The organism is Campylobacter armoricus (assembly GCF_013372105.1).
In the GTDB taxonomy this organism is placed as follows: domain Bacteria; phylum Campylobacterota; class Campylobacteria; order Campylobacterales; family Campylobacteraceae; genus Campylobacter_D; species Campylobacter_D armoricus.
Genome location: NZ_CP053825.1, coordinates 1,497,458 through 1,612,800 on the forward strand (window position 1 = coordinate 1,497,458; position 115,343 = coordinate 1,612,800).

General features: G+C 29.1%; 103 protein-coding genes, 6 tRNA genes, 1 other RNA gene and 2 pseudogenes (2 of these 112 running past the window's edge). 52 read left to right on the forward strand and 60 right to left on the reverse strand.

Features of this window, described 5'->3' with window-relative positions; all coding sequences use genetic code 11:
• The 9 genes from fliI to CARM_RS07695 form a co-directional block, all read left to right on the forward strand.
• Positions 1-562, forward strand: partial view of a flagellar protein export ATPase FliI gene (gene fliI, locus CARM_RS07655; RefSeq protein ID WP_139426426.1) — the 3' end only. Its footprint begins 749 nt before the window's first position; the window shows 562 of its 1,311 coding nt (coding positions 750-1,311); its start codon lies off the left edge, out of view; the stop codon is at positions 560-562.
• A gap of 56 nt (positions 563-618) precedes the next feature.
• On the forward strand, positions 619-1,107 hold the full coding sequence (locus CARM_RS07660; RefSeq protein WP_139426428.1) for a hypothetical protein: 489 nt from the start codon (positions 619-621) through the stop codon (positions 1,105-1,107).
• Between the two features lie 53 nt (positions 1,108-1,160).
• Positions 1,161-1,340 (forward strand): putative motility protein, encoded by a 180-nt coding sequence (locus tag CARM_RS07665; protein ID WP_139426430.1) that lies wholly within the window; start codon positions 1,161-1,163, stop codon positions 1,338-1,340.
• A gap of 78 nt (positions 1,341-1,418) precedes the next feature.
• Entirely contained in the window at positions 1,419-2,564 is a 1,146-nt protein-coding gene (locus tag CARM_RS07670) for a hypothetical protein (protein ID WP_139426512.1), read from the forward strand.
• 122 nt (positions 2,565-2,686) lie between these two features.
• Entirely contained in the window at positions 2,687-3,856 is a 1,170-nt protein-coding gene (locus CARM_RS07675) for a NifS family cysteine desulfurase (RefSeq protein WP_139426432.1), read from the forward strand.
• 3 nt (positions 3,857-3,859) lie between these two features.
• Positions 3,860-4,831 carry an iron-sulfur cluster assembly scaffold protein gene (locus tag CARM_RS07680; RefSeq protein WP_139426434.1) on the forward strand — a complete coding sequence of 324 codons (972 nt, stop codon included), beginning with the start codon at positions 3,860-3,862 and terminating at the stop codon, positions 4,829-4,831.
• An 86-nt stretch (positions 4,832-4,917) separates the two neighbouring features.
• The gene (nhaA, locus tag CARM_RS07685; RefSeq protein ID WP_139426436.1) at positions 4,918-6,078 is read left to right on the forward strand and encodes a Na+/H+ antiporter NhaA; all 1,161 of its coding nucleotides are present in this window, start codon (positions 4,918-4,920) and stop codon (positions 6,076-6,078) included.
• The gene (gene nhaA / locus CARM_RS07690) at positions 6,075-7,229 is read left to right on the forward strand and encodes a Na+/H+ antiporter NhaA (protein WP_139426438.1); all 1,155 of its coding nucleotides are present in this window, start codon (positions 6,075-6,077) and stop codon (positions 7,227-7,229) included. The genes nhaA (CARM_RS07685) and nhaA (CARM_RS07690) overlap by 4 nt, the downstream gene beginning before the upstream one ends.
• Before the next feature lie 55 nt (positions 7,230-7,284).
• Positions 7,285-7,359 (forward strand) — tRNA-Glu (locus tag CARM_RS07695).
• Between the two features lie 34 nt (positions 7,360-7,393).
• Here CARM_RS07695 and CARM_RS07700 read toward each other — a convergent pair.
• The 6 genes from CARM_RS07700 to CARM_RS07725 are packed head-to-tail and all read right to left on the reverse strand — an operon-like array spanning position 7,394 to position 12,282.
• Positions 7,394-8,014: a trimeric intracellular cation channel family protein gene (locus tag CARM_RS07700; RefSeq protein ID WP_139426440.1), complete on the reverse strand. Its 621-nt coding sequence runs from the start codon at positions 8,012-8,014 to the stop codon at positions 7,394-7,396.
• 32 nt (positions 8,015-8,046) lie between these two features.
• Positions 8,047-9,090, reverse strand: a complete 1,044-nt coding sequence (locus CARM_RS07705) for a Cj0069 family protein (RefSeq protein WP_139426442.1) — start codon at positions 9,088-9,090, stop codon at positions 8,047-8,049.
• Positions 9,091-9,145: 55 nt separating this feature from the next.
• Positions 9,146-10,225 carry a chorismate synthase gene (gene aroC / locus CARM_RS07710; RefSeq protein ID WP_139426444.1) on the reverse strand — a complete coding sequence of 360 codons (1,080 nt, stop codon included), beginning with the start codon at positions 10,223-10,225 and terminating at the stop codon, positions 9,146-9,148.
• Complete coding sequence (gene rnc / locus CARM_RS07715) at positions 10,222-10,890, reverse strand: ribonuclease III (protein ID WP_139426445.1); 669 nt, start codon at positions 10,888-10,890, stop codon at positions 10,222-10,224. The genes aroC and rnc overlap by 4 nt, the downstream gene beginning before the upstream one ends.
• Positions 10,883-11,323, reverse strand: coding sequence for a ribonuclease HI (gene rnhA / locus CARM_RS07720; RefSeq protein ID WP_139426447.1), 441 nt, complete (start codon positions 11,321-11,323; stop codon positions 10,883-10,885). Before rnhA ends, rnc begins: the two co-directional genes overlap by 8 nt.
• The gene (locus CARM_RS07725; protein WP_139426449.1) at positions 11,320-12,282 is read right to left on the reverse strand and encodes a hypothetical protein; all 963 of its coding nucleotides are present in this window, start codon (positions 12,280-12,282) and stop codon (positions 11,320-11,322) included. The genes rnhA and CARM_RS07725 overlap by 4 nt, the downstream gene beginning before the upstream one ends.
• A gap of 74 nt (positions 12,283-12,356) precedes the next feature.
• On the opposite strand from CARM_RS07725, the gene dnaG reads away from it, so the two are divergent.
• Both dnaG and CARM_RS07735 read left to right on the forward strand, forming a co-directional pair.
• The gene (gene dnaG, locus CARM_RS07730; protein ID WP_139426451.1) at positions 12,357-14,144 is read left to right on the forward strand and encodes a DNA primase; all 1,788 of its coding nucleotides are present in this window, start codon (positions 12,357-12,359) and stop codon (positions 14,142-14,144) included.
• A gap of 64 nt (positions 14,145-14,208) precedes the next feature.
• Positions 14,209-15,192 carry an argininosuccinate synthase gene (locus CARM_RS07735; protein ID WP_139426453.1) on the forward strand — a complete coding sequence of 328 codons (984 nt, stop codon included), beginning with the start codon at positions 14,209-14,211 and terminating at the stop codon, positions 15,190-15,192.
• A 22-nt stretch (positions 15,193-15,214) separates the two neighbouring features.
• Here CARM_RS07735 and CARM_RS08630 read toward each other — a convergent pair.
• The 4 genes and pseudogenes from CARM_RS08630 to CARM_RS07750 all read right to left on the reverse strand — a co-directional run.
• Positions 15,215-15,595, reverse strand: a pseudogene (locus tag CARM_RS08630) (methyl-accepting chemotaxis protein); the annotation flags it as partial.
• Between the two features lie 1,068 nt (positions 15,596-16,663).
• Positions 16,664-17,299 (reverse strand): annotated as a pseudogene (locus CARM_RS08635) (PDC sensor domain-containing protein); the annotation flags it as partial.
• A gap of 188 nt (positions 17,300-17,487) precedes the next feature.
• The gene (gene pbpC, locus CARM_RS07745) at positions 17,488-19,692 is read right to left on the reverse strand and encodes a penicillin-binding protein 1C (protein ID WP_139426455.1); all 2,205 of its coding nucleotides are present in this window, start codon (positions 19,690-19,692) and stop codon (positions 17,488-17,490) included.
• On the reverse strand, positions 19,689-24,974 hold the full coding sequence (locus CARM_RS07750; protein ID WP_139426457.1) for an alpha-2-macroglobulin family protein: 5,286 nt from the start codon (positions 24,972-24,974) through the stop codon (positions 19,689-19,691). Before CARM_RS07750 ends, pbpC begins: the two co-directional genes overlap by 4 nt.
• A 103-nt stretch (positions 24,975-25,077) precedes the next feature.
• Between CARM_RS07750 and CARM_RS07755 the strand changes: the two genes are divergently transcribed.
• Entirely contained in the window at positions 25,078-25,440 is a 363-nt protein-coding gene (locus CARM_RS07755) for a hypothetical protein (RefSeq protein ID WP_139426459.1), read from the forward strand.
• Between the two features lie 39 nt (positions 25,441-25,479).
• A complete protein-coding gene (locus tag CARM_RS07760; RefSeq protein WP_139426461.1) occupies positions 25,480-25,776 on the forward strand; it encodes a hypothetical protein in 297 nt (98 codons plus the stop codon).
• A gap of 12 nt (positions 25,777-25,788) precedes the next feature.
• Here CARM_RS07760 and CARM_RS07765 read toward each other — a convergent pair whose 3' ends face one another.
• Together CARM_RS07765 and CARM_RS07770 are read right to left on the reverse strand one after the other, a co-directional pair.
• Entirely contained in the window at positions 25,789-27,657 is a 1,869-nt protein-coding gene (locus CARM_RS07765; RefSeq protein WP_139426463.1) for a mechanosensitive ion channel family protein, read from the reverse strand.
• The gene (locus CARM_RS07770) at positions 27,654-28,292 is read right to left on the reverse strand and encodes a carbonic anhydrase (RefSeq protein ID WP_139426465.1); all 639 of its coding nucleotides are present in this window, start codon (positions 28,290-28,292) and stop codon (positions 27,654-27,656) included. Before CARM_RS07770 ends, CARM_RS07765 begins: the two co-directional genes overlap by 4 nt.
• Before the next feature lie 161 nt (positions 28,293-28,453).
• Between CARM_RS07770 and CARM_RS07775 the strand changes: the two genes are divergently transcribed.
• From CARM_RS07775 to CARM_RS07815, 9 genes are all read left to right on the forward strand, one after another.
• Positions 28,454-29,149, forward strand: coding sequence for a Bax inhibitor-1/YccA family protein (locus tag CARM_RS07775; RefSeq protein ID WP_139426467.1), 696 nt, complete (start codon positions 28,454-28,456; stop codon positions 29,147-29,149).
• Between the two features lie 97 nt (positions 29,150-29,246).
• The gene (gene secG, locus CARM_RS07780; protein ID WP_139426469.1) at positions 29,247-29,591 is read left to right on the forward strand and encodes a preprotein translocase subunit SecG; all 345 of its coding nucleotides are present in this window, start codon (positions 29,247-29,249) and stop codon (positions 29,589-29,591) included.
• A 12-nt stretch (positions 29,592-29,603) separates the two neighbouring features.
• Positions 29,604-30,161, forward strand: coding sequence for a ribosome recycling factor (frr, locus tag CARM_RS07785; protein WP_139426470.1), 558 nt, complete (start codon positions 29,604-29,606; stop codon positions 30,159-30,161).
• A gap of 2 nt (positions 30,162-30,163) precedes the next feature.
• On the forward strand, positions 30,164-30,772 hold the full coding sequence (gene pyrE, locus CARM_RS07790) for an orotate phosphoribosyltransferase (RefSeq protein WP_139426471.1): 609 nt from the start codon (positions 30,164-30,166) through the stop codon (positions 30,770-30,772).
• A complete protein-coding gene (locus CARM_RS07795; protein ID WP_139426472.1) occupies positions 30,772-31,188 on the forward strand; it encodes an RDD family protein in 417 nt (138 codons plus the stop codon). Before pyrE ends, CARM_RS07795 begins: the two co-directional genes overlap by 1 nt.
• Positions 31,185-32,207: a ribonucleotide-diphosphate reductase subunit beta gene (locus CARM_RS07800; RefSeq protein WP_139426473.1), complete on the forward strand. Its 1,023-nt coding sequence runs from the start codon at positions 31,185-31,187 to the stop codon at positions 32,205-32,207. Before CARM_RS07795 ends, CARM_RS07800 begins: the two co-directional genes overlap by 4 nt.
• Positions 32,208-32,309: 102 nt before the next feature.
• Positions 32,310-32,477 (forward strand): disulfide bond formation protein Dba, encoded by a 168-nt coding sequence (dba, locus tag CARM_RS07805; RefSeq protein ID WP_139426474.1) that lies wholly within the window; start codon positions 32,310-32,312, stop codon positions 32,475-32,477.
• A gap of 9 nt (positions 32,478-32,486) precedes the next feature.
• Positions 32,487-34,004, forward strand: coding sequence for a disulfide bond formation protein DsbI (gene dsbI / locus CARM_RS07810; RefSeq protein WP_139426475.1), 1,518 nt, complete (start codon positions 32,487-32,489; stop codon positions 34,002-34,004).
• Positions 34,005-34,093: 89 nt separating this feature from the next.
• The gene (locus CARM_RS07815) at positions 34,094-34,723 is read left to right on the forward strand and encodes a protein-L-isoaspartate(D-aspartate) O-methyltransferase (protein WP_139426517.1); all 630 of its coding nucleotides are present in this window, start codon (positions 34,094-34,096) and stop codon (positions 34,721-34,723) included.
• Here CARM_RS07815 and CARM_RS07820 read toward each other — a convergent pair whose 3' ends face one another.
• The gene (locus CARM_RS07820; RefSeq protein ID WP_139426476.1) at positions 34,724-35,173 is read right to left on the reverse strand and encodes a GNAT family N-acetyltransferase; all 450 of its coding nucleotides are present in this window, start codon (positions 35,171-35,173) and stop codon (positions 34,724-34,726) included.
• Between the two features lie 51 nt (positions 35,174-35,224).
• Between CARM_RS07820 and CARM_RS07825 the strand changes: the two genes are divergently transcribed.
• A complete protein-coding gene (locus CARM_RS07825; protein ID WP_139426477.1) occupies positions 35,225-35,965 on the forward strand; it encodes a carbonic anhydrase family protein in 741 nt (246 codons plus the stop codon).
• Positions 35,966-35,975: 10 nt separating this feature from the next.
• On the opposite strand, the gene CARM_RS07830 is transcribed toward CARM_RS07825, so the two are convergent.
• Together CARM_RS07830 and typA are read right to left on the reverse strand one after the other, a co-directional pair.
• Positions 35,976-36,608, reverse strand: coding sequence for a poly(A) polymerase (locus CARM_RS07830; RefSeq protein ID WP_139426479.1), 633 nt, complete (start codon positions 36,606-36,608; stop codon positions 35,976-35,978).
• A complete protein-coding gene (typA, locus tag CARM_RS07835) occupies positions 36,608-38,416 on the reverse strand; it encodes a translational GTPase TypA (RefSeq protein ID WP_139426481.1) in 1,809 nt (602 codons plus the stop codon). Before typA ends, CARM_RS07830 begins: the two co-directional genes overlap by 1 nt.
• Before the next feature lie 127 nt (positions 38,417-38,543).
• Here typA and CARM_RS07840 point away from each other — a divergent pair, with 127 nt between their 5' ends.
• The 4 genes from CARM_RS07840 to CARM_RS07855 are packed head-to-tail and all read left to right on the forward strand — an operon-like array spanning position 38,544 to position 43,396.
• Entirely contained in the window at positions 38,544-38,882 is a 339-nt protein-coding gene (locus CARM_RS07840) for a hypothetical protein (RefSeq protein ID WP_139426483.1), read from the forward strand.
• Positions 38,883-38,885: 3 nt separating this feature from the next.
• On the forward strand, positions 38,886-40,646 hold the full coding sequence (gene fliK, locus CARM_RS07845) for a flagellar hook-length control protein FliK (RefSeq protein ID WP_139426485.1): 1,761 nt from the start codon (positions 38,886-38,888) through the stop codon (positions 40,644-40,646).
• Positions 40,647-40,696: 50 nt separating this feature from the next.
• The gene (locus tag CARM_RS08640; RefSeq protein WP_139493273.1) at positions 40,697-41,767 is read left to right on the forward strand and encodes a flagellar hook capping FlgD N-terminal domain-containing protein; all 1,071 of its coding nucleotides are present in this window, start codon (positions 40,697-40,699) and stop codon (positions 41,765-41,767) included.
• A gap of 3 nt (positions 41,768-41,770) precedes the next feature.
• Positions 41,771-43,396 carry a flagellar hook protein FlgE gene (locus tag CARM_RS07855; protein ID WP_139426486.1) on the forward strand — a complete coding sequence of 542 codons (1,626 nt, stop codon included), beginning with the start codon at positions 41,771-41,773 and terminating at the stop codon, positions 43,394-43,396.
• Here CARM_RS07855 and CARM_RS07860 read toward each other — a convergent pair.
• A complete protein-coding gene (locus CARM_RS07860) occupies positions 43,393-43,857 on the reverse strand; it encodes a hypothetical protein (RefSeq protein ID WP_139426488.1) in 465 nt (154 codons plus the stop codon). The two genes, CARM_RS07855 and CARM_RS07860, sit on opposite strands and share 4 nt — an antisense overlap.
• Positions 43,858-43,909: 52 nt before the next feature.
• Between CARM_RS07860 and ffs the strand changes: the two genes are divergently transcribed.
• Positions 43,910-44,007: signal recognition particle sRNA small type (ffs, locus tag CARM_RS07865), an RNA gene on the forward strand.
• A gap of 3 nt (positions 44,008-44,010) precedes the next feature.
• On the opposite strand, the gene CARM_RS07870 is transcribed toward ffs, so the two are convergent.
• The 3 genes from CARM_RS07870 to CARM_RS07880 form a co-directional block, all read right to left on the reverse strand.
• Positions 44,011-45,234 (reverse strand): HD domain-containing protein, encoded by a 1,224-nt coding sequence (locus tag CARM_RS07870; RefSeq protein WP_139426490.1) that lies wholly within the window; start codon positions 45,232-45,234, stop codon positions 44,011-44,013.
• A gap of 204 nt (positions 45,235-45,438) precedes the next feature.
• A complete protein-coding gene (locus CARM_RS07875) occupies positions 45,439-46,239 on the reverse strand; it encodes a hypothetical protein (protein WP_139426492.1) in 801 nt (266 codons plus the stop codon).
• The gene (locus CARM_RS07880) at positions 46,236-46,814 is read right to left on the reverse strand and encodes a ComF family protein (protein WP_139426493.1); all 579 of its coding nucleotides are present in this window, start codon (positions 46,812-46,814) and stop codon (positions 46,236-46,238) included. The genes CARM_RS07875 and CARM_RS07880 overlap by 4 nt, the downstream gene beginning before the upstream one ends.
• A 320-nt stretch (positions 46,815-47,134) precedes the next feature.
• Here CARM_RS07880 and CARM_RS07885 point away from each other — a divergent pair, with 320 nt between their 5' ends.
• Positions 47,135-48,595 (forward strand): WG repeat-containing protein, encoded by a 1,461-nt coding sequence (locus tag CARM_RS07885; protein ID WP_139493272.1) that lies wholly within the window; start codon positions 47,135-47,137, stop codon positions 48,593-48,595.
• Here the strand turns inward: CARM_RS07885 and fic are convergent.
• The 4 genes from fic to CARM_RS07905 form a co-directional block, all read right to left on the reverse strand.
• Complete coding sequence (gene fic / locus CARM_RS07890) at positions 48,588-49,196, reverse strand: protein adenylyltransferase Fic (RefSeq protein WP_139426497.1); 609 nt, start codon at positions 49,194-49,196, stop codon at positions 48,588-48,590. The genes CARM_RS07885 and fic overlap by 8 nt on opposite strands.
• Before the next feature lie 62 nt (positions 49,197-49,258).
• Positions 49,259-50,239 (reverse strand): ABC transporter ATP-binding protein, encoded by a 981-nt coding sequence (locus CARM_RS07895; RefSeq protein ID WP_139426499.1) that lies wholly within the window; start codon positions 50,237-50,239, stop codon positions 49,259-49,261.
• Positions 50,239-51,822: an ABC transporter permease gene (locus tag CARM_RS07900; protein ID WP_139426500.1), complete on the reverse strand. Its 1,584-nt coding sequence runs from the start codon at positions 51,820-51,822 to the stop codon at positions 50,239-50,241. Before CARM_RS07900 ends, CARM_RS07895 begins: the two co-directional genes overlap by 1 nt.
• 19 nt (positions 51,823-51,841) lie before the next feature.
• A complete protein-coding gene (locus tag CARM_RS07905; protein ID WP_139426502.1) occupies positions 51,842-52,846 on the reverse strand; it encodes an extracellular solute-binding protein in 1,005 nt (334 codons plus the stop codon).
• A gap of 183 nt (positions 52,847-53,029) precedes the next feature.
• On the opposite strand from CARM_RS07905, the gene cgb reads away from it, so the two are divergent.
• The gene (cgb, locus tag CARM_RS07910; RefSeq protein WP_139426504.1) at positions 53,030-53,461 is read left to right on the forward strand and encodes a single-domain globin Cgb; all 432 of its coding nucleotides are present in this window, start codon (positions 53,030-53,032) and stop codon (positions 53,459-53,461) included.
• Between the two features lie 17 nt (positions 53,462-53,478).
• On the opposite strand, the gene CARM_RS07915 is transcribed toward cgb, so the two are convergent.
• The 8 genes from CARM_RS07915 to CARM_RS07950 all read right to left on the reverse strand — a co-directional run bounded on the left by CARM_RS07915 (position 53,479) and on the right by CARM_RS07950 (position 64,496).
• Complete coding sequence (locus CARM_RS07915) at positions 53,479-53,952, reverse strand: GlcG/HbpS family heme-binding protein (protein ID WP_139426506.1); 474 nt, start codon at positions 53,950-53,952, stop codon at positions 53,479-53,481.
• A 9-nt stretch (positions 53,953-53,961) separates the two neighbouring features.
• Entirely contained in the window at positions 53,962-55,590 is a 1,629-nt protein-coding gene (locus tag CARM_RS07920; protein ID WP_176301019.1) for a multidrug ABC transporter permease/ATP-binding protein, read from the reverse strand.
• 207 nt (positions 55,591-55,797) lie between these two features.
• Positions 55,798-59,712 (reverse strand): autotransporter outer membrane beta-barrel domain-containing protein, encoded by a 3,915-nt coding sequence (locus CARM_RS07925; protein ID WP_176301020.1) that lies wholly within the window; start codon positions 59,710-59,712, stop codon positions 55,798-55,800.
• Positions 59,713-59,917: 205 nt separating this feature from the next.
• Positions 59,918-60,571, reverse strand: coding sequence for a superoxide dismutase [Fe] (gene sodB, locus CARM_RS07930; protein WP_139427010.1), 654 nt, complete (start codon positions 60,569-60,571; stop codon positions 59,918-59,920).
• 68 nt (positions 60,572-60,639) lie between these two features.
• On the reverse strand, positions 60,640-61,149 hold the full coding sequence (gene nrdG / locus CARM_RS07935; protein WP_236633067.1) for an anaerobic ribonucleoside-triphosphate reductase activating protein: 510 nt from the start codon (positions 61,147-61,149) through the stop codon (positions 60,640-60,642).
• Entirely contained in the window at positions 61,121-63,397 is a 2,277-nt protein-coding gene (locus tag CARM_RS07940) for an anaerobic ribonucleoside triphosphate reductase (protein ID WP_139427012.1), read from the reverse strand. Before CARM_RS07940 ends, nrdG begins: the two co-directional genes overlap by 29 nt.
• Before the next feature lie 484 nt (positions 63,398-63,881).
• Positions 63,882-64,073 carry a hypothetical protein gene (locus tag CARM_RS08475; RefSeq protein WP_236633252.1) on the reverse strand — a complete coding sequence of 64 codons (192 nt, stop codon included), beginning with the start codon at positions 64,071-64,073 and terminating at the stop codon, positions 63,882-63,884.
• A gap of 348 nt (positions 64,074-64,421) precedes the next feature.
• A tRNA-Glu gene (locus tag CARM_RS07950) sits at positions 64,422-64,496 on the reverse strand.
• 120 nt (positions 64,497-64,616) lie between these two features.
• Here CARM_RS07950 and CARM_RS07955 point away from each other — a divergent pair.
• Positions 64,617-65,174: a manganese efflux pump MntP gene (locus CARM_RS07955; RefSeq protein WP_139427014.1), complete on the forward strand. Its 558-nt coding sequence runs from the start codon at positions 64,617-64,619 to the stop codon at positions 65,172-65,174.
• Here CARM_RS07955 and CARM_RS07960 read toward each other — a convergent pair.
• Positions 65,171-65,929, reverse strand: a complete 759-nt coding sequence (locus CARM_RS07960; protein ID WP_139427016.1) for an exodeoxyribonuclease III — start codon at positions 65,927-65,929, stop codon at positions 65,171-65,173. The genes CARM_RS07955 and CARM_RS07960 overlap by 4 nt on opposite strands.
• A gap of 98 nt (positions 65,930-66,027) precedes the next feature.
• Here CARM_RS07960 and CARM_RS07965 point away from each other — a divergent pair, with 98 nt between their 5' ends.
• From CARM_RS07965 to CARM_RS07985, 5 genes are read left to right on the forward strand one after another with little or no spacing between them, the layout of a single operon-like run.
• On the forward strand, positions 66,028-67,563 hold the full coding sequence (locus CARM_RS07965; RefSeq protein WP_139427018.1) for a phosphoethanolamine transferase: 1,536 nt from the start codon (positions 66,028-66,030) through the stop codon (positions 67,561-67,563).
• Complete coding sequence (locus tag CARM_RS07970; RefSeq protein ID WP_139427020.1) at positions 67,560-67,931, forward strand: diacylglycerol kinase; 372 nt, start codon at positions 67,560-67,562, stop codon at positions 67,929-67,931. Before CARM_RS07965 ends, CARM_RS07970 begins: the two co-directional genes overlap by 4 nt.
• A complete protein-coding gene (locus CARM_RS07975; RefSeq protein WP_139427021.1) occupies positions 67,916-68,146 on the forward strand; it encodes a helix-turn-helix domain-containing protein in 231 nt (76 codons plus the stop codon). The genes CARM_RS07970 and CARM_RS07975 overlap by 16 nt, the downstream gene beginning before the upstream one ends.
• A gap of 8 nt (positions 68,147-68,154) precedes the next feature.
• A complete protein-coding gene (gene pyrC, locus CARM_RS07980) occupies positions 68,155-69,150 on the forward strand; it encodes a dihydroorotase (RefSeq protein ID WP_139427024.1) in 996 nt (331 codons plus the stop codon).
• A gap of 10 nt (positions 69,151-69,160) precedes the next feature.
• Entirely contained in the window at positions 69,161-72,328 is a 3,168-nt protein-coding gene (locus CARM_RS07985; RefSeq protein WP_139427026.1) for a type ISP restriction/modification enzyme, read from the forward strand.
• Positions 72,329-72,333: 5 nt separating this feature from the next.
• Here CARM_RS07985 and CARM_RS07990 read toward each other — a convergent pair whose 3' ends face one another.
• Positions 72,334-73,032, reverse strand: a complete 699-nt coding sequence (locus CARM_RS07990; protein WP_139427029.1) for a class I SAM-dependent methyltransferase — start codon at positions 73,030-73,032, stop codon at positions 72,334-72,336.
• 56 nt (positions 73,033-73,088) lie between these two features.
• Between CARM_RS07990 and CARM_RS07995 the strand changes: the two genes are divergently transcribed.
• From CARM_RS07995 to CARM_RS08005, 3 genes are read left to right on the forward strand one after another with little or no spacing between them, the layout of a single operon-like run.
• A complete protein-coding gene (locus tag CARM_RS07995; protein ID WP_139427032.1) occupies positions 73,089-73,925 on the forward strand; it encodes a metal ABC transporter solute-binding protein, Zn/Mn family in 837 nt (278 codons plus the stop codon).
• Complete coding sequence (locus tag CARM_RS08000; protein WP_139427034.1) at positions 73,922-74,671, forward strand: metal ABC transporter ATP-binding protein; 750 nt, start codon at positions 73,922-73,924, stop codon at positions 74,669-74,671. The genes CARM_RS07995 and CARM_RS08000 overlap by 4 nt, the downstream gene beginning before the upstream one ends.
• Complete coding sequence (locus tag CARM_RS08005) at positions 74,664-75,473, forward strand: metal ABC transporter permease (protein ID WP_139427036.1); 810 nt, start codon at positions 74,664-74,666, stop codon at positions 75,471-75,473. The genes CARM_RS08000 and CARM_RS08005 overlap by 8 nt, the downstream gene beginning before the upstream one ends.
• 8 nt (positions 75,474-75,481) lie before the next feature.
• On the opposite strand, the gene CARM_RS08010 is transcribed toward CARM_RS08005, so the two are convergent.
• From CARM_RS08010 to rpmI, 3 genes are all read right to left on the reverse strand, one after another.
• A complete protein-coding gene (locus tag CARM_RS08010) occupies positions 75,482-76,390 on the reverse strand; it encodes a DNA ligase (RefSeq protein ID WP_236633253.1) in 909 nt (302 codons plus the stop codon).
• Entirely contained in the window at positions 76,368-76,721 is a 354-nt protein-coding gene (rplT, locus tag CARM_RS08015) for a 50S ribosomal protein L20 (RefSeq protein WP_139427039.1), read from the reverse strand. Before rplT ends, CARM_RS08010 begins: the two co-directional genes overlap by 23 nt.
• A 98-nt stretch (positions 76,722-76,819) precedes the next feature.
• A complete protein-coding gene (gene rpmI / locus CARM_RS08020; RefSeq protein WP_012660788.1) occupies positions 76,820-77,011 on the reverse strand; it encodes a 50S ribosomal protein L35 in 192 nt (63 codons plus the stop codon).
• 155 nt (positions 77,012-77,166) lie between these two features.
• Here rpmI and CARM_RS08025 point away from each other — a divergent pair, with 155 nt between their 5' ends.
• Entirely contained in the window at positions 77,167-77,778 is a 612-nt protein-coding gene (locus CARM_RS08025; RefSeq protein WP_139427041.1) for a hypothetical protein, read from the forward strand.
• A 277-nt stretch (positions 77,779-78,055) separates the two neighbouring features.
• On the opposite strand, the gene CARM_RS08030 is transcribed toward CARM_RS08025, so the two are convergent.
• From CARM_RS08030 to purB, 7 genes are all read right to left on the reverse strand, one after another.
• Positions 78,056-79,144 carry a DNA adenine methylase gene (locus CARM_RS08030; protein ID WP_139427079.1) on the reverse strand — a complete coding sequence of 363 codons (1,089 nt, stop codon included), beginning with the start codon at positions 79,142-79,144 and terminating at the stop codon, positions 78,056-78,058.
• 37 nt (positions 79,145-79,181) lie between these two features.
• Positions 79,182-79,703, reverse strand: a complete 522-nt coding sequence (gene infC / locus CARM_RS08035) for a translation initiation factor IF-3 (protein ID WP_139427043.1) — start codon at positions 79,701-79,703, stop codon at positions 79,182-79,184.
• Positions 79,700-81,511: a threonine--tRNA ligase gene (gene thrS, locus CARM_RS08040; RefSeq protein WP_139427045.1), complete on the reverse strand. Its 1,812-nt coding sequence runs from the start codon at positions 81,509-81,511 to the stop codon at positions 79,700-79,702. Before thrS ends, infC begins: the two co-directional genes overlap by 4 nt.
• A 105-nt stretch (positions 81,512-81,616) precedes the next feature.
• A complete protein-coding gene (locus CARM_RS08045) occupies positions 81,617-82,423 on the reverse strand; it encodes an undecaprenyl-diphosphate phosphatase (protein WP_139427047.1) in 807 nt (268 codons plus the stop codon).
• The gene (locus CARM_RS08050) at positions 82,420-84,405 is read right to left on the reverse strand and encodes an OPT family oligopeptide transporter (protein WP_139427049.1); all 1,986 of its coding nucleotides are present in this window, start codon (positions 84,403-84,405) and stop codon (positions 82,420-82,422) included. The genes CARM_RS08045 and CARM_RS08050 overlap by 4 nt, the downstream gene beginning before the upstream one ends.
• A gap of 15 nt (positions 84,406-84,420) precedes the next feature.
• Entirely contained in the window at positions 84,421-86,796 is a 2,376-nt protein-coding gene (locus CARM_RS08055; RefSeq protein ID WP_139427050.1) for a ribonucleoside-diphosphate reductase subunit alpha, read from the reverse strand.
• A gap of 13 nt (positions 86,797-86,809) precedes the next feature.
• Positions 86,810-88,138 (reverse strand): adenylosuccinate lyase, encoded by a 1,329-nt coding sequence (gene purB, locus CARM_RS08060; RefSeq protein WP_139427052.1) that lies wholly within the window; start codon positions 88,136-88,138, stop codon positions 86,810-86,812.
• Positions 88,139-88,217: 79 nt separating this feature from the next.
• Here purB and CARM_RS08065 point away from each other — a divergent pair, with 79 nt between their 5' ends.
• Both CARM_RS08065 and CARM_RS08070 read left to right on the forward strand, forming a co-directional pair.
• A complete protein-coding gene (locus tag CARM_RS08065) occupies positions 88,218-89,147 on the forward strand; it encodes an RluA family pseudouridine synthase (protein ID WP_139427054.1) in 930 nt (309 codons plus the stop codon).
• Between the two features lie 77 nt (positions 89,148-89,224).
• Positions 89,225-90,175, forward strand: coding sequence for a glycosyltransferase family 9 protein (locus tag CARM_RS08070; RefSeq protein ID WP_139427056.1), 951 nt, complete (start codon positions 89,225-89,227; stop codon positions 90,173-90,175).
• On the opposite strand, the gene CARM_RS08075 is transcribed toward CARM_RS08070, so the two are convergent.
• Genes CARM_RS08075 through CARM_RS08085 form a run of 4 tightly spaced genes read right to left on the reverse strand, consistent with a single transcriptional unit; the run spans position 90,172 to position 92,900 of the window.
• Positions 90,172-91,191, reverse strand: a complete 1,020-nt coding sequence (locus tag CARM_RS08075; RefSeq protein WP_139427059.1) for a radical SAM protein — start codon at positions 91,189-91,191, stop codon at positions 90,172-90,174. The two genes, CARM_RS08070 and CARM_RS08075, sit on opposite strands and share 4 nt — an antisense overlap.
• A complete protein-coding gene (locus CARM_RS08480; protein WP_087699086.1) occupies positions 91,181-91,291 on the reverse strand; it encodes a hypothetical protein in 111 nt (36 codons plus the stop codon). Before CARM_RS08480 ends, CARM_RS08075 begins: the two co-directional genes overlap by 11 nt.
• Positions 91,288-92,358, reverse strand: a complete 1,071-nt coding sequence (gene rlmN, locus CARM_RS08080; RefSeq protein ID WP_139427061.1) for a dual-specificity RNA methyltransferase RlmN — start codon at positions 92,356-92,358, stop codon at positions 91,288-91,290. Before rlmN ends, CARM_RS08480 begins: the two co-directional genes overlap by 4 nt.
• Positions 92,359-92,366: 8 nt before the next feature.
• Positions 92,367-92,900 (reverse strand): phosphorylase family protein, encoded by a 534-nt coding sequence (locus tag CARM_RS08085; protein WP_139427062.1) that lies wholly within the window; start codon positions 92,898-92,900, stop codon positions 92,367-92,369.
• A 90-nt stretch (positions 92,901-92,990) separates the two neighbouring features.
• On the opposite strand from CARM_RS08085, the gene rsmA reads away from it, so the two are divergent.
• The 6 genes from rsmA to prfA all read left to right on the forward strand — a co-directional run bounded on the left by rsmA (position 92,991) and on the right by prfA (position 99,310).
• A complete protein-coding gene (gene rsmA, locus CARM_RS08090; RefSeq protein ID WP_139427064.1) occupies positions 92,991-93,812 on the forward strand; it encodes a 16S rRNA (adenine(1518)-N(6)/adenine(1519)-N(6))-dimethyltransferase RsmA in 822 nt (273 codons plus the stop codon).
• Entirely contained in the window at positions 93,778-95,736 is a 1,959-nt protein-coding gene (locus CARM_RS08095) for a ribonuclease J (protein ID WP_139427066.1), read from the forward strand. Before rsmA ends, CARM_RS08095 begins: the two co-directional genes overlap by 35 nt.
• Positions 95,737-95,787: 51 nt before the next feature.
• Positions 95,788-97,107, forward strand: coding sequence for a hypothetical protein (locus CARM_RS08100; protein ID WP_176301022.1), 1,320 nt, complete (start codon positions 95,788-95,790; stop codon positions 97,105-97,107).
• Between the two features lie 18 nt (positions 97,108-97,125).
• Positions 97,126-97,887 (forward strand): pseudouridine synthase, encoded by a 762-nt coding sequence (locus CARM_RS08105; RefSeq protein ID WP_139427072.1) that lies wholly within the window; start codon positions 97,126-97,128, stop codon positions 97,885-97,887.
• An 87-nt stretch (positions 97,888-97,974) separates the two neighbouring features.
• On the forward strand, positions 97,975-98,238 hold the full coding sequence (gene rpsT / locus CARM_RS08110) for a 30S ribosomal protein S20 (protein WP_139427074.1): 264 nt from the start codon (positions 97,975-97,977) through the stop codon (positions 98,236-98,238).
• 4 nt (positions 98,239-98,242) lie between these two features.
• Positions 98,243-99,310 (forward strand): peptide chain release factor 1, encoded by a 1,068-nt coding sequence (gene prfA / locus CARM_RS08115; RefSeq protein WP_139427076.1) that lies wholly within the window; start codon positions 98,243-98,245, stop codon positions 99,308-99,310.
• 220 nt (positions 99,311-99,530) lie between these two features.
• Here prfA and CARM_RS08120 read toward each other — a convergent pair whose 3' ends face one another.
• The 8 genes from CARM_RS08120 to CARM_RS08155 all read right to left on the reverse strand — a co-directional run bounded on the left by CARM_RS08120 (position 99,531) and on the right by CARM_RS08155 (position 109,747).
• Positions 99,531-103,166 carry an autotransporter outer membrane beta-barrel domain-containing protein gene (locus tag CARM_RS08120; RefSeq protein WP_176301023.1) on the reverse strand — a complete coding sequence of 1,212 codons (3,636 nt, stop codon included), beginning with the start codon at positions 103,164-103,166 and terminating at the stop codon, positions 99,531-99,533.
• Positions 103,167-103,346: 180 nt separating this feature from the next.
• Positions 103,347-103,916, reverse strand: coding sequence for a type II secretion system protein (locus CARM_RS08125; protein WP_139427331.1), 570 nt, complete (start codon positions 103,914-103,916; stop codon positions 103,347-103,349).
• On the reverse strand, positions 103,913-104,920 hold the full coding sequence (tsaD, locus tag CARM_RS08130) for a tRNA (adenosine(37)-N6)-threonylcarbamoyltransferase complex transferase subunit TsaD (protein ID WP_139427329.1): 1,008 nt from the start codon (positions 104,918-104,920) through the stop codon (positions 103,913-103,915). Before tsaD ends, CARM_RS08125 begins: the two co-directional genes overlap by 4 nt.
• A complete protein-coding gene (locus CARM_RS08135; protein ID WP_139427326.1) occupies positions 104,917-106,305 on the reverse strand; it encodes a M99 family carboxypeptidase catalytic domain-containing protein in 1,389 nt (462 codons plus the stop codon). Before CARM_RS08135 ends, tsaD begins: the two co-directional genes overlap by 4 nt.
• Positions 106,302-107,381, reverse strand: coding sequence for a 1-deoxy-D-xylulose-5-phosphate reductoisomerase (dxr, locus tag CARM_RS08140; RefSeq protein ID WP_139427324.1), 1,080 nt, complete (start codon positions 107,379-107,381; stop codon positions 106,302-106,304). The genes CARM_RS08135 and dxr overlap by 4 nt, the downstream gene beginning before the upstream one ends.
• A complete protein-coding gene (locus CARM_RS08145; protein ID WP_139427322.1) occupies positions 107,378-108,106 on the reverse strand; it encodes a phosphatidate cytidylyltransferase in 729 nt (242 codons plus the stop codon). Before CARM_RS08145 ends, dxr begins: the two co-directional genes overlap by 4 nt.
• A gap of 10 nt (positions 108,107-108,116) precedes the next feature.
• The gene (locus tag CARM_RS08150) at positions 108,117-108,440 is read right to left on the reverse strand and encodes a hypothetical protein (protein ID WP_139427320.1); all 324 of its coding nucleotides are present in this window, start codon (positions 108,438-108,440) and stop codon (positions 108,117-108,119) included.
• A 2-nt stretch (positions 108,441-108,442) separates the two neighbouring features.
• Positions 108,443-109,747, reverse strand: coding sequence for an NFACT RNA binding domain-containing protein (locus CARM_RS08155; protein WP_139427318.1), 1,305 nt, complete (start codon positions 109,745-109,747; stop codon positions 108,443-108,445).
• 42 nt (positions 109,748-109,789) lie between these two features.
• On the opposite strand from CARM_RS08155, the gene CARM_RS08160 reads away from it, so the two are divergent.
• The 3 genes from CARM_RS08160 to CARM_RS08170 are packed head-to-tail and all read left to right on the forward strand — an operon-like array spanning position 109,790 to position 111,727.
• Positions 109,790-110,377: an NTP transferase domain-containing protein gene (locus CARM_RS08160; RefSeq protein ID WP_161593870.1), complete on the forward strand. Its 588-nt coding sequence runs from the start codon at positions 109,790-109,792 to the stop codon at positions 110,375-110,377.
• Positions 110,352-111,326 (forward strand): phospholipase A, encoded by a 975-nt coding sequence (locus CARM_RS08165; protein WP_139427313.1) that lies wholly within the window; start codon positions 110,352-110,354, stop codon positions 111,324-111,326. Before CARM_RS08160 ends, CARM_RS08165 begins: the two co-directional genes overlap by 26 nt.
• Before the next feature lie 2 nt (positions 111,327-111,328).
• A complete protein-coding gene (locus CARM_RS08170; RefSeq protein WP_139427311.1) occupies positions 111,329-111,727 on the forward strand; it encodes a hypothetical protein in 399 nt (132 codons plus the stop codon).
• Between the two features lie 22 nt (positions 111,728-111,749).
• On the opposite strand, the gene CARM_RS08175 is transcribed toward CARM_RS08170, so the two are convergent.
• On the reverse strand, positions 111,750-113,102 hold the full coding sequence (locus tag CARM_RS08175) for a Na+/H+ antiporter NhaC family protein (RefSeq protein WP_139427308.1): 1,353 nt from the start codon (positions 113,100-113,102) through the stop codon (positions 111,750-111,752).
• 135 nt (positions 113,103-113,237) lie between these two features.
• Between CARM_RS08175 and ilvD the strand changes: the two genes are divergently transcribed.
• Positions 113,238-114,914, forward strand: a complete 1,677-nt coding sequence (ilvD, locus tag CARM_RS08180; protein WP_139427306.1) for a dihydroxy-acid dehydratase — start codon at positions 113,238-113,240, stop codon at positions 114,912-114,914.
• Positions 114,915-114,990: 76 nt separating this feature from the next.
• Here the strand turns inward: ilvD and CARM_RS08185 are convergent.
• From CARM_RS08185 to CARM_RS08200, 4 genes are all read right to left on the reverse strand, one after another.
• Positions 114,991-115,078, reverse strand: a tRNA-Ser gene (locus CARM_RS08185).
• 32 nt (positions 115,079-115,110) lie between these two features.
• A tRNA-Cys gene (locus CARM_RS08190) sits at positions 115,111-115,184 on the reverse strand.
• 16 nt (positions 115,185-115,200) lie between these two features.
• A tRNA-Leu gene (locus CARM_RS08195) sits at positions 115,201-115,289 on the reverse strand.
• 9 nt (positions 115,290-115,298) lie between these two features.
• Positions 115,299-115,343, reverse strand: a tRNA-Gly gene (locus CARM_RS08200) (it continues 30 nt past the right edge of the window).

A 115,343-nucleotide genomic window follows, 5' to 3' on the forward strand; every position in this document is an offset into this window, starting at 1 on the left:
TTTTATAATGGATAGTGTTACTCGTTTTGCTATGGCTCAAAGAGAAATAGGCCTTGCATTAGGCGAACCACCAACTACAAAAGGCTATCCGCCTAGTGTTTTAAGTCTTTTACCACAGCTTATGGAGCGAGCAGGGAAAGAAGAAGGTAAGGGGACCATAACTGCATTTTTCACCGTGCTTGTAGATGGAGATGATATGAGCGATCCGATTGCAGATCAAAGTAGATCTATACTTGATGGACATATAGTTTTAAGTAGAGAGCTTACTGATTTTGGTATTTATCCACCTATTAATATACAAAATTCAGCTTCAAGGGTTATGGGAGATATTATTAGCAATGAACACAAACTTGCGGCTAGACAATTCAAGCGTTTAAATTCTTTGCTTAAAGAAAATGAAGTATTATTAAGAATTGGTGCTTATCAAAAAGGTACCGACAAAGAACTTGATCAAGCTATTGCTAAAAAAGATTTTATGCAGCAATTTTTAAGTCAAAATCCTGAAGAAAGTTTTGAATTTGAAGATACTATAAATATGCTCAAAATGATTGATACACAATAATTGGAATAATTTTTGCTTTAACATTATAGCAAAAAGCCATGAAAAAAGGATAGATCATGTCAAATGTAGCATTTTTAGATCACCAACAAAATTTAGGTTTAAAATATACTGATATTTGCCAAAATATTTTTGAAAGAGAACTCTTTACACAAATGTTTTTAGAGTGTGTGTGTTTTGAACTTTTAGAAGAAAAAGCTAAATTGAAATATTTCAAGATTATAAATTCTAACGAAGATTTTATCATTGAATTTAAAATAAATAATCAAAAAAAATCATTTATTATCAATAATAAAAAATGTTTAAATGAAGAATACAACGCAAAAAGAATGACTCAAGATGAGTATGAAAGAGAAATTGCTAGGATTTATCAAATTGAAAGATTTTTAAAATCACAAAACAATTTAGAAAATTTTTCTAACGGAATTTATACAACAATAAAAAATCTTTTTAAAGATACTAATGAATTTAAAAATTATATTGATATGATTGAAGCCAAAGAAAACAACCACAATTACTATATTTCAAAAATTTATAATATAGCTTAATAATTATAAAACTTTGCCGATAATATTATGAATCCAAAACAAAGGAGTAAGTTATGGGCGAAGTTACCAATAACCAAGCAAGTTTAATGCTTAATATTGCAACTACTATGATGAAAAAAACCATAGAAGTTAATGAAAATGCAGTAATGCAAGTACTTGAAGGCGTAAATGCAAACCCTGCTCCAACTACTACTCCTAGCACTAGTTCAGGATTGCTTGACATTTACGCTTAAAAATTTCTCTTCGATTCAAAAATTTTGGCATAGCTTTTGCTTTTGAAAAGTTAAGCAATATTTTTGAAGAGAAGAGTTATGTTTATAAATTCTAATATCAATCCATATCAGAATTTTGCAAATTATCCTTTTGCAAAAACTGAAAACATAGAAACAAAAAAAGAAAATACAGAAATTAAAAATAATTCATTTGAGAGTAAAAATTCAAATTTAGACTATAAAATAACATATGCTAGTGAATTTGGATTTAGGATAGATGAACAAGGTTTTTTTGAAAAAGATCTCAATAAAACTGCAAGAATTCCTTTAGAATATAATATCAATATAAAAAGCATAAGAGAAATTTCAAAAGAACTTATCAAATTAGATGAAAATTTAAATTACAATAAAATTGATTTGCCTAGACTTTTAAACACCTACCATAACACATTAAAAACAATTAATCCAGAATTTCAAAAAAACGATAATTCTTTTTTAAACAAATCTCAAATATTAAAATTAAATCAAGGGTATAGCTATAATTACGAGGGGAAAATTTTAAAAATATATGAAGATATAAAAAGCTTACAGAACGCAAAGGAACTTAACAAAAATTTAAATACCTTAATGCTTGATAATAAAATAGGAAATTTTGCATTTAATGCAAGTTTAGAAAATACAACCAACAATCCTATTATCAAACCATATCTAAATAAGCAAGCAGAAGTTTCAAAAAGTGGTTTGTTGTTAAATTATATTTATCATGATCTAAAAGAACAAAACAACATAAAAACAAATTTCTTTTTATCTCCTATTGAACTTGATATTAGCTCAAATATAAATTTTCAAAAACTTATGAGTGGAGAAATTAGCACTCAAGATTTTATCAATGAAAACAATAGAGAAAAAATGAGCTTTGATTTGTATTTATACATCAATGGAGTTGATAAAAATAATACTTCAGAAGACAAGCTTTCTGTATTTTTTCAACAATATATTAATTATCAACATAGCATTAATATGCAAGAATTTACAAACTCAAGTTCTATTTACACTTTATATAATGAGAAAATCACTAAAGATTTTGAAAAAATAAAGGATGATTTTAATCAAAATAATTCAAATATTAATCTTGAAGAAATTAACAATCAAAAAGACATTTTAAATACACAATTTTTAGAAAATCGTAAAAAACAAGCTAGTATTAACAAAATTTTACATTCTTATTTAAACGCTATGGCTTAAACTTGTGCTAAAATAATATTATTTTTACACAAGTTAAATTTATTATAATTTAAAGTTAAATTTAATATCTTAGTGTATATTAACAAAAAAGATAAAAAATATCCTAATTAAAGGAGAATATTTTGAAAGTATATTTAGACAATAACGCAACAACTCAACTTGCACCAGAAGCTTATGAACTGATGAAACCTTTTTTAAAAGAGCAATATGGAAATCCAAATAGTCTTCATCAATGGGGTAGTGCAACTCATCCTGCATTAAAAGAAGCCATGGATAAACTTTACACAGGGCTTGGGGCAAGTGATTTAGATGACATAGTTATAACTTCATGCGCTACCGAAAGTATTAACTGGGTATTAAAAGGTGTATATTTTGATAGAATTTTAAATAGCAATAAAAACGAGATAATCATTTCTAGCGTAGAACATCCTGCAGTTGCAGCTTGTGCTATGTTTTTAAAATCTTTAGGAGTTAAGGTTATAGAACTTGGGGTTGATCATGAAGGCGTTTGTAGTGTAAAAGATCTAAAAGAAGCTATTTCAGATAAAACTGCCTTAGTTAGTATTATGTGGGCAAATAATGAAACAGGTATGATTTTTCCTATCGAAGAAATGGCTCAAGTTGCACACGAATATGGTGCCTTATTCCATACTGATGCTACTCAAGCAGTAGGAAAAATAAAAGTAAATTTAACAAAAGTAGGCGTTGATTTTGCATCTTTTTCTGCCCATAAATTTCATGGTCCAAAAGGTATTGGGGGATTATTCATAAAAAAAGGATTAAAATTAACTCCATTGTTACATGGTGGTGAGCATATGGGTGGAAGAAGAAGTGGAACTTTAAATGTTCCTTATATTATAGCTATGGCAGAAGCTTTAAGGATTGCAAATACTATGCTTGATTTTGAAAATTCTCACATTAGAAGATTAAGAGATAAATTAGAAGATTTAATCTTAACTATACCAGATACTAGTGTAGTGGGAGATAGATCAAGAAGGGTTCCTAATACTGTTTTAGCAAGTATAAAAGGCGTTGAAGGCGAAGCTATGCTTTGGGATTTAAATAAAAATGGCATAGCGGCAAGCACAGGATCAGCTTGTGCTAGCGAAGCATTAGAAAGCAATCCTATCATGGAAGCAATTGGTGCAGATAATGATTTAGCACATACTGCTTTAAGACTTTCTTTATCAAGATTTAACACTGAAGATGAAATAGATTATGCTGCTGAACAAATAAAAAAAGCTACTCAAAGACTTAGAGCTATATCAAGTACTTATGCGTATAAAGGATAAATAATGGGAAAAAATAGTTTAATAGGCGGTTCTATTTGGGATGAGTATTCCCAAAAAGTTCAAGATAGAATGAATAATCCAAAATATATGGGCGAACTAACACAAGATGATGCAAAAAAAACTAATGCAAAATTAATTATTGCTGATTTTGGAGCTGAAAGCTGTGGCGATGCTGTTAGACTTTATTGGTTGGTAGATGAAAAAACAGATAAAATAATAGATGCTAAATTTAAAAGTTTTGGCTGTGGCACTGCTATTGCAAGTAGTGATACTATGGCTGAACTTTGCATAGGAAAAACAGTGGATGAAGCTGTTAAAATAACAAATTTAGATGTTGAATTTGCTATGAGAGATAATCCTCAAACTCCTGCTGTGCCACCTCAAAAAATGCATTGTTCTGTTATGGCTTATGATGTTATCAAACAAGCCGCAGCACATTATAAGGGGGTTAATCCTGAGGATTTTGAAGATCAAATTATAGTTTGTGAATGCGCTAGAGTTAGTCTTGGAACTATAAAAGAAGTTATAAGATTAAATGATTTAAAAAGTGTAGAAGAAATCACTCAATATACAAAAGCTGGAGCTTTTTGTAAATCCTGTATAAAAGCTGGAGGTCATGAGAAAAAAGATTATTATCTTGTAGATATTTTAGCCGAAACAAGAGCTGAAATGGAAAGAGAAAAACTAAAAAATCAAAGTAAAACAGATATAGCTTTTGATGATATGACTATGGTCAAACAATTAAAAGCTGTAGAGTCTGTTTTAGATAGTGATGTGCGTCCTATGTTGCATGGAGATGGCGGGGATTTAGAAGTGATTGATATACAAAAAAGCGAAAGTAATAATATTGATGTGTATATTCGTTACCTTGGTGCTTGCAGTGGATGTTCAAGTGGTAGTGGGGCAACTTTATATGCTATAGAAAACATATTACAAGAAGAACTTAGCCCTAATATACGCGTTATACCAGTGTAAATAAGTAGTTTTTATTTACAAACCTTATAAATATAGCCTTTTTATGTTAAAATAATATTTTAAATTAAAAATAAAAGGCTGTATTTATGCGTAGAATTCACGCTCTTATTAAAAGCGAAACATTTCCTGGTGTTTTACTAATATTTTTTACTGCTCTTGCATTAATTTTACAAAATAGCTCATTAACTGATCAATATACAAATTTTTTAAATATTCCTTTTGGTTTTCAAGCAGGAAGTTTAGAAATTTTTAAACCTTTATTATTGTGGATTAATGATGGACTTATTGCTATTTTTTTCTTTGCTATAGGACTTGAACTAAAATACGAAGTTACAAAAGGACAACTTAATAGCATTAAAGCTATGTCTTTACCTGTTTTTGCTGCTCTTGGAGGTATGATAGTCCCTGCTTTAATCTTTGCTTTTTTTAATTATAAAGACTCTTTTGCTCTACAAGGTTGGGCTATACCAACAGCTACCGATGTGGCTTTTGCGGTAGGAATTTTAATGCTTTTAGGTAAAAAAGTACCCGCTTCGCTAAAACTTTTCTTGCTTTCTTTGGCAATTTTTGATGACTTAGGCGCCATCATAGTTATAGCTTTATTTTACACAAGCGAACTTTCAGTATTTGCTATGATTGCTGCTTTAGTTTGTATGCTAGCACTTTATTTATTAAATCATTTTCATGTAACTAAAAAATCTTTTTACATTATCATAGCAATAGTATTTTGGATAAGCATGTTAAAAAGTGGAGTACATGCGACTTTGGCTGGTGTAATAACAGCTTTATTTATACCACTTCAAACAAAAAGTGGTAAATCATTTTTAAAAGAAATTGAGCATGATTTAGCTCCTTGGGTAAGTTATTTTATCTTACCTATTTTTGCCTTTGCAAATGCTGGAGTGGATTTAAAAGATATGGATCCAAGTTATATATTTTCATCAGTAAGCATGGGAATTATTTTGGGTTTATTTTTAGGAAAACAAATTGGAGTGTTTTTGTTTTCTTTTATAAGCATCAAATTGGGCTTAGCAAAACTTCCTCAAAATGTAAATTTTAAACAACTATATGGAGTTTGCATACTAACAGGTATTGGTTTTACCATGAGTTTTTTCATAGATGGACTTGCCTATCAAAATAGCGATATTTTTGCATATTCTGACAAACTTGCTATACTAATAGCGTCTTTATTAAGTGCTGTTGTTGGATACTTTTACTTAAAAATTGTTTATGGATCCACAAAATGAAATTAAGGAATTTTCAAAATTTGGTATCCATTGAAATTCTAGGAGGACTATTGCTTTTAGGAGCAACAATCTTTGCTCTTATACTAAAAAATAGTCCATATGGCGAACACTATATGGATTTTCTTAGTGTAGAAATGGGTTTAAAAGTTGGAACATGGGAGCTCTTTAAGCCATCTTTATTGTGGATTAATGATGGACTTATTGCTATTTTTTTCTTTGCTATAGGACTTGAACTAAAAAAAGAATTTACACAAGGGGAATTTAAAACTCTTAGTAATATTACCTTACCTTTAATGGCCGCTATAGGCGGTATAGTTGTCCCTGCATTAATTTTTTGTATTATAAATTTTAATGATGCCTATGTTTTAAAAGGTTGGGCTATACCCACAGCTACCGATACTGCTTTTGCATTAGTAATACTAGCTATGCTAAAACATCGCATTCCAAGTTCATTAAAAATTTTTTTAGTTTCTTTGGCTATTTTTGATGATGTAGGTGCCATTTTAATCATTGCAATATTTTATACAAGTGAGCTTTCTACTTTAGCGTTTTTTGTTGCATTTTGTTGTATAGTAGGCTTATTTATACTTAATCGTTTAGGCAACGAAAGAAAGTCTTTTTACTATATATTAGGCGCATTGCTTTGGCTTAGTGTTTTAAAGAGTGGCGTCCATGCAACTTTGGCTGGTATCATCACCGCTTTTTTTATCCCTATAAATACTAAAAATAACCATCCTATGTTAGAAGAAATTGAACATGGTTTAAAATTTTGGATTGCTTTTATTATTCTTCCATTATTTGCATTTGCAAATGCAGGTGTAGATCTTTCTAAAATTCAAACCCATATGCTTTTTAGCGGTGTTAGTTTAGGTATATTTTTAGGACTTTTTATTGGAAAACAACTTGGTGTTTTTGGTTTTGCTTATATGGCGATTAAATTTAAACTTGCAAAACTACCAAAAGATTCAAATTTCAAGCAATTATATGGAGTTTGCATACTAACAGGTATTGGTTTTACCATGAGTTTTTTCATAGATGCACTTGCATACGAGGTAAGTGATATATTCAATTTTGTAGATAATCTTGCAATATTGTTAGCTTCTCTAGCTTCTGGTATTTTTGGCTATTTTTATTTAAGATTTATCAAATAATTAAGTTATTTTTAAAGTAAATAAGATATAATTTTAACTCTTAATTTGATATTTTGGCCCATTCGTCTAGCGGTTAGGACATCGCCCTTTCACGGCGGTAACACGAGTTCGAGTCTCGTATGGGTCACCACTATCAATCTTTTTTGACAAGACTTCTAGTAAATCTATTTATTATCTTCTTCTTTGAAAGAAAATATAGGCAAGGACAAACCATAATATATCGCTAAAAGCCTAGCTATAGTTCCTACAATTAATGAAGCAAGAATCACCCACAATTCATTTACCCCTAAAATATGCAGTATATAATACAAAGCACCTGTTAATATAGCTACACCTGCGTAAATTTCTTTTTGAAACACAAGCGGTATCCTAGCACACAATATATCCCTTAATATCCCACCAAATACACCTGTAATCACAGCCGAACTCACAGCCACTATAAAACCATATCCCATTTGTATTGCTATTTGAGCTCCCAAAACACTAAAAACTACTAAACCTATAGCATCTAAAACTAAAAATAATTTTTCGAGTTTTATAACATATTTAGCAATTTTTGTTGTAATCATAGCTGCAACACAAATTAAAATCACATATTCAGGAGTTTTAATCCAAGTTAGTGGATGATGATCAAGTAAAATATCTCTAATCGAACCTCCGCCAATTGCTGTTACAAGTGCTATGAATATCACTCCAAAAAGATCCATTTTATGTCGTCCAGCAGCAATGGCACCTGTCATAGCATCAACAGTAATTCCAATAATATAAAGTATAGTTAAAAGCATAGTAGGTTTTAACCCCTGTTTTTAAACAAGGGTTAATTTTGACTTATGATATTGATGATATTTTGAGCAACTTTTTTAGCAATAGGCTCAACAAATTCAACAGGAGAGGTAAATCCTACACAAGAGCAGTTAATCTCACCTAAAACATATTTATCTTTACCATTTTCATCAGTATCTAAGATAAAATCTGCTGTCCAAATTAAAGGAATATCATAATTTCCAAGCTTTGAGCGAATTTCTGGTAAGGTTGCTAAAAACCAATCAACTAATTCTTGCCAATCTTTTGGCTCATCGTATCTATATTTTGCACCTGAAAAAAGTGTAGCAGAAAATGCATCAGCGCCTTCTGCAGGCTTTTTATGCACTACATAAATTGGAGTATGATAAAGCATTAAAATTCTAATTTCACCTTCTTTAATACGCGGTAAAAAAGTCATATCTACAAGCATACCATTATCGCCTACAATGTATTGCTCACAAAAGTCCATAAATTCACCAAGCTCTCTTTCTTCTGTGTGATTATCCTTAGCCTCTGTACATTTGATTTTTGCATTTAAAGGCACGCTTGTAGCTCCTGCTGGTAGTTCATCAATCAATCTTACACGCCAAATTCCCTCACCTGTTGAGCCACGATTTTGTTTTAAAACCCTCTCTCCTTTTGCTAAAGTTTTTGGGAAATTTTCTTTAAAAGTTTTAATATCATAATATGCATAAGTATCTTCAGGCACCAAAGCAGTTTTATTAAGTTTAGTTAATGCATCTTTAGCACCATATCCTATCATAGCATCAGGATGAGGCATACCTATAACACCATTTGCACAAAGCTTTCTTAACATATCAAAATATTCATTTTCTTCTTTTAAATTTCCTGGATTTATCCTAGAAACATAAGCATCGGCATTGTTTTTTACATATTCATAAATTTCATCTTTTTTTTCTACTTCAAAAAAGATCACTTCAGCATTCCATCCTTGCTCTTTTAGAGCATTTACCATAGGCATAGTATCTTTTCTATGTCCATCTTCACCTTTATCGCTACCACCTCTTACTTCAAAAAAAACAATATTTTTTTTCATGCTTTAATCCTTTTTATTAAATACAACAAAATAATAACTAAGTAAGCATTAAAATTCATTTATAAATTTTAATCAAACTTGATAATTTTGAACTCGCGTTTAAAAGTAAAACATCAGCCATACATATAGCCACCATAGCATTTACCACCACACTACCTCTTACACCCACACAAGGATCATGCCTACCTTTTAACTCATATATAATGTTTTCTCCTTGAATATTTTGTGTTTGTTGGGGCAAAAATATAGAAGGTGTTGGTTTAAAATATGTTTTTATATCGATAAAATCCCCATTAGAAATTCCGCCTAATATTCCTCCACTATGATTACTTAAAAAAACTCCATCTTTTAACTCATCATTGTTTTGGCTTCCGCACATATAACTGCTTTGAATGCCACTTCCTATTTCTACAGCTTTAACTGCATTTATACCCATAATTGCATAAGCAAGCTTACCATCAAGTTTATCATATAAAGGCTCCCCTAAGCCTTTGATAGGGTTTTTAACTCTTGTAAAAACCCTAGCCCCTATACTATTTTTACCCTTTTTAGCCTTTAAAATTTCATCTTTTAATTTTTGTTCTAAATTTTTATCTAAAGCATACACTTCGCTATTTTTAGCATAGTCAAAATCAAACTCATCATTACTAAGCTTACTATCAATATCTCCTACCCCAAAAACTCCACTCATTACTTCTATACCAAATTCTTTTAAAAGCATACAAGCTATAGCTCCTGCTGCTACTCTTGCTACACTTTCTCTAGCACTAGCTCTTCCACCACCTCTATAATCTCTAATGCTATATTTATGATAATAAGTAAAATCAGCATGAGCAGGACGAAAAATATCTTTCTCATAATCTTTTGAGTGTGTATTTTCATTATATACTAGCACACTGATAGGAGTTCCTGTTGTATAACCTTTAAAAACCCCACTTAAAACTTGAGCTTTATCCATTTCTTTTCTAGGGGTGCTAAATTGATTTTGACCTGGTTTTCTTCTATCTAACATATCTTGTAAAAAATCAAAGTCAAATTTAACGCCTGCGGGCATACCATCCACAACACAACCCATAGCTAAACCATGAGATTCTCCAAAACTTGTAAATTTAAATCTTACTCCAAAACTATTCATAATTTTCCTAATTTTTCTAATGCAATTTTGGCACATTGTTGCTGTGCTTCTTTTTTACTACCTGCTGTTGATCTTGCTACTTCTATGCCTTGAATTTTTACTGAGATTTCAAATTGTTTTTTATGATCAGGTCCAAAAGCTTTTACTACTATATATTCAGGCGTTCCTGCCATATTTGCTTGTGTGATTTCTTGAAGTTTTGTTTTGTAATCTTTAAACAAACTTTGTGTATCAATATGCGGATAAACCTCATTAAGCAAACTTAACGCTATTTCTTTGGTTTTTTCAAAACCTATTTCTAAATACAAAGCTCCCATTAATGCCTCAAAAGCATCTGAAAGTATAGAAGGCTTGTTACGCCCATTGTTGTTTTCTTCTGCTATAGACATAAAAATGCATTCTCCAAGATCAAGTTTTTGAGCTAAAGTCGCGAAAGATTTTTCATTTACCAAAGCTGCCCTAAGCTTAGAAAGATTTCCTTCTGAATCTTTTTGAAATTTAAAAAACAAAAACTCTCCTACTACTAAATCCATCACTGCATCGCCTAAAAACTCTAATCTTTCGTTATTATAAGGCTTTTTATAACTTTTATGCGTTAAAGCCTCTATAAGCAATTGCTCATTTTTAAAATGATAGTTTAGTCTTTCTTGAAGTTTTTTAAGCATTTATTAACCTTTCTTCTTGGAGCTTTAAGGCTGCATTTCTTGCTAGCTCATCACAACGCTCATTTAACTCATTGCCATTGTGTGCTTTAATCCAAAAGGCAGTTATTTTATGATCTTTAGCCACATTTAAATACTCCTTCCAAAGATCAATATTTTTTTTACCCTTAAAATCTTTTTTTATCCAGCCCTCAAGCCATTCATTAATACTTTGCACCATTAAATTTGAATCTGTGTATAATTTTATCTCGCATGGCTCTTTTAATGCTTTTAAAGCTTGTATGATAGCCATTAACTCCATACGATTGTTTGTTGTATTTTCACATGCCCCACTTTGTTCTTTTTGGTGATTTTTATAAGTTAAAATATAAGCCCACCCTCCAAAACCAGGGTTATTTAAACAAGAACCATCAGTATAAATTTCAATATTTTTCAAGCTTTTACCTCATAATAAATATCACATTTTCCAAATTCATAGCAAAATGGACAATGATAAAAAAACAAAGGACTTTGATTTTTACAATTATTACACACATAAGTAAAGCCAAGATTTGCACTTAGCCCATTATCGTTTAAAATTTTTAAAATTTTTAATTTATGATTTGTAATTGGAGTGAATTTTGCACTTAAATTTTTTGCATAAAAAAACTCACAATACTTTTCATCTTCAAGATGAAGCGGACTTTTGCACTCATTAAGCAAATCAATGACATTTTCAAATTTTGGCATTTGAGTAAGTTTATCCTTATAATGCAAAAAACAAAATCTTAAAACATATTCATTATCTTTACTTAAAGCCAAAATTTCTTTGACTTTTTGCTCTTGCTCTTTAGAATTTGCTTGAATTTTAAAAGCCTTTATCAAGGCTTTTTCTTCATATATATTTTCACCAAGCTCAAACAAACATTCTAAGACATCTAAAACTTTATCATAATTTTTAAGTTTTAAATATACAATTTTTAAAAGTTTTAAACTTTCTTTATTGCGCGCTTTAATTTTTAATGCATTTAACAAAGCTTCTACACTACGCTCTAAAAATCCTGCTTTTAAATAAACTTGTGCTAATGAAAAAAATATAAATTCTTTTTGACTTGTCTCATTTGATTTTTGCAAAGCTATGATATAAATCCCCACAGCTTTTTCAAATTCTCCACTTTTAGTAAAAATTTGAGCTAAAAAATTTAAATTTTCTATACTTAAATTAGCATTTTTTAAAATTTGTTGATGTGTGGAGTTGATTTCAAATTTTTTTACAAAACGATTTAGTTTGGTTTTTTGATCTTTGTTTGCAAAAACTCTCCATATATAATGCGAACTAGCGATAATAAAAACCAAAGCCACTAAAACAATAAGTCCAAATAAAGGATCGCGATATTCCACAAAGAAAAAATCCATAACCTTACAACTTAACTTTCAAATTTATAACAATTATAGCTAAATGCTTATATAATTTTCTTTAAGGTTTAAAGATGATAGAACAAGCAAGTATAGAACAACTTTTACAAAAAACAGATATTGTTGATATTATAGCTCATTATGTTGAAGTAAAAAAACAAGGATCAGGCTATGTATGCGTTTGTCCTTTTCATGATGATAAAAATCCTAGCATGCATATTAATTCTATTAAAGGATTTTATCATTGTTTTGCATGCAAGGCTGGAGGTAATGTTTTTAAGTTTGTAATGGATTATGAAAAATTAAACTTTGTTGAAGCAGTAGAAAAAGTCGCTTCATGGAGTAATTTTTCACTCACTTACACTTCACAAAAACAAGATAATAAAAAATCTATCATTCACATTTTACCTACTCTTAATGCCTTTTATAAACAAAATTTAGCTAAAAATAAAGAAGCTCTAGCTTATCTTTATAAAAGAGGCTTGAATGATGAAGATATTAGAACTTTTGAACTAGGCTTTGCACCAAGCTCTAATGAAACATTAAGACTTTTACAAAATGAGCAAATCACTCAAGAAGAGGCTTTAGAAGTAGGTGCAATAAAACAAAATGAAAATGGCGCTTATGCAAGTTTTATCAACCGCATTACTTTTAGCATTTATGATCATAAAAATTTACTCATAGGTTTTGGTGGTAGAACTTTAGATGAAACAAATATGGCAAAATATGTCAATTCACCTCAAAGCAAACTTTTTGATAAATCACGCGTTTTTTATGCACTCAATTTAGCAAAAGATGCAATTTATAAACAAAAAGAAATGATAATTTGTGAGGGTTATATGGACGCTATAGCCTTTCATAAAGCAGGATTTAAAAATGCTGTAGCAGTTTTAGGAACAGCTTTAGGAGAACACCATATACCTTTAATCAAACGATTTGAAGCAAGAGTGATTTTATGTTTTGATAATGATAATGCAGGGCTTAATGCAGCTGTGCGTTCAGCACACTTACTAAGTCTAGCTAAAATTGATGGAAAAGTCGTTTTAATTGAAGGTGGAAAAGATCCAGCCGAGCTTGTAGCCAACCATCAAGAAAAATTGCTTTTTAATATTTTAGATAAAGGTTTAGAGCTTGGAGAATTTTATATAAGAAGTTTGATTGCAAGTTTTGACTTAAACTCAGCACTTAGTAAGCAAAAAGCCTTAGAAGAGGTGCAAAAATACACCTTTAACCTTGAGCCTTTAATAGCTAATTCTTATATAAATTTAGTAGCAAATCTTTTGGGTGTAAATGCTGGAGATATTAAACTTTCTAAAAATATACGAAAAAATATAAATTTTTCAACCCCTATTACGCAAAATAAAATTAACAACATTAGCGAGTTGGAACTTTTAAAATTTTTATATGAAAATCCAAAAGCTATAGGATTGTTTAAACTTTTAAGCACAAAAGAGTATTTCTTACATCAAGATATTGCTAAAGCTATTTTAGAACAAAAAGACTTTGCAGATCCTAACATAAGAGAGCTTTTTGAAATTGAAAATATTAAAATTTTAAATAATTTAGAAGAATTTTTATATGCAATTTGTAAAATAAATTTTGCTTATTTTAACAAATTAGCAAATTTAACTCTAAAACAAGCATATAAAAAACAAATATATAACTTATTAAATCAAAATTTAGAAAAAATTAAAAAAAATTATCAAAATAATGAAAGATTTCTCAATCATCTTATGGAAATATTAAAAAATATACAATTTTTAGATGATGAAGAAAACTTGGAATTATTTTTTCTTAGATTGCAAAAAAATATAAAATGCAAAAAAGAAATTTGCTATGAATTTGATGAAGAAACTTTTTAAACAAACTTACAAATAAAAATTAAAAAATATTCACTACAATATACTAAAAATTCGAAAGGATAAAATGAAAGCATTAGCACTTTTTAGTGGTGGGCTTGATTCTATGCTTGCTATAAAGCTCATAAGCTCTCAAGGTATAGAAGTAAAAGCTTTAAATATCAACATAGGCTTTGGCGGTACAAGTGATAAAAGCGAACTCATGGCAAAACGCGCTGCTATGGCAGGGGCTAGTTTTGAAATGATAGATGTAAGAAATGCATATTTACAAGAAGTTTTATTTAATCCTCAATATGGTTATGGAAAGCATTTTAACCCTTGTATAGATTGTCATGCTTTTATGTTTAAAACAGCTCTTTCTATGTTAAAAGATGAAAATGCAAGTTTTATCATCACAGGAGAAGTGGTTGGCCAACGCCCAATGAGCCAAAGAAATGATGCTATGGCAAAGGTTAAAAAACTAGCACTTGATGAAGAAGATTTAATCTTGCGTCCAATGTGTGCTAAAAATTTACCTTTAACTAAACCTGAGCGTGAGGGTTGGGTTGATAGAGAAAAGTTAGAAAATATAAGTGGGAGAAGTAGAAAAAGGCAACTTGAGCTTGCTGCTCAATTTGGTTTTGAAGACTTTGAAAGTCCAGGTGGTGGATGTTTGCTTACGCTTGAAAGCTTTTCAAATAAAATCAAGGATTTTATAAAATTTGATAAAAATATGCAAGTAAATGATGCACAACTTTTAAAATATGGTCGCCATTTAAGATTACCAAATGGTTCTAAAATGATAATAGGTAGAAATGAATTAGAAAATCAGTTTTTAAAAGAATTCAAAACTCAAAAATATGAAGAATTAAAGCTTTTTGATTTAATAGGTGCTTATTCTTTAGTAGATGAAAACATCAATCCTCAAGATCTTGAACTCGCTCTAAGTATAGCCTTAACTTATGCTAAAACTCAAAATAATACAAAATATAAAGTTGGATTTAAAGATAGAATTTTTCAAAGTATGGCTTTTGAAGATAAAAACAAAATTCAAGAATATTTTATAAATTAACTACCCTTTAAAGGGTAGTTTTTTAGAATTTCTTTCTTCTAACCTCTGCTACAATATCAGCTGACATTGTATCAACTTCATTTGCTACAGAATTAGTTGCATGTGCAATTTGTGAATTTTCTTTAGTTAAACCATCTATTACTGAGACAGATTGATTAATTTGTGAAATTCCTAAAGCTTGTTCTTTAATACTCTCACCCATTTCATTAATAGATTGAACTAAGATATTAGTATTAGCTTCTATTTCACCTAAAGATTTTTGAGTTCTTTCAGCTAGGTTTCTAACTTCATCAGCAACAACAGCAAAGCCTCTACCATGCTCTCCAGCACGAGCAGCTTCAATAGCAGCATTTAATGCAAGCAAGTTAATTTGATCAGCAATATCTCTAATCACATCTGTTACATCTTTAATATCACTGCTTTGCTTAATAACCTCTTCAGTTCTTGCTGCAACTGCATTCATAGAAGCACTCATTTCTTCAACTGCAGCAGCACTTTCTTGCAAAGAATCAGCTTGTTTTTGTGCGCCTTCATTAAGTTTTAATACGCTTTCTTTTAAAGCATCAGCTTTAGTTTGAAGCATTTCTCCTTGACTTAATGAAGCTTGAAGCATTTTTTTGATTTCTTCACCTACAGCATTAAGAGATTTTTCTATCTCACCCTCTGCATTAACAAGTTTATCTGAGAAGTCAAGATTTTGAAAACTTGCAAATACTCTTTCTATTTCATTCAAATCTTTACCAATTTTCATTTGCATATCATCAAGCATTTTATTTAATACTTCTTTTAATTCTACAAGTTTTGGATTTACAGGATTTGCTTCTATTCTTTGAGTAAAATGTCCTTTTTCTATATCACATGAAACTTCTAAAATATTTTGCACAGTAATTTCATCTTTTTCTAAACAAGTATGGATGTATTGAACATTTTCATTTACCATACCTGCCATTTTTCCAATCTCATCATTATATCTTGGTGTTAAAACTTCGACATTTGAAACTTCATGATTTAAATATCTAAAAAATTTCATTAGGTGATTTTGAAGTCTTTGCACTCTTGTTGTAACAATATTTTTCATACTATAACCCAAAACAAGAATTATAATAATTATCGCTATAAACCCACTAATTAAAATAAGATTTCTAAGTTCTACTATAGGAGAAAGAACTGTTTTTTCAGGCGCCACTGCAAGCATAGCCCATAAAATTCCTGTATTTGGCCAAACTTCAAAAACTCTAATAGCACCATGATATTTATCTCCATTATCAGAAATATAATTTACCTCTTTAATTTGCACTTTATTTATAAGTTCCATAATATTAGTAGCATTTTTATTAACATCTATAATTTTTTTAGTTACAAAATCAGCATTTGGATGAGTAGCAATAACACCACCATTTGATAATAAAATTCTTCTATCTCCATTATATACAGATCTAGAAGGGTCATTAAAATCGTTAGCCAATACTTGCATATCAAAAATCATACCAAGCACACCTAACACTTTACCTCTTTTATCTACCAAAGGTGTAGCTACATTTGAACCAAAAATTTTAACTCCATTGATATTAAACCATCGTGGTTCTCCAAAATAAAGTTTATCACCTTTAAGTATATAACCAACACCTCTTAAATTTGATATCTCTTCGCTTGCTTGTATGGTTGTCATACCACCAGGATTTTTAATATCACTATCTTTCATTAAAACCATAAATTCATCTTTATTAGTGAAATACTTATTATCCAAGCCCATAGTTTTATAATTAGTTCCATCTTTTAGATAATAGTATCCATAAGCAATAGTCGAGCTAGCATCTATAGTCTCACCAAGAATATTTTCTATTCTTTTTTCTGATATAGGACCTTCTTCTAGCAAAGTATTAAAAATTTTTTGAGTTCCTATAGCTGATATTAAGAAAGATTTTAAAGCAGCTTCTGCTGAGTTGGTATATCTAAAAACAGATGTAATCAAAGTCTTGTTTATTTGTTGAGTTAAAGTATCAGTAGATCTTTGTATTATTAAGAAAGATACACCACTTAAAGCAATAACAACTGTTAAAACAACAATTGCAATGACTTTAGTGCTAAGGTTTAATTTTTTCCACATTGCATTACTCCTTAATTAAAATAAAGTTTTTATAATTATAAAAATTTATTATTAAATAAAAATAAAAATTGTTGTATTTTTATTAAATTTTATAAATAATTTTAAACAATTAAATTTTTTTGTTCAAATCTCTATAAAATGGGGGGGGGGGATTGGTTTTTTTAAGTAATAATTTTTACTATCTATATTTACAATATATTAAAAATTATAAAATCACTTATGCCATTTTCGCTAATCACACTAAGAATATACTTACCTTTATTTAAATCAATAGGTAGAATGTCTTCTTTTCCTTCATGGATAAATTCTTGATTCAAATACCAAAAAATCCTTTCATTACTAGGATTTGATATTTTTATAAGTAATTTTTGTTTTTCTTTTAAATCTTTTGGCAAAATAATATTAAGATTATTCAAAGGATATATAATTTTTATTTTTTTATTAGATGTTTTTATATTTTGCTTTTCTTTAGCAAAAAAAGCTTGAGCATTTGGAGGCAAATTTAAAATAGTTTTCTTCTTAGCATGGATAAAATTTTCATCTAAAGAATTTACTTCTTTGTCTTTATACACAAAAATTTCCTTTAAAAATGGAGAAACCCGCAAAATCTTTGCACTTTGCGGATAAAGAATTTCTTTAAAACTAAATTTATTATCATATCGATAAGCTGTTTGATTTTCTATTTTAATTGAAACTAAATCATTTGGTTTTTCAAATTCTAGATTTGTTTTATCAAGCAAAGAAAAAAGCTCTAAAAATAATTCTCCTGCAATACTTACTCCATAAAGATTAGCATTAGCTTCTCCGCTAAAATTTCCAACCCACACCCCTAAAGTATATTTAGGAGAAGTTCCTATGGCCCAAGCATCTTTTCTACCATAACTTGTCCCTGTTTTCCAAGAAATGATAGTATTAAAATCGTATTGCTTTAGTCCTACTCTATCTAAATCTTTTAATACTTGCAAAGTTAAAAAACAAGCTCCATCACTTATAAGTTTTTTATCTTCTTTAATAGATGCATTTTCTTCATATAAAAGTTCTTTAAAATTTCCATAATTCCCAAGTCCTAAATAAATTTTAATCATATCTTCTAAACTAAATTCTTTTGTACCTAAAATCAAAGAAAGTCCGTATTTTTTAAAATTTTCATCATTGAAATTTAATATATCTTTAAGTTTATAAAAAAATTTCTCATATCCATACTCTAAGAGTAAATTTACAAAAGGAATATTTAGTGATTTTTGCAAAGACTCCCTTGCACTAACAAAACCATGATATTTTTTATTTGCATTTTGTGGGGCAAAATTAGAAAAAAATGTAGGCACATCAAGCATTAAAGAATCAGGCACTATAAGCCCCTCATCTATAGCAAGAGCAAAAAGCAAAGGTTTTAATACTGAACCCACACTACGCTTTGCTATAACTCCATCTACTTGTCCTAAGGTAGTAAAATCATAAAAATCATTTGAACCCACATAAGCTAAAGCTTTATTTGTCTTAGTATCTGCTAGCAATATAGCTAAATTTTTTATGCCCTTTTGATGAAGTTTATTAGAATACTCTTTAGCCTTTTCTTCAAATTTTATTTGAAGATTTTTATCTATACTAGAAACAACTTTTTCTTCATTTTCTAAAAGCCTTCGTGCTAAATGAGGTGCTAAATTTTTTCTTGGTTTAAAATTAGGGAGTTTTTCAGCTTTTGCTAAATCTAAAATATCTTTAGAAAAATATCCCTTTTCAAAAAGTCTATCAAGCAAAGCATTACGCTTTTTTAAAAGCTTATCTTTGTTTTTTTCAAGATTAATTAAACCTGGATTATTAGGAAGCACAGCAAGCAAAGCTGCTTCACTCCAAGTAAGATCTTTTAAATCTTTTTCAAAATAAAACAAACCAGCACTTGCAACACCTACTAAATTTCCTCCATAAGGAGCATTGTTTAAATAAAATCTTAAAATTTCTTCTTTATTATAAGAATTCTCTAAAGCAAAGGCTTTAATAATTTCATTAAATTTATTAAAATATGTGCGTTTGTTTTGTTCTAAAAGTTTAATCGTTTGCATAGAAATTGTGCTAGCACCGCTTCTTTTGCTTGAAAAAAGATTATTTTTAAAAGCTCTTATAATAGCTAAAAAATCTACCCCATAATGAGAATAAAAGTTTTTATCCTCATATAAAATAACTGCTTGTTTTAGCTTTTGTGGTATGTATTCGCTCTCTAAATGCCATTGTTCATTAGCATCTAAAAATACACTAAGAATTTCTTTGTTTTTATCAAATAAAACCCTGCTATATGTGCCTTTAAACAAGTCCTTACTATCAAAACTAAAATAAATTAAGCCTATGTAAAAACACAGGCTTAAAAAGCATATTGCAAGGCTTATTTTGATTTTCACTGCACCACTTTAACTCTTTTACTCTCACTTAAAGCCCTATAAGCATTATCATACATCGCTTCAGCATAAGCCCCACTCAGAGTATAAACACCTGGAGTAACAGCACTTAATTTCACAAAAAATTCTCTTGATTCATCAGAGTATAAAGGAAAGAAATACATGATTTTATCATCTCTTATATCGACAAAATCATAATAAGAATTTTTTACAAAATCAGGAGTTTCATTCTCTAAAAGATCATGCACTATCTCCCATCCACTTGGTAAAATTTGACTCAAAGCTATATTAGAAATGCCAGGGTAGTTTTTATTTGATATTTTTAGTTTCATATAAAAAATTTGAGAACTTTTTATAGTACTCTCATCTATTTCATTTCCATTTTCATCATAAAAACTTCTTTCTATATATATACGATGTGCAAAAGGCTCGACAATACCTTTTTTAATCCCCTCTACTCCAAAATACACAAAGGTATCTTCTTTAGCTTCTATTAAAGCATTACCTTGATTAAATTCAAATTTGGAAAAACTTGCATCAAGCTTTTTATTTTCACCATTGATTTTTACACTTGCATTGATAGTTTTAGAATTTTCATCACTAAAGCTATTTGCCAAAGCATATAAAGCATAACCTATACTTTGGGTGCTAAGCCAAGCATAACTTTCTAAACTTTTTTTAATATCATCTAACAATTCATCATTGTCTTTACCATAGATTATTTTATACGCATTAGCAATAATAGCTTCATCTCTTAAAAAAGATCCATAAGTATAGGCATAATTAGTTTTTCCATCGGGCTTTGTGCTTAAATTTTTAGCTATATTTAAAGCTACCTCATCAAAGCCTGCTAACTTATAAGCTGCACCAAGCTGCCAAAGACTTACATTATCTAAGCTTTTTAGATATTCACTATTTTCATAAATAGTATTCATTATGCTTAAATTTGGTTCTTTAGCTAAGGCTAAAAGATATAAAGAATTAATCTTGATAACTTTATTTGCTTGATCTTGCAAAATATAACGCTTTTGATAATCAAGCCATGCTTTAAACATTCCCTCACTTACATAATAACCTCTTTCTTTAGCTAAAATCATAAACATACCTGCATAATTACTTCCCCAAGCATCAGAATCCTTAAGTCCTTGCCAGTAAGCAAAACCACCATTAGCAGTTTGGAAATTTGCATACTTACTTAACAATGCATTAATATTGTTAATATTTTTTTGTTCATTTGCTCCTTGATCAAGTTTTTGCAAAAATAGCTGTGGTAAAACTGCTGAGGTGCTTTGCTCTATACATCCATAAGGATAATTTTGCAAGTATTTTAATCTATGATTTATATTTAAGATAGGCTTAGAGCTCACATTTAAAAATGCCACTGGATTGATATAATCTTGCGTGATTTTAAATTCCATGGAAGTATTTGCAGGAATTTTAAAAGATTTACCCTCATAAGTAATAGTATTTAGTGCTTTTATATCAATTTGTGTATTTTGAGTATAGGTGAAATCTTTTGCACTCAAACTTAACTCTATTTCTTCTACCCCAAGCTTATTAGAATTTACTTTTGCATTAACATAAACATCTTTTGTTTTTTCATTACCAAAATCAATCAAAATTTCATCTTTATCAAAATTTATGAGTGAATTTTTTGCTTTTAACCTAAGATTTGCATTTTTAACATCATCATCTACTTTAAATACTTGCACCAAAAACTTAAATTCATCATTAATTCTCAATGCTCTTGGTAATGTTTCAAGCATAACAGCAGGTGCGCTTACTTGTATATTTTTAAAAGCACTTCCAAAACCTTTTTTATTATTTGCAACAACTATAACTTTTACCGAACCCAAATATGAAGGCATATTAAATTTAACTTTTGCATATCCATTTTCATCACTCATTATAGGCTCTTGAAACAATACAACAGGTTTAAAGCGTCTTGCTTGCTCATCTGCTTTGCTTTTATTAGCTCTACTTTCTAAGAAAACATCACCACCGGTTGTTAATACTTTAGATATATTTGAAGTGTTTTTAGCAATTATCTTATCATAAGTATCATATATACTCATATTAAAACGAATTTTTTGATAAAAATATTCCCAAATATTAGGAATTTCATATGCACTTACATCAAGCAAACCTTCATCTACTACAGCTATTGTATAAGTATAGCTTTGTTTGTTTTTACTTTGAATTTCTATTTCAAAATCTTGCGTTGGCATAACTTTGTTTGGTGCTTTTACATCAAGCTCAATCTTACTTTGCTCATCAACAACATTTAAAGGAACAACACCAAAAAGCCTCAAAGCTCTATCGTTGGTATATTTATTATAATCTTGAAGTAAAATTACACTTACATAAACATTTGGTATATATTCTTTAAGAATAGGTATTTCAATTTTTGTTGTATCTTCATAAGTATCTATCACAAAGCGTTTTAAAATTTTTGTATTATCATTAAGCGTTATGATAGCTTTAGCACCTTTAATACTTTCAAATTCCACAATGGCAGTTTCGTTTGCTTTGTATTCTTTTTTATCACTTTTAATCTTCAAAGAACTAACTATATCAGCATTGCTTGGTGCGCCAAAACTACTGATATAAAAAAACTCTCCAGTGCTAGTTTTGCTTTGTGTATCTTCTAGCTCTATAAACATTTCTCCGTGATAATCTTTTGGATCAAATTCAATCTTTACAGGTTTATCTTGGCTAATTATAGTTCCTTGCATGATAATTTGAGTATTCTTGTCTTTTTTTAAAGATTTCAAAAAATCATCATAATTATCATAATCCCACCACCATGAATAATCATTTGCATAAATGGTGTATTTAATCTCTTTATTTGCTATCAAATTTTCATCTAAATTGCTTACTATAGCTTCAAAATTTATTATTGAACCTGAATTTAAGTAATGATTTTTGAGTTTTTTTATCCCTACAAAATTTTCATGCAAAATTATTTGTGATTTTTGAGCTGCTTGTGCAGATCTTGATCCTTTTTCAAAAACTCTTGTTTTTAATATTGCCTCTAAATTATAAGGGGTATTTTGTATAAAATCTTTTAATATAAAACTTTGTTTTATTGAGCCATTATCATCCAAAAATCCTTCTATACTATCTTGATATTTTTGCACCAAAACACTAGGATTTGAAAAAATATATTCTGGATATTTTGAATTTTTATATTCGCTTTTACTAACAAATATATCTGTTTTGGATTTCAAACCGCTAGCCGGTGCTCCAAAAAGATATTTTGAGCTAACATTAAAATCTAAGTTTTCATTTTTATTTATATTTTCTGGAGCTTGTAAAGACACTTTTAATCTATTTGGAACAATATTTTGCACTAAAATCTCTTTATCAAAAACTATATTTGCAAATTCTACTTTTGCCAAATATACTCCACTAGGTGATTGTTGGCTTAAATTTATCTTTTTATAAAAAGTTCCATTGCTCAAAGGATCAAGCTTGATTTTATCTAAAAGTTTTTTATTACGCGGATCAAAAAAACTTAAAAATATAGGATGATCTATCGCTCCTTTATCATTTCTTGCTACTATACTTAAATGTATATCATCTCCTGGTCTATAAACACCTCTTTCTGTATATATAAACACTTTATTTTGCGAATTTAATTCCAAACCACCTACATCAAAACCATCATAAAGCAAAGGCGAGCTCAAACGCAAAATAGAAGCTTGTTTATCTTTTGAAGCGATGATAAATAAAGCTTTTGACTCATCTATATCATCAAATATAACTAAGCCATTATCATTGCTTATTTTAGAAGCTAAAATTTGATTGTTTTTGCTAATAATATCAATTTTAACCCCTTCTAAAGCTTGTTGAGTATTAAAATTTCTTACATCAACAAAAAGCTTTTTGTTTAAACTTTGAGCAATTAAAGCTATATCTGAAAAAATAAGATTTTTGCTAATCTTTGCTTTTTGATTGAAAAATCTATATTTTTTCCAATCCTCCATCGTTTCATCAAATTTAAAATCAACATCTTCTTCTTTAAAATAAAGTTTTACAATAAAAACACCACTTAGATCTTTTAACCCATCTAAAGCAATTTCGTGTTCAACCCATTCATTTTTTATATTCTCTATATTAAAATCTTTTTTAAGAACTATTTCACTTGTATAATCACTTTCAGAAAAAATATCACTATCATAATCACTTAAATTTTTTGCACCTTGAAGATTTTTATATCTTAGATATTCACTTAAATTATTGGAAAAAACTTGCCATACTTCTAAATGAACTTTTTTTACATTTAAACTTTTAAAAGCTATCTTTTTACTTGCTGTGCTAGATAAAAATACACCTTGACTTGAAAAACTAATAGCAGGTTCATAGTCTTTAAAATCAACCTTTGCACTATAATCTTTTTTAGTATCAACACCAACATTACTTTTAAGTCCCCGTGCAATTTTGATTTCATAACTTACATTTGGATTAAAATTTCCTATTAGTTTTATTTTATTTGTTGTTGCTAAAGCTTTAAAATCTACACTAGGATTGATAGATATTAACTCTTTTAAATTCTGATCTTGAGAAATATTTTGAGAAAATAACAATTCTATATTTTTATTTGAGATATTAGCATTTTGAAAAACAAATTCATTTTTAGCTAGTAAAATATATTCAAATTCTAAATTTTTTTCTAAACCTAAAATTTCTTTGTCAAAAACAACTTTAATACTTACATTTGTATCCTTTGCAGTTAAAATACTAGAATACACATTAGCTATATCTTTTTGCACTAGTATTTTATCGATAGGAATGTTTTGCTCACCATTACTTATTTTTATAGCTTTTAATAAATTTTCTTGATTTATTGGATAAAAACTTTGTATATTCAAAACCAATACATTCTCTTGATTGATTTGGCTTTGAAAATACCCTTTTACATCTAAATTTTCATAAGGAGTCTTGAATTTTAACTGCACTTTTTCACCAGTAAATATATCATTTAAATCTATCAATGCATCATATTTTTGATTGGCTTTTAAAGTAGTGAAAATTTGCAATCTATTTGAGTTATCAAATTGATATTTTGCTTTTATTTTCTCACCATTTAAAACTATTTCTCGCTCTTTAATAATTCCTATTTCCTGATTAGTAATATCTTTGTTAAATTCTATAAAAATATTTTGAGTTTGCTCATCAAAACCAAAAGCTCTTACATTAGAATTATTGTTTTCTTTTTGACTGCATGCAAAAAACATGCTTACACTAAAAAAAAGAAATAAAAAATACAAAACCTTTTTCATAACTTTTCCTTAAAATTGGTAAATTTTGATAAATTATATCCAAATTCACTCTTACTTCACTTAAAAGATTATATAATTCACATATAAAATCAAAGGAGATAAAATGAAAAAGAAAATCACTACTTTACTAACAATTTTAAGTCTTTCAAGTTTTGCTTATGCTGATGGAATTTATGGAGTTATTGTTGATATAAATGATGGTGCTAAAACTATTTTAGTTGATACTACTTATGGACAAAAAATCAATATGAAAATACTACCAAATACAGAAATTGATATGGATGATTGTGGTATTTTTGGAATGGATAAACAAGGCACATTTAAAGATTTAAAAGTAGGTACTTTTATAGAAGCTGAAATTTTTAAAGGATATGCTCAAACTACTCCAAATCCACAAACTCCTGAACAAACTCAAAACATCACAGTAAAAGAGATAAAAATAGACTGCAAAAAAAGAGCATACTAAGTTTTTTAATGTAAAATAGCCAAAAAGGAGCTATTTTACATGCGTATTTTGATGATTTTATTGTGCATTAGCACTTTTTCACTAGCTTATAAAATCCAAGGTATTTTAAAAAATATCAACCAAAACACTATAAGTATTCAAACCCATTCTAATGATAATCTTATTATCACCATTTTACCTCAAACACAAATTGAGGTTTATAATTGTGGAGTATTTGGAAGCAATAAAAAACAAGCTCATACTAAAGATTTAAAAAAAGGTAGCTTTGTAAAAGTTGAAGGTAATAAAAATAATAGCATTATTATCGCACAAAAAATAATACTTGAATGCAATTAAGAAGAGCTTATATTAAAGCTCTTCTTTTGAATTATTGTTGATTTTTTCTATATAAAGACTTTGTGATGGAAACGCAAAGCTAAGATTATTTTTTGCTACAATTTTCATGAGTTCAAGCAAAATACTTTGTCTAGACTCCCTAAAACCTTTTCCATCTACTGCTTTAGTATAAAAATACACTTCTATATCAATAGAACTTGCACTAAAACTACTGACTGCTACATAAGATACATTTTTATAGCCTTCTAAGTCATTTACTGAAACTAAATTTTGTCTATATCTTGCACGAGAGCCACCATAATTTAATGCACTATCATCAACTTGTGCAATTAAAGGACTTGTAGCTAATAAATTTTTTATATCTTCTACACATCGTTCAAGCTGTTCAGGGGTAGCATCATAAGTAACACCTAAAAATAATTTAACATGGCGACCTATTTTTCTTTTACTCCAATTTTTTATATTTGTTCCCATGATTGTAGAATTGGGTAAAAAAACCAAAGAATTATCAAAAGTTCTAATAGTAGTTTTTCTAAGTCCAATTTCTACTATGGTTCCCTCAATTCCTGAAATTTCCACCCAATCACCTTGATTAAAACTATTATCAAAAAGTAAAAGTACAGATGCAAAAAAATTAGCAATAATATCTTTAGCTGCTAAAGCTACTGCCAAACCACCTATACCCAAAGATGCTATCAAAGCCGATATATTAAATCCTAAATGCGCTAAAACAAACAAAAAAGCAATAACAATGATAATAAAATACAAAATTTTTATTACCAAATTTACTACTTCTCTTTTGCCACTTTTTTCTGCAAGTTTTGCTACTGCAACCATACCATAGCTATCAAAAATATTAATTACAAGCCAAGCAGATAACACTATATAAATAATATATAAAATATTACCAATTCTTATATCTACTGGAACAGGATAGTACACAATCGTAAAACAAATTCCTATAGCATAAGCAAACAAAAACCAACCGATAGGTTTTTGAAGTTTTTCTAAAAAATGCGTTTTTATTTCTAAATTTGCTGATTTATTGCCAAATAATCTTATAAGAAAAAAATACAAAATTTTCGCAAGGTAAAATTTCAAAGAGTAAAAAAATACTATTACTATTATAGAAATAACTATTTTTCCTACATTGACTGATTCTATCTGAGTATTATCATTTATATAATTTATTGCTTTTTGCAAACCAAGCTCATTGAATAAAAAATTTGTTTCTAGTAAATTTGCATTATTTCTTAAATAAATTAAAATTTCATTGTATGATTTTATAGCATTTCTTAAACTATTTTCATTTACTTCTAAAGTTCTAAGCTGATCTATATCATTAATTTTTTCTTTATCAAAAGAAAAGTTAAAGACTATATCTTCTTTCAAACTATCTATGCTTTTATCTATAATATTTTTTATTTTATCGCTTTGTGCTCCTTGAATAAACAATTTTTCTAACTCAAAAAGACAAATATAAAAATGCTCAGCTGAAGTCAAATTTAAAAGTTTAATTTTACTATCTACATATTCATAATATCTTTTTTTTAATTGTGCTTCTTCGGTATTTTTTTTAAGCTGGTGTTTAGTATTTAAAAATTCTTTTACTTCCTTATCATCTACTTTTTGAGATACCATTTTCAATGGTAAAATAGTAAGAATAGTATTTTTTTGCTTCTCTATTTCTTTTATATTATCCTGAAATTCACTAGCATTAGCATCACTATTTTTAAAACTTTCTAAAAGCAAATTTAACTCTATATAGTTTTGCACTAAAGAAAAAATACTATCTTTTTCTTTAAAGGGATTTTCTTTTTCTTGTTGTGCATTTAAATGAAGCGTAAAAAAAGCAAATAAAATTATTAATATTTTTTTCATATTTTTTTTGTCCTCTCTTGTATTAATATAAAATTTTCAAAACTAAAATCATATTCGTAAATTTCACCTGTTTCTATGATGTAATACCAAGCATGAAGTTCAATTTCCTTTTTATTTAAAGCATCTTCTATACCTGGATAAGTTAATAAATTTTGCAAAGAATTAACTAGATTCATCTTCTCAGTCATCCAAGATCTCATAGCTAAATCATCTTTGGCAACTTTTAAGACTTTATTTTTGATAGGCTCAAGCAAGGTAAGCCATTTTCTAACATTTGGCATATTTTTTAAATCATTTTCATTAGCATACAAAGCTGCACAACCACCACAATTACTATGCCCGCAAACTATAATATTTTTAATATGCAAAGAATTGAAAGCATACTCAATTGCTGAAGTAGTTGCTAAAAAATCATCTCCCACCCTATAAGGAGGAACAATATTACCTATATTCCTTACAACAAAAAGCTCACCTGGACCTGTGTTGGTAATTAAATTTGGAATTACTCTAGAATCAGCACAACCTATAAAAAGCGTATGAGGATTTTGCTTATTTTTTAAACTTTCAAAAAGCTCTGCATGCTCTTTAAAATCTTCTTGCATAAATTTTAAAGCACCTTCAATCAAATTTTTCAAAAAAATCCTTTTTTGTTTTTTGACTAGCCAAATATTATACTAAAATTATTTTTATAATAAATTATGTAAATTTATTTTTCATTATATTTTTATACAATTTTAATCTTTTATTTATCTTTTTTTTGTAAATTTTGAATTTAAAAAATAATTGGAGGATTTTAATGAGTCTTTATGATAGAGATTATTCTAAAACCCAAGAGTTTGAAGGTTATGCTAGAAGTGATTTAAGCATTTTTATAAAACAAACTTATCAGCTTTTTGCTGCATCTTTATTAGCCGCAACAGCGGGTGCTTATATAGGAATTTTTGCACTAGCACATTTATTTATGCAATCTCAAGCAACTTTTTGGATTTTATTTATCATTGAAATTGGTTTGCTATTTGCATTACAATGGAAAAAAAGAGAAGCTCCGCTTAATTTAATTTTACTTTTTGGTTTTACTTTTTGTTCAGGGCTTACTTTAACACCACTTTTATATTCTGTTTTAGCACTGCCTGCTGGAGCTAGCATTATTGCTCAAGCTTTTGCTTTAACAACAGTAGCTTTTGGTGCTTTAAGTATATTTGCTATGAATACGAAAAAAGACTTTACTATGATGGGAAAAATGCTTTTTGTAGCTTTAATTGTTATAGTAGTAGCTTCTTTGATTAATATATTTTTCCAAAGCTCGCTTTTAAGTTTAGCAATTTCTGGTATTGGTGCGATTTTGTTTTCTTTTTATATACTTTATGATACACAAAATATCATTAAAGGAAATTACGAAACACCAATCGAAGGTGCAGTTGCACTTTATCTTGATTTTATCAATCTTTTCATCTCTCTTCTTAATATTTTAAGAAGCTTTAGTAATAGATAATTTTGCGAGAAAACTCGCAAAATTTCTTTGCTTCTTTCAAGTTTATATCAAGCTTTTTTAGTTAGAATACTTATTTTATTTTCAATAAGGAAAATTCATGACTACTCTTTTAATTATTTTACAATTTGCAATTGTTGTAATCATTTGTATTGCTGTATTATTACAAAAAAGTTCAAGCATAGGACTTGGAGCATATAGTGGGAGCAATGAAAGTTTATTTGGAGCAAAGGGTCCTGCAGGATTTTTAGCTAAATTTACTTTTATTATGGGTATTTTACTTATTGCTAACACAATTGCTCTTAGCTATATGTATAATAATGCTAATTCTAACTCACTTGCTGAAAAAGCAGAACAAATTTTGCCAAAAGCACCTGAAACAAATACAACTAGCATTCCAGTTGCACCAAGTGCCCCAATTAGCGAAAGTAATACTAGCAAATAATAAGGAAAAATCATGCTAAATGAAATTTATACTAAACAAAAACAACAATCAGATAAAAGCTTAGAGGCTTTAAAAAAAGATTTTACCACTATAAGAACTGGCAAAGTAAATATCAACATACTTGATCATATTCATGTAGATTATTATGGTAGTGCAACCCCACTTAATCAAGTGGCAACAGTTTTAGCAACTGATGCTTCAACTATTAGTATTACACCATGGGAAAAATCTATGCTAAAAGCTATAGAAAGTGCTATAGCCGCAGCAAATATTGGAGTAAATCCAAACAATGATGGTGAAAGTGTAAAATTATTTTTCCCTCCTATGACAAGAGAACAAAGAGAAGAAAACGCAAAAAATGCTAAAGCTATGGGAGAAAAAGCCAAAGTAGCTATTAGAAACATTAGAAAAGATGCGAATGATGCGGTTAAAAAGTTAGAAAAAGATAAAGCAGTTTCAGAAGATGAAGCTAAAAAAGCTTATGATGAAATTCAAAAACAAACCGACAACTATACAACAAAAATTGATGAGTTGGTAAAAAATAAAGAAGTGGAACTTTTAAAGGTTTAATTATGAATTTAGAACAAATTTATAAAGATTGTGGAGCATATTTACAAGGTCATTTCTTACTTAGCTCAGGAAAACATTCTGAGTTTTACCTTCAAAGTGCAAAAGTTTTAGAAAATCCAAAGTTAGCAGGTGAGCTTTGTGATAAGCTTGCAGAGGTTATTGTAAGCTTTGGTATTAAATTTGATAGTATTTGTTCTCCTGCTTTAGGTGGAATTTTGGCAGGATATGAGCTTGCTAGAGCTTGCAATAAACGCTTTATTTTTACAGAGCGTGTGGAAGGAATCATGAGTCTTAGACGCGGTTTTGAAGTAAAAAAAGGCGAAAGATTTATAGTTTGTGAAGATATTATTACAACAGGTGGTTCAGCACTTGAAAGTGCTAAAATTATTCAAAGTTTAGGCGGGGAAGTAGTTGGGTTTGCAGCTTTAGCTAATCGCGGTTTTTGTGCAGTTGCAAATTTAAATAGCCCAAGGAAAGAAAATGCAAAATTACCCGAGTATTTACCTTTATTTGCTTTGGGAAATTTTGAATTTGATATTTATGAGAAAAATTCTTGTCCATTATGTAAAAAAGGAACTAAAGCTATCAAACCTGGTAGTCGTGGTAACTAATGAAAACAAAAGCAAAAATAGCAAATAGATGGTTTAGATTTAAAGCATTTTTGATAGATATATTTTTGCTTTATGTTCCGATATTATATTTATTTTATTTTACTCTTGGTTCAAAAGAAGATTTTTTGAATAATCAATTTATAATTTTTTTATGCTCTTTGCTTTTTGGACTTTTACAAGCTTTATTTTTAGTTAAAAAAGCTCAAAGTCCTGGACTTAAAGCGTATGATTTATATTTAATAGATATAAAAAATGGACAAAAATTAAGTTTTTTACGAATTTTATTGCGTTATATTATTTTTATTATAAGCTTTGGTTTATTAGTCGGATTTTTAGTAAGTTTTATAAGAAAAGATACTTTAAGTTTGCATGATATATTAAGCCAAAGTGCTATTGTTACAAAGGTAGAAAAATGAACAGAAAAAAAATTTACAATCCAAAATCAAATGAAACTTTAAACGATAGGAAAGTTTTTAATGGTAATCCACATGGTATTTTAAACTTTACTAAAGCAAAATATACTTGGGCTTTAAAGCTTTGGGATTTAATGGAAGCAAACACTTGGTTTCCAAAAGAAGTGGATACTACTAAAGATGCACTAGATTATCGTTGTAATCTCACAACAGCTGAAAAAAGAATGTATGATCTAGTTTGGTCTCAACTTATCTCAATGGATAGTTTTCAAACAAACAATCTTGCCGATAATATCAACCCTTATATCACAGCTCCTGAAATCAATGCAGTTTTAGCACGCCAAGCCTATGAAGAAGCAAATCATTCTAAATCTTATGCTGTTATGGTTGAAGCAATTTGTGAAAATACTGATTTAATTTATGAAATGGAAAAACACGACAGCACTTTAAGAGAAAAAAATGATTTTATTTCAAGTATTTATGAAGAATTAGCGGGTGATGTTGATGACAATAAACTTTTACTTGCAATGGTGGCAAATCAAATTCTCGAAGGAGTATATTTTTACAGCGGTTTTACTGCTATTTATGCTCTTGCGCGTGCAGGAAAAATGCTAGGCTCAGCACAAATGATCCGTTTTATACAAAGAGATGAAATCACTCATTTGCTTTTGTTTCAAAATATGATCAATTCCGTAAATAAAGAAAGACCTGATTTATTTAACGATACTAATATAAGTAAAATCTATGATATGTTTAAAAAAGCTGGGGAACTTGAAATTAAATGGGGTAAATATATCACACAAAATCAAATTATGGGTTTTACAGATGATATTATAGAAGAATATATTCATTATCTTGTAGATCAAAGACTTACAGCCATTAATCTTGACAAAATTTACAATGCAAAACATCCTATTAAATGGGTTGATGATTTTTCCAAATTCAATGACCAAAAAAGCAACTTTTTTGAAAGTAAAGTTACAAATTATTCTAAAGGAAGTTTAAGTTTTGATGACTTTTAAGTCTCAAAGCTTAGTTTCATTTTATATTGAAAATATATTTTATTTTTATTTTGTTTAAAATAATATTATTTCAACTTCAAAATTTTTACCAAAGGAGTTGTTATGGAGTTTTTAGAACTTTTATTGATTTTCGTCGCCATAATACTCATGATTTTCAAACCAGAAAAAGAAAAACTTGCTTTTTCTTTAATTGTAATATCATGGGCAATTATGGTATTTGACTACCTGGGTCGCAAATCAGGTGCAATATTAGGCTTAATGAATTTATAAAGGCTATACATGTGTGATATTAATAAAACTAAATTCTTTTATTTTTTAATGTGTCTTGCAGGTTTTTTAATTATTCTACTACCTGTTGGAATTGCAAATTTAATTTTTGGTTATATGTTGGCAGATAGTCCTTGTACTTCTTGTTGGGGTCAAAGAGAATCTATGATTTTCATTGGTGTAGCAGCTTTATTTATCGTTCGTTATGGAATGAAAGGAAAATTTTTAGCTTTTCTTTTAATTGCAACCGCCTTTGGCTTATGGCAATCATTTAATCATATAAGTGGGCATGCACATCGTGATCTTGACCAAGGTTTTGGTTTGCCTATTTTTGGATTACATACTTACTTTTGGGCCGAAGTAGTATTTTGGGCTGTAGTTTTACTACTTGGAGTCATCTTTGCTTTTGCTCCTAAATTTAGCTCTTTTGAAAAAGAAGTGGAAGGTGCTAGCTTTAGAAAATTAACAAAATTTAATTTAGTAGCCATGCTTATTGTTGCTTTCATTGTTGCTTCAAATGTTTTCCAAGCTTTTGTAAGCACGGGTCCTGTCCCATATAGTGGTCAAGGCGATCCTGTTCGTTTTAGCTTAAATCCAAAATATATCATTTGGGATGATTCTGGCTGGAATAAAAGTTGGAAAAGCTTCTCTTTTTTAGGAAAACGCGATGTTAAAGAGCCAGATTTTGCTTTTGCACCTGCAAACGAAAAACTAGGCATTAAATTTGATAATAACACTAGCAATGCACCATTTACAAATATTAATGAGAATTTGAAAATTGTCAATGAGAATAAAATTGATTTTGCAAAACCTATTAACACACTTGATTATATCAATGGCGAGTATGTTGCAAGTTCTAAATGGGAAGTATTTTTCTTAGATGATAACTTTAGCACAAAAGAAGATTTTGTTTTAGATCCATATTTTTCAGCCACAATCAATCCTATAGTTGGAATCATTCCTTACTTGGATAATAAATATATTTTAATGGGATCAAATAAAACTTTCTTAAGATTTGCAAAAAATCCTAATGCAAATGAAGCGTTGCAATATGCTGATTTTATAAAAGGAAATGACAAATTCGAAGGTCAAGGAAAAGACTTGGGTCGTGGTAGAATCGACACAGTAAGAGCTAAATTTAATCATATTTTAAGCACTACAACAGATGGTGAATATATGTATATTGCAACCGTTCCTAACAATAAAGATGCTAAAACTTTTGTAATTTCTAAAATTTCTTTAGCAGATAGAGTTCTTTCGGCTGAATTTACTCCTAAAGCTGAATTAAAAGAAGGGAAAACTTTAGGTGATCTTTATGTAACATCAATGGCTTTTAACAATGATAAGCTTTATGCATTAAGTAAAAAACACAATGTTATTGCAGTAATTGATCTAGATAAAGAAGCAGTTGTAAAAACTATTTCTTATCCAGAAAATATAACCAATGCAAGAAGTTTATTCTTCAAAGATGGTAAAATACACATCTTATCCTATCAAGATGGTGCAAATATCCTATATACACTTGATTAATTTTAGGGCGTTAAATCGCCCTAATCGTTTTTTAAAGCTAGATAAATAAAAACTAAGATAAAATAACACTTTTATAAGGAGTGCTATTGATTCATATATTTGAACAAAAACAATGTCAAACTATGGCAGAAGAAATTCGTAAAAATACTTTTATCAATGAAGAATTGTTTGAAGCTTTTTGTTCTACTCCAAGAGAGATATTTTCACCTTTAAAAATGCATGCTTATAGACTTGATGCACTTCCTTTGATGGGCAATCAATGGATAAGCTCACCTTTAACTGTGGCAAAAATGACCATGGCACTTGATTTTAAAGATGCTGATAGTGTCTTAGAAATAGGCTGTGGAAGTGGATATCAAGCTGCAATTTTAAGTAAGCTTATAAGGAGAGTTTTTACTATAGAACGCATAGAAAAATTAGCGATTAATGCTATAGAGAAATTTAAAAAACTAGGCTACACTAATATCCATGTAAAATTTGATGATGGACAAAATGGTTGGAAAAATTATGCGCCATATGATAGAATTTTACTCTCAGCTTATATAGAACATATTCCAAATATTTTATTTGATCAACTAGAAAATAATGGAATTTTAGTAGCTCCTTTGCTTATAGGAAACCAACAATTTATCACTAAATTTACAAAAAAAGACGGAAAAATTGGTAAAGAAATTTTAGATGAGTGTCTTTTTGTACCTATTAAAGATGGCAAAGAATAACTAAAGTTTCATTTTTAAAACAACAAAACCATATTCATCTTCATATTCACTCTCTTGTATAAATCTACATTTTTGATAAAATTTGTATGCTTTATAATTATCTTTATTCACTTCGACATACTTTAAATGATAATCATTTATAGCTTTAGATATTAATGCAGTTCCTATGCCTTGATTGAAATATTTTGATTTTAAAAATAACATTTCAATTTTTTCATCCTTAAATGCCAAAAATCCAATCATCTCATCTTTATCATAACAAATCAAATAATTTAAATTAAAAAAAACTTGTGAATTTAAAAGATCATTTTTAATTTTTTTTCTATCAAAATCAGACAAAAAATCGTGAGAATTTTTTACACTATCCTCCCATATATCAATCAATTTATCTTTGATATCATCTGTAATTTTTTCAAAATATTCAATTTTAATATAATTATTTTTAAACATAAGCTTCCTATAGGATATATTTCCTTATAATTATACTAAAAAAGGAATATTATGAAATTTAAAACATTACTTTTTAGCTTATTCACCACTAGTGTGCTTTTTGCTTATGAACAGATGCCACAAAACGCATCGCATGGAAATTTTATAGACAAAGACAAATGGAAAAATTTAGATAAAAATTGGATATATTGCGAAAGCGGATTAAATCAAGATTTTATCAATATAAATACTAAAAAAGCTACAAACAAAAACCATTCTCTAGAATTTAACTACACAAACGATTCTTTTGGCTTAATTAACGATGGTTACACCGTAAAAATGCATTTTGCAAGCAATGGAAGTCATATTACATATAATAATACAAATTATGATCTATCACATTTTCATTTTCACACACCATCCAAAATCACCATAAATAATCAATCCTATCCTTTAGAAATTCATTTTAGTCATGTAAGTCAAAAAGGGGATATTATCGTCGTAGTGTTACTTTTACAAGAAGGTAGAGAAAATCCATTTATTAAAAAAATTATTCGTGCTTTTCCTAAAAAAGAGGGTGATAAGCTTTATGTACAAGGTTTAAGTGCTGATGAGTTATTACCAAATAATACTAATTCTTTTTATACTTTTAAAAATAAACTTAATAAACCTTGTAATCAAGAAATCACATGGATAGTTTTAAAAGAAACCACACAGGCTTCAAAAGAACAAATTCAAACTATACAAGATTTAATGGGTAAAAATGAAGAATTAAAAATAAAAAATCTTTCCAAAATAGAAGAAAGCAACTAAACGAAAGTATTTAGTTGCTTATTAATGCTTGAATTTTTTCTAAATTAGCTCTAAAAAGTTTAAAATTTAACTCGCTTGGTATTTTTAAATCAGCAAAAAAAGGATTTTTTAAACTTGCAATGAGTAAATAATCATCTTTTTTCAATACTCTTTGTGTGGAAAATTCTTTATCTTTTACTTTTTTAAAAATACTTTCATTTGAGCTAATGTCTTCTTTTAATTTCTTACTATAAAGCAAAACCCCGCAAAAGAAATTCCCAAATTCATCTTTAAATTTCACATCATAAAGACTAAAATCATCAAAAATAAAAGAATTTTGAGAATGATAAGTTTTTAAAGAAAAATCAAAAGCAATTTTTTCAAAGTCTTTTTGACTAAAACCTTGTTTGTCAAATTTAGCATTGTTTTGTTTTAAAAATTCTTCACACATTTTAAATACAAGCTCATCGCGTCCCCACATAAGCTTTTTACCTAAAATTCTAAAAAATAAAACTCCTGCTAAAGTGGCAAAAAATAAAGATATAATCACATCCTTGCTAAATTGAAAAGCAAGAAAAAATACAACCAAAGCTTCAGCAAATGCTAAAATTTGCAAAGCTTTGAGCCTTTTATTTAAAGCTTGTCTTATGGCTTCAAAATCCATTAAGACTTAGCCTTTTCCATTCTTTTTCTTTGAGTAGGATCAAGATATCTTTTTCTAACTCTAATATTTTGCGGAGTAACTTCTACAAGCTCATCCTCTTCTATCCATTCTAATGCTCTTTCAAGACTTAATTTCCTAGGTGGGACGAGCTTAATTGCATCATCACTTCCGCTTGCTCTAACATTGGTTAGATTTTTACCTTTGATAGGATTAACATCTAAGTCGTTTGGACGAGAATGCTCACCTATAATCATACCTGTATAAACTTTAGTTTGAGGATCGATAAATAACACCCCTCTATCTTGCAAATTAAATAAAGAATATCCTAGTGCAACACCATTTTCCATAGAAATCAACGCGCCGTTATTTCTTTTTTCAACAGCTCCACTAAATGGACGAAACTCTAAAAAGCTATGATTCATAACTCCTTCACCTTTAGTATCTGTTAAAAATTGTGATCTAAATCCTATGAGCCCACGCGCAGGAATTTCAAACTCAAGTCTTGTTTGACCATCTCCTGTTGGAGTCATAGTTTTCATTTCTGCTTTTCTTTTACCTAATTTTTCTATCACTACCCCAGTAAAATCATCAGGCACATCAATCACTAAATGTTCAAATGGTTCGGTTTTAACTCCATCTTCTATTTTAACAATAACTTCAGGTCTTCCCATACAAAACTCAAAGCCTTCTCTACGCATATTTTCAGCTAAGATGGTAATTTGAAGCTCACCTCTTCCACTTACTTTAAATTTACCCTCACCTGTGCTTTCATATTTCATCGCAATATTAGTTTTCATTTCAGCTTCTAAACGCTCTGCAATCTTATTTGAAGTTACATGTTTGCCTTCAGTTCCTGCTAAAGGTCCATCATTTACTGAAAATACTATACTCAAAGTTGGCTCTTCTATGTGTAAAGGATCAAGAGGCATTGGGTTGTTTGGATCTACAACACTATCTCCTACATCTAAAGCTTCAAAACCAGCAATTGCTACAATATCGCCTGTTCCTGCTTCATCAATATCCATTTTTTCTAGACCCATAAAGCCAATAAGCTTTGAAATTCTTCCATTAATTTTAGATCCATCTGCTTTAGCAAGCATAACACTTTGATTTTTCTTTACTTTTCCATTAAATATTCTTGCAATTCCTATCTTACCAACGAAATTATCATAACCTAGAGTAAAAACTTGAAGTTGTAAAGGATTCTCATCACTACCACTTGGTGCAGGTACACGCTCAAGTATAGTTTTAAATAATGGCTCCATATTATTACTTTCATCTTCGAGTGCAAGTTTTGCATAGCCATTTTTAGCAGCTGCATATACCACCGCAAAATCAAGTTGTTCATCATTTGCCTCTAAAGCCACAAAAAGATCAAAAATTTCATTGATTACGCGTTCAGGATCTGCTGCAGGTTTGTCTATTTTATTAATAACAACTATAGGTTTAAGACCTAAAGATAAAGCTTTTTTTACAACAAATTTAGTTTGAGGCATAACTCCTTCTTGTGCATCAACTAAAAGCAAAACTCCATCTACCATTTTTAAAACACGCTCAACTTCTCCACCAAAGTCAGCATGGCCTGGAGTATCTATGATATTTATTTTTGTACCTTTATAATTAATAGCAGTATTTTTTGAAAGGATGGTAATACCTCTTTCTTTTTCTATATCATTACTATCCATTACACGCTCTGCTATTTGCTCACGCTCATTAAAAGTTCCTGATTGTTTTAAAAGCTCATCTACCATTGTTGTTTTACCATGATCAACATGAGCTATAACGGCTATATTTCTAATATTATCCAAGTTTTTCTCCAAAATCTTAAAATTTATAATCTAATATTATATATGAAAAATGCTTAAAAAATTAGATTAAGAATTTGGAACACTTGTTGCTTTTGTCTTGGTAAGAATTATTTTTAAGGAGAAAAATATGTCAAACCTAAACGCTCAAATCTTTAATGCTAACTTAGAAAAACAAGGAACTTCAGTTTTAAATAGTAAGCACTTTATGGAACTTTTAAATTATTTAGAAGTTATAAACTCAAAAGAAGAAAAAGAATTAAATTATGCAAAACTTTCAAGCAAAGTAAGTGAAATTTTAGATGATACACACAATGAAAATGCAGTTTTAAATGCTAAAAACATAGAAGAATTATTAGTAATTTTTAAAAACTTTAATATTTCTCATGAAAATTTAAAACTTGATTGTACTTCACAATTACAAAATTTATTTCCAAATTTAGCAAGAAATAATTTTTTAGTAGGTTAATTAATGTCAAATGTACAAAATAGCGATGCTTTAAATTTACTAAGCATCGCACCTAAAAACGAAACTTCTCATAAAGCAAGTTTAGATTCGCAAAATGATGGGGAAGAATTTTTAAATTCTTTATTGCAGGCTATTAACGAAAAAGATGGAAGCTTGCCAAAAAATTTTAAAACTCCAAAAAAAGAGAATACAACAAATGATAAAAGTTTAAAAGAAAACATTATCAATGATAAACTACCACTAGATAATAAAGATGCTACAAAACTCTTTGAAAGTGCTAGTTTTATACAGATACTTTCTTTATTAGAAGTTTTACAAAAAGATAGCAAAGATATAAAATTAAACAAACTTACAAAAGACAATACTGCTATTTTAACTCTTGAAAAAAACATAAATAAACTAAAAAATGTTAAAAATATTGGTGAGCTTTTAAGTATTGCAAAAGATCTTGGATTAAATGTTAAAAATATTAAATTCGAACAAATTAAAAATATCAAAGAATCTTTTCCAAATCTTGATAAAAAAGGATTTTTTGAGCCTATAAAACAAAACAATACTAATATATTTCAAGATTTAGTTAATCAAAAAATTTCTAAATTTTTACAAGAAGATTATAATGTAAAAAATATCCAGTCAAAAAATAAAGAAAATAATAACACCTCTTTGCTCACATCTACTCTAAAGAATATAGAGCTTCCAAAAAAAGATATAAAAATACAATCAAAAGAAAATTTCCAAAATACAATTTTTAAAGAAAATATAACAGAAAAAAATCCAATTCAAAATGAAAAAGATATAAAATTAGCAACTAAATATAACGAGAAGCTAAATGATATAAAACTAGTTAATCTTACCCAAAACACTAACTTAAAAAAAGAAATTAAAAGCAAGGAAAAATTAGAATTTAAAGAGATGCTAAAAAATGAAAAACTAAACGATATAGAACTTATCTCTCTCACTCAAAACTCCAACTTAAAAAAGGAAATTAAAAATAAAGAAAAAATAGATTTTAAAGAAATATTGAAAAATGAAAAATTAACCACTAGCGAAGATAGTTTTAGTAAAAAAATAAGTTCTGTCTTAGAAAATTCAAAAGATTTAAAAACCGAACTAATAAACATAAAAAATACCCAAAATTTACAAAACCAAAATCAAGATTTAAAAATTAATTTAGAAAATTTATTAGCTCCTCAAGAAAAACAATTGAAAATAGAAAAAAATATCCAAACCACAGATAACTTCGGTGATATTTTTAAAAACACTAAAGAATTTACAAAAGATGAAAATGACAATGGTGAAGAAAATTTAAATTCTTACATAAAAGAAATGAATAGAATTTCCAATAATTTTGTAAAAAATCAAAATATTCCTATAAAAGAAACATTCAATGATTTTGCCCAAGAGTTTAAAGAGAAATTAGAAAGTTATAAAGCACCTATAACCCGATTTAGCATAACTCTAAACCCACATAATCTCGGAGAAGTAGAGGTAACTTTAGTTCAAAGAGGCTCAAATTTAAATATCAGTTTTAATTCTAATCAAAATACTTTAAACCTTTTCATACAACATCAAGCTGAATTTAAAAACACTCTTGTGAATATGGGTTTTACAAATTTGGAAATGAACTTTAATAACCAGGAAAGAAAAGAACAAAATAATCCGCAAAAACAAAAGAACAATAATAACAAAGAGGATAAGGTGAATTTTGAAAAAGAAATTCAAGAAAAGCCAAGCTTAGAAATGGTTTTAGCAAAATATTTCTAAATGGAATATTTTTTGCTTAAAGCTTTAAAAACATATAAAAAAGGATTTTTATGTCAAATATCAACACACAAAATTTACAAAGTCTTTTGACTACAAACACAAGAGACGCTCAAAGTCCTTTAGCAGCTAGTGCAAGAAATTCTCAAAATCCTTCCACTGCTAATACAAGAGATATTAAAAATACAAAAGATGATTCTCATATTGAGCAAGGTAACGATGGATTAGTTACAAATCCTAAAGCAGAACTTGATAAAGATGCTTTCTTGAAACTTCTTTTAATAGAACTTCAACATCAAGATCCTACTGATCCTATGGATACAGAAAAAATGCTTACTCAAACAGCACAGCTTTCAGCACTTGAAATGCAAGATAATACCAATAAAACTATGACTCAACTTGTTAATGCAATGACAAAATTACAAAATTCTATTGCAGCAAGTACTGGAATGAGTGCATTAGCAGCAGTTGGAAAACTTGCAACCGTAAAAGATAACTATCTCATAGTAGCAGATGATGATATACAATTCCAAATCAATATGTACCTACCAAAAGAGCCTCAAAAAGGAAAGAAAACAGATATAGATACAGAGGGATTTGAATTAAAGAAAAATGGTGAAGATAAGCTAGATATTACAGGTAAAGTGGATAAAGAAGTAGCAAAACCTGGAGATACTATACACATTAAATTAAAAGATGATAAAGGCCAAGAAGAAACAGTTCAAGCAGTGGTTGGAGAAGATCAAAGCTTTAAGATTATAGGACATACTCCAAGTGTTGATATAAAAACAGCTAAAATCGATTCAGCTTATAAATCAGATAGCGAGCCTGTAACATTTACAATTTATAACGAAGCTGGTGATCCTGTAAGAACAATGAGTGTTAAAGATATGAGTGCTGGCATGAAGCAAATTGTTTGGGATAGAACAGATGATAGTGGCAACCCGGTTCCATCTGGAAAATACTATGTAAGAGCAAGTTATATAGGTGAAGATGGAACAACAGTAAATTCAACCTATGGAGCTTATCCTATTACTGGGGTTAAATTTGAAGATGGCGAAGCCTTGGTTGGCATGGGTGGTAGCTGGGTTAAATGGGAAGATATTAAAGAAATTACAGGATAAAATATGTTTACAGCATTTTATAATGGAGTAAATGGAGTAAAATCTCAAAGTTATAGTATCGATAATACCGCTCATAATATCAGCAATGTTAATACGGTTGGGTTTAAATACTCCGATGTAGCTTTTAAAGATGTATTTTATAGCACAATAACAACACAATCGTATAATAAAGGTCAAAGTGGCTATGGAAGTGTAGCGAGTTCTATAAATGATATTTTTGAACAAGGACCTATAGTATCTACAGATAATGAATTTGATGTAGCAATTACTGGTAAAGGTTTTTTTGGTGTAAGTAATGGAAATGGCGTTTATTATACTAGAAATGGGGCATTTAAGCCTGATGCAAATGGCTTTTTAGTAGATTCAAATGGTAATTATGTGCTTGGCACAATGAACCCATCTTTAAAAGAAATTCAGCTAAGCGATAGGGTTTCTAATATGTTTGGTCAAGTTATGGGGCAAAAAGTTACCACAGCTTGGAGTGGAACACCTGGAGAGAATTTTCAAATAGGTGGAGTTAATACTCAAGGACCTATTTCTGTACCTAAAAATCTTTATTTGCCACCTCAGCCAACACAAAATATCACTTGGAGTGGAAATTTAGACACAAGCACCAAAACAGAAGCGGTAAATGTAGATGTAGATGTTTCTAAATTTGAATTTATTAAAAATGAAGATGATAGTGTAAAAATTTCAGGTAGTGTAAAAGATGAGCAAATTTATGGTTTAAAGCCTGGTGATACCATATATTTTAAAATTACAGATGAAAAAGGTGCTAGTCAAACATTACAAGCTACTTTAGATGAAAATTTATCTTTTAGCATAGATAATCAAAAATTAGATAAAGTAGATTTAGAAACAGCCAAATTAGAATCATCTCATTTAAGCGTAGAAAAAGAAGTAGCTGATAGCTCAGAACTTTCTGCAAAATTAATAAATCCTGATGGTTCCATTAGTTGGGTTAGAGTTAAATTAGATAGAGTTTTACCTCAAAATGGAACAAATTTAGAATACAAAGCAGTCGCTCAAGTATATGATAATGATGGTAATAAAATAGGTGGAACAACCGAAGGTTTAATCACATTTAACGAAGCTGGAGCTTTGATCTCAAATACCCTAAATTCAGTAGATAATAACGGAACTCAAGTAAAAATAAATCTTGGTTCTTATTATGATCCAAATATACCAAATTCAGGTTATGATGGTCTTCATGCTCTAAAAAATAAACAACCTTCGGTGCATACACAAACAGATGGCAAAGGTGAGGGGTTTTTAAATAATTATTCTATCAATACAGATGGAACTATAATAGCCACCTTTACAAATGGGGATCAAATAGCTATGGCAAAAATTGCTTTATTTAACTTTATGAATGAGCAAGGATTAGAAAAATTAGGGGAAAATCTCTATGGTCAAACTGGCAATAGTGGCAATCCAACATTTTTATTAAATGATAATGGAACATTTAGCACTGCTAAATTTGAAGGTAGTAAATTAGAACAATCTAATGTAGATTTATCTGTAGAATTTGTAAATTTAATTACTTTACAAAAAGCTTATGACTCAAGTAGTAAAAGCATTACAACAGCTGATCAAATGATACAAAAAGCAATCAATATGAAACGCTAATTATTAGCGTTTTCTACTTGATTGGGTATTTTTTGATCTTGCTCTAAAATGTATTTTATTTCTTGTTCGAAAAATTCATATACCCTAAGCTGTATTAAAGATTCTTCCTCGTTTTTATCTATCAAACGCTCAAGTCTATTAAAGTTAATTTTCTTTGCATACCTTGGATTTTTTTTCAAAAGCAAGGCAATGTTTTTAAGTAAAGAATCTAGGCTAAGTTCATTTTTTAAAACTCTATCTACATATTCTTTAGAAGTTTGCACTAAAATAGCTTGTCTGCTTTTATCATTAGGGTAAACCTCGCTTGCAATATCAGATAAAACTTGCCAAATTTCAGCTTTTATATTTTTATTTGCCACAATAATAGCAGCAAAAGATTTTGCTCTAAATTCTAAAGACAAATGACTAGGTACAAAAAACTCTCTAAATTTAGATAAAAAATTTGCAAATATACTTAACATACTTCACCTCAATGTTTTTTAAGATATTTTAAGGTATTATTTTGACTGCCTTCTCTTAGACCTGTGCAATGCTATTTTTAAGCACCGCTTCAGGGTGGGAACACAGCAGAGCACTTAGACTTAGTGTGTGCCGCAGTTATCTGGGAGAGGGTTTTAAAGTTTAAAATATCCTTTAATATCCTCACAAATTCTAAAGAAATTTACCCCATTAATAGTCGGGTTTGTTTTAAAATACTCATACATTCCAGTAAAACCACTTTCTAATTCTTTAGACTTTACTCCATAACTAATTGACAAAGCTGCCTCTATAAAAGCTGCTAACTTATCACAATATTTCAAAGCTTTTCCATCTATAGCCTTAAAACGATCCTCATTAACCGCATCTAAACTACCACTATAAACACTTGGCTTGTTATTAAAAATACGATTTTCAAATTCATTTTTTACAAAGGCACTTTCTTCATTCTGTCCTTCTCTAATACCAAGTATATAGCTAAATTCTTCTCTAAAAGATAGCGGTATAAAAGGTAAAATTCTCTCATTAATAAGCTTCATTTCATATTCATTGATGATTTCATTTAAACCATCTATGCCATATTTTACCGGAGAGATGATATCTCTAGTTAAACTTTCAGGTAAATCATGAAACAAAGCGCAATAAAAATTGCTTTCTATTCTACCATCGCATGCTTTTACTTCTAAAGAATAAAAATAAGACAAAATAGCCACCACAAGCATATGTCCTAAAACCGCGGTTTCAGGAATTCTTGGAGTTTGTGCCCATCTTTTTTGAAAACGCAAGCGTCCGCTTAGATCGATTATTTTAGAAATTTTTTGATTAAGAGCTATTTTTCTTGCTCCGATTAATTCATAATAATCTTCTAATTCTTCTTCAACTTTAGCCTTAATCTCATCAATATCACTTAAAAATGAGCTAGTTTGATAAACTATATTAAACTCCCATCTTGTAGCAAAATACGAAGCAGCTTTTAAAATAAGCCTTTCTTTTGCATAATCTTTACCTTGTAAAAAAAGCTCATAGCGTTTTAAAAACGCACCATTTTCTATATCTTGAATCATCGGTGCGATTTTACTTAACACCCAAGCACTTACTTGCTCATTTTTTGCACGCGTTATCTCATGATACACATCAGGGCGTATATCAGTCACTACTACCCTACTTAAAAACTCAAAAATCCCAGCTTCTATGATAAAGCGCATATTGACATCTTTTTCCATTTTAGCAATGAAATAAGCAATGATAAATTTATGCGCTTGTTTATCAAGCTCGACTAAATTTGTCATTCTGGGATAATCATTCCATCTTGATATAGAAGCAGCTTTAAAAATATGCTCTATTAATTCTACACTAATCATTTATTTCCTTTTTTTGCTGTGATTTTACTTTATTTTATAATCTTTAGCAAATTTTGTATTTTAAAAATAAAATATAAATATCAATATTTTTATGAAAATAATTATGTCAAAGAAATCTACAAATAGCATTGATTATAATCTAACAAAAAACTTGTAAAGCTAAAAAATAAAGCAGTCTTAAAAAATTAAGAATATGCTGTAAATTTAACAACTAAATAACGATGGTTCTTTATAGTTGACATCAAAAACCTTGCGAGCTAAATCAATAAATTCACCTGTATATCTATAAGACGATGGTTTTCCTTTATATAAATTTTCTATTCCATATCTCTTTTCTACCGGACAATAAACAACCTTCTTATCTTTTTCAAGAACCTCTAAAAGCTTAGCTTTCACTAAATTTTTTTTGAAATCATCAAATTTGATTTTGTGTTGCGCATTTTCTTCTTTTAGAATGTCAAAAACTTCCTTTAATGAATATCCATTGTTTTTTTCAAATATTTCATCAATTTTATTTTTTAGCATAGTTAGTGTATAGCTGTTATTGTTTATCGCTCCATTGTTATAATACACATATTCTTTCTCATCACATTCTATTTTTATAAATGTTTTTTTAGAATCAATTGCTTTTTTGATATTTGTATAACTACCTTTACTTTTTCCATCCCATATACAATAAAAGAAATCACAATCTTGAACCATCTTCTCATCTTTAAATGTTTGCTTTTCTCTTTCTTTATTATTTTTATCTTCAAGTTTTTCATCAAAGTTACATTTCTTAGATTGAAATTTGTCACAAATTTTGTTTCTTGGAAAATCATTAATGTGATATACAACAACATTGTTATACTCATTGTCGTTGTAAAATTTTTGGATGTTTAAATCTACACCAAGAGCATCTCCAACTAAAACAGTATAATTCTTTTGCATGATATTTTTTAAATTCTTAATCGAACTATCGCTTAACTTTTTAATTGAAATAGATCCGCATATAAAAATTTTCATTTATTTTTCCTTGTTTTTGTTAGTGTGACAACATAAACATTATCAACTTTTCCATGTTTATAAAGTGTATTTGTAATTTCATTTAATGTTGCTCCACTTCTATATAAATCATCAAAAAGTAATACTTTTTTATTTTTATATCTTAAATCAACTTTAAAAATATTTTCCAATTCTTTTTTTCTATCTTCCAAGCTAGCTATAGATTTTAATTCTTTCACATGTCTTGTTTTATTAATATAATTAAAATCAGCTGGAATATTTGTCAATTTAGATATCATGTATGTTATATAATACAAAGGTTGGAATTCTCTTTCCTTTGAATATGGAACTGGAATAATAACATTTAAATAAGGAAAAACTAAAAGTTTTTTTATGAAATTTGTTGCTATTTGCGCTAATTGTAAACCCATGTTTTTCTTTTGTTCTATTGAGAAATTACCATATTTGATATCATGAAGAATTTCTCCTATTTGTGTATATTGGTTGATAAAATTTCCAAACTGATCTTTAGTGCTAGATATTGTATGCAAATCTAAAGCTACACCGTACTTCCACTCTCCTGCAAGTTTTTCCATATTTAATTCCATTTAAGCTAGACTAAATACTTATTTTATCACATTAACTAGCATTTGCAGAAAATAAATTTATTTAATATAAAAATTTATATATTTTTTGTTAAATAATTTATAATAATAAACACTAATAAATATTTTTAAAAACAACACTTTATTTACAAAATTCACGACAATAATATTTTAAAATACCAATTTAAAAAATTGCGTTTTAATTTAAATTTTTATTTTCTCTGCATAGTTTATCTCATTTTTACAGATACTTTAAAAGTTTAAATTGTAAAATAAAATATATCTAAAACGCGATAAAAAAAGGAAATAAAATGATCACAATTGCTATAAATTTCAATTTTATAAATATAAAAAATTTTAGCCAAGGATTAGCCGGCGTAAAGATAAATGACAAATGGGGATTTATAGATAAAAATGGGGAGTTTGTAATAGAACCTAAATTTGATGATTGTGAAAAATTTAGCCAAGGATTAGCCGGCGTAAAGATAAATGACAAATGGGGATTTATAGATAAAAATGGGGAGTTTGTAATAGAACCTAAATTTGATGATTGTGAAAAATTTAGCCAAGGATTAGCCGGCGTGGGATTAAATGGTAAAGCTGGATATATTGATAAAAACGGGGAATTTGCAATAGAACCTAAATACAACAAAGTCATAAATTTTAGCGAGGGCTTGGCAGGTGTAATGCTGGATAACAAATGGGGTTTTATAGACAAAAACGGAAATTTTATAATAAAACCTATATACAACAAAGTTGTAAGCTTCAATGAAGGATTAGCTGGAGTGGGATTAAATGGTAAAGCTGGATATATTGATAAAAACGGGGAATTTGCAATAGAACCTAAATTTGATGATTGTAGAACTTTTAATGAAGGATTAGGGTGTGTTTTGTTAAACAATAAAATAGGATTTGTGAATAGAAACGGAAAATTTATATTGGAAACTATTTGCGATAATATTCTTAGTTTTAATGAAGGATCTGCTGGATTTAGAATATTTGGAAAATGGGGTTTTATAGATAGAAGTGGAAAAGTTATAGTAGATATTAAATTTGATGATGCAAGAGAATTTAATAGTGGATTAGCTAAAGTCAAATTAAATAACAAATGGGGATTTATAGATAGAAATGGGGAGTTTGTAATAGAACCCATATATGATAATATTGAAAATTTTCACGAAGGATTGGCAAAAGCAACATTAAATCAAAAACACTATTTAATAAATAAAAGTGGAGAGATTATAATAGAGAATAATTTTGATAGACTTGGTGACTTTAAAGAAGGAGTTGCAAAATTTAAATTAAACCGAAAATATGGTTTTATAGATATAAGCGGAAAAATCATAACTAAACCTATATTTGATAGTGCTGTGGACTTTAATGAGGAATTTGCAAGAGTTAAAATAAACAATAAGCATGGTTATATAAATAAAACCGGAGAATTTGTAATAGAACCTAAATTTGATAACGGGGGATCATTTAGCGAAGGATTAGCTGGAGTAGAGATAAATGGCAAACATGGTTATATAGATAAAACCGGAGAATTTGTAATAGAACCTAAATTTGATGAATGGGGTTCATTTAGTGAAGGATTAGCTGGGGTAAAGATAAATGGCAAATGGGGTTTTATAGATAGAAGCGGAGAATTTGTAATAGAACCTATATATGATAATGTTATGAACTTTAGCAAAGGTATTTCTAAGGTTAAATTAGACGAAGATTCATTTTATATTAATAAAAAGGGAAATATTGTTGATCACTATTCTAACTAAAAAGCTCTTTTGTTTTATAGAGTGTATATCCTTCATAATAATAGCTTGCGTCAATCCCTCTTGCAAAAATATTAAAACTATAAATATCATCACTCAAAACATTTTGAAGTAAAATTTTTATCTCTACATCTTTAATAGGACTTCTTTGCATTGCCATTATATAATCATCTTTATCTATCAAACTCCAATCAACCACCCTTTTCAACTCTTTTTTAAGTATTAAATCAAGCCAAATTCTCATGCTTCTGCCATTTCCTTCTCTAAAAGGATGAGCTACATTCATTTCTACATATTTTTCTACAATTTGTTCAAAGCAAGATTGCTCCATGAGTTCTATTTTTTTAATTGCCTCATGTAAATAAACAGCAGGAGCAAATCTAAAATTTCCTTTTGAAATATTTACCTCTCTTATTTTTCCTGCAAAATCATAAATATCTTCAAATAATTTTTGATGAATTATCCTTAAGCTTTCAAAACTTCCTGCTTTTAATGTATCTAAAAAACCACTTTCAAATAAAGCTTTCGCTTTTAGTTTGCTTATTCTTTCTTCTTTGGCCAATTCTAGTTGATTTTTTATACCAAGTTTATTTGTAAGTATCATTTTAAACCTTTAAAGTTTATATTTTATAAGATATTTAATATAAACTTTATTAAATTTATGATTTAAAACTCTTTTGTTTCGCTTAATTTAAGATAAATTTCATCATTTTTACTAAGCTCTTTATGATGATAAATACTAAAAATATGCCCTTCCAAACTCACACTTATCTCATAAAAATCTCCATAAAACACGCATTCTAAAACGCTAGCTTTTAAGGGAGTTTGTGTTATTGAAATTTGTATATCATTAGGGCGTAAAATGCCGTTTTTACTTTGTAAATATGCTTTAAAATTCTCATCTAAAATTGTATTTGAATCTATAAAAAATGCCCCACCCAAAAAGCAAGCACTATCTATATTTTTAGGCTTATAAAAAAGCTCTTTAGCACTTCCATAGTCTAAAATTTTCCCATCCTTAATCAAAGCAATATTATCTGATAAATAAAAAGCATCATCTTTATCATGCGTAACAAAAATAGCACTAAGCTTGTGCTCTTTTAAGATATTTTTGATTTCTTTGCGCATTTTAACGCTTAAAGTATGATTTAAATTTGAAAAAGGCTCATCAAAAAGTATGATTTTTGGTCTTGCGACTATGGTTCTTGCTAGTGCTACCCTTTGAGCTTGTCCGCCGCTTAGTTCATTTGGATAGCGTTTTAAAAGCGTATTTAAATTTAAAATTTCTAAAACTTCATCAAGTCTTTGCTTTTGCTCGTTTTTGCTTAAAAAGCTTATACCAAAGCATATATTTTCTTCTACATTTAAGTGTGGAAATAAAGCATAATCTTGAAACAAAACCCCCACATCACGCTCTTGCGGGGCTAGATACACACCCTTGGAAGCAACCAGTTTACCCCCTATATAAATACTACCATCATTGATTTCAAAAAAACCTGCTATACAACCGAGCAAAGAACTCTTACCACAGCCACTTTCTCCCAAAATACTGACAATCTCACCTTCTTTTAAGCTCAAAGAAATTCCTTTTAAAACCTCTGTTTTTCCAAAAGATTTGTAAAGATTGTCAATTTTTAAGATTTCCATTATTGTCCTTTTTGGTTGTTTTTATTTTGCAAATAATGCATTAAAAATGTAGGGATAATCCCAAATAACACTATAATTAAAGATGGCAAAGAAACATTGTAAATTAACTCATTTTCACTATAAGCAAATACAAGTGATGAAAGCGTTTGAAAACCTGAAGGTGAAAGTATAGTTGAAATAGGCAATTCTTTTAAAATATCTACACAAATTATCACCACAGCCAAAGCCAAATAATGCTTCATCAAAGGAAAATGAATTTGAGTGAAAATTTTAAATGGTTTTGATTTTAAGGTTAAATTTGCATAGTCTATATTTTTTGAAATTTTCTCATAGCCTGATTGAGTTGCAAAAATCCCTGAAGCTAAAAATCTCACAAAATATCCAAAAAATAAAACTAAAAATCCACCTCCAACCGCATATTCAAAAGACAAAAAATCAAAGATATAATTTAGCACACCCAAAATCACCAAAATCCCTACAGCTACTACAGCTCCAGGTAAAGAATACCCCAAAGTAGTAAGCCAAAGCATAATTTTAGAAGCTTTTGTATCATTTAAACGCACAACAAAACACAGATAAAATGCCACTATTACTATAGAAAAAGAACTTATCAAAGCTACGCTAAGACTATAAAATGCAGGTGTTAAGGCATTTCTTAAATTTTGTATAAAATCAAATCCAGCCCAATAAACAAGCCATATAATAGGCACTATAAAAGCTAAAAATACCACTAAAAAGCACCAAAAAAATGCCAAAAATGCCTTAAATCCTTTTAATTCTTCTTTGGGAGTTGTTATAAAAATATTTTGCACAAAAGTCTTTTTTCCTCTTTGAATTTTTTCAAAAAGCATTAAAAACGCGATAAAAACAAGCAAAGCCACACTTAAAGCTATAGCACTAACTTCATCACCACCACTTCCCCAAGTCCTAAAAATCCCTGCACTAAAAGTATCTACACCAAAATATGCTACTAAACCATAATCACTTAAAACCTCCATAGCCACTAAAAGCAAAGCCCCTACTATACCCACACGGCAAAATGGTAAAATTACTTTAAAAAATGTTTTTAAATTAGATGCTTTAAGTATTTTAGCACTTAAGATGATATTTCCAAGCCCATAAGCAAAGGTATTTTTAGCAAAAAAATACACATAAGGATAAAGTGCAAAAGATAAAATCACAATTACCCCATAAGCATTCATGATATCTATACGCTTTTCAACACCTAAAAAAGTAGGGATTAAACCTTGAAATTCAAACAAATCAATCCAAACAAAACCCATTACATAAGAAGGTATAGCCAAAGGTAAAATCAAAATCCATTCGAAAAATTTCGAGCCAAAAAATTTATAAAAGGCGATCAAATAAGCACTTACTAAACCTATAATCAAACACAGCACTAAAGTCCCAAACAATATAAAAGCACTACCAAAAATATATCGTGGCAAGACATTTTTGCTCAAATGTTTTAAGGTATTAATATCTATAAAAGGAATGTGTAAGATGATAGCAAGTATAGGCAGTATAATCAAACTACAGAAAAAAAAGGTGATAAAAGACCACCTTAAACTTAAAAATTTCAAATTTTATTTTTCCTTAAAATTATTTCCATTGAACTTCATCAAAAATCATCAAAGCTTCTTTAGCATTACCCCAGTAAGCTTCAAAATTTGGCTTTTCAATTTTAAACTCACCCCATGATTGTAAAATTTTAGCAGGTTTTACTTCTTTATTAACCGGATACTCATAGTTTTGATTTGTTAAAATTTCTTGTGCTTCTTTTGAAAGCATAAATTCTATGAATTTAATTGCTGCTTCTTGATTTTTAGAAGTTTTTAAAACACCTATACCACTTACATTTATATGAGTTCCCCTATCTTCTTGATTTGGAAAAATCACTTTTACAGAATTTGCAGCTTCAACATCTTTAGGATTTTTTGAATTTGCCAAATGCCCTAAATAATAGCTATTTGATATAGCTACATCGCCTTCTTTAGCATAGATTGCACGAATTTGATCACGGTCCCCACCTTTTGGAGTTCTAGCAAGATTTTCAGCTATACCCTTAGCCCATTCTTTTGCTTTTTCTTTACCCAAAGTATCAATCATAGCACTTAATAAAGAAACATTATAAACATTATTTGAACTTCTTACTAAAATTTTGCCTTTAAATTTAGGATCTGTTAAGTCTTCGTAAGTTTTAATCTCTCCATCTTTAACTCTATCTTTAGAAGCGATGATAATTCTAGCTCTTGTGGTAAAAGCATACCATTCGTTGTTTTTACCTCTTAATTCTTTTGGTGAAAGTTTTTCTAACTCAGGTGAGCTAACTGATACAAAAAGATTATTTGTACGAACTTGTTCTAAATTTCCCGCATCAGCAGTCATAAACAAATCAGCTTTTGAATTTTTACCTTCAACTTCTAATCTTTTAGCAAGCTCATTAGCCTTAGCTTGCACCACATTTACACTAATGCCTGTTTTTTCTTGAAATAATTTGAAAATTCCCTTATCAGAATCATAATGGCGATGAGAATAAATCGTAAGTTCTTGAGCACTTAAACTCATAGCTGCTAGTAAAGATAGTAAAACTATTTTTGCTTTCATTTTATAAATTTCCTTAATTTTGAAATTGATAAGGATTATTATATTAATAATTCACTTTATATTTACTTAAATTGATACACATAATCATTTTAAAATAAAATGATACAAAATTAACATAAATCAAGATATTTTTTCTCTCATTTTTATATAATCACCAAAAATACAATATATAAAGGAGAAAAAATGACTCAAGAACAAATTCAAATCATCAAAGATTGTGTGCCAGTTTTACAAAAAAATGGTGAAGTTTTAACTAAAGAATTTTATAAAATCATGTTTGAAGAATACCCTGAAGTAAAACCTATGTTTAATATGGAAAAACAAGCTTCAGGCGAACAACCAAAAGCTTTAGCTATGGCTATTTTAATGGCAGCTAAAAATGTAGAAAATTTAGAAAATATGAGAAGTTTTGTTGATAAAGTAGCTATCACTCATACAAAATTAAATGTCAAAGAAGAACACTACCCTATAGTTGGTGCTTGTCTTTTAAAGGCTATTAAAGTAGTGTTAAATGCAAATGAGGCTACACTAAAAGCTTGGGAGGAAGCTTACAAGGCTATCGCACAATTTTATATAGATATTGAAAAAGAAATTTATACAAAAACTCAACAATAGGCCTTGATTTTCAAAGCCTATTGTAAAAATGCTATCCCTGCTTTAGCTATCTTCACATCCTCATCTAAGTGTGCTCCGCCCACACCTATACCACCAACAACAACTCCATCTATAAAAATAGGCACCCCACCGGGCATAATAGAAAATTTATCATCTAAATAACGAATATCTTCAGGTATTTTACCTTCTTTTACACCTTTAAAAATAATCGCTGTTTCTCTTTTTTGAGAAGTGGCTGTGTAAGCTTTTTTATAACTAGCATTAATCGTATGCACACCCGCCTTATCATCTCTTAAAACTGCTAAGATTTGACCGGATTTATCCACTATAGTAATGCTTACATGAAAACCATTTTTTCTTGCTTCTTTTTTAGCCAAATCCAAAATCCCTTCAACCATTTGCGTGGTTAAAACAGGCTCTTTTACAAGCTCAAAAGTTTTTGCCATCAAACTTACTCCTAAAAATAAACACAAAATTAGTATTTTTTTCATATCTTTCCTTTAAAATTTTTCTACTGCATTTTTTGCTAGCTCTTTTATATCGCCTTTTAATTCGCAAATTTCACCATTTTGTGCAAGTAAAATTCTATCAGCCATATCAAAATACACATCATCATGTGTTATAGCAAATATAGTAACACCTTTTTGCTTTAAAAGTGGCAAAAGCCTAGTATAAAAAAATTTTCTAAACATAGGATCTTGATCAGCAGCCCACTCATCTAAGATCAAAATATCCCTTTTTTCAAGCAAGGCATTAAGCATAGCTAGACGCTTTTTTTGTCCCGCTGAAAGCTTTATGGTGCTAAAAGTATTTTCTACAAGCTCTACTTTTTCATTTAGCTCTAAAATTTCAAGCCAGTATGCTAAGTCCTCTTTGCTAAATTTCTCATCTTCTAAAACATACTCAAATAAATGAAAATCACTAAAAATTGCACTAATTAGATTTCTATACTCATAAATATTTTCTGAAGTTATTTTTTCATCATCTAAAAAAATATCCCCTTTAAAATCTGTAAAAAGCCCTGCTAAAATCATAGAAAAAGTAGATTTACCACTACCATTTTTACCTATTAAAAATACACATTCACCTTTTTTAAGCTCAAAATTTACAGGTTTTAGAGCAAATTTTTCATTATAAGCAAAAGACACATCTTTAAAGCAAAGTTTTTGCCAAGTTTTTTTGTTTTGACTAAACTTAAACTCATGAGTATAGTTTTCTAAATTTAAATTTGAAATTTTATCTAAAGCAATTTTTGCCATCATAAGTGTAGGAAAACTTCCTATCATAGCCCCCAGTGGTGCTCTTAAAAAAAGCACACTTAAAGCTATAGTTGTAGCATTTTGTAAATTTGTAAGTTCATAAGCTAATGCTACATAAAACTCCACTCCCACTAAAGCTAGCATAGCACTATTACTCCAGTTATTAGATAAAATATGTAAGATATTTCCCATAGTAGAACTTTTTTTCTTTTTCAGAGCATTTTTTTCAAACTCATTTTCATAATAATGCTTTGCTCTTAAAGGATTAAGGATTAGCTCTTTATGACCTTGTAAAATGTTTTGATAGTTTTTTTGCAAGGCATCATCATTTTCCCTAGCATTTTTAAAATAAAAATACACCTTACTCATCAAAAAATTATCCACTAAAAAAACACACACTATCCACACCAAGCACAAAAAGAAAATTTCTAAAGAAAGATAAGCTATATAAGTACTTACACAAATAATTAAAACACTTGATTGTATAAACTCAGGCAATCTTAAAAGTCCAAAAGAAATGCTACGCACATCATTATTTAAAGAAGCTAAAATCTTTGCCTTAGTAGTGTTTAAAATACTCAAAACACTTGTGTCTAAAATTTGTTTTACAACTCTTCTTTGCATTTTAAAAATAAAGCTTTGACCAAAAGCACTTAAAGCAATTTCCACAAAAGAAGAACTTGCAAAAAATACAAGCAAAAGCAATACAAAATATAAAATAATATTAGAATTTTCAAGATTAACTTTTAATAAAAATTCATTAATAAAAACTAAAGTTAATACACCTAATACACTTGTAAAAATACTAAAAAGTAAAAAAAGAATGATTTTAAATTTATTTTCTTTAAATAAAATTAGTAAAAATCCCACACACCCACCATTTTACCTCCCTAGAGCTTGCTTAACTTAACGAGTTTGCTTAATAAGGAGTTTATGTTTTTCACAAAAAGCTTTTAGGCTATTGTAGCTTAATCATTCTCTATTTATTATAAAGAATGATTGTTTTGTTACTTATAATTTGTTTTAAGCAAACTCTAGGCAAATAAAATCACACTAGCTAAATAGCTAGTGTGTATATTACCACCATAAACCTAGTTTTAAAAACATAGTATGAGAGGTAGTATTATCAAATGTAAATGCTCCTGCATAATTTAGTGATAAATCAGCATTATTAGCTATATTATAAGAAAGTCCTAATTGACCAAAGCCATAATACTTAGAAGTTTGTACTTCTGTAGTAAAATGATTAGCACCTAATCTTAAATTACCTTTAGCATCTTCATAAAGATTTACTATAGCACCTATAGTTACATTTGATCTTAATTTATCACTCCAAGGTTTATACCATTTTAAAGCAGCACTTGCATCTATAAAGTTAAATTGTTCTGCTAAATAATGCTCTCTTAGACCATCTATATGTTTTAAGCTAAAGTTTTTATTACTCATACCATAATAACTCAAACCAATTTCAGGAGTTATTCTAGCTATTTCTAAGGTATTATAATAATTAGCACCTACTTTTACATCTATCCCATAACCATAAGTTTGAGTATCACTTTCTATAGTAGCAGGTATATTTTTATAAGTTTTTTCTATATCTGTTGTAGTATAATCAAATCTTGTACTAGCACTAATATAGTATTGATCTATACCATCTCTTGCTAATACTCCATAATAAGTTAAACCACCATAATAAGTTTTATCATCAAATTTTAATCTTTGAGTGGCTTGTTCTTTAGAAGCATCTTCATAACCTAAATAAAAACCTATAGTACCATAATCATTTGGTAATTCTCTTAAAGAACCACCTATTAAACCTGTAGTATTAGCACTTAATTGTCCTACACTATTTCCTATCTTAATAGATGAATGATTATAATAAGGAATTAAGAAAGAATGGTTTTTTGCATTTGGATTTTTATTTGGTATAAATATATCTTCTAATTCAGCTAATAAATCAGCATCATTACCATAAGCTTCACCTTTTTTAGATAATTCCATATCTAATACTTGAGAAAATTCTGTTTGGAAGTTTTTAGCTGTAGTATCTCTTAATATATTAGAAATATTTATATTTCTTAATCTAGCTGAATATACCATAGATTTAGCTAGAGTTTTACCACTTAATTCTGATACATTAACATTAGCTATATATCGACCTTCACCTAAACCTAAAAAGTCATAAATTCCTGATAAGCTATGTATGTTATTAGCATTTACACCTGCATTATTGTTTATTTTATCACCTATTACTTTACCATTTTCATCAATAAAGAAAGTATTAGCATCATAGATTGTATTTAATTTTAACTTACTTGTATTTACATAGATTTTATCTGCACTAATACCACCTATATTATTTCCACCTACTATAATGGCATTTTCTAATCTATTTGCTATATCTTCTTGAGTAGTTCCTTTGTATTCTAAATCATTAAAATACCAACCATCTATACTAACTTTACCATTGTCATTGTTTTCTATATGGTAGCCATTGTTATTTTTACCTATAAAGCCTCCATGCCAAGAAGCTTGAGTAGAACCATTTCCAGAATGAATGTGTCCATTACTAAGGATTAAAGTTCCACTATTGGTAATACCACCATGAATATTACCTGTATTAAATATATCTATATAACCACTATTATTAATACCACCATATATATGAATATCTTTATCAGTATTAGGATTGTTAATATCTCCTGAAGAATTGATAAGTTTTTCTATAGTGCCACTATTATTAATACCATAAGTAATATCTTGAGTAGCTAAAGGACTAGCTTCATTACCTATAATGCCTGTATTTACTATAGTGCCTATAGTGCCTTTTTTTATATCATCTTTAGTTATTTTATTAAAGGTATTATTTATACCTGTTATAGTTCCTGCATTGTTAATAGCAGCTATAGAGCCAGTATTTTCTAAGCCTTGTTCCATAATAGCATTGTTATTATTTATAATAGCTTGCATTTGACTATTGTTTTCAAATTTGCTTAATAAATTACCATTATTATCAAAGGCATTTATAGAACTAGTTTCATCTTTAGTTATTTCCATAGTGCCTTCATTTTTTACTAAATCTACTATGGAATTGTTTTTTAAATCTAAATCAGTTTTAGCATTTTTATTGTTTGTAATAGAGCCTATTTTACTTTCATTATTTAATTTAATACCACCATTACCTATAATGCCTGAATTTTCTATAGAGCCTATAGTACTTTTATCAAGACTTATTCCTTTTTCTATAGTTCCATTATTTAAAATACTATTAATGTGAGATTGTTCTTTTAAGTCTATAGAGCCTTGAATATTTTTTTGATTGTTTATAGAGCTAATATAAGATTTATTATTTAAAGATATATTACCACCTATGGTGTTTTTATTATAAACACTTCCATAAATGAAAGATTTATCTAAAGAGATATTACCTTTGATAGTTCCTTCATTAAGTATAGCTGTGCCACTTTCATCATATTTTAGGGCATCTTTTTCTTGTTTTAGGCTAGCTATGGTTGCGCCATTTTTTAAGTCAATAACATTACCATTATTTACAGAAGTTCCATTATTATTTACACCTATGGTTCCTTTATTATGTATGCCTGCTTTACCACCTGCTATGAGAGCATTAGGACCTTGTAGAAGGATATGATTATTAATGTATTGATTATGGGCATTTAGGTGGATACCTGATATTTGTCCTAATATTGTTCCTTCATTAAAAATATTTTCAATAGTTGAAGCAACTTTACCATTGAAACTAACCGAGTTAATTCCATATTGACTACCTATAATAGTTCCTTGATTTTTTATAGTACTTATTTTACCAACAATACCCCATTGACCACTAACATAAATCCCAGAATTTTTCCCATAAATATAGCCTTGATTATTTAAAGTATGTAAACTATCCTTGCTTCCAGCTACATTAATCCCATGACCATTTTTCCCAATAATGCTACCAGTATTATTTAAAGTTTTAATAGTTCCAGAGAGTTGAGAAGGATTTTTTTCCAATCTTATACCATTTTGATTGCCAGTAATAACACCTGAATTATCAAACCTATCTATAGTTCCAGCGTGTAAAAATATACCATCAGTTGCACTAGAGATTATATCTTTTTGATTGTTCATATATTTTATAGTAGCAACTTCAACTTTTATCCCAGCTACTTGTCCATTATTAGTAAAGTTATCTATAGTGCCCCTGACCACATTAACCCATCCAATACTTCCAGCATTATTTAATGTATTAATATTACCAGAATTAATAATGTTGATACTTTTTATACTTCCACTATTATCCAAAGTTTTAATTACATTGTTGCTACCATTAACACTTATACCATTACCTTTACCAGTTATAGTTCCACTATTGGTAAGATTGTTTATAGTATTATTACTACCTTTAATTTCAATTCCATTAAAAGTACCACTATTGATACTTCCACTATTAGTTATAGTAATATTATTATTGTTATTTCCTTCTACACTAATACCATTACCACTTTGATTATTTGTATTTGTAGAATCAATAGTTCCACTATTATTAATATTTACATTAGTAGCACTGCCATTAATTAAAACTCCACTACCATATTTATTATTATTAGTTATACTTCCCTTATCTGTAATGGTTAAAGTTCCACCATTATTACCACTTATAGTTACTCCATTATTTTGAGTGGTTTCTATAGTACAAATTGTTCCACTACAACCACCACCACTAATATCTCTTGATATATTGCTTCTAGCATTAGCAATAGTTATACTACCATTAGAAACTTTATCATTAATAGTTGTAATACTAGCATTAGCACAGGTAGCTAAAAAAGATATAGTTGCTAAAGATAAAAAAGTTTTTTTAGTAAAAGAAAGATTATTATGTGTAATATGTTTGTTTAAAACAAACGAATTAAAAGAATTAGTTAAAGATGAAGTTTGGTTTGATTTAGAATCAATACCCCCCCCCCGTGAAATAACTTGTTTAAACATTATTTTTCCTTTGGTTTATATTTGTTAGTTTGATAGCAAATACTACACCAAATCCATTCCCCCCCCCCATATATATATAAATATATTTAGGATTTTTGGTGTGGTTTGTATTTAACAAGGAATTCTAAATTATAAATTTAAATAAAATTTAAATATAAAAATGATAGAAATCATCTCTTAGAAAATCTAAGAGATGATTGTAATTTTACTTTAGCGGATGAAGTTCATTTGCATAAAAACTTACTGAATTCATACCTTCTTTAATAGCCCATTCATAAGCTTTTGCTACAAATTCCCAGTTAATATGTGCATAAAATTTTTCTAAATATACAGGACGCACATTGCGGTGATCTACATAGTAAGCATGCTCCCATACATCTACTACTAAAAGTGGAATTTTACCTTCAGTGATAGGTGTAGCAGCATTGCTTGTAGCCACTAATTCTAATTTTTGATTTTGAGTGTTATAAACTAGCCAAAACCAACCAGAACCAAATACTCCTGTAGCACCTTTGATAAATTCTTCTTTTAAACTCTCCATAGAGCCAAAGTCTTTTTCTACTGCTGCTTTAAATTCAGCACTTAAAGAACAACCACAACCACAGCATGTTTTTGGTTTAATGCAGTCAAAATAAAAGTCATGATTATACACTTGAGCAGCGTTATTGAAAATTCCACCGCTTGAATTTTGTATGATATAAACTAAATCTTTTCCTGCAAATTCAGTATCTTTGATAAGATTGTTTAGGTTATTGACATAAGTTTGGTGGTGTTTGCCATGATGAAATGCGAAAGTTTCTGCACTTAAAAAATCTCCAAAAGCATCTACTTCATAAGGTAATCTTCTTAACTCAAACATATCGTTCTCCTTGTTTTAAATTTATAGATATTCTAGCATAGTTAAATTAAAAAAGACCAAATAACTCTTTATTTTTCAAGAAGTATTATTTTATCTTGCTCTAAGCTTTTTGCTATATCAATAATGCGTTGATTAGCACTACCTTTAAATTTTAAAGATAAGTCTTTTTGCTCTAGGATAAATTTTCCATCTACCAAAATATCAGCTAAAAAAAGCAATTTTTTCGTTTGCTTGTTTTGAAGTAATTCTTCATAAGTAAAACCAGTATATATAGTAATATCAAGCCCCAAATTCTTGATATATTTTGCTAGAATACTTAAATTTTTTGCCTGCATAAAAGGCTCCCCACCACTAAAAGTAACACCTTGTAACAAAGGATTTTTACAAATTTCATCATACAAGCTTGCCAAATCTTGCAAATAACCTTTGTTAAAATCATGCGTTTGCGGGTTATGACAACCTTTGCAATGATGAGGACACCCTTGAGTAAAAATCACATAACGCAAACCATAACCATCGACTATGGATTCTTTTTCAATACCGGCTAGTCTAAGAAAAATTGTGCTTAATTCTTGCATAAACTTCGGCTTTTTTAGCATCATTAAAACGATCAAGTGTTCCGACTAAATAACCAGTGATCCTTCTTATACGCTCAAATTTAATATCATCTTCTTTTCTATGACATTTTGGACAAAACTCATCTATCACACCACTATAACCACACACTGGATCTCTATCTAATGGGAAATTAATCGAACCATAGCCTATGTTACTTTCTTTCATACATTTTATAATGCGTTTAAAACTTTCTAAATTTTTACTCACATCGCCGTTTAATTCTACATAGGTAATATGTCCGCCATTATTTAACTCATGGTATGGAGCTTCTATTTGAATTTTTTCATATATGCTAATAGGAAAATCTACAGGAATATGAAAAGAATTAGTATAAAACTCCTTGTCAGTTATGCCTTTTAAAATACCGTATTTTTTTTGATCTAGCTTTAAAAATCTCCCGCTTAAACCCTCAGCTGGAGTAGCTATAAGAGAAAAATTAAGCTTATCTTTATGTGCTTTTTCATCTACAAATTCACGCATAAAACGCACGATTTGCAAACCTAAATCCCTTGCTTCTTGACTTTGTCCATGATGAGAACCTATCAAAGCTATTAAACTCTCACAAAGTCCTATATAGCCTATAGCCAAAGTCCCATGAGCTATAACTTTATCTACGCTATCATTTTCTCTTAAAGTATCTGAATCTATCCAAATACCCTCGCCCATTAAAAATGGAAAATTTTTTACTTTTTTTAAACACTGGATTTTATATCTATGAAGTAATTGTTCATACACAAGCTCTAACTTTTCTTTTAAAAGCGAGTAAAAAAAATCCAAATTTCCTTTAGCTTCTATAGCCAAACGCACAAGATTTATACTCGTAAAACTTAAATTTCCTCTGCCACTTGTAATTTCTTTACTCTCATCATAAACATTTGCCATGACTCTAGTTCTACAACCCATATAAGCTACTTCGCTATTATAATCACCTTTTTTATAGTATTTTGCATTAAAACTTGCATCTAAAAAGCTAAAATTTGGAAAAAGTCTTTTAGAAGCACATTCTATAGCAAGCATAAAAAGCTTATAGTTTGGATCTGTTTCATTATAATTAACACCTTCTTTTATTTTAAAAATTTGCACAGGGAAAATTGGCGTTTCGCCATTTCCTAAACCTTTCATAGTAGCTTTAAGCAAATTTTCTATCACCATTTGTCCTTCAAATGAAGTATCAGTGCCATAATTTAGTGTGCTAAAAGGCACTTGTGCTCCTGCTCTTGAGTTCATGGTGTTAAGATTATGCACCAAAGCTTCCATAGCCTGAAAAGTAGCATTTTGAGTTTGATTTAATGCTCTTTTGTAAGCATAGGCATTAGCTTTTTCTAAAAATTTTTCAGCGTTTAAACCAAGTTTTAAAAGCTCTTGAAGGCATTTTTTTTCGCTAAAAGCTTGAAAATTAGCATTTTTAAAGCAATTTTCATCTAAGCTTTGCTCTAGTTTTATCTCAAAAAAAGCTTTTATGGCATTAATATACTCTTTTTGAAAAGTCTTTGCCACGCCTTTTGCCATAGCAAAATCAAAATTTGGTATAGACTGGCCTCCATGCATTTCGTTTTGATTAGCTTGCAAAGCAATACATGCTAAAGAAGCATAAGATCTTATATCATTTGGCTCACGCAAACTCCCATGCCCTGTGCTAAAACCATTTTCAAAAAGCTTTACTAAATCAATCTGACAACAAGTTTGCGTTAGCATATAAAAATCTTTATCGTGTATATGTATATCGCCATTTTTATGTGCATTTGCTATGTGTTTTGGTAAAATGCACTCATCCACATAGTATTTTGCACCTTCTGAACCATATTTTAACATCATACCCATAGCACTATCTGAATTAATATTGGCATTTTCTCTTTTTAAATCTGCATCTTTGGAATCTTTAAAGGTTAAATCATCATACAAACTAAGTAAATCATAGCTTGCATTACGAATTTGCGTTCTTTTTTGGCGATATAAGATATATGATTTTGCAGTATTTACTAAAGAATTTTTAATCAAAACTTCTTCTACTTTATCTTGAATTTGCTCTACATGAGTATGATTTTCATCAAGTAAAGATACAACCTCATCACATAGCTTGTTTAAAGTATCATTATCTAATTTTTTATCCGTAGAGTTGATATTTGCTTTAAAAATAGCATTTTTGATTTTAAAAATATCAAATACAACTTGGCTTTTATCTCTTTTTGTAATAAATTTTATCTTCATGGAAATTTTCCTAAAAAATAATCTCTAAATACTAAAAAATAGCACTTTAATAAGGGTAAGTTTATTACAAAAAGTTGATGAAAAACTTAAAAAATAAAAGAAAAATTCGCATAAAAATTGTGTGAATTTATTAATAAACTCTATAATTTTTGTATATTTTACCAAACTATAATTTCTAAATCTTGATATAAATTTTTACAATTATAAAAATAATCATAATTTATACATTTTAGTTTGACACTTGTATTTAAAAACAATATCTTTAACTATTTTAAAATTTTTAAATAAAAGCTATAAGCATCAAAAAACCCATATCTTCTTGCTTGTATGGTGTGATAGGTTAGCTTAGCTTTGGAAAAACTTCTCTTCTTTTTCCTGCATTTTTTATCCCATAATGTGCGATAAGCTCGTCAAGTCTTTCTTCGTAATAAAATCTTTTATGATAACCTAGTCTTTGATTTTGAGAAATGATAAATTCTTTTATCTATTCTTCATTATCTATAATTTTTAAATCATCAAACATTGTAATTGAGTTTTGAAATATTGCACTAAAAATTCTTTTTGCAAAGTCTTTATCTTGGATATGCTCTACAATAAAGCTAGGAGTCATATTTGTATTACCCCAGTAGCATTCTTTTAAAATGTTTTTTGCGATTTCTAGTTTAGTTTTTTCCATTGCTTTTTCTTATTCTACCAATAAAGCCTTTATCTAATCGGCCTTAAAAATTATATTGTATTTTAATAAATTAATATTTTATTCGGTCATATTAACAATTACTTCACAATCTTTACATCTTCTTTATCCCATTTTTATACACATATCATAAACTTTTTATGTTTATTTAATCATTATTTTGGTTTTATATCTTCATCTACTTCAGGGTTTTTTATAAAGTTTTGATAAATAAATCATAATCGCTTTTAGAATCCTGCTTGAATTATATTTATAATCTATCTCATTAGCATAAGTTGTTCGAAAAAATAATGTAAATTTTTTAAAAATTGATGGTTATTAAATAAAAAGTGGTGACCCATACGAGACTCGAACTCGTGTTACCGCCGTGAAAGGGCGATGTCCTAACCGCTAGACGAATGGGCCACTTAGCAGTTTGAAAGCCAAAATTATATAGAGATTTTACTTAATAAACAATTAATTTAATATTTTATATAAAAATATACAATTTCACTCTATTTAATCATTAAAAAACAAGAAGGAAAAATGGATATTTCAAGCCTAATAATTTTATCTTTTGCTCTAGCTGCAGATGCTTTTGCGGTTTCGCTATGCAAAGGTTTTAGCGTTAAAGAATTAAAATTAAAACATTACTTAATAGTTGGATTGTATTTTGGTGGCTTTCAGGCTTTAATGCCTGCTGTTGGATATATTTTAGGTGCTTCTTTTGGTTCTTTTGTAGAAAAAATTGATCATTGGATTGCTTTTATTCTTCTTGGTGCCATAGGTGGTAAAATGATACAAGAATCATTTAAAAATGATAGTTGCAAAGAGGATTCAAATTTATTTGATTTTAAAACTATGATAGCTCTTGGTATTGCAACTAGCATTGACGCACTTGCAGTTGGAGTAAGTTTTGCTTTTTTAAAAGTGGATTTGTTTATAGCATTATTATGCATAGGTATAATCACTTTTATGATGTGTGCTTTAGCTTTAAAAATAGGTAATAAATTCGGCACTTATCTCAAAAGTAAAGCCGAATTTATAGGTGGTGCTATTTTGATTTTCCTAGCGGTTAAAATTTTATTGGAACATTTATCTTAAATATCTATTTCAATCCCTACAGGAGCGTGATCTGAGCCAAAAATATCATCTCTTATGAAGGCATTTTTAAGTTTATCTTTTAAACCATTAGAAATAAAGAAATAATCAATTCTCCAGCCTACATTTCTTTCTCTTGCCTTCATTCTATAGCTCCACCACGAATACTTTTCTTTAACATCACCATTTATATATCTAAAAGTATCAATAAATCCAAGTTTTAAAAGCTCATCTATCCAAGCACGCTCAATAGGCAAAAAACCTGAAGTTTTTTCATTTGCTTTTGGATGAGTTAGATCTATCTCACGATGAGCTGTATTTACATCTCCGCATATTATAATATCTTTACCTTCTTTTAAAAGTGTATTTAAATACACTAAAAAATCATTATAAAATTTCATTTTAAAGCTCAAACGCTCTTCATCTTTTTGACCATTTGGAAAATATATATTAAATAAAACTACATTTTTAAAGCTATGTTCTAAAACCCTACCTTCATCATCATCAAAAAATTCACATTTTTTAACTTCACTATCAAAATTACACAAGCTCATTACACCTGAATATCCTGCTCTTTTAGCACTATTAAAATACATATGCTTAAAATCATACTCATAAATTCTTTTTGGAAATTTATCCTCGTGTGCTTTGATTTCTTGAAAACCTATAAAATCTATATTTTCTTTATCTATCCAATCTAGTGCATTTTTATCACAAATCGCCCTTAAGCCATTTACATTCCATGATAATAATTTCATAAAATCCCTTTACTAATCTTCTTTTGTTGCTATTTTATATGCGATTTATTAATTTTATTCAAATAGACTAAGTATTTATTTTATTCTAAAGGAAAAAAATGCACCTAAAACTTTCATGGACAAAATTTACCCTGCTTAATACGATTTTTATCATAGCGTTTAATTTTCCATTATTTGAGTTTGTATATGAAAAGATAGATCAAAATATTATGCTTTTTAGTGCTTTTTTTGGGATTTATTTTTTCTTAGTTTTAAGTATTCTAGCTTTGGTATTTTTACCATATTTAACGAAAATTTTGAGTATATTTTTACTTAGTACTTGTGCAATATGTAGTTATTTTGTAAGTAATTATGGGGTTTTAATCGATGATAGTATGATACAAAATGTATTTGAAACTGATAATAGGGAATTTTTCTCATATTTTAATTTTTCTTTTGCTCTTTATCTTTTAGCTTTTGTAATTTTACCTAGTGCGTTAGTAATTTTAGTAAAAATTGATTATCAAAGATATATTTTTAGAAAATGCATTTTGTTTTTTTGCTCATTGTGTCTTTGCCTTGGAATGATTTTTTTAATGTCAAAAACACTTTTACCTTTTTTAAGATCGCATAATATCATTAGAATGTATAATCTACCTTTTTACCCAATATACTCAAGTATAGAATTTACTAAGAAAAAACTAGCAGGTAAAAAAGAACTTACCATTATTTCAGATGATGCTAAATTAAAAGATACAAATACTTCTAAATTAATGATTTTAGTTGTTGGTGAAACCGCTAGAGCAAGTAATTATTCTTTAGGTGGATACAGCATAAATGATACAAATTTTTATACTAAAAATGAGCCAAATTTAGTGTATTTTAGCGATGTAAGCTCTTGTGGGACTGCTACTGCAAGAAGTTTGCCTTGTATGTTTTCAAGATATAAAAGAGAAAGTTTTAATAATAATTTATTTGAAGAAAATGTTTTAGATATATTACAAAAAGTTGGAGTTAAAAGTATTTGGTTTGGCAATAACTCAGGGGGATGTAAGGGAAATTGTGATCGTATAAAACATAAATTAATTGCAAAAGATTATGATGAAAGCTTACTTACGCTTGTAAGGCAAGAACTTGAAAATATAAATTCAAACAAAATCATCATTGTGCATTTACAAGGCTCTCATGGCCCAACTTATTACAAACGCTATCCAGATGAATTTAAAAAATTTACCCCAACTTGCGATACAAACGAGCTAAATACCTGCTCCCAAGAACAAATCATAAATACCTATGATAACACCTTGCTTTATACAGATTTTATCATCAAAAATCTTATAGATTTACTCAAAGAAAATCCAAATCAAGAAGCTTCTTTGCTTTATTTATCAGATCATGGAGAAAGTTTAGGTGAAAATGGGCTTTATCTACATGGAATGCCTTATTTAATAGCACCAAAAGATCAAAAACACATACCAATGATATTTTGGAGTAAAGATAATAAATTAAGTCAAGATTTACAAAGCAAAAAAGACTACAAACTTTCTCAAGATAATCTTTTTTCAAGTTTGCTGGGGTATTTTGGTATAAATAGCAAAGAATACGAGGCAAGTTATGATATATTTAGCAAAAATTTAAAGGAAAATTCGCAATGAAACCAAAGTATTCTTTATTTAAAAATGCAAGTTATGCTTTAAGTGGAATTAAATTTTTACTCAAAGATGAAATGGCTTTTAGGATAGAATTTGCTATTATTTTACCTTTGATTTTTGCAAGCTTATTTTTGCCTGTAAGTTTTTTAGAACATTTTGTACTAGTGTTTGTTTTGGTGCTAATTTTAATCGTAGAAGCACTAAATTCTGCCATAGAAGCTTGTGTGGATCTTTGCACGAGCGAATTTCACATCTTAGCCAAAAAAGCAAAAGATTGTGCGAGTGCTGGGGTATTTTTTAGCGTTGTTTTAGCTATAATTACTTGGAGTTTTATTCTTTTTGATTTGGTTAGAGAATGGATGATAAAGTAAAAACACTATGTGTAAAAATCTTTGGTAAAAAACGCTTTGAAATTTTAGAATTTTTAGCCCTTCATGCTGATGATGATGGCTTTGTCTTTGCAAATATCGAAGAGCTTTCTAAAAGGTTAAATATCAGCAAACCTACCATCATTTCTACTTTTAAATTTTTAGAAGAAAAAGCTTTGCTTGAAAAACTCAAAAACGGCTTATATAAACTCAAATAGGAGATAAAATGACACTTAAAAACCCTTTGGATATGCATTTACATTTACGCGATGAAAGCATGCTTGAGCTTGTAGCCCCATTTAGCACAAAAGACTTTAAAGCTGGTGTTATAATGCCAAATTTAATCACCCCACTTACTGAAATAACTGCACTCAAAGCTTACAAAGAACGCATCTTAAAAGCTTGTAAAAATGAAGATTTTATACCCTTGATGACCTTATTTTTTAAAGACTATGATGAGAAATTTTTAGAAAAAGCCAAAGATGAGCTTTTTGCTATCAAGCTTTATCCTGCAGGCATAACTACCAACTCAGATAATGGAATTTCAAGCTTTGATATAGAAAAGTTAAAACCTACTTTAAATGCCATGAGTGAGCTTGGCCTACCTTTGCTTGTGCATGGAGAAACAAACGATTTTGTAATGGATAGAGAAGCAAATTTTGCTAAAATCTATGAAAAACTAGCTAAAAACTTTCCAAAATTAAAAATTGTAATGGAACATATTACCACTAAGGTTTTATGCAATTTATTAAAAGATTATGAAAATTTATACGCAACTATCACTTTACACCATTTAATCATAACTTTAGATGATGTGGTGGGTGGTAAGATGGATCCGCATTTATTTTGCAAGCCTATTGCAAAACGCTATGAAGATAAAGACGCTTTATGTGAGCTTGCTTTTAGTGGCTATGAAAAGGCTATGTTTGGGAGTGATAGCGCACCTCATCCATTACACACTAAAGAATGCTGTGGGTGTGCGGCTGGAGTATTTAGTGCTCCTGTTATTTTGCCTGTTTTGGCTGAGCTTTTTGAAAAACATTCAAATGAAGTAAATTTGCAAAAATTTATTTCAGATAATGCTTGTAAAATCCATAATCTCAAATTTGAAAACGACAAAATTATCACTTTAGAAAAACAAGAATGGCAAGTACCACAAAAATACGGTGATGTGGTGCCATTTATGGCAGGAAAAAATTTAAATTTCAAAGTCGCAAATTAAAAGGAAGTTAATGCTAAAAGCTTATCTAGAAAACATAAAAGATATTTCTATTAATGATAAGGAACACACACATAGAACAGCTTTGCAAAATTTATTACAAGCTATAAAAGACAATCAAGACAAGCAAAATAAAATCTCTATCAAACAAGAACCAAACAATGATAAAGAAGGTAGAGGTGCACCTGATTTTTTAATCACAAAAGATTTTCTAACACTAGGCTACATAGAAAATAAAAGAGTAAATGCAAATCTTGACAACATCATAAAAAGCGATCAAATTTTAAAATACACAAAATTAAGCCCAAATATCATTCTTACAGATTATTTAAGATTTGTATTATTAAGCTTAAATGAGAAAAATGAAATTATCATTTGCAAAGAAGTAAAAATTTGCTCTCTTGATGAGATTAAAAGCATTGTTAAAAATCAATCTTTACTAGAAACAAAAACAAAAGAACTAAACGAGCTTTTTGCTATCTTTTTTTCTAAAATCCCAAATCCCATAAATTCAGCCCTAGATTTTGCAAACCATCTAAGCCTAAGAACAAGAATTTTAAAAGATGAGCTTTTATTATCAATTGAAAATGAAGCATTGATAAGTTTATTTAATACTTTCAAAGAAACACTTTATAAAGAATTATCCTATGAAGAATTTTGTGATTCTTTTGCACAAACTTTAACTTATAGCTTATTCTTAGCCAAATTAAACAACGATACCACAAAAGAAATAGATTTAAACAATGCTAAAAAATTCATACCAAAATCATTTCCATTAATCCGTTCTATGAGTGGATTTTTAGATGATAGTTTTGAAAATTTAGAAAGCATAAAATGGCTTTTAGAAGAAATCATAAGCATTATAAATCACATAGACATTACAAGCATTATCAAAGAATTAAACAAAACAGGCGAGAAAGACTTATTTAATCGTCCTACTATTTTATCTACTCACAAAGATCCTTATTTGCACTTTTATGAAACATTTTTAGCAAGCTATGATCCAAAGCTTAGAGAAGTAAGGGGAGTGTATTATACTCCTGCACCTGTAGTAATTTTCATCATCAATGCTATTGATGAAGTTTTAAAACAAGATTTTAATCATAAAAAAGGATTAAGTGAAGCTTTGGATAAAAACATAACCTTGCTTGATTTTGCCACAGGCACTGGCACCTTTTTACTTGAAAGCTTTAGAAAAGCCTTAGAACCTATAAACAAAAATAGCGTTAATTATAATCCAAAAGCTTTGATAGATAAATTTTGCGGTTTTGAATTTTTAATAGCGCCTTATACCATAGCGCACTTAAAACTTTCTCAAAGCTTCAAAGAAGAATTTAACTCCCCGTTAAATGATAATGAAAGTCTTAAAATAGCACTAACAAATACCCTATACTCAAAAAGCACAACCCAAGAAGAAAATTCACAAAATACACTTTTTACACTTGCTGATTTAACCAACGAATTTAAAAAAGCACAAAAAATAAAAGAAGAACAAATTCTAATCATCACAGGCAATCCGCCATATAGTGGAGCAAGTAGCAACAAAGGCTTATATGAAGATGAGATCAAAATAAGCTATGGCTTAGAACCAAGCAAAGCAAATCTTAACGATGAACAAAAAAAGTGGATAAACTCATATCTTAAAGAAAAATCCAAACTAAACACAAGCACTTTTAAAGCTATATATGAAAAACACAAGCTAGAAAATGAAAAAAATCCAAAATGGCTTTTAGATGATTATGTAAAATTCATACGCTTTGCACAAAGCAAAATAGACTCTCAAGAAAGTGGAATTTTTGCTTTTATTTCAAATAATGGCTTTTTAGATAATCCTACCTTTAGAGGTATGAGATATTCTTTAATGCAAAGCTTTGATAAAATCTACATACTAAATTTACACGGCGATACCAATAAAAAAGAAAAAGCTCCAGATGGAAGTAAGGATGAAAATGTCTTTGACATAATGCAAGGAGTAAGTATAAATATCTTTATAAAACAAAATTCAAAAGCAAAAAATACAAAGATTTATTACTATGATTTATACGGAAAAAGAAAAGACAAATACGAATTTTTATATGAAAATGACTTAAATTCTATAGAATGGACTTTAGTAAAAAACAACGAGCCTTTTTATCTTTTCTTACCGCAAAATAACGACTTATTAGAAGAATACAACAAAGGTATAAGTATAAAAGATATTTTTATGCTTTCAAGCGTAGGAATTGTAAGTGCTAAAGATTCTATATTAATATCAACTAATACTGAAAAATTAAAACAACAAATTTATAGTTATTATAATGAATTTGATAAGAAATATATAAAAGAAATAGCATACAGACCTTTTGATACGCAAAAAATTTATTTTGATATAGAAAAAATAGAAAGACCCAGAATTGAAACGATGGAACATTTTTTAGAAGGAAAAAATTTAGGATTAAGTATTCCTAGACAATTGAAAGGTTCTAAAACAGAATGGAATCATTGTTTTTTAACAACAACAATTACAGATCAAGCATTAACATCTGGAGGTAATGGCCCAAACAATATCTTCCCACTCTATCTTTACCCTACAACTAGAAGTAAAAAATTCCTAAAAAAAGAAAATCCAAATTTCAATGAAGAAAATTTCACCTCAAAAATAGAAAATTTCAAAGAAAACTTTAGAGCTTTCATAGATGAGTTTTACAAAGAAAAATTCTCACCTGAAGATATATTAGGCTATGTTTATGCTGTGCTTTTTCATAAATTTTATAGAGAAAAATACCTTGATTTTTTAAAAATTGATTTTCCAAAAATTCCTTTTGTAGAAAATAAAAAAACTTTTAAAGATTTAAGCAAACTAGGTTTAAAGCTTTTAAATTTACATTTATTAAAAGATGATGAGTTAAATTCAAATGCGGGCGAAGCTTTATTTAAAAGTGTCAAAAATAAAAATTTCAAAATACAAAAAGTAAAATACAACAAAGACACAAAAGAACTTTTTATAAACGAAAGCTTGTATTTTAACAAAGTAAGTCCTGAAATTTATGAGTTTAAAATAGGTGGCTATGCTGTGCTAGATAAATACTTAAAAAGCCACAAAGAAGAAGACATAGATCATAAGCATTTTACCTTGATCATACAAACTTTAGATGAGACTTTAAAAATTCAAGATGAAATTTCAAAAATCAATCTTAGCTAGTATAACTAGCTAATGATTAAAAGTTTTATCTTAGCTTCTATAATCTCTTCTACCTCATCTTTTACAAAGCTTTCTAGCTCTTGTTTGTTTGCATTAATGCCATTCATATTTAAATGCCACAAAGCATTTTCTATCGCGCTTTGTTTGTCTCTTTTTACCACTCTAGTTTCATTAAAAATTTCACTCTCATAAGAGATATTTTGCACATTTAAAAAGCCTTGTAAATCCTCTTCATAAAAGCCTTTAAAATGCGTGTTAAAATGCTCAAATATAGGATCTAAAAAGCTACTTTTACGCCTACTTGCCCAACCTAAATACACTTTTTTAGAAGCTAAGCTTAAAAAAGCCTTATAGTCTTTTTCATTTTGTAAAGCAGGGGACATACTTAAAAAGGCTAAATCAAATTTTGTATTATTGTTTTTATAAAAGCTTTCAAAGTCTAAATTTAAGGTTTTTACATTTGATATAGCATGAGTTTTTGCATCTTCTTGTAAAATTTCAAGCATAGCGCTAGAACTATCTATACCCAAAACACTTTTTGCTTTTTGTGCTAAATGCAAAGTCCAAACCCCAGTTCCACAGCCTATATCTACTATGCTTTGTCCTTGCAAAGATCCAAGCTTTGCAAAAGTAGCTTTTTGAATTTCGTTTAAGCTAGGATTATATCTTGCATAGCTTTTTGCTTTTTTATTCCATAAATTCATCTTCGCTCCTTATTTTTTCTAATATAGTATAATATTTATTTTTATAAAGGAAAATTATGCGTGTATTGTTTTTGTGTTTGATTTCATTTTTAAGTATATATGCTAAAAATTTAGTAAGCGTTAGTATAGCCCCGCAAGCTTATTTTCTAAAGCAAATTGCTAAAGACACTCTAGATATTAACATAGTCATACCGCCTAATGCAAATGAGCATACTTTCGAATTTAAACCAAGCGGTATTTTAAAGCTTGAAAAAAGTGATATTTACTTCACAGCAAATTTAGAATTTGAAAAAATTTGGATTTTAAAACTTAAAGATAATCTCAAAAATACCAAAATCATCTCTACTCAAAATGGTATTAATTTTTTACCTTTGCAAGAGCATACACATGAAGGACACCATCACCATGGAAATGATCCTCACACATGGCTTGATCCACTTTTAGCAAAAACTCATGCTGAAAATATCACTTTAGCACTTATAGAACAATACCCACAAAATAAAGCATTTTACGAAAAAAATTTAGAAATTTTTTTAAAAGAACTTGATGAGCTAAATTTACAAATACAAGCTTTATTTAAGAATGTAAAAAATAAGTATTTTTTAGTCTATCATCCATCTTGGGGATATTTTGCTAAAAGGTACCATCTAAGTCAAATTCCTGTTGAAATAGAAGGAAAAGAACCTAAACCAAAAGACTTAGCTAAACTTACAAAACTTATACAAAAAGAGCAAATTAAAGCTATTTTTATACCAAAAGGGGCTAATAATAACACTATCAAAGCTATGGCAAGCAATTATAATCTTAAAATCATAGAGCTTGATCATTTGCCAAATGATTATAAAAATGAGCTTTTAAAAGATGCAAAAAACATAGCAAGTGCTTTACAATGATAAAAATCAATATTAAAAATTTAAACTTTTCCTATAATCAAGATGAGGTGTTAAAAAATATCAACCTAAACTATGAAAGTAAAGATTTTTTAGCTATAGTAGGACCAAATGGTGGTGGAAAATCTACTCTTTTAAAACTCATACTAGGCCTACTAAATAGTCAAAAATGTATAAATTTTAAAGGATTGAATTTAAAAGATATAGGTTATGTCCCACAAAACACTTTAGCTAATCCTAACTTTCCAGTGCGCGTGTTAGAAGTGGTTATGATGGGAAGAGTAGATAAAAAATTCTTTGGTTTTTATACCAAAAAAGATCAAGAACAAGCCTTACTAGCCTTAGAAAAAGTGGGTATGAGAAATTTTTGGGATAAAAAAATCAACGAACTAAGTGGGGGTCAAAGACAAAGAGTTTATATAGCAAGAGCTCTAGCAAGTGAATGCAAGCTTTTAATTCTTGATGAACCTACTGCAAGCATAGATACCAAAGGCTCGGTACAAATTTTTGAGCTTTTGAAAAAATTACATGAAAGTGGGGTTGGCGTGATAGTAATATGCCATGATTTAAATGTAAGCTTAGCTTATGCAAATAAAATAGCATATTTAAACAAAGAATTATTCTTGCATGAAAACACCCCTGAAAAAAAGGCACATTTACTAGCGCATTTAAGCCAAAATCACACACATTTTTGCGATGTTGAGCTTAGTTTGGAGCAGTGTTGCTGTAAAGGAGAAAATCATGCTTGAACTTTTATCTAGCTCTTTTATACAAAATGCTTTTTTGGCTGCTTTTTTAACTAGCATTGCATGTGGGATTATGGGGACTTTGATTATGATTAACCGCTTAAGCTCTATGGCAGGAGGCATTACGCATGGGGCTTTTGGAGGCATTGGTATAGCATTTTATTTTGGCTTGCCAGTATTAGTTAGTACAAGTTTATTTACGCTTTTTTTAGCCTTGCTTGTAGCATTTTTAGTGCAAAAATACCCTTTTAGAAGTGATAATATAGTCGGGGTTATATGGGCTTTTGGAATGGCTGTTGGTATCATACTCATAGACTTAAGTCCTGGGTATAATAATGATTTAATGGGATATTTATTTGGTAGTATTTTATCTGTACCTACACAAGATATAGTTTTATTTGCAATAATTGATGTAGTTTTTATCGTTTTGGTATTACTTTTTTATCGTCAATTTGAAATTCTAAGTTTTGATAAAGAATTTGCAAGCTTAAGAGGGGTTAAAACCAATCTTTTTCATTATCTTTTAATCGCAATGATGGCTTTTTGTATCGTTATAAGTATCAAAGTAGTAGGACTTGTACTTGTGATAGCCTTGCTTAGCATACCTGCATTTATTGCTGAGAGTTTTTCTAAAAAGCTAGGTCAAATGATGATTATTTCTACGCTTTTGAGTATAAGTTTTTGTCTAATAGGGCTTTTTGTGAGTTTTTATTATAATCTTGCAAGTGGAGCTTGTATCATAGCAAGTGCTTGTGTAGCTTTTGTGTTTTATCTTTGCTTTAGCACTTTTTCAAAGAAAAGTTGAAAATTGATTTATTGCAAAGTGCTATTTTCATACATTCTTAAAAAGCTAGCAAATTTTGGTTTGCCATTTTTGGTTAAACCATTGTATTTAAATGTAATTATAGCACCAATTGGCGGAGGGTTTAAGCGATCTTTTTCTTTAAAACCTGAACCTATTTTAAAACTTACTTTTTTACCTTGGATATTAGCTTCACAAAGCAAGGAGCCCATTTTGCCTTCAAATTTACCTTTACCTTCAAAAAGTTTTTTTACCACACATTCTGCATCATCAAAAGGTTTTAGTTTAAAAGCACTATCTGATCTTTTTCTCTCATACTCTATATCATTTTTTCTTATAATCACACCCTCGCCTTTATTGGAAATAATATCCTGATAAAATTGCTCTAGATGTTTTTTATCTTTTATAGGAATTTGAGGGATTATTTTTATAAAATCATTTGGATTTTTTACTAAATACTCTTTTAAAATTTCTAATCTTGCTTCTAAAGTGCAAGGATTAAGCTTAAATTCTTCACAAGCATTTGGCACATCAAAGACATTATAACTTACTTTTTGCCAAAGTTTTTCATCAGGATTTTCTTGGCGAATCAAAGATGAGATTTCTTCAAAAGAATTTCTTTTAATCCAAAGCTCACCATCGAGTTCAAAATTTGGAAAATTTTTTGTAAAAAATTTAGGAAGTTTTATAGGATTTTTTGCTCTTGTTTGCATAGCTTTACCATCCCAAATACCTCTTATACCATCGAGTTTTTCACTCATTACATACTGACTTAAATTTCTATCTTTAAATATATTTTCATCATAAATTTTAAAAAGTAAAATATCTTTTGCAAAAAGAGAATTTAAAGGGAGCAAGTAAAGAAGAACAAGGCTTATAAAAAGCCTTGCTATAAGACTAAAGTGCTTTTTTAGCAGCATCTGCAATTTTAGCAAAAGCAGTTGCGTCATTCATAGCTAAATCAGCTAAAATTTTTCTATCAAGCTCAATGCCTGCTTTTTTAAGACCATTTATAAATCTTGAATAACTAATATCATTTAGTCTGCAAGCTGCATTGATACGCACTATCCAAAGACGACGAAAATCGCGTTTTTTACGGCGTCTGTCACGATACGCATAAACCAAACTTCTTTCTAATTGTTCTTTAGCTTTTCTAAAGTGTTTGCGGCGACCACTATAAAAACCGCGTGCAAGTTTTAAAACTTTTTTATGTCTGCGGCGTCTTACAACACCTGTTTTTACTCTTGCCATATTTATCCTTTCACAAATTGGCGTTCGTTAAACGAATCTTGCCCTTTAAAATAAGGGGAGTTTGAATGACTTTTGTCAAAAACTAAATTTAAGTAAGCTTAAATTCCTAACATTTTTTCAACCGCTTTAACATTGGTCGAATGAACATACTTAGAAGTGCGAAGATCACGCATTCTCTTAGCAGGTTTTTTAGTCAAAATATGGCTTCTAAAAGCTGAACCTCTTTTGATTTTGTTTTTACCTACTTTGAAGCGTTTAACAGCACTTTTAACGCTTTTCATTTTTGGCATGTGTATCCTTTGGATAAATTTTTTCATAAAAGAAAGCTATCATTTTACTATAACTATGCTTTAGAAAAATTAAATTTATAGGCAAATTAAATCTTGACAATAAAAAGATGTAAGGGTTATAATTTTTGTTTATTTTTACGAATGAGAAAAGATTGATGATAAATTTAGATTTCACAGAACTAAATAAAAAAACTATTTGCAATATACGCGATTATATTGTTATTTTAAAAGAAATAAATGAAGATATTAAAAAAAGCAAAAATAAAGAAATTTTTCAAGATAAACTAAAAACATTGCGAAAAACTATAGTTCAAGGTGATGGAATGCTAAATAACATTAGCTCCATAGTGCATACAGCCAACATGGTTTTTGATAAATGTTATGTATTTGTAGAAAATAAAAATTTAAACAACTTATTTTTTAGAATAGAAAAAATACTAGATAGCCAGATGATTAGTAAATTTAGTGAAAATATCTCAAAAGCCAGTGAAAAAGCAGAACTTGCTTTTAATGAAATTGATAAAGACTTTATACATATGGAAGCAGAAAAGTGCTTTGAGAAAAACGAAAATAACATTGATTTATTGTTACACTTTTTTGATACTTTTATAAAAATCATTAAAATTTTCATAATGATTGATGAAAAAGTTGCTATAGATATTAAAACAGACAAAGAAGAGCTTGCACCTAGAGAATTAAATAGATTTATAAATAAAAACTTTTATGAGATTGAAAAGCTTTTATCGAATTTAAAAACAACCGATTAAAGAAACAAACATGTAGTATTTTATCCTCTATAACCTTTGCTATCAATAATATCATCAAGGAGCATTTGTAAATTTTACTTGATAAAGGTCAAATTGCCTTTGCTAAAGTAAAGTCAAAAATCAATAAATAAAATAATTCTTTTAAAAAGATTTAGATGGAAATTTATATCAGTACCAACAAATACAATCTTTTGCAAAAATATATAAAATTAAAATTTAAATACCTTAATATGCAAATTATTCAAGCAAAAAATTATACAAAACCATTCATACAAAATTAGTATTTTTTTAACACATAAAGTTGCTCTTGTATATGCATGGAGCGTTTAGAGAGGTTTCTACTAGCTCTAAAAGTATTGTATTTTTGTTCAAGCACAAAGCATTCTCCAAGACTTTGAAGTCTTTTTGTGAAATTTTCTTTTTTTACAAAACCCTCGCAATTATAAGAAAGCAAAATAATCTTAGCTTTTAAATCATTTATTAAATCAAATAAAGCTTCTTCAGCTTTTTTTTCTTTATTAAAAGCACTGCGGTTCCAGTCTTTTGGTATGCCAGAAATTTTTGAAATTTCTTTTGGTTTTTTATAATTAGCAATCAAATTTAACATAAAATAATTTGAGCCGTAAGGGTGTTGGTTATACGGTGGGTCTAAATACGCTACATCAAAGCTATCAAGCTCTTTAGCTAAAATATTTGCGTCTTTTTGAAAAACTTCATACTCACAAGTAAAATTTGAAAAAACAGGCATTTTCAAAGCTATATCACCTTTTATACGACTAAGCGCATTTGCCCCATTTCCTCCAAATTTTCCCACTCCGTTTTTATCTTTATAAAAACCTTTAAAAACTCCACTAGTATTTGCATGCACGCTTGCTTCATAAATGAGTGGTGCGATAAAATATTTTTGCATATCACAAGGTAATTTTGAGATATTTTGTCTCATGGTATCTAAATACATCGCATTTTTAAGTGTATAAAATACCCTTTCTTCTTTTTTAATGCTCTCATCATCATTAGGAGCATAGAGCTTGCTAATAAAGCCTTTTTTGAGTTTTAAATCAGAAATTAAAAAATCATAGTATTTTTGTAATTCTTGTAAAAATTGCTCGTTTTGATTACTCAAATAACACTCATTAATAATTTTAGAATAATCTTCCAAATCATTTGCCATGATAAAACTCGCATAAGGCTTTACAAAACGCGAAACTACTCCAGAGCCACTAAATACATCACAAAAACTAAATTTGTCTTTTTTAAGCTCATTTTGTGCGAATTTAAAGCCTTGGTTTAAAAACTCAAGCAAAGATCTTTTATTACCAAGATAAGTTATGATTTGCTCTTTTAAAAAATATGGATTTTCTTCTATCATAAGTTTAAAATACAAGCCTTAAAAAGGCTCGTGATTATTTTTTCTTTTTAGGAGTTACTAGCATATTTACATAGCGTCCTTCAAGCAAAGGCTCTTTATCTCTATCTGCTATGTCTTCTACCATTTGCCAAATTTTTTCAAGCAAAGCCGTTCCAGCTTCAGGAGAGCCCATTTCACGACCTTTTAAAAACACTCTAAATTTTACATGTTTACCTTGTTCTAAAAACTCACTTGCATGTTTAACTTTATAGTTAATATCATTTTGAGCAATTTTCACAGAAAGCTTGATTTCTTTTATATCAATCACTTTTTGTTTTTTCTTTGCTTCTTTTTGTTTCTTTTCTTGCTGATAACGGAATTTTCCATAATCCATTATCTTGCATACAGGTGGTTTGGCTTCAGGAGCTATCATCACCAAATCAAGTCCTAATCTATTTGCTATATCTAGCGCTTCATCACTACTAATAATGCCATAAACCTTGCCATCATCACCTATACATCTAATCTCATCTGCTTGAATTTCTTCATTTAGCAATACTTCTTTTTCTTTACTCAAAAGCGTACCTCACTTAATTTCTCCTTTGTTATGGTTATAAATTCATCTAAAGTTAATGTTTTTTGTTCTTTTGCTCTTCTATCTCTTAAAGCCACACTTTTGTTTGCCACTTCTTCATCACCCAATACAAGTATCATAGGCACATGTGCTTTTTCAGCAGTGCGGATTTTTTTATTTAAACTTTCATTTTTACTATAAATTTCACTATCAATGCCAAGCTCCAAAAGTTTTCTTGCTATTTCTTTTGCATAACCATGATGATTTTGCGAAATTGGCACTATAGCCACTTGAGTTGGAGCTATGAAAAATGGTAATTCACCTGCACAATGTTCTACTAAAATTCCTATAAATCTTTCAAAAGAACCTAAAATAGCACGGTGAAGCATTACAGGTTGTTTTTTCTCATTGTCTGCATCTGTGTATTCGAGTTTAAAACGACTTGGTAGGTTAAAATCTACTTGTATAGTTCCACACTGCCATTTTCTTTTTAAAGCATCAGTAATTTTTATATCGATTTTTGGGCCATAAAAAGCTCCACCACCCTCATCAATGCCATATTTTAAACCTTGTTCATCTAAAGCCTCTTTTAAAGCCTTTATAGCTATATCCCAAATCTCATCATCACCTATTGCTTTTGCTGGACGTGTTGAAATTTCCATTTCATAATCAAACTCAAAAGCTTTCATCAAAGTATCAACAAAGCTTAAAATTTCTAAAACTTGTTCTTTTATTTGACTTGGCATACAAAAAATATGTGCATCATCTTGAGTAAATTCTCTTACTCTAAAAAGTCCGTGCAAAACCCCGCTTTTTTCATGGCGATGCACCACGCCATATTCAAAAAATTTCAAAGGCAAATCACGATAACTTCTAACATCACTTTGATAAATTTTAATATGCCCTACACAATTCATCGGCTTAATACCATATTCTTGCTCATCAATTTGCGTAAAATACATATTTTCTTTATAGTTTGCATAATGACCACTAATTTTCCACGCATCAGCTTTTAAAAGCTCAGGCCCACGCACAGGCTCATAGCCTCTTAATCTATGTGCTTTATATAATAAATGCTCTAACTTACTTCTTAGTTTTGCGCCATTACTGAGCCATATAGGAAGCCCTCCACCTATCTCATCATCAAAAGCAAAAAGCTTCATTTCATTACCAAGTTTTCTATGATCTCTTTTTTTAGCTTCTTCTATGATTTTTAAGTATTCATTTAAACTTTCTTTATCCGCAAACGCTGTACCATAAATTCTTGTGAGCATTTCCCTTTTTTCATCACCACCTAAATACGCTCCAGCTACACGAGTAAGTTTAAAAAATCTTAAATATTTTGTATTTGGCACATGAGGTCCACGGCATAAATCTTCAAATTCACCTTGCTTATAAATACTTACTTTTCCATCAGGAATTCTTAATAAAACTTCTTGTTTTAAATCATCATTAGCAAATTTTTCTTTAACTTCAGTCTTTGAAAGTTCGTATTTTGTAATATCTAGCTTTGCTTCTGCTAGTTCTTTCATTTTCTTTTCTATTTTATTTAAATCTTCTTCTGAAATCTTACTATCAACCCTAAAATCATAGTAAAATCCATCTTCTATCACAGGTCCTACGAAAAATTTAGCCTCTGGATACAAACTCTTAATCGCTTGAGCCATTAAATGGGCACAAGAATGGCGAATAACTTCTAAACTTTGTTTAGAGTTATCAAAATAAACAGGAGTTAAATTTGTATCATTATTGAAACTTTGAGTATCTATTAAAGTCTCATTATTTACATATGCAATTATATCTTTTGTCATTTCTACCCTTAGCACTCACTAACTTTGTGAGCTTAAATTAAAATATAAGGCTAATTTTAACTATGAAAAACTTAAACTTTTTTTAAATAAAGGATATTTTTATATTCAAACACTTGTTCTTGATATATCTAACATTCCACTCATAACAAGATATAAAAATACAAAACCTAAAATTATCCTATAAATTCCAAAAGGTATGAAATTTATCTTACTAATTAATTTCAAGAATATTTTTATCACCACAAAAGCTACCACAAAAGCTGTTACAAAACCTATAGCTAAAGGAATGAAATTATTCATATTGCTTAAAACTTGCGGCTCTTTATAAATACTATAAGCTGTTGCTATAATCATAGTAGGAATTGCAAGTAAAAATGAAAATTCAGAAGCCACTTTACGATCAAGTCCAAGCAACAATCCCCCTATAATACTTGCTCCACTTCTTGAAGTTCCTGGTATGATAGCAAGAGCTTGAGTTAAACCTATCAAAAAAGCTTGTTTATAGCTTACTTCATCTAAAGAATGTATAGCATAATCTTTTTTTCTATGCTTTAACTCTATAATAATAAAAATAATCCCACCAATGATTAACATAGTAGCCACAGTATAGCCATTAAAAATCTCTTTTAAAAATTTATACGCTATAAAACCTACTCCGCCTGCAGGTAAGAAACCTATAGCAAGTTTTAACCAAATATCAAATTTTTGAGTAAGTTTATCTTTGAAAATAAAAATTACCGCTAGTATAGAACCAAGCTGAATAATGATAAAAAAACTTCTCCAAAAATCATCTATATTTAAACCTAAAATTTCAGCCCCTAATATCATATGTCCTGTTGATGAGATAGGTAAAAATTCCGTTAAACCTTCAATAATTCCCAAAATCAAAGCATAATAATAATCTAAATTCATTTTTTAAGCACTCTTCTTGCAAAAATTAGCATAATTGCTACAAATACCACAAAACCTATAATTCCATCATCTTTAAATGCACTTGCTATAGCAAGAGGATCTTCACCTCCGCCCTTGCTAATAGAAAGCACGGTTAAACCAGCTATTAATACCCCAAATATACTCTCACCCACTATCAAACCAGAGGCAAACAAGGTTCCTTTTTGCTCATGCTCTTGAATGAGTTCTTTTTTATGAACATTTCTAGCATATCTTTGCTCTAAACGCTTTTTGATTAAATATGCTAATAACCCACCTATAAATAAAGGCATATTAACAGCAGGTGGTAAATATATACCTATACCCACAGCTAAAGGTGGTAAAGACATATTTTTCTTTCTTAATAAACGATCAATGATGATTATACCAACGCCCACAAAAGCACCTACTATAATATAACTCCAATCAATATTAGCATTAAAAATACCTTGAGCTATGGTACTCATTAAATTTGCTTGTGGCGCAGCAAGTGCATTTGCCTCATCCATCCCTTCTCTTGGTAAAGCACCCACAAAACCATAAGCTTGATATAACAAATTTAACACAGGTGCTATAGCTAAAGCTCCAAATACACAACCTATAATCAAAGAAACCTGTTGTTTCCAAGGAGTTGCACCCACCAAATAACCCGTTTTTAAATCTTGCAAATTATCATTAGAAATAGCAGCAGTTGCTAAAATAACACTAGTAGTAAATATAGCAAAAGCAATAGCAAATTTAGACATCAAAGGATCACTAAATAAATCTACTTGATAACCTAAAAGTAAAATAATCAAAGAAGAAATCATAATCCCTATAAGTCCTATGCCTGAGATAGGAGATGATGAAGAACCTACTAAACCTGCCATATAGCCACAAGCAGAAGCTACAAAAAAGCCTATGAAAATAGCCACTAAAGTTCCCACTAAAGCAAAAAGAATCTGATAACCACTTGCTAAATTTGAATCAGCCACAAAAACATAAAATGAGATAAATAAACCTATACACATAAGCACAAATAAACCTAGCATAGCTTTTAGTGATAAATCCATATCCTTAGGATCTTGTGAAATATGCATAGAAGTTTTTCTAAGCATATTTTTCATACCATCATAAACTGGCTTTGAAAGTTCTATTAAAGTCCATAATGCTGCTATAGCAATGGCACCAGTTCCTATTAAACGCACTTTTTGAGCCCAAATTTGATTGGCTATATCAAGAGCACTTAAACTCGCATCAAAACTTTCTTTAGCAGAAAAATATGGTACAAAAACCATCCAAGCAAGCACCATACCCACAAGCAATGCAACACCTCCGGCTATACCTACTAAGTATCCTGCACCCAAAAGTGCTACCGAATATCCCATAGAAAAACCAAAAGCCATTTTTTGCCAAATGAATGCAAAACTACTTCCACTTGAAAGTAGTTTAAAACCACTTGAAAAAAGACTTATGATAGAAGCTAGTGCAACACCAAGGGTAATTTCTTTTAGCCCTACTTTTCCTTTTTTATCAGCTTGATCTTTATTAGCTACTTTTAAAATTTCAGCAGCAGCCCTTCCTTCAGGATAGGCTAATTTACTCTCTACTACCATAGCTCTACGCAAAGGTATGGTAAAAAGCACACCTAAACCACCACCACAAAGACAAAGCATAAAAGTAAGCCATAGTGGAAATTCAAACCAATATCCACACATAAAAAGACCAGGTATAACAAAAATCACAGCTGAAAGCGTGCCTGCTGCTGAAACTTGAGTTTGCACCATATTATTTTCTAAAATATTAGAGTCTTTAAAAATTTTTAAAACAGCCATTGCAATCACAACAGCAGGAATAGAGGTAGAAAAAGTAAGACCTACTTTAAGCCCCAAATAAACATTTGAGGCGGTAAAAATAATCGTTAAAATACTTCCTAGTACTATACCCCTAAGCGTAAGCTCCGGCAAAGAGTTTTTTGTATGCATTTTGTTTCTCCATTTTTATTGGCAACCTTCACATTCTATAGTTCTATCGACTATATCATCATTGACTTTTTGACTATCTGGACTTTCACTTCTTAAATAGTAAGTTGATTTAACACCTAACTCCCATGCAAGTTGATAAATTTCATTTAAATATCCACCACTTGCTTTATCAAGTGATACAAAAATATTTAAAGATTGACCTTGATCAATCCATTTGCCACGAATTGCTGCTGCTTTGACTAAAATCCTTTGATCAAGCTCATAAGCAGGGGTGTAGTATTGCCAAGTGTCAGCACTTAAATTTGGCACAACACTTGGTATCATACCACTTAAATTTTGTTCAAACCACTTTCTCTTATAAACTGGTTCTATAGTTTGAGTTGTTCCTACTAAAATAGAAATAGAAGAAGTTGGTGCTATAGCCATTAAATAACCATTCCTCATACCATCTCTTTTTAGTTTTTCTCTTAATTTTTCCCAATCACACTCACTTTGATCAAATAACCCATCACTTGCGGTAAGCTTTTTAGCGTTTTCATTTGCCACATCAATTGGTACTATACCCTTACTCCAATTTGATCCTTCAAAATCAGGATAAGAACCTTTCTCTAAAGCTAAATTTGAACTAGCCTGTATTGCTTCATAACTAATCATTTCCATAATATGATCTATTTTTTCAAAATGTTCATTAGAACCCCAATAAATTTGAGCCTGAGCTAGCATTTGTGCTTCACCCATTACACCAAGTCCTATAGCACGAGATTTTAAATTAGTATTTTTAACTTTGACATGAGGGTAAAAATTTAAATCAATCACATTATCAAGCATTCTTATTGCTGTTGGCACTACTCTTTGAATATCTTCTTTTGTATTAATTTTGCTTAGATTAATACTAGCTAAATTACAAACTGCTGTTTTGCCTTCGTTTTTATATTTTTCTACTATATAAACTTTTTTACCATTAATACTATCTAAAGTAGAAACTTTTTTAGCAAGCTTTTTATAGCCACCATCTATGGTAAGTTCTTCATCTTCATCTAAATAAAGTTCTGTTTTATCATCAAATATTATTTTAACTTGATAATAATTTGGATCTGTATTTTGAAAAATTTCTGTACATAAATTTGAGCTTCTTATAAGTCCTACATGCGAATTTGGATTAGTTTTATTAGCACTATCTTTAAAACATAAAAATGGCATACCTGTTTCAAAATAAGAAAGTAGTATTTTTTTCCAAAGTTCTTTTGCATCAACAATTTCTTTGATTATATTTTCATCTTTTTCAAATTCTTCATATTTTCTTTCAAATTCTTCACCATATAAATCACACAAACTAGAAGTATCAGCTGGATCAAAAAGCGTCCATTTGCTATTTGCTCTTACTCTTTTCATAAATAAATCATTTATCCATAATGCAGGGAAAAGCTCATGTGCTCTTCTTCTTTCTTCTCCTGAATTTTTACGCAAATCCAAAAAGTCATTTATATCCATATGCCAAGGCTCGATATAAACAGCAATTGCACCTTTTCTAGTACCAAGTTGATCTACTGCTACTGCTATATCATTGGTAATTTTTAAGAAAGGTATAATCCCACCTGCTGCGTTTTTATGTCCATCTATACTTCCACCCATAGCACGCACCTTAGACCAGTCCCAGCCTATACCACCACCAAATTTAGATAAAAGTGCCATTTCTTGATAAGAATCAAAAATCCCTTCTATATTATCAGGTGTGCTTCCTATATAACATGAGCTTAATTGGTGTCTTGTAGTTCTTGCATTTGAAAGGGTTGGGGTAGCAAGCATTACTTCAAAAGTTGAGATTAAATCATAAAATTTCTTAGCCCAAGTTTGAGAATCCAACTCATTTTGTGCTAAAAACATCGCAATAGCCATAAACATTTGTTGTGGTAATTCTATAGGTATACCTTTAGAATCTTTAATCAAATATCTATCATATAAAGTTTTTATACCAAGATAAGTAAATTGCAAATCACGCTCTGGTTTTATATAGGCATTAAGATCATCTAAATCATATTTTTCTTTTAAACCGATTAAAATTCTACCTTCTTTTTCGCCTTTTTCAAGATATTCTCTTAAATGCTTATAGCCATTATAACCACTTACTTTTTTATACAAATCATATAAAAACAATCTAGCAGCAACAAAGGTCCAATTAGGTCTATCAATATCTATCTTATCTACTGCTGTTTTTATAAGAGTTTGTTGGATTTCTTCTGTTGTTATGCCATCACGAAATTGAATTTTAGCATCTACTTCAAGCTCGCTTTGGCTGACATTTTCTAAATCTGCTACCGCGTCAGTGGTATATTTTTTAATCTTAGAAATATTCAGCTCTTCAGTTCTACCATTTCTTTTTAATACTTTCACTTCCAACCCCTAATTATTTGAATGTTCTTGCAAAAATTTTATCTACATTTTTTGTATAGTAGTTATAATCAAAGCAATTTCTAATATCTATTTCACTTAGAGATTTTTTCAAATCCTCATCTGATAATAAAGCTAGTAAAAACAAACTCTCACCTTTTTCATTTAACGCAGGTTTGCCATTTTGTAAATCAGCCCAAACTTTCATAGCATTTCTTTGAACGATCTTGTAAGCTTCTTCCCTGCTTATACCCTTAAATGGAAGCTCAAGCAACACTCTTTGGGAAAATACAAGCCCACCGGTTAAATTTAAATTTTTCATCATATTTTCTGGATATACCAAAAGTTTTTCTATCACACCGCATAATCTTGAAAGCATAAAATCAGTCGTGATAAAAGCATCGGGCAATACAAATCTTTCTACACTAGAATGCGATATATCTCTTTCATGCCATAAAGCTACATTTTCCAAAGCAGGTGTTACATAAGCTCTTATCATTCTACAAAGCCCTGTGATATTTTCACTCAAAACAGGATTTCTCTTGTGAGGCATAGCTGAGCTTCCTTTTTGTCCTTGAGAAAAATACTCTTCAGCCTCATACACCTCTGTTCTTTGAAAATGGCGGATCGCAACAGCAATTTGCTCACAACTTGAAGCTAAAATAGCTAAAGCTGAAATAACTTGTGCGTAACGATCTCTTTGTATGACTTGGTTTGAAACTGGTGCTGGTTTAAGATCTAAGTTTTTACAAACTTCTTCTTCAAATTCAAGTGGCGCATGAGCGAAATTTCCCATAGCACCGCTGATTTTTCCATAGCTAATTACTTCTTTTGCATGAGTGATTAAATCTTTTGCATGAACTAGCGAATCATACCAAATAGCCAAAACTAAACCAAAAGTTATAGGCTCTCCATGAATTCCATGACTTCTTCCTACCATTAAAGTGTTTTTATGCTCATAAGCTCTTGTTTTAATTGCTATCAAAACTTGATCTAAATCTTGCAAAATTAGTTCTAAACTATCTTTAATCTGCAAAGCAACTGCAGTATCAATACAATCTGAACTTGTCATTGCATAATGCACAAAACGACTTTCTTCACCTAAGCTTTCACTAACACTTGTTAAAAAAGCTATCACATCATGCTTAGTAGTTTTTTCTATCTCATCTATTCTTGCTATATCAAATTTAGCATTTTTTACAATTTTTTCACAATCTTCATCTTTAATAAGACCTAACTTATTCCATGCTTTCACAGCAGCTAATTCTACTTTTAGCCATGCATCATATTTTGCTTGCATATTCCATTTTTTAGCCATAATTTCTCTACTATATCTTTCAACCATTATCAAGACCTTTTTTTGGATATAATATATAATAAAAAAATATTTATTTTATCTAAAAATATTTACATTAGGATTAAACTTGCCTTATATAAAAATAAAACTATCAAATAATGGAAAAAAGGCTTTTAGATTGCTTATGGACGAATTAAAAATCTCTATGAGTCAAGCTCAAAAAATTATTGACAAAAAACGCCTTTTCTGCGATGGAAAACTAGTAGAAGAAAAAAATCAATTTTTAAACGGCCTAGTGGAATTAATAACATATGAAAACAATCCTAAAGGATTGGAAGTAGTTTTTGAAAATGATGATTTTGCAGTTGTAGAAAAACCAAGTGGAATACTAACTCATCCTAATGGGCGAAATTGCATTTATAGTATTTGTGATGAAATTTGGCATTTATGGGGCGAAAAAGCTTGTGTGGCCCACAGGTTAGATAAAGAAACAAGCGGACTTTTACTCATAGCCAAACACAAAAATACGCAAATTGAACTTAAAACTATGTTTGAAAAACGACTTATACAAAAAAAATACATTGCATTAGTAAAAGGAAAAACCAAAAAGGAATTTGCAGTAGATAAAAAAATGGATTTAGCTAAAAATTATGATACAATCAAAACTAGAATGCAAATTTGTGAAAACGGCAAAGAGGCTTTAACGCAATTTCACACTTTAGAATATTTTGAAAATTTAGATGCTAGCTTAGTTTTAGCTAAGCCTCTAACAGGAAGACAACACCAAATAAGATTACATTTGTTTCATGTGAAACATAAAATTTTGGGCGATCCTTTGTATGGTTTAGAAAAAACACAGATAGAGCAAATACTTGATGGAAAAATGAGTGAGCTTGAAAGAATTCAAATTACAGGTGCTAAAAGATTGCTTTTACACTCTTTTAGCTTAGAATTTACATATAAAAATCAAAAATTTTTGATACAATCTCAAAAAAACATAAAAGATGACTTTATATCAGATATAGGAAATCAAAAATGTATAAAAAATATAATCTAAAATGCGACTTAAATAATAGGGGGGGGGATAAATATACTCTTTCGATTGGCTACTTTTGTCCACATAATATAGGTGATATGATAGTTAGTTTAGATATGTTATATGCCATAAAACATATATATCATGCGAAAGTAATTGTATTTTGTAGAAAAAATACTGAAAATATTTTAAAAAATTTTGACTTTATTGACAACATAGAACTTATTGATAAAATTGATAAGAATATAATTCCGCAAATAAATAAATATCCAATAGATTATTTAATATCATTTCATGCAAAATCTTTTTTAATTAAACTTCTAATAAATACAAATACAAAATACATTATTGTAAAAGCAAAATTTGTTAGTATATTTTCCCTTAAATGCAAAACTATATTTACAAGTATAACAAAAAGATTTTTTAAAAATAGAAGCGATAGAGATAGAATGCTATATTATGCTAGAAAGATAAATTCTAGTATTTTTGATATAAAAATTAAAAATTTAGAATTTAAAACACAAATTCAAACTAATGCGATACATAAAATTTTAATAAATGATTTTTTAAGAAAAAATGAAATTAAGAATTTTGTTATACTTAATCCTTTTAGTATTACTTCAAAGCATACTTTAGATATTATTTCTTTTTTAAAATTAGCTAAAAATATCAAGAAAAATTATCAAAATATTAGTATTGTTATACCTACTTATGAACTAGTACATGATGATTTTATAGATGAAATTCATAAGTATGATAAAAATTTACTTGAAGAAATTATTGTTTTTAAAAATAACAGTGATATTTTAAATTTAGCAGAACTTATATCTCGTTCAAAATGTATTATTAGTCCTAGCACTGGTGCAATTCATATCGCTACAAATTTAAAGATTCCTAGCATTGCACTTTATCCACCAAAAGATGAAATATTTTGGCCTACATACAATAAGGACTATATAATCATAACAAAAACTCAAAATAATTTAAGAGAAGATGAAAAACAAGAGTTTATTGAAAATATTACAAAAAGATTAAAAAAATATCTTTAATCTTTTTGTAATTTTAAAACTTTATCAGTTTGAATTGCAATTGGAATTTTTTTGATAGGTTGGCTAAAATCTCTACAATAATCGCAAGATTTATAAAAATCTTGAGAATAAAATTCAAAAATTTTTTCTTTAGGATTCTCTAAATTTAAAAAATCACCATCAAATTCTTCAAGTCCTTTTAAGCGTGATAAAGAACTTGATATAGGACAAACAAAAACAGCTCCTTTAGGTGCTAATTGTTTATTTTCTAAGCCCTCAGATGTCATCAAACTCACACATGACATTTGACAATTATAATAATTTTTGATTATATCTTCTTTACTTCTACCGCGTTTGTAAATTTTTTCAGGATCACTCCAAGTAGAATTTTCACCACTAGAGTCCATAGAAAATGGAATTTTATTTTCTCTTAATTTTCTTAAAATACTTTCTTGTTTTAGCGGAATTTTTAAATTTGGCGATCTTTTATAATCTGAAATTGTAATTTTTCTAACTTTATTAGAATTTTTTAACTTTTTCACCAATTCATCTTTAAAATCAATAGTTGCATTAGTAACCAAAGAAAAAGTTAGTATTTTCTTTTGAGCATCTAAATAATCAATCAATTGTGGCAAATCCTTAAATAACAAAGGCTCTCCACCTATGATTCTAATCCTTGCGATAGAATCTACCTTAGATAAAAGTAGTTCTAATGATTCTATAATACCCTCTAAAGTACAAGTATATTGATTTGATGGTGAAAAATACTGCATCAAATTATTACAAGATTCACAGCGCAAAGTGCATCTTGTAGTTAAAACTAATTCTAAATAAGGAATATCCACCTTGCCTTCTAAAACCCTTTTTTCAAAGTATTTTTTCAAGTAAAATTTTTTCATCAAAGCAGCATAAGGAACTTTAAAAATTCTAGCAATCCCTCTTTTACCATTTAAATGAGAAAAATACCAAGAAATATTTTGCTTTATATATCTATTTTGAAATAATTGATTTTCTAATAATTGTTTTTTATCTATCATTATTTTTCCCTTCATTTTTTAACACATAAATAATCCCACCAAGTCCTATAATCACCACTATGCTTATAAAAATAAGTTGGGCTATATCTAAAAAAGTCATTGTTTGCTCTGCCTTTCCTTAAGCTGTCCGCATGCTGCTGAAATATCAAGTCCTTTGCTTTCTCTTATCGTGCAAGTAACGCCCTTGGCACTTAAATAATCTTGAAATTTAATCGCTGCTTCAACACTTGGTCTTTTATATAAACTTCCCTCATGTGGATTAAAAAGTATTAAATTTACTTTAGCTTTTATACCATTTAAAAGCTTGACTAGTTCTTTTGCATGTTCTATTTTATCATTTACTCCATCGATTAAAAGGTATTCAAACATCACTCTTTTACGCTGATCTATAGGAAAATTTCTCACTGCTTCCATAATGCTTGCTATATTATAAGCTTTATTAATAGGCATTAATTCACTTCTAAGCTCATCATTTACAGCATGGAGCGAAATAGCTAAAAGCACACCTAAATTCATTTCTCCAAGCTCTTTAATCTGTTTTGCCAAACCACTTGTGCTTATAGTTTGTCTTCTAGGGCTTATCGCCAAAGCATCATTATCAGCTAAAATTTTAATTGCCTTAGAAACATTTTTAAGATTATCTAAAGGCTCACCCATACCCATATAAACTATATTAACCCTTCTTTCGTAAGGTATGTTATTGTGCTTTTTGATCCATAAAATTTGCCCTACTATCTCCCCTGCAGTCAAATTTCTTTTTAAGCCACCTTTAGCAGTAAGACAAAAACTACACCCGCTTTTACACCCTACTTGAGAAGAAACACAAATGGTATATCTTGCATGTTTAATGATTTTACCATTTTCATCCATAAGCTCTTCTTTCATAGGAAGCAAAACGGCTTCGATTTTTTTACCATCTAAAAGCTCAAAAAGATATTTAATGCTCCCATCTTTGCTTTTTTCATCTTTAACACATTTTAAAGGTGAAAAATGAAAATTTTCTTGTAAATATACTCTAAAATCTTTTGGCAAAGATGACATTTGCAAAAAATCATCTACATATTTTTTATATACCCATTCAAAAATTTGTTTTGCTCTGAATTTTGGTTGGACTAAATTTTCTAACTCTTCCTTAGTAAAATCTAATATATTTTTTAATTCACTCAATTTTTTTCCTATATAAGTTTTTTATCTAACAAAAAATCTTTTAATAATTCTTTTGCTTTTTGGTGGTTTTTTAAAAAATTCTCATGTGCAGATTCATTACAAAAATTTGTCGCACATAAATAACAAATTCCTTCTATCCCTTGCATTTTGGCACAAGAAAGCACCGCATATGCTTCCATATTTTCTATATGCATACCTTTTTTAAAAAATTCTTTAGCAATATTTTCATCTTTACAAATATAATTTGAAGAATTAACCATAGTTTCATGTGAAACATTTAATCTAACTTCATTTGCTATAGGTGTATAAAAACTATTAGATAAAACTGCGTATTCTAAATTTGCCGCATTAGAACTCTCATAAATATCTAAAATTTTTCCTTCTTGATAAATTCCACATGTACCTATAAAGATCACTTTATCCACTTTTACTTGACTTAAAATTTTACCTAGAGAAAAAGCAGAATTAACCAAACCTATACCTATACTTTGTGCAAATTTAAATTCCTCATTTCCTCCTGCACACACTATTAGATTTTTCAAAAATCAACCTTTATAAAAAATAATTCAAATTTTATCTAATTAGCGCTTAAAATAATGATATAATTAATATTTTTTAGATAAAATAAATTTATGATAAAAGCAAAAAAACATTTTGGACAAAATTTTTTATGTGATAAAAGCGTGGTAGATAAAATCATCCAAGCCATACCCAAAGATACTAAAAATATCGTTGAGATTGGGCCTGGCTTAGGTGATTTAACGCAAGAACTTTTGAAAATCCCACAAGCTTATATTAGAGCTTATGAGATTGATAAAGATTTGATTCCTATTTTAAATAAAAAATTTCAAAATGAGATTGAAGGTGGAAATTTTGAGCTTATTCATCAAAATGCAAGTGATGCTTTTGATCAAGGAAGTTTAAGTGAGAAAGAGTACTTTTTAGTAGCAAATTTACCATATTATATTGCTACAAATTTGATTTTAAAAGCCCTAGACGATAAAAATTGTCTTGGGCTTATAGTAATGGTGCAAAAAGAAGTCGCACAAAAATTTTGTGCAAATGAAAAAGAAAGTAATTTTTCGGCTTTAGGAGTACTTTGTGCATTAATATGCCAAAGACAAATGCTTTTTGATATAAATCCAGAAAGTTTTAACCCTCCACCAAAAGTTACTTCAGCTGTAATGAAACTAATCAAAACCACTCATTATCGGCAAAAATGTGAAAACATAGAAGCTTTTAAAGATTTTCTTAGAGCTTGTTTTCAAAACCCTAGAAAACAACTCTTATCAAATTTTAAAAACAAAAAAGAAAAAATTTTAAAAGCATTTGAAGCACTAAACATTCCTATCACCTCAAGAGCTCATGAAATTAGCGTTGATTTATACCTTAAAATTTATGATTATTTAAAGGATGATTATGAGCGAAGAAAACAAAACTCAAGAGCAAAATAAACCTAAAAGATTTAATAAATTTAGAAATAAAAGAAAAAAAAATTTGCAAAATCAAGAGCAAAATAGTAAAATTACAAACGAAGCAAAATTAGAAAATACTCAGGCTGAAGCTAGCGAAGAAAAAAAGAAAAAGAAAAAAAATAGAAATTTGCCTTCTAAACTAAGTGGTAATGAAGAATGGCAAGTAGAACTTTCTAAAAGTATAGAAGCCAATAAAATCATGCACGAGCTAAGGCTTCACCCTTTAAAACACAACAACTCAAGCGAGCATAAAATTCGTATTACACCTTTAGGTGGGCTTGGAGAAATAGGTGGAAATATTACTATATTTGAAACCAACAACGATGCAATTATTGTTGATATAGGTATGAGTTTTCCAGATGGAACCATGCATGGGGTAGATATTATCATACCTGATTTTGACTATGTAAGAAAGATTAAAAACAAAATTCGTGCTATCATTATCACACATGCACATGAAGATCACATTGGTGCTGTGCCATATTTTTTCAAAGAATTTCAATTTCCTATCTATGCAACACCTTTAGCATTAGGTATGATTTCAAATAAATTTGAAGAACATGGGTTAAAGGCTGAACGCAAATGGTTTAGACCGGTAACAAAAAGACAAGTCTATGAAATAGGGGATTTTGATTTAGAGTGGATTCATATCACTCACTCTATCATCGATGCGTGCGCTTTAGCTATCAAAACTAAAGCAGGAACCATCATTCACACAGGAGATTTTAAAATAGATCAAACACCAATTGATGGCTATCCAACGGATTTAAATCGCTTAGCATATTATGGCGAAGAAGGGGTGCTTTGTCTTTTAAGCGATAGCACAAACTCATATAAAGAAGGTTACACAAAAAGTGAAAGTTCAGTAGGACCTACTTTTGATCAAATTTTTGCAAAAACTAAAGGCAGGGTGATTATGAGTACCTTTAGCTCTAATATCCACCGTGTATATCAAGCTATTAGCTATGGTTTAAAATATGGTAGAAAAGTGTGTGTTATAGGGCGTTCTATGGAAAGAAACCTTTATACTACTATGGAACTTGGTTATATAAAACTTGATAGAAAAATTTTCATTGATGCAGATGAAGTAAGCAAATATAAAGACAATGAAGTACTAATTGTTACCACAGGAAGTCAAGGCGAGACTATGAGTGCTTTATATAGAATGGCAACTGATGAACATAAATTTATAAAAATCAAGCCTAGCGATCAAGTCATCATCTCAGCTAAAGCCATACCAGGAAATGAAGCAAATGTTTCTGCTGTGCTTGATTTTCTTTTAAAAGCAGGGGCTAAAGTAGCCTATCAAGAATTTAGCGAAATTCATGTAAGCGGACATGCTAGCATAGAAGAACAAAAATTAATGCTAACTTTAGTAAAACCTAAATTTTTCTTACCGGTACATGGAGAGTACAATCATATCAACAAACACAAAGAAACTGCACTAAAATGTGGCATACCTGAAAGAAATATCTACTTAATGAGTGATGGAGATCAAATAGAACTTTGTCAAAAATACATCAAACGCGTAAAAACAGTTAAAACAGGAAAGGTTTTTGTAGATAATCAAATCAACAAACAAATCGCAGATGATGTGGTGATTGATAGGCAAAAATTAGCAGATAGCGGTATAGTTGTCATCATCGCTCAGCTTGATAAAGCAAGCAAAACGCTTATTAACAAACCACGAGTATTTAGTTATGGCTTGGTGGCTGATAAACAAGATGGGGCATTCTCAAAAGAAATGAGTGATGTTTTAAGTCAATTTTTTCCAAATGTAAAGGATGAAATTTTAGATAATCCAAAAGTTTTAGAAGCCCAAATTAGACAGGTGTTAAGAAAGCATATTTTTAGAAAAATCAAAAAATATCCGACTATAGTACCAACTATTTTTGTGATGTAGAAATTTCAAAGCTTTTTAAAAAAGCTTTGAAAGATTCTTAAAGGATTAAAAATGATAAAAAATTTAAAAAATGATTTTTTAATTTTATTAAGAAACAATGTATTTTATTTTTTAATTTTTATACTTATATATTTTTTACCAAAAATTAATGAATTGATTAGAATTCATTTCATACAAAGTAATATAAACCAGCTAGATATTCTTTCTCAGATAACTTGGCTTCAAGCTACATTAGAAATATTACAAGCTTTTTTAATTGCACCTTTATTTTATCTTTTGGAACAAAAAAACGAAAATGCACTAAAAACATTTTATTTTGTTTCATTTTTTAGCTTATTATTTGTCTGCATAGGCTGGGGGGGGGGTATTTGGGTAATTGCAAAAATTGTTAATTATGATATAAATTCACATTATTTATTTCTATATTTTCAATGGCTTAATGGTTGCTTAGAATTTCTTGTGTTATTTTTTATTACTTTATTTTTGATTAAAGAAAATATAAAGATGTTAATTTTTATTTGTTTTCTTAAATTTATTATTGCTTTTTTAATAGATTTTATTTTGTTAAAATGCAGAACTTTTGGCGTGTATTCTGTAAATACAAGCTCTATTTTTTCTAATTTAGTATTAATAGTAAGTAGTATATATTATTGCGTACAAACAAAAATTTTTATATATAAGTCTTTAATAAAAAATTACAAAATCTACTGTATGTATATTAAAAAGCAATTCTTTTCAAAAGAACATATGTATCCAGCTATAGAACAACTCTTAGATAACACATCTTATATAGTTGTAATTTTAACAGGTTTAAATCTAATACACAAAAATAGTGAATACTTTACAGCTATGGCTTATTTTTGGGGAATTATGCTTGCTTTGATTTTAAGTTTTGGCAATATTATTCAAAAAATTATTGCAGGAAAAGATAAAATTTCTTTTAAAAATAAATTGATTTTTGTATTTTTGACAAATAACATTTTTGTATTTTTATTTATCACAAGCTATTTTTATATCGATATCATAGCAAATTTAGTAGGATTAAATTTAAATAACCAAATTTCCAACATTATAAAATCTCTTTATCTTGCTTATATTATTTTTCATTTAAGTTATAGTATAAAGTGTATTTTTTATGCATTAGGACTTTTTAAATTTACATTTTTAATAAGCATTATGGTAAATACATTAATATATTTACCATATTATTTTTCTCAAAATAATATAAAAAATATCAATACCATAATCAATATTTTTTCTAATGGAATATATTTCAATTGTATTATTTCTTTGATGCTTTTCATGTTTTTAATTTCTTATAAAAAGCAAATGCAAATAATAAAAATGCTACAATTATGGATTAAATTCTAAATAAACCAAGGCAAAACAATGAGAATCAACAAATTCATCTCACACAATAGCAAATACTCCCGTCGTGAAGCCGATGAGCTTATCAAACAAGGATTGGTTAAAATAAATAATAAAATAGCCCTTTTAAGCGATGAAGTTAAATTCGATGATAAAGTCTTTATAAAGGGCAAAATTTTACATAAAAAGACGCAATTTAGTGTTATTATTTACCATAAACAAAAAGGCGAGATTGTCACTAAAAAAGATGATAGAGGTAGAAAAACCATTTATGATACTTTACCTAAACAATTTAAAACTTGGCTAAGTGTAGGTAGGCTTGATTTTGCTAGTGAAGGTTTGCTTTTATTAACTGATTCTCCTGTGATTGCAGATGCATTAATGCATAGTGATTTAGAAAGGGAGTATTATTTAAAAGTAAAAGGAAGTGTTGATAAAAATGTTATCGAAGCAATGCAAAATGGTTTAGAAATTCAAAACGAAAAAAAAGGAGCTCATGCTAAAACAAAAATCACTTCTATGAGTTTTGCTCCTTTTATTGATTTTGAAATTTTTGGTTCAAGTGGTGGATACACCAAATTAAAAGTTATCATCAATGAAGGTAAAAACAGAGAGTTAAGACGCTTTTTTGGGCATTTTGACTTAGAAGTGATGGACCTTAAACGCGTAGCTTTTGGAGCTTTGGATCTTGGTATGTTAAAAGCAGGAAAATACCGCTACTTAGAAAATGGAGAATATGAAAAATTGCGTGATTTTTTAAAAACAAACGATATTAAATATTAATTAATACTTTAAAAAGACTTAAATTAATTAAAATTTAATTTTAATTTTGTATAATTAACAATTTAATTTATATAAAAAAGGAAAATTATGGCAAACCATAAATCTGCTGAAAAAAGAGCAAGACAAACTATCAAAAGAACTGAAAGAAATAGATTTTATAGAACAAGATTGAAAAACATTACAAAAGCAGTTCGTGAAGCAGCAGCAAACAATGACAAAGAAACTGCACAAAATGCACTAAAAATAGCTAATAAAAGTATTCACGCTATGGTAAGTCGTGGATTTTTGAAAAAACAAACTGCATCACGCCGTGTAAGCAGATTAGCATTATTGGTAAATAAATTAGCATAATTTAATGTTAGCTGATAAACTCAAACCTTTTTTAGAACGCTTTGATGAGTTAAATACTCTTCTAAGCGATATTAATATTTCTAATGATATCTCTAAAATGACAGCTCTATCTAAAGAGCAAAAAAACTTAGAACCTATAGTAACAAAAGCGCAAGAATACCTTAAGACTTTAGATGATATAGAAGAAAATAAACTTCTTCTACCTGATATAGAATTAGGCGAATTAGCAAAAGAAGAATTAAAAAATTTAGAAATTCTTAAGCCACAACTTGAAGAAGAATTAAAAATTCTTTTACTGCCAAAAGATCCAAATGATGATAAAAACATATTCTTAGAAATTCGTGCAGGAACAGGTGGAGATGAAGCTTCATTATTTGTTGGCGATTTAGTAAAAGCTTATATACGCTATGCTGAAAATCGTGACTATAAATACGAAATCGTGAGCTCAAGTGAAGGTAGTGTAGGTGGATTTAAAGAAATTATTATTCTCATAAAAGGAAATGGAGCTTATTCTAGATTAAAATATGAAGGTGGAACACATAGAGTTCAAAGAGTACCTGAAACAGAATCTCAAGGTAGAGTTCATACTTCAGCTATTACGGTTGCTATTATGCCCGAAGTTGATGATGTAGAAATTCAAATCAATCCAAATGATTTGAAAATTGATGTAATGCGTAGTAGCGGACATGGTGGACAAAGCGTAAATACCACAGATAGTGCTGTAAGAATCACTCATATTCCAACTGGCATAGTCGTAGTTAATCAAGATGGCAAAAGCCAGCACAAAAACAAAGAAAGCGCGATGAAAGTCTTAAAAGCAAGGCTTTTTGAAATGCAAGAACAAGAACGCCTAGCCAAAGAAAGCGAGACAAGAAAATCACAAGTTGGAAGTGGTGATAGAAGTGAGCGCATACGCACTTATAATTTCCCTCAAAATAGAATTAGCGATCATAGAATTAATCTTACTTTATATAGACTTGATGCGATTTTAGAAGATGGATTGTTTGATGAAATTATAGAGCCTTTAATTGCTTACCATCAAGCAGAAGCTTTAAAACAAGAAAATTTATAATCCTCACAAATACCAAATAAATATTTTACCTCCCTAGAGCTTGCTTAACTTAACGAGTTTGCTTAATAAGGAGTTTATGTTTTTCACAAAAAGCTTTTAGGCTATTGTAGCTTAATCATTCTCTATTTATTATAAAGAATGATTGTTTTGTTACTTATAATTTGTTTTAAGCAAACTCTAGGCAAATAAAATCACACTAGCTAAATAGCTAGTGTGTATATTACCACCATAAACCTAGTTTTAAAAACATAGTATGAGAGGTAGTATTATCAAATGTAAATGCTCCTGCATAATTTAGTGATAAATCAGCATTATTAGCTATATTATAAGAAAGTCCTAATTGACCAAAGCCATAATACTTAGAAGTTTGTACTTCTGTAGTAAAATGATTAGCACCTAATCTTAAATTACCTTTAGCATCTTCATAAAGATTTACTATAGCACCTATAGTTACATTTGATCTTAATTTATCACTCCAAGGTTTATACCATTTTAAAGCAGCACTTGCATCTATAAAGTTAAATTGTTCTGCTAAATAATGCTCTCTTAGACCATCTATATGTTTTAAGCTAAAGTTTTTATTACTCATACCATAATAACTCAAACCAATTTCAGGAGTTATTCTAGCTATTTCTAAGGTATTATAATAATTAGCACCTACTTTTACATCTATCCCATAACCATAAGTTTGAGTATCACTTTCTATAGTAGCAGGTATATTTTTATAAGTTTTTTCTATATCTGTTGTAGTATAATCAAATCTTGTACTAGCACTAATATAGTATTGATCTATACCATCTCTTGCTAATACTCCATAATAAGTTAAACCACCATAATAAGTTTTATCATCAAATTTTAATCTTTGAGTGGCTTGTTCTTTAGAAGCATCTTCATAACCTAAATAAAAACCTATAGTACCATAATCATTTGGTAATTCTCTTAAAGAACCACCTATTAAACCTGTAGTATTAGCACTTAATTGTCCTACACTATTTCCTATCTTAATAGATGAATGATTATAATAAGGAATTAAGAAAGAATGGTTTTTTGCATTTGGATTTTTATTTGGTATAAATATATCTTCTAATTCAGCTAATAAATCAGCATCATTACCATAAGCTTCACCTTTTTTAGATAATTCCATATCTAATACTTGAGAAAATTCTGTTTGGAAGTTTTTAGCTGTAGTATCTCTTAATATATTAGAAATATTTATATTTCTTAATCTAGCTGAATATACCATAGATTTAGCTAGAGTTTTACCACTTAATTCTGATACATTAACATTAGCTATATATCGACCTTCACCTAAACCTAAAAAGTCATAAATTCCTGATAAGCTATGTATGTTATTAGCATTTACACCTGCATTATTGTTTATTTTATCACCTATTACTTTACCATTTTCATCAATAAAGAAAGTATTGCCTTCATAGATTGTATTTAATTTTAAATTGCTTGTATTTACATAGATTTTATCTGCACTAATACCACCTATATTATTTCCACCTACTATAATGGCATTTTCTAATCTATTTGCTATATCTTCTTGAGTAGTTCCTTTGTATTCTAAATCATTAAAATACCAACCATCTATACTAACTTTACCATTGTCATTGTTTTCTATATGGTAGCCATTGTTATTTTTACCTATAAAGCCTCCATGCCAAGAAGCTTGAGTAGAACCATTTCCAGAATGAATGTGTCCATTACTAAGGATTAAAGTTCCACTATTGGTAATACCACCATGAATATTACCTGTATTAAATATATCTATATAACCACTATTATTAATACCACCATATATATGAATATCTTTATCAGTATTAGGATTGTTAATATCTCCTGAAGAATTGATAAGTTTTTCTATAGTGCCACTATTATTAATACCATAAGTAATATCTTGAGTAGCTAAAGGACTAGCTTCATTACCTATAATGCCTGTATTTACTATAGTGCCTATAGTACTTTTATCAAGACTTATTCCTTTTTCTATAGTTCCATTATTTAAAATACTATTAATGTGAGATTGTTCTTTTAAGTCTATAGAGCCTTGAATATTTTTTTCATTGTTTATAGAGCTAATATAAGATTTATTATTTAAAGATATATTACCACCTATAGTGTTTTTATTATAAACACTTCCATAAATGAAAGATTTATCTAAAGAGATATTACCTTTGATAGTTCCTTCATTAAGTATAGCTGTGCCACTTTCATCATATTTTAGGGCATCTTTTTCTTGTTTTAGGCTAGCTATGGTTGCGCCATTTTTTAAGTCAATAACATTACCATTATTTACAGAAGTTCCATTATTATTTACACCTATGGTTCCTTTATTATGTATGCCTGCTTTACCACCTGCTATGAGAGCATTAGGACCATCTAATTGGATATAGTTTTTAACATGTTGATTACCATTACCTACACGAATACCCGCACCACTTTGACCTAAAATAGTACCTTTGCTTATTATAGTACCTATATTAGTGTTTAAATTATTATTACCAGAAAATTCTTGTATATTTATACCATTATTTTTACCTATAATTCTACCATCATTATTTATAGTATCTATTGTTCCTGTTCGTCCCCATTCACCATATACTATAATACCATTGTTATTGCCTTGTATTAAACCATTATTATTGACTGTCTTAACACCTCCTCCATAAGAAAAAATGCTTAATCCATCTCCTTTTTTACCTGTAATAGTTCCAGAATTTGATATTGTTTGGATATTTGCACCATTACCAGTACCTATACCCGCATTATTTCCAGAAATCACTCCAGAATTTTCTATAAGTTTTGTACTACTAGCAATATAAATTCCTCTATCGTTACCATCAATAGCACCTTTGTTTATAATAGTATTAATAGATCCATTCCAAGGTCCTGTTTTGATACCACCATTAATCACACTATTTTCATCATTAATAATACTTGTAATATTCCCAATTACAAGTACATCCTTATTAATAGTTCCATGATTCATTAAATTTTGAATTACACTATTCTTATCAACAAATACACTCCCTATAGTTCCCTTATTATCTATAGTTTTTATCGAGCCTTGATTTTGAACTGTAACTCCTCCTATGGTTCCCTCATTATCTATAGTTTCTATCGAACCTTGATTTTGAGTTCTAATTCCACTAATAAACCCACTATTATCCAAAGTTTTAATTACATTGTTGCTACCATTAACACTTATACCATTACCTTTACCAGTTATAATTCCACTATTGGTAAGATTGTTTATAGTATTATTACTACCTTTAATTTCAATTCCATTAAAAGTACCACTATTGATACTTCCACTATTAGTTATAGTAATATTATTATTGTTATTTCCTTCTACACTAATACCATTACCACTTTGATTATTTGTATTTGTAGAATCAATAGTTCCACTATTATTAATATTTACATTAGTAGCACTGCCATTAATTAAAACTCCACTACCATATTTATTATTATTAGTTATATTTCCCTTATCTGTAATGGTTAAAGTTCCACCATTATTACCACTTATAGTTACTCCACCACTTTTAGAATCTGTGATAGTACATTCTCTATTAGAACAACCACCACCACTAATATCTCTTGATATATTGCTTCTAGCATTAGCAATAGTTATACTACCATTAGAAACTTTATCATTAATAGTTGTAATACTAGCATTAGCACAGGTAGCTAAAAAAGATATAGTTGCTAAAGATAAAAAAGTTTTTTTAGTAAAAGAAAGATTATTATGTGTAATATGTTTGTTTAAAACAAACGAATTAAAAGAATTAGTTAAAGATGAAGTTTGGTTTGATTGAAAATCAATACCCCCCCCCGTGAAATAAGACATATAAACTCCTTAATTAATAAATGAATTTAAAATAAAATCGAAATTATAATATCATTTATTAAATAAGTATTAAATATATCTTTTGTATAGTGAAAGACTATATAGTCAATATGGGGGGGGGTATTGGTTTAGGTTTGGTTTATGTTTTTGGTAATTTAAAAGCTACAAATGTTTCAAAATTTATCCATTTAAAAAATAAACTCTACTAATCAAATCTTTAAAATATTTAGAGTGAATTAAATTTTGACAAGACTTTGATTTTGATGAGCTTCTAATCTCGCTTTCGCCCAAAGACCTTATAAGCTCATCAAGCTGAGTTTTTGTGCTTTGATTATTTGGTTCCTTTAAAAGTTGATTTTTTAAATTTGCAATATTTTCAATTTTATTTTTATATGAAGAATTAGGCGCAAAAGCCAAAAGCAAAACACTTTCTTTATCTACAAAAAACACCTTAAAACACTGCTCATCATTACCTACACTAAAATCTAGCTCTTTAGTAGCATTTTGCAAAGAGGATAAATCTTCATTTTTAACATTAGTTACATTACTCATTAAAGCTATACTTGAAAGACTTTCGTTTTTTAAAACATAAGCATTAATATCACTGATAAAAATTTTAAGATTTCCTAATGCTTGGGTTGTGCTAGCCTCATCTTTACTAGAACTAAATTTAGGTAAAGCTATAGCAGCTAAAACTCCAAGTATAATCACTACAAATACAAGCTCTATAATAGTAAATGCCTTTTTCATAATCCACCTTGTAAATTTTTAACCTTAGGATTTATAAGATCTTCTTCAATACTTACAAATTCTTTACGCTCATAAGCCTCGCAAGCTGCTCTTGCTATCATCAAAGCATTATCAGAACAATACTCAAGTGGGGCCAGCAAAAGCTCACATTGATAGCTTTGACATAAATACTCTATTTGGCTTCTTAAGCTTAAATTTGCACTCGCACCACCTACTATACCAAAGCGTTTGAACTTGTATTCTTTAAAAATTTTCTCAAGTTTATTTACAATATGAGCAATAGCTGTTTTTTGAAAAGCAAAGGCAATTTCACTTTTTCGTTCATTTGTGAGTTCTTGTTTTAAAATTTCTAAGCGTACTTGGTTTTTAAGCCCTGAAAAGCTATAAGCTAATTCTTTAGAATGAAATAAAGGTATGCTAAATTCTAAATCACTTTCCTTTATATTTTTAGCCAAATTCTCTATGATAGCTCCACCAGGATAACCTAAATTCATCATTTTAGCTACTTTATCAAAACTTTCTCCAAAACTATCATCGTTTGTTCTTGCAAGTTCATTGATTTGTCCTTGCTTATCAATAAAAAGCACCATAGTATGTCCGCCACTTACAAGCAACACACCCATATCAAAATTTGCTTTTTTATCTAAAAACATAGAATAAATATGTCCTTTTAAATGATTGATTGCAATGAGTGGTAAATTTAAACTAATAGCTAGCATTTTAGCCATAGCTACTCCGCCTATTAAACTCACACTAAGACCAGGTTCGCTAGTAACTGCTATAGCACAAAGTTTATCAAAATATTTTTGGCATTTTTCTAAAATTTTTGGCAAAGCCTCACTATGTAATCTTGCTGCAAGTTCAGGCACTACTCCACCATAAGGACTATGTGCATTTTCTTGTGAAATTTTTGTATGAAAGATACATTCAAAAGTATTTTTCTCAATGATAGCAATAGAGCTATCATCACAAGAACTTTCTATAGCAAGGATTAAATTTTTCATTGAAATTCCACTAAAATCATACCGATAAATTTATCTTTTTTTTCTGCTTTTTCTATATCTTTTGTGGGTATATTTACTTTTTTAATTTCCTTAAATTTAGAATTTTTTTCTAAAATTTGATCAGATAAATTTGCATTTTTTAACTCATAAAACTCCACTCTATAAATTTTCCTTTTTTTATCTAAAGAATAACGACTTTGCATTTGATTTTTACTAATTAAAATATCACTTTCATCAACACCTCTGTCAAATCCTATAACATTCACTCTTATACCAGCAATAGAAGGAATTTTAAAATTATTTTTTACCATGATTTTTTGAGCAAAATTAGTTTGTATGTTTTTATCATCTACTATCATCTCGATATTATCCAAAGCATTTGAAAATTCAAAGTATTCAGGATATAGTCTAGTTTGCAAACGATTTCCGTAGTTAATAGAATATGAATTTGCATTTGAAACTACTGCTGTGATTTCATTACTTGCTTGATAATTTAAGGTTTGATTAACAGGAAAAGGTAAAAAATTTATAGCACCGGCTGGTTTATCAAGATAAAGCAAAATTTTATCATTAAAAAGTCTTACCTCTAAAGGTTTTTCAATGGCCTTATAAACACCATTTGGAGTTAGATCAAAAGTTCTTTTAAATTCTATATTTGCTTTTTTTAGATAATACTCCACTGCTAAAAGATGATAATACACTCTTAAATGTGTTGGTAAGTTTTTACTTGCTTCATTTGCAAAGGCTGCCTTATGATTTGACACTACAAAATATGTTAAAGCCTTCAACATATCCTTATCATTGTTTTCTTGAGTTTTGGTATTTTTTAAATGGTATTGGTGTTCTTCTTTTATCAAAGCTTTATTGATGTTTTCCACTGCTTCTTTGGCTATATTTTCTAAATCTGCGTATTTAGTAGAATTTACCTCACTTTGATCAATTATGCTAGTATTACCCCAGCGGTTTGGATTTTTATCTTTGCTTTCATATTGTGGTCTATAAAAGCCACTCCCATCGTGTAAATTTATGACCATATTCACTTCAGGATCTAAAATCAGCTTTTTTATACGCTCTATAGTGTGAAAATCTGGATCATTTTCATCTATATGAGCAAACTTTCTGTTTAAATCTCCAAAATTCCCTCTATTTCTAGCAATAATGCTTTCAAAAGCTAAATTTGGTGCAACGATGATTTTACCTTTAGTAATATTATAATCACTCAAAAGCAAACTAGCAGCATGAAACCCACCTGGCTCATCACCTTGAATTCCTCCAAGAATCAAAACCGTGTTGTTATCATCTAAGCTTTTTCCATTTTCTTTAACACTAAATTCTAAAGAAAAAACCACATTTATAACAATCAAAATACTTAAAAAAAATCTCACTTCATTTCCTTATTTAAATAAAGCCTTACTTGCTTATCATACTCAAATACATCTTCAATTTGGTTAATCTTTGGCACTCCAAAATGATCTAGTGCTTTAAATATTCCTTTTGCTATATCTAAAAATTGTGCTTTTTGAGCTAAAAATTGATACACCATATATTCATTTGCACTATTAATAATCACACCCAAATCAGGCTCTTTTAAAAGTTTATCTTTAAGTGAAAATATAGGATATTTTTTTAAACTAATTTTTTCAAATTTTAAATTTGGCATAGCTAGCAAATCCAAATTTTTGATAAAACTTTGATTATGTGTGTTTAAAATTGCTTGAGCTATAGATAAACGCATATTTGCATGAGAAAAATATGCACTTATGCCTCCATCTTTAAATTCACACAAAGCATGCACTAAAGATTTTCTTTCTATCAAAGCATCTATTTGTTTGATACCATAAAGATGATAAGCTTCAATGATTTCAAAAAGTTTATTACACATACTTGCACTATCAATAGTAATCTTAGCTCCCATACTCCAGTTAGGATGCTTAAGAGCTTCTTTTATACTAGCATTTTTTAAATCTTTGATTTTATATTTATAAAAGGCTCCACCGCTTGCTGTAATAAAAAGCTTTTTTATATCTTTTCTTTTATCTATTAAACATTTTAGTGCTGCGTGTTCGCTATCTATAGCTTTTATTTTAGAAGTATCAAAAAATTTCCCTGCTACTACTAAACTTTCTTTATTAGCTAAAGCTAAAGTTTTACCAAGCTTTTGTGCTTTTAAACTTGAATTTAATCCTGCAAAACCTACTATAGCATTTATCACCAAAGAGCTTTTACACTCAGCTATCATCGTCTTTAAGCCATCTTGACCGCAAAATACCTTATTATGATTAATCAAAATTTTATCTTTTTCATCTTGAATACATACAAATTTAGGCTTAAAAAGAGCTATTTGCTCATTTAAAAGCTTGATATTTTTACCACAAGATAAAGCCTCTATGGCTATATTTTTTTCTTTAGCAATAAAAAGAGTATTAACCCCTATACTTCCTGTGCTTCCAAGAACAATCATACCAAAGTTGCCATTGCAAATGCTGCAATGATAACAGCATCAATTCTATCTAAAACTCCACCATGCCCTGGGATTAAATTACCACTATCTTTAATGCCTGCTTGTCTTTTAAAATAACTCTCTAACAAATCCCCTATCACAGCAAAAACAGCTACAATCAAAGATATATAAATACTTTTTACCACACTAAATTCAAAAGAGCCTATTATAGTTCCTAAAATTCCTGCACAAACTACTCCTCCCACAACACCTTCTAAAGTTTTATTTGGACTTGTTGGAGAAAAAGCCCTCTCGCCAATTAACTTTCCTATAAAATACGCTCCACTATCACAAGCAACGACAATCACTATAAGCCAAAATAACACAAACATACCTTCATAACTTAATACTTGATAAAGCATCAAAATAGGCAAAGTTGGATATATATAAGGCATAAGTTCATTTAAATTCTCGCTTTTTTTATAAACTAAATATCCCAAAATCAAAATCAAAGCCATAATACCTATAAAAAAAGGCTTATCCAAAAAAGCTCCTATGATAAAAATACATACCCCAGTAAAAGCATTTGCATATTTACTTTTAAACATAGTTTTTGCTTCATTAAAAGCTAAAAATAATAATGCAGCAAAAATAGCAAGATTAATAAAAAAATTATTTATCAAAGCAACTACAACAATCACTGCTATCATCACAATAGCACTAAGAATTCTTGTTTTTGAAAACATTTCTATCCTTTTATATACTTAAATCAAGCAAATGAGAACTCTTCTTAGGAAATTCTTCTTGCGTTTGCTCTTCTTCGTCTTTATTAGCTTGTTCTTGATGATTTTTTTTAGAATGTTTTTTCTCTTCTTCTTGTCTTTCTTTTACCTCATCACTTACTTCGTGAGTTTGATTTACTTTTTCAAGTTTTTCAACAGCTTTTTCTTTTGCTTGAAATTCACTCATATTAACTAAATTCGCAAAAGATTCTTTTGCAAGATCATTGCTTATTTGTGCTGAATGCACTGGTGCATTTTGGTTAGCATAATTTACGCCACCTATGGGACTTATAGGCATATTCACTCCTTTAAAATGCTTATGGTCTTATAATTTGTATAATTTACAAAAGCTTTTTCTCTAATTTTAACAAAATTCTTACTTGTATAATCGACCAAATAAGCTCCTGAGCTTAACTTAGAAAATTCAACACAAAGTTTTGCAGCAAATTCTAGCACTAATTGACTTATTTTTAATTTATTTGAAGTAATAATCACATGTGCGCTAGGATAATCTTTCACATGTAGCCATATATCATCTTTTTTTGCTACTTTTAGCAAGTATTCATTGGCTTTTTCGTTACGACCTACACTAATTTTAAACTCATCAAAATAAAAACTACTCACCCCTGCATTGAGTTCTTCTTTTTTTGTATTTTTAGCCTTTTTAGGCATCAAAATTTCAAGTTCTCTTAATGAAGCACTTTTAAAAATCAAATCTTTTAAATTAATCAAAAAATCAAGTTTTTCATTTAAAATTTCTCTTTCTATGTTGATATTTTTAGCCTTTTGTTTTAGTTTTTTTACCATTTTATAAAATTCATTAGCAGTATTTTTAGGAGTATCATCGAGCTTAAATTCAAGCTCTTTACCATTAAAATCTTGTAAAATAAATTCTCTTTGGTAATCTTTTAAAGAATTTAAATTTGCAAATAAAATATCCGCTTTTTGGCTTAAATTTTGCGCTTTTTCTAGCATAATATCTTCTTGCTCTAAATTCGCAATACTTTCTTTAAGATTTAGAATTTTTTTATCAATATTTAAAAGCTTATTTTCTTTGATCTCTTTTAAACGATTTTGTTGCAATTTTTTAGCAATATCTTTAAAATAAATATCAAAATTATCAATTTTTACAAAATCTTCTTTAATTTCATAAGCTTTTAAAGCTTGCAATTGCTCGCCTATTTTTACAATGCGATAGCTTTTATCTATATGACGCAAAGCTTCTATTACAATCTCATTTGTATCTGTGATGATTACATTGGTATTTTTACCTGTAAATTCAAAATAAATTTTAGCTCCATAAGCTTTGTAAGATTTTTCTGATAAAACCTCAAAAGATAAAATTCTGTTATTTTCTAATACTTCTAAATTTAAAATTCTTGCATTAGAAAAATACTTTTTAAGCATAAAATCAAAAGGTGCATTGTAAGTTTTTGCTTGAATTTTGTCTTGATAAATTCCACTTTTACCACGCGTTAAATCTACTATAAAAGAATGGTGATCTAAACTAAGCTCTAAAACATTATCATCAAGTCTTTTAAGATAGTTTATTCTTTGAAATTGTTTAAAATAATCTTTTATTTGTATTAAATCTGTATATTTCATAAATATATTATAAAATATTTTGATGAATTTATGAGGTTTTTTATGGATGAAAAAATTCCTTATCCTTGTGTGATTTTATGTGGTGGAAAATCTTCACGCATGGGAGAAGATAAAAGTTTATTACAAGTTGATGATAAAAATTTAACTTTTTATCAATATGAAAAAATGTCAAAAATATTCACCCAAGTTTTTATAAGTACAAAAAAAGATAATTTTCATTGTCAAAAACTACCACTTATTTTAGATGAGAATTTAAACAACCACTCTCCACTTATTGCTTTAAATTCTATATTTAAACATTTTCAAAATACTTATATATTTATCCTTAGTGTAGATACTCCAAATATAAGCAAAGAAAGTATTTATAAACTTTTTAATTGTTTAACTTCTCAAAATATACTTTTAGCAAATACAAAAAACCATAAGCACTATTTATGTGGTTTTTACCATAGTAAAAATTATGAAAAAACTTTACAATTTTTACAAGAAAATAATCACAAACTAGCTCTTTTTTGTGCTACAATGAAAGCAGAATTTATAGAATTTGAAAACGAAAATGAATTTTTAAATTTAAATTATTTTGATGATTATAAAAAGTGGCTTAATGAAAAAAACCATACTATTTCTTAGTGTTTTAAGTGTATTAGCAAATGATGATTTAATCAACCAAGCTTTAGAATATGAAAAGCAAGGTGAATATAAAAAAGCAATGCAAATTTATAAAAATATAGTCTTAAAAAATACAAAAGACAACACCTTTTTGCAACATTCTTTAAACACTGAACAAAATACTACAAAACCAACTTACAAAATGAAAGATTTTAATCCTAGAAAAGAAGCTCTAGCAAACTATCTTGGCACAGAAAAATCTTACAATCCTTTTGGTATTAGCACACATAATCTTAGCTATTTTATGCCTATTTCTTATAATTTTAGCAAAAGAGATTATAAAAGCACAGAAACTAAATTTCAAGTTAGTCTTAAAAAAACTCTTTTTGAAAATCTTTTGGGGTTAAATGAAAGTTATAATATAGGATATACTCAAGTTTCGTGGTGGCAACTATATAAACATTCTTCCCCATTTAGAGAAACTAATTATCAACCAGAATTTTTTATTAATTTTCCAATAAGCGGACATGATATTTTTGAAAATTTAAAAAATGTGCGTATTGGTTTATTACATGAGTCAAATGGACAAGATGACCCAAAATCAAGATCTTGGAACAGAATTTACCTAAGCAATGCATGGTTTTTTGGGGATTTTGTTTTTATACCAAGAGTTTGGCTAAGAATACCTGAAAAAAGTTCAGAAGATGATAATCCTGATATAGAAAAATATCTAGGAAATTTTGATATTAACCTAGCCTATGCCCAAGATAAATATTTCATCAATATTTTATGGCGTAATAATTTAAATTTTTCTTCCAATCGCGGTGCTATAGAAATAAGCGGTGCTTATAAAATTTCCAATAATGGCTTGTATATTTATACTCAATATTTCAATGGTTATGGCGAAAGTCTTATCGAGTATAATAAATCTTCAAGTAGGCTCTCAAGTGGAATATTACTAATGTATTAAACATGGAAAAATTTTGTTTTATTAAATTTATTATTAGTGATGAAAAATCTTTTAAAAGATTGTGTGATTTGTTTAACTATATCAAAATCTTAAAAGATGAAAATTTACAAATAGAAGATTTATACGCGGATAAAAATATACATAATTTTTATAGCGAAAAAGAATTAGAATATTTCTCAAACAAAGATTGCTGGGAATTTGATGATATATTTGATTGTATAGGAAATGGAGAATATTATTTTCACTCCATAGAAAAAATAGAAGAAAATATCGCCAAATTGTATTTTTACCCAATTTCTTTTCCTTATGGTGGAGTTGAGCCTATAATAGAGTTTATAAAATCATTTCGGATAAAAATTCTTACAATTGATTGTGGCTATATGGAAGAATTTGAATATTAAAAGCCTTTTAAGACTTTTAATATCAAAGTAATAAAAATGCTATAACACTGCCTAAAATCAACAATGAGCCATTAAAACATATAAAAGTTGGGATACAAGTATCTTTAATATGATCGCCTTGTTTATCCGCACTAAGTCCTACACTAACCCCTAAGGTAGTTTCACTAGCAGGTGATCCTGCATCACCTAAAGCTCCCGCAACACCTATAATAAAAATAATTGCAACAGGTGAAAAACCAAGCTCTATACATATAGGACAAAATAAAGCGGCGATAATAGGAATAGTCCCAAAAGAACTTCCTATGCCTATGGTGATTAAAAGACCTATAGCCAGCATAATAAAAATAGCTAAAAAGTGACTTTGCTCCATAAAAGGCACACTTGCTTTTACAAGCTCAGCTATACCCCCACTTTGCTTTAAAACCTCTCCATAACCAGAAGCAACAAGCATCACAAAAGCAATATATCCCATAATTTTAAGCCCATCATCAAAAACTAGATTAACTTTGTTGTATTCTACTCCACCTAAAATCACCATCAAAACAAAACCTAAAAGCCCTGACAAAGGTAAATTATGTGTTAAAATTTGCAAAATCAAAGTTAAAGTTAAACCAGCTAAAACACCCCATTCTTTTTTACTCATTTTTAGATTTTCAAAATCCATTTTAGCAATTTGTTCTTCTTGATATTCTCTTGGCTTAGCATAAAATACAAACACAGCCAAAAACAAACCAACTAGCATACAAATAGCTGCAAAAGCCATAGTTTGAGAAACTTCTCCTAAGCTAATTTGCACTCCATTTGAATTTAAATTATCCACAAGCAAAGTTTGGAAAATAAGCCCAAAACCCAAAGGCACTACCATATAAGGAGTGGTAAGCCCAAAGGTTAGCGCACAAGCAATAGCCCTACGATCTATTTTTAACTTATTAAAAAGTTTTAACAAAGGCGGAATTAATAAAGGCACAAAAGCCACATGGATAGGGATTAAATTTTGTGAAAAACAAGCAATAAGTGCTAAAGAGAGTATAAGTAAATATTTTTTATGTGAAATATAATGCGAAACTACTTTAATCAAATATGCCGTTAAATTAGTCCTAGATATTGCAGCAGCTACTGCTCCAAGTAAAATATAACTTAGTGCTGTTTGCAAATTTCCTTGCATTCCATCAATTAAAACTTTCATAGAATCCATCATAGCCTGTGGAAGCTGTGTAAAAAATTCCACCAAGGTTAAATGTTTTACATTCATAAATTTAGACCAAACGCCGACAAAAAGTCCTGAGAGTAAAACGCTAAGCAACACATTAAACCTAAAAAAACACAAAAGCGTCATTAACACAACACCTATAAACACCGGATTAGTTAAAAGCATTACATTCCTTAAATCAAAATAATTTCACATTTTAAATAATTTTCTTTAAAATACCATTTAAGTTTAAAAAATTTAAGCAAAAATTGCAAAATAAAAGCATAAAATGATAGTTTTTACTTTAAAAAAGGATACAAAATGAGAAGTGATGCGATCAAAAAAGGACACTTAAAAGCACCAAATCGCTCTTTACTTAGAGCATGTGGCTTAAATGATGAGGATTTTAACAAACCTTTTATAGGTGTGGCAAATAGCTATATAGATATCATCCCAGGACATTTTTTCTTAAATGAATATGCAAAAATCATTAAAGATGAAATTCGTAAAAATGGTTGTATTCCTTTTGAATTTAACACTATAGGTGTAGATGATGGTATAGCTATGGGGCATGATGGTATGCTTTATTCTTTACCAAGTCGTGAAATCATTGCAAATTCCATTGAAACAATGATGAATGCCCATCAACTTGATGCACTAATTTGTATCCCAAACTGCGACAAAATCACTCCAGGTATGCTCATGGGGGCTTTAAGAGTTAATGTGCCAACTATTTTTGTAAGTGGTGGGCCTATGAGAGCAGGAGTAAATAAACATGGGGAAAAAATCAGCCTAAGCTCTGTTTTTGAAGCAGTGGGGGCATATGAGGCTAAAAAAATCAATGAAGATGACTTAAAGGATATAGAGTGCAAAGCTTGTCCTAGTGGGGGATCATGCTCGGGTATGTTTACTGCAAATTCTATGAATACTTTATGCGAGGCTATGGGTATAGCACTTGAAGGAAATGGAACCATTTTAGCACTTAGCAAAGAAAGAGAAGAGCTTTTAAGAAAGGCTGCGCGTAGAATTTGCGAAATTGCCCTAGATGAGCGTTTTAAAATTCGCAATATCATCACTAAAAAATCCATTAACAATGCTTTAGTTGTCGATATGGCTATGGGCGGAAGCTCAAATACTATCTTACATATGCTTGCTATTGCTTATGAAGCAGGTGTAAATTTAGATATAAAAGAACTCAACCATATCAGTGCTAATGTAGCCCATATAGCTAAAATCGCACCATCTTTAAATACAATATATATGGAAGATATACACAAAGCAGGTGGAGTAAGTGCAGTAATGGCAGAAATTGCTAAAAAACCTGGACATATTTTAGAACTTGACACACTAGATATTAGCGGAAAAACTTTAAAAGAACGTATTGAAAATGCTAGCATTAAAGATGAAAATATTATAAGAAAAATAGACAATGCATACTCTAATGTAGGCGGGCTTGCCATACTTTTTGGAAATTTAGCAAAGCAAGGTTGTGTAATAAAAACTGCAGGTATCATGGGCGAGCGTAAGTTTAAAGGCAAGGCAGTTTGTTTTAACTCTCAAGAAGAAGCTATTAAAGGCATTATAAAAGGTAAGGTTAAAGAAGGTGATGTATGCGTGATACGCTATGAAGGACCAAAAGGTGGACCTGGTATGCAAGAAATGCTTAGCCCAACTTCTTTGCTAGCTGGTATGGGACTTGGTGCTAAAGTAGCACTTATAACAGATGGACGCTTTAGTGGAGCTACAAGAGGACTTAGTATAGGCCATATTTCTCCTGAGGCTGCAGAAGGTGGACTTATAGCACTTTTAGAAGATGGTGATGAGATAGAAATTGATGTAGATACTTATAGCATTAATGCAAATTTAACTCAAGATGAAATCACCAAACGCAAAGCAAATTTTAAAATGCCTCATAAACAAATAAATTCAAGATGGCTTAAAATGTATCAAAAGCTTGTTAGTAATGCTAGTAAAGGTGGGGTTTTAGATATAGAATAATTTTCTTAATTTCTTAAAGAAATTAAGAAATATCTTTTTAAATGTGAAAACAAAAATATGAAAAATTATGTTAAAGTGGCCGGGAGAAAGGGATTCGAACCCCTGGAGGTGTGACCCTCAACGGTTTTCAAGACCGCCGCTTTCGACCACTCAGCCATCTCCCGAAAGAATAAAATATCAAGTATTAACATCGCATTGGAGGCGACATCCGGATTCGAACCGGAGATCAAGGCTTTGCAGGCCCATGCCTTACCGCTTGGCTATGTCGCCTTGAGTTACCAAAAAGTGGTGCCCGAGGCCGGACTTGAACCGGCACGGAAGAAAAATTCCGAGGGATTTTAAGTCCCTTGTGTCTACCAATTCCACCACCCGGGCGGGTGATAATGGAGCGGGAAACGAGATTCGAACTCGCGACCCCAACCTTGGCAA

Coding starts and splice junctions, on each gene's coding strand:
- CARM_RS07660 (WP_139426428.1), top strand. CDS start 619: ATGTCAAATGTAGCATTTTTAGATCACCAACAAAATTTAGGTTTAAAA.
- CARM_RS07665 (WP_139426430.1), top strand. CDS start 1,161: ATGGGCGAAGTTACCAATAACCAAGCAAGTTTAATGCTTAATATTGCA.
- CARM_RS07670 (WP_139426512.1), top strand. CDS start 1,419: ATGTTTATAAATTCTAATATCAATCCATATCAGAATTTTGCAAATTAT.
- CARM_RS07680 (WP_139426434.1), top strand. CDS start 3,860: ATGGGAAAAAATAGTTTAATAGGCGGTTCTATTTGGGATGAGTATTCC.
- nhaA (WP_139426436.1), top strand. CDS start 4,918: ATGCGTAGAATTCACGCTCTTATTAAAAGCGAAACATTTCCTGGTGTT.
- nhaA (WP_139426438.1), top strand. CDS start 6,075: ATGAAATTAAGGAATTTTCAAAATTTGGTATCCATTGAAATTCTAGGA.
- CARM_RS07700 (WP_139426440.1), bottom strand. CDS start 8,014: ATGCTTTTAACTATACTTTATATTATTGGAATTACTGTTGATGCTATG.
- CARM_RS07705 (WP_139426442.1), bottom strand. CDS start 9,090: ATGAAAAAAAATATTGTTTTTTTTGAAGTAAGAGGTGGTAGCGATAAA.
- aroC (WP_139426444.1), bottom strand. CDS start 10,225: ATGAATAGTTTTGGAGTAAGATTTAAATTTACAAGTTTTGGAGAATCT.
- rnc (WP_139426445.1), bottom strand. CDS start 10,890: ATGCTTAAAAAACTTCAAGAAAGACTAAACTATCATTTTAAAAATGAG.
- CARM_RS07725 (WP_139426449.1), bottom strand. CDS start 12,282: ATGGATTTTTTCTTTGTGGAATATCGCGATCCTTTATTTGGACTTATT.
- dnaG (WP_139426451.1), top strand. CDS start 12,357: ATGATAGAACAAGCAAGTATAGAACAACTTTTACAAAAAACAGATATT.
- CARM_RS07735 (WP_139426453.1), top strand. CDS start 14,209: ATGAAAGCATTAGCACTTTTTAGTGGTGGGCTTGATTCTATGCTTGCT.
- CARM_RS07750 (WP_139426457.1), bottom strand. CDS start 24,974: ATGAAAAAGGTTTTGTATTTTTTATTTCTTTTTTTTAGTGTAAGCATG.
- CARM_RS07755 (WP_139426459.1), top strand. CDS start 25,078: ATGAAAAAGAAAATCACTACTTTACTAACAATTTTAAGTCTTTCAAGT.
- CARM_RS07760 (WP_139426461.1), top strand. CDS start 25,480: ATGCGTATTTTGATGATTTTATTGTGCATTAGCACTTTTTCACTAGCT.
- CARM_RS07765 (WP_139426463.1), bottom strand. CDS start 27,657: ATGAAAAAAATATTAATAATTTTATTTGCTTTTTTTACGCTTCATTTA.
- CARM_RS07775 (WP_139426467.1), top strand. CDS start 28,454: ATGAGTCTTTATGATAGAGATTATTCTAAAACCCAAGAGTTTGAAGGT.
- secG (WP_139426469.1), top strand. CDS start 29,247: ATGACTACTCTTTTAATTATTTTACAATTTGCAATTGTTGTAATCATT.
- frr (WP_139426470.1), top strand. CDS start 29,604: ATGCTAAATGAAATTTATACTAAACAAAAACAACAATCAGATAAAAGC.
- pyrE (WP_139426471.1), top strand. CDS start 30,164: ATGAATTTAGAACAAATTTATAAAGATTGTGGAGCATATTTACAAGGT.
- CARM_RS07795 (WP_139426472.1), top strand. CDS start 30,772: ATGAAAACAAAAGCAAAAATAGCAAATAGATGGTTTAGATTTAAAGCA.
- CARM_RS07800 (WP_139426473.1), top strand. CDS start 31,185: ATGAACAGAAAAAAAATTTACAATCCAAAATCAAATGAAACTTTAAAC.
- dba (WP_139426474.1), top strand. CDS start 32,310: ATGGAGTTTTTAGAACTTTTATTGATTTTCGTCGCCATAATACTCATG.
- dsbI (WP_139426475.1), top strand. CDS start 32,487: ATGTGTGATATTAATAAAACTAAATTCTTTTATTTTTTAATGTGTCTT.
- CARM_RS07820 (WP_139426476.1), bottom strand. CDS start 35,173: ATGTTTAAAAATAATTATATTAAAATTGAATATTTTGAAAAAATTACA.
- CARM_RS07825 (WP_139426477.1), top strand. CDS start 35,225: ATGAAATTTAAAACATTACTTTTTAGCTTATTCACCACTAGTGTGCTT.
- CARM_RS07830 (WP_139426479.1), bottom strand. CDS start 36,608: ATGGATTTTGAAGCCATAAGACAAGCTTTAAATAAAAGGCTCAAAGCT.
- CARM_RS07840 (WP_139426483.1), top strand. CDS start 38,544: ATGTCAAACCTAAACGCTCAAATCTTTAATGCTAACTTAGAAAAACAA.
- fliK (WP_139426485.1), top strand. CDS start 38,886: ATGTCAAATGTACAAAATAGCGATGCTTTAAATTTACTAAGCATCGCA.
- CARM_RS08640 (WP_139493273.1), top strand. CDS start 40,697: ATGTCAAATATCAACACACAAAATTTACAAAGTCTTTTGACTACAAAC.
- CARM_RS07855 (WP_139426486.1), top strand. CDS start 41,771: ATGTTTACAGCATTTTATAATGGAGTAAATGGAGTAAAATCTCAAAGT.
- CARM_RS07860 (WP_139426488.1), bottom strand. CDS start 43,857: ATGTTAAGTATATTTGCAAATTTTTTATCTAAATTTAGAGAGTTTTTT.
- CARM_RS07870 (WP_139426490.1), bottom strand. CDS start 45,234: ATGATTAGTGTAGAATTAATAGAGCATATTTTTAAAGCTGCTTCTATA.
- CARM_RS07875 (WP_139426492.1), bottom strand. CDS start 46,239: ATGAAAATTTTTATATGCGGATCTATTTCAATTAAAAAGTTAAGCGAT.
- CARM_RS07880 (WP_139426493.1), bottom strand. CDS start 46,814: ATGGAAAAACTTGCAGGAGAGTGGAAGTACGGTGTAGCTTTAGATTTG.
- CARM_RS07885 (WP_139493272.1), top strand. CDS start 47,135: ATGATCACAATTGCTATAAATTTCAATTTTATAAATATAAAAAATTTT.
- fic (WP_139426497.1), bottom strand. CDS start 49,196: ATGATACTTACAAATAAACTTGGTATAAAAAATCAACTAGAATTGGCC.
- CARM_RS07895 (WP_139426499.1), bottom strand. CDS start 50,239: ATGGAAATCTTAAAAATTGACAATCTTTACAAATCTTTTGGAAAAACA.
- CARM_RS07905 (WP_139426502.1), bottom strand. CDS start 52,846: ATGAAAGCAAAAATAGTTTTACTATCTTTACTAGCAGCTATGAGTTTA.
- cgb (WP_139426504.1), top strand. CDS start 53,030: ATGACTCAAGAACAAATTCAAATCATCAAAGATTGTGTGCCAGTTTTA.
- CARM_RS07915 (WP_139426506.1), bottom strand. CDS start 53,952: ATGAAAAAAATACTAATTTTGTGTTTATTTTTAGGAGTAAGTTTGATG.
- CARM_RS07925 (WP_176301020.1), bottom strand. CDS start 59,712: ATGTTTAAACAAGTTATTTCACGGGGGGGGGGTATTGATTCTAAATCA.
- sodB (WP_139427010.1), bottom strand. CDS start 60,571: ATGTTTGAGTTAAGAAGATTACCTTATGAAGTAGATGCTTTTGGAGAT.
- nrdG (WP_236633067.1), bottom strand. CDS start 61,149: ATGCAAGAATTAAGCACAATTTTTCTTAGACTAGCCGGTATTGAAAAA.
- CARM_RS07940 (WP_139427012.1), bottom strand. CDS start 63,397: ATGAAGATAAAATTTATTACAAAAAGAGATAAAAGCCAAGTTGTATTT.
- CARM_RS08475 (WP_236633252.1), bottom strand. CDS start 64,073: ATGGAAAAAACTAAACTAGAAATCGCAAAAAACATTTTAAAAGAATGC.
- CARM_RS07955 (WP_139427014.1), top strand. CDS start 64,617: ATGGATATTTCAAGCCTAATAATTTTATCTTTTGCTCTAGCTGCAGAT.
- CARM_RS07960 (WP_139427016.1), bottom strand. CDS start 65,929: ATGAAATTATTATCATGGAATGTAAATGGCTTAAGGGCGATTTGTGAT.
- CARM_RS07965 (WP_139427018.1), top strand. CDS start 66,028: ATGCACCTAAAACTTTCATGGACAAAATTTACCCTGCTTAATACGATT.
- CARM_RS07970 (WP_139427020.1), top strand. CDS start 67,560: ATGAAACCAAAGTATTCTTTATTTAAAAATGCAAGTTATGCTTTAAGT.
- CARM_RS07975 (WP_139427021.1), top strand. CDS start 67,916: ATGGATGATAAAGTAAAAACACTATGTGTAAAAATCTTTGGTAAAAAA.
- pyrC (WP_139427024.1), top strand. CDS start 68,155: ATGACACTTAAAAACCCTTTGGATATGCATTTACATTTACGCGATGAA.
- CARM_RS07985 (WP_139427026.1), top strand. CDS start 69,161: ATGCTAAAAGCTTATCTAGAAAACATAAAAGATATTTCTATTAATGAT.
- CARM_RS07990 (WP_139427029.1), bottom strand. CDS start 73,032: ATGAATTTATGGAATAAAAAAGCAAAAAGCTATGCAAGATATAATCCT.
- CARM_RS07995 (WP_139427032.1), top strand. CDS start 73,089: ATGCGTGTATTGTTTTTGTGTTTGATTTCATTTTTAAGTATATATGCT.
- CARM_RS08000 (WP_139427034.1), top strand. CDS start 73,922: ATGATAAAAATCAATATTAAAAATTTAAACTTTTCCTATAATCAAGAT.
- CARM_RS08005 (WP_139427036.1), top strand. CDS start 74,664: ATGCTTGAACTTTTATCTAGCTCTTTTATACAAAATGCTTTTTTGGCT.
- CARM_RS08010 (WP_236633253.1), bottom strand. CDS start 76,390: ATGCTGCTAAAAAAGCACTTTAGTCTTATAGCAAGGCTTTTTATAAGC.
- rplT (WP_139427039.1), bottom strand. CDS start 76,721: ATGGCAAGAGTAAAAACAGGTGTTGTAAGACGCCGCAGACATAAAAAA.
- rpmI (WP_012660788.1), bottom strand. CDS start 77,011: ATGCCAAAAATGAAAAGCGTTAAAAGTGCTGTTAAACGCTTCAAAGTA.
- CARM_RS08025 (WP_139427041.1), top strand. CDS start 77,167: ATGATAAATTTAGATTTCACAGAACTAAATAAAAAAACTATTTGCAAT.
- thrS (WP_139427045.1), bottom strand. CDS start 81,511: ATGACAAAAGATATAATTGCATATGTAAATAATGAGACTTTAATAGAT.
- CARM_RS08045 (WP_139427047.1), bottom strand. CDS start 82,423: ATGAATTTAGATTATTATTATGCTTTGATTTTGGGAATTATTGAAGGT.
- CARM_RS08050 (WP_139427049.1), bottom strand. CDS start 84,405: ATGCATACAAAAAACTCTTTGCCGGAGCTTACGCTTAGGGGTATAGTA.
- purB (WP_139427052.1), bottom strand. CDS start 88,138: ATGGTTGAAAGATATAGTAGAGAAATTATGGCTAAAAAATGGAATATG.
- CARM_RS08070 (WP_139427056.1), top strand. CDS start 89,225: ATGATAGTTAGTTTAGATATGTTATATGCCATAAAACATATATATCAT.
- CARM_RS08075 (WP_139427059.1), bottom strand. CDS start 91,191: ATGATAGATAAAAAACAATTATTAGAAAATCAATTATTTCAAAATAGA.
- CARM_RS08480 (WP_087699086.1), bottom strand. CDS start 91,291: ATGACTTTTTTAGATATAGCCCAACTTATTTTTATAAGCATAGTGGTG.
- rsmA (WP_139427064.1), top strand. CDS start 92,991: ATGATAAAAGCAAAAAAACATTTTGGACAAAATTTTTTATGTGATAAA.
- CARM_RS08095 (WP_139427066.1), top strand. CDS start 93,778: ATGAGCGAAGAAAACAAAACTCAAGAGCAAAATAAACCTAAAAGATTT.
- CARM_RS08100 (WP_176301022.1), top strand. CDS start 95,788: ATGATAAAAAATTTAAAAAATGATTTTTTAATTTTATTAAGAAACAAT.
- CARM_RS08105 (WP_139427072.1), top strand. CDS start 97,126: ATGAGAATCAACAAATTCATCTCACACAATAGCAAATACTCCCGTCGT.
- rpsT (WP_139427074.1), top strand. CDS start 97,975: ATGGCAAACCATAAATCTGCTGAAAAAAGAGCAAGACAAACTATCAAA.
- prfA (WP_139427076.1), top strand. CDS start 98,243: ATGTTAGCTGATAAACTCAAACCTTTTTTAGAACGCTTTGATGAGTTA.
- CARM_RS08120 (WP_176301023.1), bottom strand. CDS start 103,166: ATGTCTTATTTCACGGGGGGGGGTATTGATTTTCAATCAAACCAAACT.
- CARM_RS08125 (WP_139427331.1), bottom strand. CDS start 103,916: ATGAAAAAGGCATTTACTATTATAGAGCTTGTATTTGTAGTGATTATA.
- tsaD (WP_139427329.1), bottom strand. CDS start 104,920: ATGAAAAATTTAATCCTTGCTATAGAAAGTTCTTGTGATGATAGCTCT.
- dxr (WP_139427324.1), bottom strand. CDS start 107,381: ATGATTGTTCTTGGAAGCACAGGAAGTATAGGGGTTAATACTCTTTTT.
- CARM_RS08145 (WP_139427322.1), bottom strand. CDS start 108,106: ATGTTTTCAAAAACAAGAATTCTTAGTGCTATTGTGATGATAGCAGTG.
- CARM_RS08150 (WP_139427320.1), bottom strand. CDS start 108,440: ATGCCTATAAGTCCCATAGGTGGCGTAAATTATGCTAACCAAAATGCA.
- CARM_RS08155 (WP_139427318.1), bottom strand. CDS start 109,747: ATGAAATATACAGATTTAATACAAATAAAAGATTATTTTAAACAATTT.
- CARM_RS08160 (WP_161593870.1), top strand. CDS start 109,790: ATGGATGAAAAAATTCCTTATCCTTGTGTGATTTTATGTGGTGGAAAA.
- CARM_RS08165 (WP_139427313.1), top strand. CDS start 110,352: ATGAAAAAAACCATACTATTTCTTAGTGTTTTAAGTGTATTAGCAAAT.
- CARM_RS08170 (WP_139427311.1), top strand. CDS start 111,329: ATGGAAAAATTTTGTTTTATTAAATTTATTATTAGTGATGAAAAATCT.
- CARM_RS08175 (WP_139427308.1), bottom strand. CDS start 113,102: ATGCTTTTAACTAATCCGGTGTTTATAGGTGTTGTGTTAATGACGCTT.
- ilvD (WP_139427306.1), top strand. CDS start 113,238: ATGAGAAGTGATGCGATCAAAAAAGGACACTTAAAAGCACCAAATCGC.